This window comes from Brucella ciceri, assembly GCF_041930145.1.
In the GTDB taxonomy this organism is placed as follows: domain Bacteria; phylum Pseudomonadota; class Alphaproteobacteria; order Rhizobiales; family Rhizobiaceae; genus Brucella; species Brucella intermedia.
In genome coordinates, this window is record NZ_JBHEEV010000002.1 from 342,271 (window position 1) to 456,180 (window position 113,910).

Here is a 113,910-nt window from a genome sequence, read left to right on the forward strand (position 1 = left end):
CGCGCGACAGCTATCTGAACATCCATCAGATTGTTGCTGCCTGCGAGATCACCGGCGCCGACGCAATCCATCCGGGTTACGGCTTCCTGTCGGAGAACGCCAAGTTTGCGGAAATCCTCGAAGCACACGGCATCACCTTCATTGGCCCCACCGCTTCGCATATCCGTATCATGGGCGACAAGATCGAAGCCAAGCGCACTGCAAAGCGCCTCGGCATTCCGGTCGTTCCGGGTTCCGATGGCGGTGTGACGGACGACGTGGAAGCTGCCCGCATCGCCAAGGAAATCGGCTATCCGGTCATCATCAAGGCTTCGGCCGGTGGTGGCGGACGCGGCATGAAGGTTGCCCGCAGCGAGGAAGATCTTTCCATCGCTCTTGCAACCGCCCGCTCCGAAGCCGGCGCAGCCTTCGGCGATGACGCAGTTTACATCGAGAAATATCTCGAAAAGCCGCGTCACATCGAAGTCCAGGTCATGGGTGACGGGGCTGGCAATGCCATCCATCTGGGCGAACGCGACTGCTCGCTGCAGCGCCGCCACCAAAAGGTCTGGGAAGAAGCCAACTCACCGGCGCTCAATGCCGAGGCACGCGACAAGATCGGCATGGTCTGCGCCAATGCCTGTGCGGAACTGGGCTATCGCGGTGCGGGAACAATCGAGTTCCTCTATGAAGACGGCGAATTCTATTTCATTGAAATGAACACGCGTCTCCAGGTGGAGCATCCGATCACGGAAGCCATCACCGGCATCGATCTTGTTCACGAACAGATTCGCGTTGCTGCCGGTCTCGGCCTGTCGGTAAAGCAGAAGGATATCCGCTTCTCCGGCCATGCAATCGAGTGCCGTATCAACGCGGAAGATCCGCTGACATTTGCGCCCTCGCCGGGCCTGATCACCCATTATCACACGCCGGGCGGCCTTGGCATCCGCGTGGATTCGGGCGTCTATTCCGGTTATCGCATTCCGCCATATTACGACAGCCTTATCGGCAAGCTCATCGTGCATGGTCGCAACCGCGTTGAATGCATGATGCGCCTGCGCCGTGCGCTGGATGAGTTCGTGGTGGATGGCGTGAAAACCACCCTGCCTCTCTTCCAGGACCTGATTGCCAATCAGGATATTGCCAACGGCGACTACGACATTCATTGGCTGGAAAAATATCTGGCCAAGAAAACCAAGAGCGAAAGCGCCTGACGAAAGTGACCGCAGGAGTGTCCCCGGACGACTATTCAATCGAACCGGAGCTGCTCCTGCGGGCCTACGCCACGGGAATATTTCCCATGGCCGAAGAAGCCGACGATCCGGAAGTCTTCTGGGTTCGTCCCGAGAGGCGCGGCGTTATCCCCCTCGATGGCTTCCATATTCCCAAAAGCCTCCAGAAAACGATCCGACAGGGCATTTTCGACATAAAGCTCGATAGCGATTTCGATGGCGTGATCGAAGGGTGCGCCAGCGGAACTGGTGAGCGCGCGCGCACTTGGATCAATGGTCCCATTCGCGAGGCCTACCGAAAACTGTTCGAGATCGGGCATTGCCACACGGTCGAAGCGTGGCATGACGGCAAGCTTGTCGGCGGACTTTACGGCGTCACGCTCGGACGCGCCTTTTTCGGCGAGAGCATGTTTACGCGCAAGCGGGATGCGTCCAAGGTCTGCCTGGCCTATCTGGTCCAGCATCTGGTCAGCCGAGGCTTCGTTCTTCTCGACACACAGTTCACCACGCCGCATCTTGAGAGATTCGGCGCCGTGGAAGTTCCAAGGAAGAAATATGAGAAACTGCTGGAAACGGCGCTCGACGGAATAGCGCGTTTCTAGCACCGCCTACGGCTTGCAGAGAATGATGCGCAACAAAAGGCTGGTTTATTTGCGCTGATCCGGCGGCGGCACTTCCGACTTCTGCTTGCAGTCCTTCAGCCAGACGTCATAGATCGGGTGCTCGACAGCATTGAGGCCGGGGCTGTCGGCAAACATCCAGCCGGTGAAGATACGGCGTATTTTCCGATCCAGCGTGATCTCATCGACCTGAACGAAGCCGTCCGTGCGTGGCGCTTCACTCTCCGTACGCGAATAACAGACTTTCGGCGTCACCTGGAGCGCGCCGAACTGAACGGTCTCATTGATGTACACATCAAAGGTCGTGATGCGGCCTGTGATTTTGTCGAGACCCGAGAACTCCGCAACCGGATTGGTAATGCGTTCGGCCATCGCTGCCTGAAAGCAGCTGGCAGTCGCCATGAACGAGATCAGGGCAAGCTGAACAGCCCTTTTGATCGAGTTTTTTCCGTTGCCGGGAGATTGCTTCGTCAAAACGGAGATCCGCATCCAAAGGGTTAAATTAAGCTGGAACAATTCCTAAGCATGAATTGTGACGATTCGTTGCCCTGTCGCAAGCCGCAATGCAGCCCCGGAGCGTGAAGCAAACCATCTATCCTCAAGCCTTTTCGCGATGGCGTCAAAAGGCGGACATAAGAAATCCGGCGCGGATTAACGCGCCGGACAAGAACCGAAACAGATTATCAGTTGCCCGGCGTCCAGGCATCATACTCGCCGGTCACACGCGGACGTTCCGCAGGCTCCGCACCCGGACGGGCAATGGCGCCCTTCGGACGATAAGCCAGCGGAGAACCGGTGAGGTTCTGCAGATGCGGCTTCTGCCATTCGCGCGGACGATAGTCTTCCTTGGACGGCGGCGTATCGACCCGATGATGCATCCAGCCGTGCCAGCCGGGAGGAATAGCGCTTGCTTCCGCATAGCCATTGAAGATTACCCAGCGGCGCGTGCGGCCTTCGGAATCCTTGCCGCCCTGATAATAGATATTGCCGAACTCGTCCTCACCGACGCGCTCGCCCTTGCGCCACGTATGAAACCGCGTGCCGAGCGTCTGACCGTTCCACCAGGTGAAAACTTGCGTAATAAATTTCTTCATGACCTATTCCAGATCCATCATTGCCACGGGTGATCGGAACCACCGGGTTTTCTTGCTTATGGCCCTATCGTCCGGCCATGGCAAGGGTCAAGTTGCCGCTGTCACAAGAGTATGAAGAGCCAAAGCGCTGCGCGCTCCAGGCTTTTATATTTCCGCATGTCCTGATCCCCAAAACGTTCCCGCTTTCGAGAGACACGCTTTACATGCTCCAGCCTTCGAGTGACTTTTCCATCACCAGCACAGGTTCCTTGCAATTGGGATCGCCCCAATCTTCATTACGGCCGACCTTGCTGTAGCCCTTGCGCTCATAGAAATTCACCGCTTTGGTGTTTCTCTCGATCACTTCGAGCTTCATCGTCCGGACGCCGGGAAAAGCCATCTCGATTTCAGCGAGAAGCATCGTCCCGATACCCTGAACCTGAGCATCGGGGCGAACATACAGCTGATGCAGCGAAGCCTTGCCTTCTTCCGACTGACTGGCAAAAGCCATTCCGTCGATGCCACCATTGCCGTTATCGGCAACAATGAACTCTGAGTAAGGCTTCTTGAGATTGGCCTTCAGCACGGCGATGCTGTGCCACTGGGCGGTAACGGCATTCACCATTTCCCGCCCGAGAAGATCATCGAAGGTCGCGTGCCAGGTCGATACGAGCAGTTCGTTTACTGCCTTGAGATCGGCTTCTGTCGCGCTCCTGACCCACATTACTCTTCGATCCCGAGCTTGGCCTTGACCAGTTCGTTGACTGATTGCGGGTTGGCCTTGCCGCCCGTTGCCTTCATGACCTGACCGACGAACCAGCCAGCCAGTGTCGGCTTGGCTTTCGCCTGCTCGACCTTCTCCGGGTTGGCGGCGATAACGTCGTCGACGGCCTTTTCGATGGCGCCGGTATCCGTGACCTGCTTCATGCCGCGTTCTTCAACGAGCTTCTTCGGGTCTCCGCCTTCATTCCAGACGATCTCGAAAAGGTCCTTCGCGATCTTGCCGGAAATCGTGCCTTCCTTGATGAGATCAATGATCGCGCCGAGCTGATCAGGAGTAATCGGCGATTCCTCGATGTCCTTACCTGCCCGGTTCAGCGCGCCAAGAAGATCGTTGATGACCCAGTTTGCAGCAGCCTTCCCGTCGCGACCGGCAGCAACTGCTTCATAGTAGTCAGCAATCGCCTTCTCGGTCACGAGGATGGAGGCGTCGTAAACGGAAATGCCCTGTGTTTCCACGAGGCGCTGCTTCTTGACGTCCGGCAATTCCGGCAGTTCTGCGGCCAACGCGTCGACGAAGGCCTGATCGAACTCGAGCGGCAGCAGATCGGGATCGGGGAAATAACGGTAATCATGCGCTTCTTCCTTGGAGCGCATCGAACGTGTTTCACCCTTAACCGGATCGAACAGGCGTGTTTCCTGATCGATGGAACCGCCATCCTCAAGAATCGCTATCTGGCGGCGCGCTTCATACTCGATGGCCTGGCCGACGAAACGGATCGAGTTGACGTTCTTGATTTCGCAGCGCGTGCCGAATTCGCCACCGGGACGACGAACGGAAACGTTCACGTCGGCGCGCATCGAGCCTTCGTCCATGTTGCCGTCGCAGGTGCCAAGATAACGGACAATCGTGCGCAGCTTGGTGAGATAGGCGCGCGCTTCATCCGACGAGCGCAGGTCCGGCTTCGACACGATTTCCATCAGCGCCACGCCTGAACGGTTCAGGTCGACATAGGACATGGTCGGATGCTGGTCGTGCATGGACTTGCCCGCATCCTGCTCCAGATGCAGGCGCTCGATGCCGATTTCCACGTCTTCGAACTGGCCCTTATTGTCCGGGCCGACCGAAATCATGATCTTGCCCTCGCCGACGATCGGCTGCTTGAACTGCGAAATCTGATAGCCCTGCGGCAGATCTGGATAGAAATAGTTCTTGCGGTCGAAAACCGACTTCAGATTGATCTGGGCATTGAGCCCGATGCCCGTGCGAACCGCTTGCTTGACGCATTCCAGATTGATGACCGGCAACATGCCCGGCATGGCCGCATCAACCAGAGAAACATTGGAATTAGGCTCCGCACCAAACGAAGTGGAGGCCCCGGAAAACAGCTTGGATTCTGACGTGACCTGCGCATGGACTTCCATGCCGATGACGACTTCCCAGTCGCCCGTGGCGCCGGAAATGAAGCGTTTCGGTTCTGGCGTGCGCGTATCAATAAGGGTCATAGTAACTCGTCTATCTCTTCCTGTGCGACGCAATGCGCAGCAAAAATTCTATCTGACTTTGGCTAAAACAAACGGCGAAGACTGGCAAGCCTTCTCTGCCCTTCAGCGTGATTTGCTCAAGCTTTCGTTTGCAGCTTCGCAGCCGGGACTTCGCTAAAACCTAGACGCCTGTAAAGTTTTTCGGCGCCAGAAGGGTTATTCCGCTCCACTTTCAAACTAACCGTTGTCTGACTGCGGCGGAAGAAAAGGCGAAGCACATGAACCAAAAGCGCTTCCCCCAAACCTTCCCGCCGCCTGCCTGGATCGACAACCAGATCCTTTATGAAAGCACTATTCCAGCACTGCACAAATGCGACAGACCGATGGGACTGATCGAGAACCAGAACGGCCAGCTCGGGATCGTACTCGCTATCGGTTATCAGCCCATTGTACCAGTTGTCGAAACCGGCAACCGAACCGCCACCACCGGCATAGGCACGAACCAGCAAATCATGGGTGGCGCGTGCATACTCGTGAGAGAACGCGGCTATGCTGACATTAGCTGGCCATGCAGGTTGGCATGGCTCTTCGTGCATCGTCAGTTCCAGATGGAGATATGGCAGCCCATTCATGTCACACCCTCGACCGCGAATTGCACTCGAAATGAAAAGGCCGCGCAGTGCGCGGCCTTTCATATAATTCAAACCAGGAAGAATTAAGCCTCTTCGGACTTGTCTTCGTCGGCCTTCTTCTTCGGAGTGGCCTTCTTCTTCGCGGCAGCCTTCTTGGCAGGCTTTGCTTCCGAAGCTGCATCTTCGTCTTCAGCCGTCAGCTCTTCCTTCGAAACCTTCTTGTCGGTCACGCTGATGTTGGCGAGCAGATGGTCGACCACCTTTTCTTCGAAGATCGGGGCGCGCAGGTTGGCAACGGCATCCGGCGTCTTGCGCAGGAATTCGTAGATTTCCTTTTCCTGGCCCGGATAGCGACGAACCTGGTCGTAAACAGCGCGCTGCAGTTCTTCTTCCGTTACTTCCACGCCTGCCTTCTCGCCGATTTCGGAGAGAACGAGGCCAAGACGAACGCGACGTTCAGCAAGCTTGCGATATTCTTCGCGAGCGGCTTCTTCGGTGGTTTCTTCGTCTTCGAACGTGCGGCCAGCCTGCTGCAGGTCGAAATTGATCTGCTGCCAGATGTTGTTGAACTCAGCGTCAACAAGCTTCTGCGGCGTTTCGAACTGGTAGTCGCCGTCCAGTGCGTCGAGGATCTGACGCTTTACCTTCTGGCGGGTGATCTGGCCGTACTGGCTTTCGATCTGTTCGCGAACAACCTGACGCAGACGCTCAAGCGATTCGATGCCGAGCTTCTTTGCGGTTTCGTCATCAAGAACGAGTTCGTTCGGCTTGGCAACTTCCTTGACCTTGATGTCAAAGGTAGCTTCCTTGCCGGCCAGGTGAGCGGCGCCGTATTCAGCCGGGAACGTAACGTTGATGACCTTCTCGTCGCCAGCCTTGAGGCCAACGAGCTGCTCTTCGAAGCCCGGAATGAACTGGCCGGAACCGAGAACAAGCTGTGCGTCGTTGTCGGCGCCGCCTTCGAACGGCTCGCCGTCGAGCTTGCCGAGGTAATCGATGGTAACGCGATCTTCGTTTTCTGCCTTGCCCTTCTTGGTTTCGAAGGTGCGGGTCGAAGAAGCGATGCGCTTGACCTGCTCGTCGACTTCCTCATCGGAAATATCGACGACTTCACGGGTAACGGCGATCTTGGAGAAGTCCTTGACTTCGATTGCCGGCAGAACTTCGTAGTTCAGCGAGAAAACGAAATCGGCCTTGCCGTCGAGAACCTTTTCGGCCTCTTTTTCGTCTTCCGACATGATGACTTCAGGCTGGGTAGCCGACTTTTCGTTACGGTCAGCGAGAATCGAGCGCGACGAATCGTTGAGGATTTCGTTGACGATCTCGGCCATGAAGGACTTGCCGTACATCTTGCGCAGATGACCTGCAGGAACCTTGCCCGGACGGAAGCCGTTGATCTTGGCGCGACCGCGCGCAGTTTCGAGCCGCTCCGAGAGCTTGGCTTCGAGGTCCTTGGCCGGAACCACGACTTTGATCTCGCGCTTCAGCCCTTCATTGAGCGTTTCGGTAACCTGCATGTTCAAACCTTCACTTCTTGTCATTGTCCCGCCGTCACCGGCATTCTTGCCTTGTCGCGGGAGAGAAATTCTTTTGCCTTATGGCAGTTGGTGCGGATGGAGGGACTCGAACCCCCACGGTCTCCCGCCAGAACCTAAATCTGGTGCGTCTACCAATTTCGCCACATCCGCTTCTGAACCGAAGCGCATTCCTCAGAACACACCATCATTCGTCTCAGATATTGAACCGCCCCTCGAAAGCGCGCGTCTCTATATCATCCAATTTTCCCGGTTCAAAGGAAAAAAGCCACCTTCCCCGTAGAGAATTACCGGGTTCGATCTGGCTGCCCTTTTCCGCCTCTATATAGCGATCCTGTAACATCAGCCAACCCTTTTCAAAAAGGAGGTGCCGTCAGGGTCAATATAGCGGCTCCTGATAGAGCTGCCTTCCATCGTCTTGCAGGGCTTTGATGACCGGCGCGCCTTTCGGATCGACGGCAACGACAGCGGTGATGCGACGCTCTCGCTGGCTGTCCTCGATCGCCCGTCCCTGCCCTTCAGGTACATAATATCGTTCGATGCCGAAATTGAGACGAACATTCGATTGCGGATCATCGGATATGGAATAGGCGGCTTCGCCGCGAATCTGCACTTCGTCCGCAGCAAGGTCCGAAAGAGGAGCGAAAGAAGCGCGTGACAATCGCGCTATGCCGTTGGCGTCGGGCTTTACCGCCACATAGACGGCTCGCGAACCGGCGAAAGGCGTACCGCCGATCTCCTTTCGCGCGAGGCTGGAAATCTCGTAGCCAAGAACGACATAATCACCACGCATCAGATCACGCGGGTCGAAAGGCTCCGTCTGGAGCGTCACTTCCGCGCCGGAGCGCAGGATCGAGGCGCGCTTTTCAATGGCAGCATAAAGAATGCCCGTTTGCAGCAATGCGGTTATGGCCGCACCCACATAGAGCCATCTGAACCGGGTGGTCATGGATGCACCTCCACGCTGCTTTTCCTTCCGAAACGGTTCTCCATGCGCCGCACGAATGCCGCCAGCAGCAGGACCAGAATGCCCGCAGTCAGGAAGAAGCCGGAGGTGCCGATCATCGTGCCGACCGTTTCGAAAGCCAGATAGAGAACCTGGATCGAAAACGCGGCATAGGCGATGGAGCGCAACCCGCCATTATTCCGCCCTGCTACGGCAATCGCTCCGATCGCGAGCGCCAGAATGAAGATGCTATATACTATATCCCGGTCCAGACCTGCGGAGATGCTGGAATAGGAGAACATCTGGTTGAGCTGAAGCGTGACGAGCGACAGCAGCGCCAGAAGCAGGCCATAGGCCGCGAGCGGATGAGCGAAGCGGGTCAGTCTCTGCATTGTTGCATGGACAAAACCGTCGGCCAGTATGAGGCCTATACCCACGATCAGCATAAGCACCAGCACGGTATTGCTTTCGCGCTCGGCATAGATGAGCAAAGACCAGCCTATGGAGAACATCGCCCACAGGTGCGCCGCATCCCGCGAGCGCGTGAATAACGCCGCAGCGGCACCGAACGCCAATAGCAGCGGCCCGACCCAGCGATAGGTCAAGTCATCATAAGATGACGTGTCGAACACATATGTCGAAAGATAGAAGCAGGCGACGCCTGCCCCAAATGCAGCCAGCACCGGGGCGCGCAGAAGAAAGGCCGAAATCAGGACACCGACAGACCAGTAGATTGCCGCGGAATGGATGTCGCCGGACAAATGATACATTTGCCCTACAAGCGCCAGCCCCGCTCCGAAGGATGCAGCGCCCACAATATAACATACTGGCGGAAACAGCTTGTCACCCCGCGCTTGCCGCCACGCACCACCGAGATAGCTTGCCCATATAAGAACGAATATGAGGCTGATGCGCATAAGACGCGGCATTTCCTGCCAGTTGGCGGCGACGAGCATGATAACGGCTGCCCCAAGAAGCAGCCCGCCAAGGGTGGCCAGAACGGAACCGAGACTGAAGACCGAAGCTCGCTTTTCAAGGTCGGCATTCAGTTTCGATGCAGTCTCCGCATCGATCAGGCCGTCCCGCTGCCATCGCTCTATCAGGCGTTCAACAGAAATGGAAAATGACAAATTAGCTCCTGCTCATTCCGTCAGTTGTTGCTGCCGCAACCGTAAGCGGTTGAGAACATATAGGAAACCGCGCAGCCGGCAAAGAGTGGATCAAATCGCTTTGCGGCAATTTTGTGCCCTGCCACTCTAATCGATTTAGGGTGACGTGCAGAGCCCGCAAGGCAGCTATGCAAAGTCGGGTCTGCAACCTGCGAAAACAATAGCTTATATCATGGGCAACAAACGAGATGAATTGAACAGAACTCCAGTTCCTCAACGATGAAGGAATAGCACGATGAACCTGCTTCGCTCTTACAACAACTGGCGCCGTTACCGCGACACCGTCAATGAACTCAGCCAGCTCTCCACCCGTGAGCTGAACGATCTTGGCATCTCCCGCGCGGACATTCCGTTCGTGGCTCGCCAGACCAAGGCTCGCTAATTCAACGAGCCTCATAATTTTCCCGATAGGGATTTCTCCAAGTCTGGCTCCTCCTCCCACCAGACTTGGTTCATCGCCAAACCATCCTCCTCCCAGGTTTGGCGATAACAAGACCGGTTCTCCTCCTCCCAACACCGGTCTTACCATAATGGCATCCGTCGCTCCTCCTCCCGCGACGGATGCCATTTCTTTTTGCGGCTCGTTTCCCGTCCTAGCCAGCCTTCTCCATTGAAGGCGCCCTGCAAAGGCGATATGGGAATGGCCATGTCAAACACATCCGATCTTACTCCCGTTCACGTCGTCGGCGGCGGCCTTGCCGGTTCTGAAGCTGCATGGCAGCTCGCGCAGGCGGGCGTGCCCGTCATACTGCACGAAATGCGCCCGGTGCGTGGCACCGATGCCCACAAGACCGAGCAGCTTGCCGAACTGGTCTGTTCCAATTCATTCCGCTCGGATGATGCTGAAACCAATGCCGTCGGCGTTCTTCATGCCGAGATGCGCCTCGCCGGTTCGCTCATCATGGCTTGCGCCGATGCACATCAGGTTCCGGCTGGCGGTGCGCTGGCCGTCGACCGCGAAGGCTTTTCGCAAGCCGTCACGGCCAGGCTTGAAGCCCATCCGCTGATTACCATTGTTCGGGAAGAAGTCACCGGCCTGCCTCCGGCGGAATGGGGCACGACCATCGTTGCCACCGGCCCCCTGACCGCGCCTTCACTGGCGGAGGCCATTCAGGCGCAAACCGGCGCGGATGCTCTGGCCTTCTTCGATGCCATTGCGCCGATCATCCATTTTGATTCGATCAATATGGATGTGTGCTGGTTTCAGTCCCGCTATGACAAGGTTGGCCCCGGCGGCACCGGAAAGGACTATATCAACTGCCCCATGGACAAGGAGCAGTATGAAGCCTTCGTCGCCGCACTGGTTGAAGGCGACAAGACCGACTTCAAGGAGTGGGAAGGCACACCCTATTTCGATGGCTGCCTGCCGATCGAGGTCATGGCCGAACGCGGGCCGGAAACCTTGCGCCACGGCCCGATGAAGCCGATGGGCCTGACCAATGCGCATAATCCCACGGTTAAGCCCTATGCTGTCGTGCAGCTTCGCCAGGACAATGCGCTCGGCACGCTCTACAACATGGTCGGCTTCCAGACGAAGCTGAAATATGGCTCTCAGACCGGCATCTTCAAAATGATTCCGGGTCTGGAAAATGCGGAATTTGCGCGTCTCGGCGGCCTTCACCGCAACACTTATCTGAATTCTCCCGTGCTGCTCGACGCTACGCTTCGCCTGAAATCACGCGAGACACTGCGCTTTGCCGGTCAGGTTACGGGCTGCGAAGGCTATGTGGAATCGTCAGCGATCGGCTTGCTGGCAGGCCGTTTCACTGCTGCGGAAAAGCTTGGACAGACACTGACGCCGCCTCCGGGAACCACCGCATTCGGTGCCCTGCTCGGGCATATTACGGGCGGACATATCGTGGCGGATGACGAACCCGGTAAACGTTCGTTCCAGCCGATGAATGTCAATTTCGGCCTGTTCCCGCCTGTCGATGTTCCCAAGCCTGAAGGCAAGCGCCTGCGCGGCAAGGAGAAGACAATTGCCAAGAAGCGTGCGCTTTCCGCGCGTGCTCTGGCTGATTGTAGGCAATGGCTTGGGTTGGCCGAGTGATATTGCGATGGGCTTCAGTTCGAATGGACTGAAGCCTCTCCTTTTTGAATGCTTAGAAACTGGCTCTGAACATCAGCCATTGTTTCCGAATAGCTGAAATGTCCGCCACTTTCTCCACAGCCTCGGTGCCAAGACGCTCGATTGCTCGCAGATAGGCCGGGACAAGCGCCAAAGGCAAAAACGCCGGAGCAAGGCTCTTCGGCAGTTGCGACTTGTTTTTCTCGAAAATCGCCAGATGCTCCCGCGCGAAGGCCAGCATGATGCTGATGACGCGTCCGGTGGCCGCTTTGTCTTCACCGGCGAGGAAGACCTCGCGGGTCACACCCACCGCCTGCAACATATCCGCCGGGACATAGAGTTGCCCACGTCGCCGATGAATGGGCATGAGACGAAGCAAACCGGTCACGGCCTGCGCGACGCCGGCATGGCCGGTTGTCTCAGTCTGTGCCTGCGCGGCATCCCGGTCCAGTATAAAACCGGCCAGCTGGATGATCGCCGAAGCGGTTTCCCCGCAATAACCTTCCAGATCGTTGCGGCTCGGCATCGGATCGTCATAAAGATCAAAGATGCGTGCTTCGCAGTAATTGTCGAAGGCTGCTCGCGGCAATTCATATTTGTCGATTGTTCCGATCAAGGCTGCGGCAACGGGATGCGCTTCTGCGCTGCCCCTCGCCTCGCCCTTGATCAGATCACGCCACCATTGCAGGCGCACCTCACCCGGCAACGGTTCGTGGACCAGTTCGCGAATACGCGCGATTTCGGCATTGAACGCGTATAGTGCAGCCAGACCGCCGCGACGGTCTTCTGGCGCGTAAAGTACCGAAAGGTAGCGATCCCGGTCAGCTTCGCGAAGCAGTGCCAGGCAATGTGCCTCGTTCTCGTTCATGGTATCAATCTACAGCAATCAGCGCCGCCGCAACCGCACGATCTTCGGCCAGAAGCACATTATAGGTGCGAACGGCAGCGCCGGTGCTCATGGGATCGGAAGAAATGCGATGGTCGCGCAAGATGGCGCGAACGTCTTCAGGAATCCGGCGCAGATCCATGCCCGTGCCTACCAGCAGGATTTCAATATCGGATGCCTGTTCCAGGATCATTTCCAGATCGGCTTTAGCCAGCAAGGGCGGCGTGGCAGGTTCCCAGCCGTGAATTCCCGAGGGGAGACACAGGATCGATCCGCGATGCGACATTTCCGCAAAGCGAAAGCCCCCATTGCCATAGGCATCAATGGGCGCGCGGCCCGGAAAATGGGCCTCTCTTATCTCTATCCCATGGGCCATTGTCAGCTTTCCAAATTCAGCGATTGCGCCAGTTCGTCGTCCATGGAATCGCTGGACTCATTCGGTCCGCGCGGCTTGAGGCCGAACTGGACCAGCAAAGGGGCCGCGATGAAGATCGACGAGTAGCTCGCCACTATAATACCCACGCTCAATGCCAGCGCGAAACTGCGAATATCCGCGCCGCCAAAGGCATAAAGCGGGATATGCGCGAGGAATGTCACGAAGGACGTCAGCAAGGTACGCGACAGCGTCTGGTTGATCGAGGCGTCGATGATGGCAGGCAGCGGCGCGCTTTTATAGACGCGCAGGTTCTCGCGCACGCGGTCATAGATCACCACCGTATCGTTCAGCGAATAGCCGATGATGGTCAGGATTGCCGCGACGCTCCACAGATTGAATTCCATGCGGAACACAATGAACATGCCCGCCAGAATGATGACGTCGTGCAGGGTCGACAGCACCGCACCAAGCGCAAGCTGCCAGCGGAACCGGACCCACACGTAAATGAAGATGCCGATCAGCGACAGAATGACCGCCAGAATGCCGGCGCGGGATAGCTGTTCCGAAACGGTCGGTCCAACGACTTCGACGCGCTGGAATGAATAATCCTGCTCGAACTCGCCGCGCAGCTTCACAGCGACGGTTTGTTCTGCATCGTCGCCGACTTCCTGACTGCCGATGATGACGAGCGCTGAGCGCGGAGATTTTGCCGGCAGGACACGCGCGCTGTCGATGTTGAGCTCGGTAAGCCGCTCCGTGATATCTTCCAGATTGGCGTCGCCGCTGCGCGCCTGCAGTTCGACCATCGAGCCGCCACGGAAATCGATGCCGTAGTTGAAGCCGATATTGACGAACAAGGCGACAACAATCGCGCAGGCAAGGACCGAAATGCCAAGCGTGACGAATTGGAGACGCATGAAGGGAATGTGCGTTACCGTCGGGACCAGTTTCAGGCGACGCTTCGGCACTTCCTTCGGCTTTGCCGTGCGCACCCATTGGGCGATCAGCAGGCGCGTGAAGGTGAGCGTGGTGAAGAGCGTCGTGCCGATACCGACCGCGACCGTCAGCGCGAAACCATGCACTGTTCCCGAGCCGAGCAGGAACAGGACGAGCGCCGCAATCAGCGTGGTAAGGTTCGCATCGATAATGGTTGAAAGAGCGCGATAAAAGCCGGATTCCATTGCCTGGACGACGGAATAGCCCTTGCGGCGATCTTCGCGCACACGTTCATAAATGAGGATGTGAGCGTCAACAGCCAGACCTATGGTCAGCACCAGACCGGCGATACTTGCAAGGCTGATCGATGCGCCGATCAGCGAGAGTATGGCTGTAAGGATGATGATGTTGACGGCGAGCGCGATCATCGCGATCACACCAAGGATGCCGTAGGACAAGACCATGAACAGGCCGACGAGCAGCGCGGCCAGTAAAGCGGCCAATGCTGCGGCGCTGGCGTAATCTTCGCCCAGAGCGGATGCAATCGTGCGCTCTTCCAGAACCGTAACGTTCTGCGGGAGCGCGCCCGAACGCAGCACGACCGCCATATTGTTGGCCGCCTGAAGATCGAAGGCACCGGAAATCTGCAGCTCATTCGTGTCGAGCTTTTCATCCACGGCAGGCGCGGATACGATCTGGTTATCGACAACGATGGCAAAGCTTCCGCCAACCAGTTGCGAGGTTGCTTCGGCGAGATTCTTTCGGCCCGCATCGTCCAGCGTCAGCGTAATGACCGGTTCCGTATCGTCGTCCGCGAGCGTCGCCTTGGCGTCGGTCACATTGGCGCCGGTCAGGATCGGCTGTTTCTTGACGAGGTAACCGACGGGCGGATCGTCGTAAGAGTAGATGACCTCGCTGTCGGCCGGCGGCGTTCCACGAATGGCGTCATCCGGCCCCATCGTGCTGTCGACAGCGCGGAAAGAGAAATTGCCCCGAACGCTGAGAATGTCTTTCAGAAGCTGCGCGTCGTAGACGCCAGGAACTTCGACCCGGATCTGATTGCGGTTTTCCGCTTCGACGAAGGGCTTGCCATATCCCAGTTCCTCGAGGCGCTGGCGCATGATGTTCGCCGTGAGCTCGAGCTCCCCTCGTCCCGGATTCTGCACTTGCAGGACCAGGCGCGAGCCGCCGGAGAGATCCAGCCCGAGGGCGATCTGCTGCTTTGGCAGGAAGCCTGGCAGTTTGGCCAGCGTTTCACGCGAGAAAAAGTTGGGGGAAGCGATGATGAAGCTCACGAGAACCGCGAGCCAGATCAGGGCAGATTTCCAGCGTGAAAAATAGAGCATAGAGCAGCAATTCCGTATCAGCTTGGATAGAGCAGGCCGGAGTTCACCTGTTGCGAACCGCTCTCCGGCGTCGTGGCGCGCACGTTCTGGCGCTTGCCGAATAATGCACAGGCCCCGGTTATGGAAATCTTACCGGGGCCTGCTTGTCGTAAAAGAATTACTTGTTCTTGTTGTCGGCGACAGGTTCGCCCTTCACGCGAACATCCATCAGGGTGCTGCGCATGACGCGGATGCGGACGCCTTCAGCAATTTCGACTTCGAGTTCGTTGTCATCAACGACCTTCTGAACCTTGCCGACAATGCCGCCGCCGGTGACAACGGTATCGCCGCGACGAACCTGAGACAGCATTTCCTGACGCTTCTTCATCTGGGTCCGCTGCGGGCGGATGATGAGGAAGTACATGATCACGAAGATCAGGATGAACGGCAGAATGCTCATGAGCATGTCTGGCCCAGCAGCGCCGCCGGATGCCTGAGCGAAAGCCGGTGTTACGAACATTAGGAACTCCTCTGAAGTCTCGAAGACAAATTATTATCGGCATTACAATGGTTAGCGCGCCAAATGCAACCGGCGATAACCCCGCCTGTGCCAAGGTCGCACACTTTTCGCCTCCGCTGTGGCATGTTAAGTCCATATTCCTATCATCAGGGACAAGAAATGACGACCGAAGACATACTCAGCCAGAAACTGGACCGTTTGATCGCCACTCTGGAACGCATTGCGCCGCCGGAAGCCAAAACACCCGATCTCGATGCCGCAGACTGCTTTGTCTGGGCACCGGAACGACTGACCCTTGATCCGGTCAAGCGTGTCAACCGAGTGGATATCGCGCTGATCCGTGGCGTAGATTTGGTGCGTGACCAGCTGGTGGACAATACCCGGCGCTTTGCAAAAGGTTTCCCGGCCAACAATGTGCTGCTCTGGGGCGCGCGCGGCATGGGCAAATCCTCGCTCGTCAAGGCTGCGCAGGCAAGCGTCAACGCCGAAATGCCGGAGCGGGTACCGCTCAAGCTGATCGAAATCCACCGCGAGGATATTGATAGCCTTCCTACCTTGATGAATCTCATCAAGGACACGGACTATTGCTTCATCCTGTTCTGCGACGACCTCTCCTTCGATCACGACGACACGTCGTACAAGTCGCTCAAGGCGGCGCTCGAAGGCGGCGTGGAAGGTCGTCCAGCCAATGTGATCTTCTATGCGACCTCGAACCGGCGCCACCTGATGCCGCGCGACATGATCGACAATGAGCGCTCGACGGCGATCAACCCTTCGGAGGCCATTGAAGAAAAGGTTTCTCTGTCAGACCGCTTCGGTCTCTGGCTCGGTTTCCATAAGTGCAGCCAGGACGATTATCTCGCCATGGTCGATGGCTATGCGGCCTATTTCAAGCTGGCTTACGATCCCGAAAAGATGCACGCCGAAGCGCTGGAATGGTCCACCACACGCGGAAACCGCTCGGGCCGTGTTGCATGGCAATATATACAGGATCTGGCGGGTCGCCTCGGCATAGCGATGTGAAACCACGATACCCCCATGACAAGAAAGGCGGGCCTTGGGGCCCGCCTTCTTTTTTATCTCGGTGGTGTATAAAGCGGGAGGTTCTCAAGTTGAACTGTCACCGCGCTTCAGGAACCGTCTTCTCGATCAGGATTCCAGATATTTGCTTGGATTGACCGGAGCGGAATTCTTGCGCACCTCGAAGTGCAGCTTCGGAGATTTCGCGTTGCCGCTCATGCCCGACTTTGCCACTTCTTCGCCGCGACGGACTTTCTGTCCGCGCTGAACCAGTATCTGGCTGTTGTGACCGTAAACGGTGACAAGGCCGTTGTCGTGGCGGATCAGAACCGTCTGGCCGAACTCCTTGAGGCCATCACCGGCATAGATGACGACGCCGTTTTCGGCAGCCTTCACCGAAGTTCCTTCCGGAACCATGATGTCGATGCCGTCGCTCACCGACGTGCCGTCACGCTGGCCGAAGCTTGCCAGAATACGGCCACGGACGGGCCAGCGCATCTGGGAAATTCCGGTTGAGGAAGGCGCTGCCGCCTGATCCTTCTCGGCATCCTCGATCACCTTGTTGCTCGCCTGCGGCGGCGTGTAAGGCTTGACATCGGCATTGGCGGCTGGCGCAGCAGCAGCCTTGGCCGGGTTTTCCGGCGGCTGCGAAACAGCTGCAACCTGTGTCGCGTTTCCTGCTGCGGCAGATGGAATTACGAGGGCCTGACCGACGCGGATGGCGCCGTTCGACAGTCCGTTGGCCTTCTTCAACTGCTCGACAGGCACATTGTGCTTCTGCGCGATGGAGAAGAGTGAATCGCCGCTCTTAACAGTATAGGTGCCATTCGGCGCTGGCGGTGTGGTAGCATTTGCCCCCGCCGAGGCCATGTCGGTTGCCGAAGGCTTCTTGCCGTTGACGGCGGGCGCCTGCGGCACGACCGCGATATTGTTATCCGTCGGTCGTGGTGCAGCCGGAGCAGCTGGAAGCTGACCCAGAACCTTTTCCTGCGCGCCGTTCACGGTATTGCGCGTAGCAGTGGCTGCGCTGGCAACCTTGGTTTCGGCTGCGTTGACCGTGTTGTTTACACGGTTTGCGGCCATGTCCTGTGCCTGCCCCACTTGGTTCTGGATGTGATTGGATGCCGCTGCAACCGGAGCCTGAACGGACTGGCGCGCTGCCGCGACAGGCGCAGCCATTGGCGCCGACGTCACCGGCGGCAGCGAATTGCGCTGGACCGAACCGCTGGAAGCGGGAGCTACAGGAGCCGCGGATGCATAAAGATCGCCAGCCGGCTGCTGTGCGACACGCTGACTGGACGTAGAGCCCGTACTGATACCATCAGTGAAGCGCATCGTATCGGCACTGCACCCGGCACCAAAACCGGCAATCAGAACGATCGCGACATTCCGCAGGAGACGTTCAGACGTGTGCTGCAAAATTTGTAAACGCATGTTCAACTCGCCCATACTCGAAACTCAGTAAGGTGATTAAAACGCGTTAATGTTACTCTCTGGTTAAGAACGACAAATCTTCGAAAAAAGATTCACCAATTAAATACCATAAGCGCACAAAGCGACGGGATGCCCTCCCCGACGAGGCCGGAAAGAGCCAAAGAGCCTTCTTTTTGACGAATCAATGCGTGTCGGTCACAGAACCGACGATACGCCTTCGATAAAAGGCTGGTAGCGAACCGCCATCAGGTCCTCCTGCTCGAATCGGCTGCCAACCTTGGCGATGCGCGTCATGACCTGCGGGCCATCGCCCGGACCGATGGGGGCAATCAGCACCCCATGCGTCGCCAGCAGATCAACGAAGTGACGCGGCACCTCGTCGAAAGCGAGCCAGATCAGGATACGATCAAACGGACCGCCCGGCATTCCATGACGACCATCGGCATGCTTGACCATGATGTTTTCACGCTTCAGCGACACGAATTGCTGCAAGGCGTGGTCGCAAAGCTTGCGGTAGCGTTCGACGGTCGTGACACGACCGGAAAGCGAAGACATGACAGCCGCCGTGAAACCGGAGCCTGTTCCGATTTCCAGAACCCGATGACCGGGCTCCAATTTCAGCGCAGCAATGGCGCGGGCCTGCTCATCGATGCCCTCCATGTACTCGCCGCAGTCGAGCGGCGCAGTGCGGGGGCTGTAGGCGAGATGAGACCATGCGGAGGCCAGAAAACTCTGGCGGGGCGTGGCCTCAATGGCTGCGAAGAGACGCGGATCGTCAATACCGTATCCGCGCATCCGCATGACGAAGGATGCAAATCCTTCCCTGTCCGAAAGCCGTGGGCGCTCAGACGCTGCCTGCCTCATGCTTCAACCCCAAGTGCTGCACTCAATTCTGCCCGAACCTTATGCGCGGTCAGATCAAGGTGCAACGGGGTGACCGAAATGCAATCGGAACGAATGGCCGCTATGTCGCTGTCGTCGGCCACGGGCGCCTTGCCGCGGCCGAAGTGCAGCCAGAAATAAGGGAAGCCGCGTCCGTCGCGGCGCTCATCGAGGCGCGCATCGTGGCTGAGCTTGCCTTGCGCCGTGACGCGTACGCCCTGCACTTCCTCCGGCCCGCAATTGGGGAAATTCAGGTTCAGGAGAACCCCCTCCGGCCAGCCGGCCTCCATCAGCTTTTTGATAAGGTCCGGCGCGTGAGCTTCTGCCGTTTCCCACGGAACGATACGGCGATCGCCTTCATATTCATATTCCTGCGACAGCGCGATGGCGCGTACACCCAGCAAGGTTCCTTCCATCGCACCGGCAACCGTACCCGAATAGGTTACGTCGTCGGCCATGTTCGCACCGGAATTGACGCCGGAGAGGACGAGATCGGGCGCGCCCGGCAGCACGTGGCGCACGCCCATGATGACGCAATCGGTCGGCGTGCCGCGCAATGCGAAATGGCGATCATCGATCTGCCGGAGACGGAGCGGCTCCGACAGTGTCAGCGAATGCGCGAGGCCGCTCTGATCGGTTTCGGGAGCGACGACCCAAACATCGTCGGAAAGCTTGCGTGCGATCCGCTCCAGAACTGCGAGGCCTTCAGCGTGGATACCATCATCGTTCGTCAGCAGAATTCGCACGTCGTCACTCCTTCATCTATCAATGATTCTGATTCACGCAGCTTTCTCGATCCGCGTGAGGCCGCCCATGTATGGCTGCAATGCTTCAGGAATATGAATGCTGCCGTCTTCTTCCTGATAATTTTCCATCACGGCGATAAGCGCACGACCGACGGCGACACCCGAACCGTTCAGCGTATGCACGAAACGGGTCGACTTTTCGCCTTCCGGACGATAGCGGGCATTCATGCGACGGCCCTGGAAATCGCCGCAGACCGAGCAGCTGGAGATTTCGCGATAGGTGTTCTGGCCGGGCAGCCACACTTCGATGTCATAGGTCTTCTGCGCGCCGAAGCCCATGTCGCCGGTGCAGAGCACGACTGTACGGAACGGCAGACCGAGGCGCTTCAGCACTTCCTCGGCACAGGCAGTCATGCGCTCGTGTTCTTCGATCGAGGTGTCGGCATCGGTGATCGACACCATTTCCACTTTCAGGAACTGATGCTGGCGCAGCATGCCGCGCGTGTCGCGGCCAGCGGAGCCCGCTTCCGAGCGGAAGCATGGCGTCAGCGCCGTATAACGCTGGGGAAGCGACTTCGCGTCAACGATTTCGTCGGCGACCAGATTGGTCAGCGGAACTTCGGCGGTCGGAATGAGCCAGCGGCCATCCGTGGTGCGGAAAAGGTCTTCCGAGAATTTTGGCAGCTGACCGGTTCCATAGACAGCTTCGTCGCGCACCATCAGCGGCGGCATCGTTTCGGTGTAGCCGTGCTCTGTCGTGTGGAGATCGAGCATGAACTGACCGAGCGCCCGTTCCAGACGCGCAAGCGGCCCTTTCAGCACCGTGAAGCGCGAACCTGCGAGCTTCGCAGCGCGCTCGAAATCCATGTAGCCGAGCGCCTCGCCCAACTCGAAATGTTCCTTCGGCTGGAAGGCGAAATTGCGCTGGTTGCCGATGCGGCGGATTTCGACATTGTCGCTTTCATCCTTGCCGAGCGGCACGTCTTCGAGCGGAACATTGGGGATGGACGACAGCGCGTCGTTCAACTCCCTGGTCAGGCGACGTTCCTCGTCTTCGGCCTGAGCAAGGAAATCCTTCAACTCGGCAACTTCCGCCTTCAGCTTGTCAGCCGTTGCTGCATCCTTCGCAGCCATGGCCTTGCCGATTTTCTTCGAGGCGGCGTTGCGACGCTCCTGCGCGGCCTGAACCTTGCCGACATATTCGCGGCGTTTCTCGTCCAGCGCCATCAGTTCGGACGACAGCGACTGAGCCCCACGCTTGGCGAGCGCTTTGTCGAGGGTTTCAGGGTTTTCGCGTATCCATTTGATGTCGAGCATGGGAAAAGCCGTTTCGTGAAATTGAACAGGAGCGAGGCCGCACAACCTGCGACCTCACAGAATCAACGTGACAAATCAGGATGATGAAGCGTTGTTCTCGGCGTCGGAAGCTTCCTGTGCCTCATCCCGCTTCTTCTCGATCATGCGAGCCACGATGATTGAAATCTCGTAGAGAAGGATCGTCGGCAAGGCAAGGCCGATCTGGCTCGCCGGATCAGGCGGTGTCAGCACAGCCGCGACGATGAAAGCGATGACGATTGCGTATTTGCGCTTGTCTTTGAGACCCGCCGAAGTCACCAGCCCGACGCGCGCCATCAGGCTGGTCACGACCGGCAGCTGGAAGACGAGACCAAACGCAAAGATGAGCGTCATGATGAGGCTCAGATATTCCGATACTTTCGGCAGGAGTGAAATCTGCACTTCGCCGCTGCCGCCGGTCTGCTGCATGGCGAGGAAGAACCACATCACCATCGGCGTGAAGAAGAAATAGACGAGTGCGCCGCCCATCAAAAACAGGATCGGCGAAGCAATCAGGAATGGCAGGAACGCCATGCGTTCATGCTTGTAGAGGCCCGGCGCAACAAACTTGTAAATCTGCGCGGCAATGATCGGAAATGCCAGCACGATGCCCCCGAACATTGCGACCTTCACCTGTGTGAAGAAGAATTCCTGTGGCGCAGTATAGATCAGTTCTGCCTTCGAGCGGTCCATGCCCGCCCAGTCGAGCGCCCACTGATAGGGCACGACAAGCAGGTTGAAGAGCTGTTTGGCGAAAGCGAAACAGAAAACAAATGCCACGAAAAATGCCAGAATTGCCCAGATCAGGCGGCGGCGCAGTTCGATCAGGTGCTCAAGCAGAGGCGCTGCGCTCTGTTCGATTTCGTCCTCGTCGCGTTTCACGCTTTGGTTCCTGTCTTCTTCGTGGTCTTTTTGGCAGGCGCGGCAGTAGCCTTTGCAGTTTCCGGTTTCGCCGCTGCGGGCTTTTTGGCAGCAGGCTTTGCGGCGGAAACCGCCTTCGGGGCCGCTTTCGCTTTGGCTGTCCTGGCTTCGGTCGCTTTGTTCTCTGCCTTCGGTGCAGCCTTGCGGGTGGTTTTCTTCGGCGCTACGGCTTTTTCCGCGGCTGGCTCCACAGCAGGCGGAACCGGTGCGCCACCGGCATCAACCGGCGTGGTCACTTCAGCGACTTTTTCAGGCGTAGCCGGAGACATGGAAGTCGTGGACTGAAGGCCTGCGCGCAAATCATCACCGGCGCTGCGAATCGGATCGAACACCTGCGTGATCTTCGAGCGCGGGTCCAGCTTGCGGGTCTCGTCGATGATGTTCTTGACGTCCTCAAGCTCGGCCTCTTTCAAGGCTTCGTCGAACTGCTGCTTGAACTCGTTGGCGGTAGCGCGCATGCGCGCGGTTGCCTTGCCAAATGCCCTCAGCATCTTCGGCAAATCCTTGGGACCGACCACCACGATCATCACGATCGCAATAATCAGAAGTTCAGACCAACCGATGTCGAACATATTCTTGATACCCCGCGCAATTCGCGCGCGCGTCCCGTCTTTCGGCGGAAAACCGCACTTTTAAATGGCAAAATATGCTGCGCGCGCTTTCCCGCACGCAGCATGCTTTATCCGTCAGATCAGGACTTGGTGGTTTTCTTGACGTCGTTGACGGTTTCGTCAGCCTTGGCGTCGATCGTACGACCTGAATCCCTGGCTTCATCCTTGGCGTCTTCGTCGGACATGCCCTGCTTGAAGTTCTTGATGCCCTTGGCAACATCGCCCATCAGCTCGGGAATCTTGCCGCGGCCGAACAGAAGAAGCACAACCGCCAGGACGATCAGCCAGTGCCAGATGGAAAAGCTACCCATTTTATTCCTCTCATTGCCGCGAGCGCGGCATGTTCCTGCAATGCCAGTTACGATTTAAGCGCTTTCAACAAATCTTTCAAACAGAAGTGTGACGGTGAACGGCTTTGCGACAAATAAAATTGGCTGCAAAGGCCAGACTGGGACTATTCACCGCGTGGGGCGAGCAAGCCAAGGCTTTCCAGATCGATATCTTCAAGCGGCTCTTCGTCTTCCGTCAGTTCATCCGGGTCGATGTTCGGCACGGGGACGGCGAAACTCGACGGCATGCGCGCAGAGAGGAGCCCTGCCCCGCGCAATTCCTCCAATCCCGGCAGATCGCGGATCTCCGGAAGGCCAAAATGGTCGAGAAACGCATCCGTCGTCCCATAGGTGACCGGGCGACCGGGCGTGCGGCGGCGTCCGCGCAACTTGATCCAGCCGGTCTCCATCAAAACGTCAAGCGTACCCTTCGAGGTCTCGACACCGCGAATGTCTTCCAGCTCGGCGCGCGTGACGGGCTGATGATAGGCGATGATGGCCAGCACTTCCATCGCAGCGCGCGAGAGCTTGCGCTGCTGCACGGCTTCGCGGCTCATGAGAAAGGCGAGATCCGGAGCGGTGCGAAACGCCCATGCGCCGCCCACCTGAACCAGATGCACGCCGCGCGTTTCATATATCTTCTGCAGATGCTTCAAAACCGGGGCAATGTCCACATTGGCGGGCAGACGCTCCGCCAGTGCGCGTTCGGAAACGGGTTCCGAAGACGCAAAGACAATCGCCTCGACAATGCGCGCAAGCTCGGCCAGCCCCTGCGTCGAGACAGAAACCTCCGTTTCGATCTGATCGTCGTCGCTATCGATTTCAGCCAGATTTCGACGTTCCGCCTCAGACATCCTCATCCTCATCCAATTCGCTCAGGTCGCCCGTCGCCCTTATATAGATCGGCTCGAAAGGAGCGTTCTGCCTTACTTCCAGCTTCCCTTCGCGCACAAGTTCGAGACTGGCGGCGAAGGAACTGGCAAGTGCCGAAGCCCTTTCGCGCGGTGAAAGGGCATAATCGATCAGGAAGCGATCCAGCGATATCCAGTCCCCCACCGATCCCATCAGGCGCACAAGCGCCACGCGCGCTTCCTTCAGCGACCAGACAGCCCGCTTGGCGATCTGCACCTGTGAAACCGCCTGCCGCTGCCGTTGGGAAGCATAGGCGGTAAGAAGGTCGTACAGCGTTCCAGAAAACTGGCTGGTCCTGTCGACCATCACCATTTCCGGCATGCCGCGCGCAAAGACGTCCCGCCCCAGCCGGTTGCGGTTGACGAGCTTGGCCGCCGCGTCGCGCATGGCTTCAAGTCGCTTCAAACGATAATGCAGCGAAGCGGCCAGTTCTTCACCGGTCGCCCCGTCATCCCCCTGCTGCTTCGGGATCAGCAGCTTCGACTTGAGATAGGCAAGCCAGGCAGCCATGACGAGATAATCGGCAGCAAGTTCAAGGCGCAAGGCGCGCGCCTGCTCCACGAACACCAGATACTGCTCGGCAAGCGCCAGAACGGAAATACGGGCGAGATCGACACGCTGGCTCCGTGCGAGATGGAGCAGCAGATCGAGCGGTCCTTCAAATCCCTGCACATCGATGAGCAGCGACGGTTCGCTTTCGCTGCGTTCGGTGTCGCCCTGCCACAGCGCATCCATCGGCACGAGCGTGCCGTCTTTGCCGTCTGTGTCTGCTCCCGATGCTGCCAAGCCCGTTTCCCTGCCGATAAGGTTCACCGGCAGATCAATCCGCCGATGATGTCAGTTTACCAAGTTTTGACGATTACGCTATCAGTTCGAACATGGCGCTGAATTCCGCACGCAGTTCTTCCTCGTCGGAAAGATCGGGGTCGCCCGCGTAGACTTCAGCCAGGTCGGCGCGGCGCTTTGCCTTGCCTTCAAGAACCGGCACGCGCGCTGCAACTTCCTTCAGTTCTTCCATCACGCCTGCGCAATAGAGAACCACATCGCAGCCCGCCCCGATGATGCCGTCCGCAATGTCGCCGAGGCTGCCCGAGAGCGCCTTCATGGAAATGTCGTCGCTCATGACAAGTCCGTCGAACTGGATCACATCGCGAATGATGGTGTTGATGACGGTTGGCGACAGTGTCGATGGGCGTTGCGGGTCGATGCAATCGAAAACGACGTGAGCCGTCATTGCCATCGGCAGGTCGTTGAGCGCCTTGAACGGCACGAAATCATGTGCGACCAGTTCGTTGAGAGGAACGGTGACGCGGGCGAGTTCCTTGTGCGTGTCGGCAAATGCACGGCCATGTCCGGGCATATGCTTGACCACAGGCAGCATTCCGCCAGCCAGCAAGCCTTCCGCAGCGGCCCGGCCCATTTCGGCTACCGCATGCGGATTCTTGGAATAGGCGCGTGCGCCGATGACGTCATGCGCGCCTTCCACAGGCACGTCCAGCACCGGCAGGCAATCCACATTGACGCCGACCCTGAGCAAGTCGAATGCATGCAGGCGGGCATGAAGCCATGCAGCACGCAGGCCCGCCTCGCGGTCGCGCGCGTAAATCGCGCCCACTTCCGAGGCTGAGGGGTAGTTCGGCACAAGCGGCGGGCGGAGGCGCTGCACGCGGCCACCTTCCTGATCGATGAAAACAGGGGTCTGGTCGCGTCCCGTCAGGTCACGCATATGCGCCGTCAGCTCGGAAACCTGTTCCAGACTTTCGACATTGCGAGCAAAAAGAATGAAGCCCCAGGGCCTTTCATCACGGAAGAACGCGATCTCGTCTTCCGTCAGTTTCGTTCCCGACACACCGGCAATCCATGCCTTGCAGTCTTTCATGCGCTCTTCCCCAAAATTGTCTGGAAATGCTGTACTCGAACAACCCTGCCCCGGTTTAACCGAAAAAATCGGGGCTTGGTAGTGGACCATGAAAAAGGGCGACCTAAGCCGCCCTTTTGATATTCAGTGCCTGATCGATCACTGCGTGACGAAGCAGCTGCCGCCAGCGGATTTGAGACGTGCGCACAGCGCGGATGCATCTTCCTTCGTGCCGCCCTGAACGCGGACACGATAGTAAGTGCCCTTGCCCGGAATGTCGGCCCGCTTGATGTCCACGCTGCGACCGCCGATCACGCTGCCAAACTTCTGGGCCATGTTCGCATAGGACTTCTGGGCCAGTTCAGCCGATGGCTGCGAAGCGATCTGGATGAAGTAACCGCCTGCACCTGCCGCCGATGCAACCTGCGGCGCAGCCGGTGCGGGAGCCGGGTTGGCAGCAGCCGGGGCCTGCGTACGCTGCGGCACGTTGCCGACGATATTGACCGGCTGTTCAGCAGGCCGCGACGGCACCACCGGAGCACGGACGGGAAGACGCGGAGCTTCCGCCGCAGGCTGTGGCTGCGGAGCCGGTGCCTGTGTCTGTGTCTGGGACTGAGCGGCGGGTGTTACAGGCGCATTGCCTGCTGCAAGCGCGGCGATTTCGTCGCCACCAGCAGGCGCTGCGGGCTGCGCGCTGTTTGCCGGAGGCATTTGCGAAGCGGTTTCTTCCGGCGCCGAAGAAGGCTGAACGATGGAGCCATCCGGCCGCACGATCATGGTTTCCACTTCGCGCGGCTGAACCAGCGGCGCATTGCGGTTGCTGTCCTGATTCACGGCCGGAGTATTATTCGCAACCGGCTGCTCGTCAGGGGTGTTGTCCACCATGTTCTCGCTGTCGTCCGTGCCCGAAATATCGACGGGCTCTTCGCCGGACGTGATCAGCGACTTTTGTTCCGGATTGTTCGGCAACGTACCGGCAACGCGATCATAAACCGCCTTGTCCTGGTTCGGAACCGTCGCACCGCCCGGATTCTCCGGCTGCATCTTGATCGGCTGATTGTCGGCGCGAATCACGACCGGTTCACCGGAACCGCTGCCGCCGAGGAAATGGTAGCCGATCCCGCCAAGCAGCACGGCCACACCGGCCACGCTTGCCAGGATAAGGCCGCGACGACCGCGAACCGGGCGATTGCGATAGGCTTCGGCAGCGCTGCCAAGGTCATCTTCGGCCTGCATCGCGGCGCGTTCGCCATAGTCGCCAGCTTCGAGCGGCTGTGCGCCCTGAGCGGCCCAATGATTGTAGAAATCGTCCTCATTGCCCAACTGGCCGGAGGGCTGCGCCGGAGCCTGCGTCGTCGCCTGCGAGCGGCCATATGCCCCCGCAGCCGTGGCAGCGCCAACGCCCAACGCGGCAGCACCCACCGCGGCGCCAAGGCCCGCGCCGGAATCCGGCAGATAGCTGGAGGCGCTTTCGCGGAATATGTCCTCGAAAGCCCTGTCAGCTTCGCTCTGTGCATCGGATTTCGCCGCTTCATCGACGCCAACCGTATTGAAGACCTCTGCGAATTCCGCTTCTAGATCCGTCAGTCCGGCATTGTTTTCTTCTTCGCCGTAATTGATTTCCGGCAGATCTAGGGAATGCGTCTGCTCGACCTTTTCTTCGGCCACGCTCAGCGTTTCAACTTCCGGCGCAGGTGCGCTGACCGCAGCCCCGTGAGCCGTCCCGAACGGCGAGAACGGAGCTGGTGAAGCCCGGTAATCATCATCCGAACGCACAGCATGCGCATAAGCCGTTGCTTCCGCTTCCGGCTCCGCGCTCAGATCAAGATCATCTTCGGTGAAGAAATCCTCTTCGGTGAAAGCGTTCTCGTCCGGCAGCCTGGAAACGTCGCCCGATGGCTCGAAGCCGAAATCATCTTCCGAGAGGCTGATTTCATCCAGTTCCGACAGATCGTCGTCGGTTCCCTCGGCAGCAATTGGAGCCGCGCCTTCCTCGGCATCGAAAGAAAAATCGTCGTCGAAGGAGAAATCGTCTTCGTTGTCGACAGATGATGCCGATTCCACTGCGGGCGCGTAGTCGGCCTGCGGCGCCCTTGCTACCGCATCCTGCCCTGCAACTCCCGAAGCGAAATTGCTCCGGGTATAATACGGGTATGCGGAAGGAGTTGCCTGCGGCGTGTAGTCGTATCCCTGCTCCGACGGCGCGACGGCTTCCGCTACGTCGTCATGGGCCGGCTCGTCGAGTTGCAGATCATCGAAATGAAAGTCGTCCAGCTCAGGCGCATCCTGATATCCAGAATTCTGCACCGGTGCGACATCGTGATGGACATCCGGCGATTCGGCGGGCGCAACATGCGAGAAATAAGTCTCGTCATGCGATGCAAGCTCAGGGGATGCGGGCTGCGGCTCGTCGCCAAACAGAAGATTTTCCAGTTCGTCTTCAAGCGAAACCGGCGCGGAAACTGCAGCATAGGACGGCTGTTCGGGCTCGACAGCCTGAACATTCCAGTCATGGTGACGTGCCGACTGGTAAGCCTCTTCATGCGGCTCAATGGCTGGCTGATAGATCGTCGGATCGTAATCGGTCTGATCGATATGAAGGGGCTCGATAGTTTCCCTGCGACCATACACGGAAGACGGCGCGGTGAATTCATCCGCGTTCGAATCGCGAGCAGCCGAATAGTCGTTATAGTCGAATTGCGGCACGGGCTCGGTGCGATCGGCTTCCTCAAACTCAAGCGTCTCGAAGGAAGGGGTTTCCGCTTCAGGAGCCAGCTCATCCTCATCCATCTGAAGATCGAGCTCGTCTTCCAGAGCGGAAGCAAGTTCTTCCTCATGTATCAGAGGTGCGCCAGACTGATGAGAATCATCGTGCGCCAATGCGGCTGCGAACTGCGACTGGTCCACAGGCTGGGAATAATCGCTGAAATCGCCGAGCAGCTCGCGTTCCAGATCCAGAGAGGGATCAAAGCCGGGATCGGTTCTGTCCTCGAAATGAGTATTCCCAAACTGAGTGGGGCGGCGCTCATTCCAAGCGACGTTGTCATCAGCAGGCGTGCCGAAGTCCATGATCCGCGACAGTTCCATCAGCGGGTCGTCTTCGTGCAACGGACGCTCGCCGTAATTACGGGGATTTGCACTGCTGTCCGTCATAGCGTGTTCCTAACTCAAACCCTGGACGCCGCAAGACGTCTCCATACATTGCTTTTTTAGCGAGGCAATGTGGGCAAAAGTTGACGGAAGTTTCCTGCGCCAGAAGGAAGACCAATGACTTGCGTTCATTATGGCCTTCCACCCGTTCGACTTGCCAACTTTTGCCTTCAATCAGTCTTTCGACCTGAAAAGCTTCATGACAGTCGCCTGGTCTCCGGAATCATCTCGAGCCGCATATTCCGGCCCGCAGACTGCGGAGACCATTCTTCGAGTATAATCCGTCTCAAAAGGTCTTCACCTTCCAAACTATACTCTAGCGCATTTCCGTTGGAGCATCCGCACCGATTATCGTCAATCCGGAGGTCAGCACATCGGAAACAACCTGTACCAGCCCTAGCCTGGCTAGCGACAAGTCTGGATCGTTAACCTTAATAAAACGTAAGTCCGGGTTCTCCGTGCCTCTATTCCATTGCGAATGGAACGCGCTGGCGAGGTCATAGAGGTAGAAAGCAAGCCGGTGCGGCTCCTGATGAATGGCCGCAGCCTCGATCAGGCGCGGATATTCCGCGAGCTTGCGAACGAGCGCGATTTCGCTTTCATCGGTAAGCTTGGTGAAATTCGCAGCCATGCCGACCCGGTCGAGATCGGCCAGCCCGAGCTGATCGGCTGCCTGACGGAAAACAGAATGGCAACGCGCGGAAGCATACTGCACGTAGAAGACCGGATTGTCCTTCGACTGTTCCGTCACCTTGGCAAAATCGAAGTCCAGCGGCGCGTCGTTCTTCCGGTAAAGCATCATGAAACGGACCGGATCGCGGCCCACTTCGTCCACCACGTCGCGCAGCGTGATGAACTCGCCTGCCCGCTTCGACATGCGCACAGGCTCACCGTCGCGGAAAAGCTTGACAAGTTGGCAGAGCAGCACCGTCAGCTTCGCCTTGCCGTCGGAAACAGCCCTTGCAACCGCTTCCAGACGCTTGACGTAGCCGCCGTGATCGGCGCCCAGCACATAAATCATCTCGTTGAAGCCGCGGTCGTATTTGTCCTTGAAATAGGCAACGTCGCCGGCAAAGTAAGTGAAAGCACCGTCAGATTTCATCAGCGGACGGTCAATGTCGTCACCCACTTCGGTCGAACGGAACAAGGTCTGCTCGCGATCTTCCCAGTCCTCGGGAAGCTGGCCCTTGGGCGGCGGCAGCTTGCCCTTGTAGACATGACCCTTGAGCGTCAGGTCGTTGATTGCATTGCGAATCGCGCGGGCGTGATCGACATGCAGCTTGCGTTCGGAGAAGAACACGTCATGGTGCACATTGAGCGCATCGAGATCGGCGCGGATCATCGCCATCATGGCATCGATCGTGCGATCCTTCACCAGAGCAAGCGCTTCGGCTTCCGGCATTTCGAGAAGCCTGGTGCCGAATTCCTTTGCAAGTTCCTGGCCGACCGGAACGAGATAGTCGCCGGGATAAAGGCCTGACGGAATTTCGCCGATATCTTCGCCGAGCGCCTCGCGGTAACGCACCATGACGGAGCGCGCCAGCACATCGATCTGCGCACCCGCGTCGTTGATGTAGTATTCCTTGACCACATCATAGCCTGCAAATTTCAGCAGGTTGGCCAGAACATCGCCCACGACTGCGCCACGGCAATGGCCCACATGCATGGGTCCGGTCGGATTCGCCGAAACATATTCGACATTGACCTTCGTGCCGGAGCCGAGCTTGGAACGGCCGAAATCCGTGCCTTCGTTGAGCATCGCCGCGAGTTCGCGCTGCCAGTAGCTGGCCTTGAGACGCAGATTGATGAACCCCGGACCGGCAACATCGACGGTTTCAACATCTTCGTCCGAGGCAAGGGCCTCGGCGATGCGGCTGGCAAGTTCACGCGGGTTCTGGCCGACAGCCTTGGAAAGCACCATTGCAGCATTGGTGGCGATATCGCCATGGGAAGCATCTCGCGGCGGCTCGACACCAATGCGCGAGAGGTCCAGTTCGCTACCGTCTTTCGGTTTCAGATCAATATCTTGCAACGTCTTTTTGATACGTGCGTCGAAATCTGCAAAGATATTCATGGTCTGTCCTGTCAGGCTTACGCCGGGCTTTGTTTTGTCGCATTGTCCGATGCAAAACCGCTTCGCACTTTTGGCTCGAAAATGCCTTGATTTTCTGCGGAATCCAGCCGGTTTGCCGACAATGCCGCTTCGTTTAGCCCCGATTAAGCTAAATCGGGTGTGCGGTCAAACAATCGTCGGTGTTCTCGCACGGCATAATTGTCAGTCATCCCGGCAAGATAGTCGGCAACCCGCCGCGCCCGTGCCGCTTCATCCAGCCTCTCGCAGCCCGATTGCCACTCGGGCGGCATGTTTGACGGGTTGGTGAAACAGACATCAAAAAGATCCTGCAATATCTTGTCGGCGGCGTGCCTGCGCACCACGACGCTGTCGTGGAAATAAAGATTCTTGAAGAGAAACCGCTTCAGCACCTTTTCATCGGTTCGCATGGCGTCGGAAAATGCCACCAGCGCGCGCGATTGGTCATGCACGGCATCCACGCTCATCGGTTTTGCCTCGGCCAGGCGGCGCTGCGCTTCCTCGATCACGTCTTCCACCATGATCGTGATCTGCCTGCGCACCAGTTCATGTCCGGTTCGCACGGGGTCGAGATCGGGATAACGCGTCCGCACCAGATCGAGCAGGCGTTTCGTCAACGGCACTTCGTCCAGTGCATCGAGGCTCAAAAGCCCTGCCCGCAAGCCGTCATCGATATCATGGGCATTGTAGGCGATATCGTCGGCAATGGCTGCGCACTGCGCTTCCAGACTGGCAAATCGCGTCAATTCCAGATCATAGCGTTCGTTGAAATCGAGAATCGGCAGCGGAACCGGAATATCCGGATGCGTCGCATGAGCGCCCAGCAAGGGGCCGTTGTGCTTGACCAGCCCTTCCAGCGTCTCCCATGAGAGATTAAGGCCATCGAAATCGGCGTAGCGATGCTCAAGCTTGGTCACGATTCGGAGCGACTGCGCATTGTGATCAAAGCCGCCAAACGCTTTCATACGCTCGTTGAGCGCCTCCTCGCCCGTATGGCCGAATGGCGTGTGACCGAAATCATGCACAAGCGCCACCGCTTCGGCCAGATCTTCATCGAGCCGCAACGCGCGGGCCAAAGCGCGGGCAATCTGGGCAACTTCTATCGTGTGCGTGAGACGCGTGCGGTAATGATCGCCCTCATGGGCGATGAAAACCTGTGTCTTGTGCTTCAGGCGACGAAAGGCAGTGGAATGGATGATCCGGTCGCGGTCGCGCTGGAACGGCGTGCGGGTCGGGCTTTCCGGCTCCGGTACCAGACGGCCACGGCTGCGCGCAGGATCACAGGCATAGGGCGCGCGTTCGCGATAACCAAAGCCTATTCCTTCCAGCGACATTGCGATGCATCCCTCACTGTAATATGATTACACAAACCGGTGCGGACCCGGTACAGACATTGACTTCCGCTATTCGCGTTCATAGCTATCAGCTAATCATGAAGGCAAGTATGCGGCTATCGGAATTCTGGAGAAATCGTCCGGTTCGATATTCGCATTTGCAAACGGAACAAGGCAGATGACAGGCATTACCGTTTCAGATTCCGCGGCAAAGCGGATCGCCAAGATTCTCGGGTCGGAACCGGGAAAGACCGCCCTTCGCGTTTCTGTCGAAGGCGGCGGGTGTTCCGGTTTCTCCTATAAGTACGATCTGGTCGACGAGCAGACCGACGACGACATCGTTATCGAAAAGCTCGGCGCGAAGGTGCTGATCGATTCCATTTCGGTTCCCTATATGGATGGTTCGGAAATCGATTTCGTCGACGATCTGATGGGACAGTCGTTCCAGATCCGCAATCCGAACGCCACTTCGGCCTGCGGCTGCGGAACCAGCTTCGCCATCTAACTGGCACCCACGAAAAAATTAAAACCGGCTGCCATGTGGGCGGCCGGTTTTTTCATCGCTGCGGGAAAACAACCGGCCTCAAACCTTTACCGAAGCGACCGTCGCCTCGATGTGGTCCACCAGCGCATCCGGCAGGGCGAGACGACCGGCCAGCATATCCAGATATCCGCGTTCGGCCCGGTTATCCGGGTCTATTGCAAGTCGGGAAGCCGTATAAAGCTCGACCTTCTGTTCCTCAGTCTGCGCGGCTGAAACCAGAACATCGAGATCAACCGGATCGGCAAGTTCCTTTTCAAGGAAGGCTTCCGCCTCATCGTCCAGACCGGAAATCCTCACCTTCTCCATGATGCGAGCGCGCTCGGCGTCGTCGATATGGCCGTCGGCTTTGGCAGCGGCAATCATCGCCTGCACAAGCGTCAGCGCAAAACTGTTGCTCATTGCCGGAGATTGCGGGTGAAACGGAGAATCGGCCGGAGGCGGCGGAAGAAGTTCAGGCTCCTTCGCAACGGGCTGTTCTGCCGTCTGCGGCGCCTGACCGGATTTGTAATTCTTGTAGGCAAGATATCCCAAACCGGCGATGGCGGCGATGCCGCCCACGGTCGCCACATTGCCCGCGAGCTTGCGCCCGGTCTTCGTGCCAAGAATGGCGGCGGCAATGGCGCCTGTCGCAAGCGGGTTCTTCTTTGCCAGATCGGTCACCTGCCCGGCCTTGTCGCGAACGCTTCCCGACGTACCGGGTATTTGTGATCCCAGAAACTGTTCGAGAAGTTTCTTGGCGTCGAACATTCGAATATCTCCTGTTTGGCTCCTGTCCAGAGCAGATAGGAATGCCAAACCGCCAATCAAAGGGGCGCGCGCCGAAATATGAGCGGATAGTGAAATTGCAGCCGATGAAAAGCTGTGACGCGCGATTGCACGCTGCTTGCCCTCACCTCCCCAAGCGCATAATCATAGCGGTATGAAAATCGCGACCTGGAACATCAACGGCGTCAAAGCCCGCATCGACAATCTCCTGCACTGGCTGAAGGAGTCATCCCCCGACATTGTCTGTCTGCAGGAAATCAAATCGGTCGATGACCAGTTTCCGCGACTGGAAATCGAAGCGCTCGGCTATCATGTGGAAACACACGGCCAGAAAGGCTTCAACGGCGTAGCCCTTCTGTCGAAAAAATCGCCGGATGAGATCAATCGCGGCCTTCCCGGCGACGATAGCGATGAACAGGCGCGCTTCATTGAGGGTGTCTATTCGACCGACAAGGGTGTTGTCCGTGTCGTTTCGCTTTACCTGCCGAATGGCAATCCGGTGGACACCGAGAAGTTTCCCTACAAGCTTTCGTGGATGCAGCGGCTGGAGCTTTGGGCCAGAGACCGCCTCGCCCTTGAAGAGCCGCTCGTGCTTGCGGGTGACTATAACGTCATTCCTGAACCGGAAGACGCCAGAAATCCGGGCCAGTGGGTTGGCGATGCGCTCTTCCAGCCGCAATCGCGCCAGGCATTCCGCAGGCTGGAGAATATGGGGTTCACCGATGCAATCCGTGCGTCAACGGATGAAGCCGGGATTTACTCGTTCTGGGATTATCAGGCCGGTGCATGGCAGAAGAACAACGGCATCCGCATCGACCATCTGATGCTGTCGCCGGAAGCGGCCAACCGCTTCATATCGAGTGACGTGGAAAAGCACGTCCGTGCCTGGGAAAAACCATCCGACCATGTGCCGGTTACGATAAGGCTTGCGGTCTGAGAAGACCCAAATCAAAGACGATCAGAAATCGCCCTTGTAATCGCCGGAGAGAGCAATCGCGTTGCGGCGGTCGGCTTCACCGGCAATCGAGAACGCCTGTTCCTGCATATCGCGTATCCACGGGCAATCCTCGGCGGGGCAGCGTTCGAAAGCCGCCGTCATCATGGCAAGGCCGCGAACGGTCTTGCCGGCCTGAAACAGCATGTTTCCAAGCATGGCCTGCGCACCGGCATTGCCTTTCTTGGCTGCAAGCTGGAACCAGCGGGCTGCCTGGACGGAATTGCGTTCTCCGCCATCTCCATCGAGCAGCATCTTGCCAAGCTCGAACTGGGCTGCGGAATCACCGAAATTCGATGCAGCCTGCACATAAAGATCGCGCGCCATGCTCGGATTGGCATTAACCGGCGACCCCGGGATGCCGCGCTTTACATAGCCTGCGAGCGCCACGAGGGCGTCCGCCACATAGGAGTCGTTTTCCGAACCCGGCTCCGAACCTTCGCGAACGATCTTTTCAAAAATCTTGTAGGCTTCGTAGTCGTTTTCAGGCACGCCGTCGCCATCGGCATACATGCGTGCCAGTTTCCACTTGGCGCCCTGATGACCGCGATCCGCAGCATAGCGCAGCGCCTTGATTGCTTCGTCCTTATGACCATTCTTGTAGGCGGAGAAGCCGAACTTGAAGAGTTCAAACGGGCTTCTCGACTTTTCTGAATCGTCATTGAGATCGAAAGCAAAGGCGCTGTTGCAGGCAATGGCGAAGCCGAGAGCCATGGCAAGGGCGCTATATGAAAAACTGCGGATACGCATCACAACGCTGGTCTTTCACACTCAGTGGAGGAAACATTCATGGAGGACAGAATGCACGCTGTTTTCGTCAAGACTGAGACCCGATCTTGGCCGAAAAAAGCCTTGCCATGATGGGAAAGAATAAAAGGTGCGTGAACAGGGTTCACCCTGTTCCCAATCCGTTTGCCGTGCAACAACGCGCCCTTCGTCATTCCTGCCTGTCCTGTTGGAGCTTGCGGCTCCCAATATTTTGGTGGCTTCTGCCTTTCCAATGATCGGTGACGCCTGTTTGTGGCGGGAAATGGGCAAAATCTACCATAGCTCTTTCTAGCCTAAAGCATCGGTAAAGACTGTTGCTAATTGACAACAAACCGGCTGTTGTTGCGACCGGAAATCCGCTCCTGTTGACGCCATCGACACGAGCCCGCAGTCTGTCTCAATCAAGGATGCAAGGGAGTCGGGAAGCGCACCCATGAGCAGATACCGCCGTCCCTACAGACGTCCCTATCGCCAGTTCCGCAAAAGCAATGGCATAAGTTTTCGCAGTATCCTTTTGACTATATTGCTTTTTTCTTTTTTAGCCGTGCTGATCGCCTATCTGCCGATCCGGTCGGCACCCAGGGAGGCATTGGCGGGTCCGGTCTATGTGATTGACGGCGACACGGTAATCCTTGGCAAGATTCATATACGCCTCAAGGGTATCGACGCGCCGGAGATGCAGCAGCAATGTATCCGGGCTGGAACGTCTTACGATTGCGGCAGGGAGGCCCGTAACCTTCTGCGATCCAGAATCGGCAAGTCCTCGATTCGCTGCGAGACGGAAGGACGAGATCAGTATGGCCGCGAACTGGCGCGCTGTTATCTTGGAGAAACCGATCTCAACGGCTGGATGGTCGAACAGGGCTGGGCCGTTTCCTACGGCGATTATCAGCGAGAGGAAAGAGATGCCCGTCGCGGCCAGCGCGGCATCTGGGCCGGAAAATTCGAGCAGCCGTCCCTGTGGCGCAAGGAACATCACCGCCTGAACGCTGAACAGCCAACCGAACACAGGCCGCCCCTGGCTGTAATTCGCGATGCGTTTAACTATATAAGGGAACACATTCGCACCTTCATTGAAATGATCTATCCCCAATGATCTATCCTCAATGAACTATCCACGGAGCTGATGGAATTCATGGAAAAACTGGACGAGCTCAAACACTCGATCCGGGCCTGCCGTATCTGTCGCGACACACCGCGGTTTCCGCCGCCCCTGCCGCACGAGCCCAATCCCGTCTGTATCGTCTCGGATACCGCGAAGATCGGTATTTGCAGCCAGGCTCCCGGCATTCGCGTCCATAACACATCGTTGCCGTTCAACGACCCGTCCGGGGATCGCCTGCGGCAATGGCTCGGCGTGTCACGCGAAGAGTTTTATGATCCGTCACGCTTCGCCATCGTACCGATGGGCTTCTGCTTCCCGGGCTATGACAAACATGGCGGCGATCTTCCGCCGCGCCGCGAATGCCGCCAGACGTGGCATGACCGCGTTTTCGCCGCGATGCCGCAGCTGGAATTCATTCTGGTGGTCGGGCAATACGCCCTTGCCTATCACCTGCCCGACTATCGGGGCCGCAATCTGACCGAGACCGTCAGGAACTGGCGGCATTTCATGGAGACGCCCAATCAGGCGGGGCGAATCGCGCTGCCCCTGCCTCATCCTTCCTGGCGCAACTCCGGCTGGCTCAAGCGAAATCCGTGGTTCGACGCTGAAGTGGTGCCTGTTCTTCAGGCAAAAGTGCGACACCTCATCGGCGACGATAAATAATTTTTACTCCGTTCGTTTTCATCAGAATATTTTTCCTGTAACTTCCGGTCATTGCAAACCATAAGGTATGACGTTTCACCTATTCGCAAAGTTCGGGAAACGATTTCTAAAACCGGGAACGGAAACGCATGGACAGGCTCGACAGGAAGATACTGCGCTTATTGCAGGAAGACGCGACACTTGCGGTGGCAGACGTTGCCAAGAAAGTTGGCCTTTCCACGACGCCGTGCTGGCGCCGCATCCAGAAGCTGGAAGAAGATGGCGTCATCAAGCGCCGTGTGGCCATTCTCGATCCGGTTCGCGTCAATGCGCGGGTAACGGTGTTCGTATCGGTGCGCACAAGCTCGCACAGCCACGAATGGCTGAAGCGCTTTTCCGAAGTGGTTCAGGAATTTCCTGAAGTCATCGAATTCTATCGCATGAGCGGTGACGTGGATTATCTGCTGCGCGTGGCCGTGCCGGACATTGCCGCTTATGACGCCTTCTACAAGCGCCTGATCAGCAAGATCGAAATCCGCGACGTGTCGTCGTCGTTCGCCATGGAGCAGATCAAATACACGACCGAACTGCCGCTCGACTACATGGTGCTCGACAAAGACAACAACTAGAGCAGCTCCAGTTAAAACGGAATCGTGGAACCGCTTCAAATATTTGTTTTGTCGCATTCAAGCATTTGTTTAGAAGAAAAGCCCGCTTGATAGCGGGCTTTTTTGATGGCGTGGCGACCGTTATTTCGAGCCGGATATTCCAGCCTGTTCGAACGTCGCCATACCGCCATGGCACAGTGCCGCCGCCTTGACGATACCGGCTGCGAGCGCAGCACCCGTCCCTTCTCCAAGGCGCATTCCCATGTCGAGCAGCGGCTGCTTACCCATCTTCGCGAGAAGCTTGCGATGGCCCGGCTCGGCGGAAACATGACCGAACAGGCAATGATCGATGGCTTCCGGATTGGCGGCATAGAGCACCGCCGCAGCAGCGCTTGCCACGAAGCCGTCGACGATGACCGGGATTTTTTCCATGCGCGCCGCGAGGATCGCGCCAGCCATGGCAGCGATTTCACGGCCACCAAGGCGGCTCAAAACCTCCAGCGGGTCCTGCAGATGCGCCTGATGGAGCGCAACCGCCTTGCGCACGGCGGCAAGCTTGCGCTCAAGCAGTTCACCCGTCGAGCCGGTGCCGGGTCCAACCCAGTCTTCCGCCGTTCCGCCGAAAAGCGCCAGCGCGATGGCCGCCGCAATCGTGGTATTGCCGATGCCCATTTCGCCGATGCACAGGAGGTCGGTTCCACCGGCAATCGCTTCCATGCCGAAGGCCATGGTCGCAGCGCAGGTGCGCTCATCCATGGCTGGCTCTTCCGTTATGTCGCCCGTCGGATGTTCCAGCGCCAGATCGAAAACTTTCAGCCCGAGATCGTTGGCGATGCAGATCTGGTTGATCGCCGCGCCCCCGGCTGCAAAATTTTCGACCATCTGTGCCGTCACGCTCGGCGGAAACGGCGTGATGTTCTTGGCCGTGACGCCATGATTGCCGGCAAACACCGCAACCAGCGGGCGATTGATCTGCGGCGTGCGCTTTCCGGTCCATGCGGCAAGCCATGCCGCGATCTCTTCCATGCGCCCCAGCGAACCTGCGGGCTTCGTCAGCGTAGCCTCACGCTCGCGAACGGCCCTTTCCGCCCCCAGATCAGGCCCCGGCAGATTGCGGATCAGTTCCCGGAAATCGTCAAAAGGTAGGCCGCTGGCGCTCATAGGTTCAGTCCAATCAAAGATGGGAGATGTAAATTCGTGGGGCTCGTCCTATAAGCACTGACGCGAATTTTCAAATCACCTCTTTGAGTTGAATCAACATTGAGGCGAATTATCGCGAAATTCCGGGCCGGAAACAAAGTGGAACAGTGACTTGCAGCGAAATAGTCTCCTTGGCGACACGATCCGCAGCCTCGGCTTTCTGAGCCGCCTGCCGCTTCCGCAACGCTGGTTTGAAAACGGCGATGATTCGTTGCCGCGCAATGCACGGGCATTTCCGCTTGCGGGAGCCGTGCTGGGCCTGCTGGCGGGCATCGTGCTTTACGCGGCCCATGGAATGAACCTTCCGCCCCTTGCATGTGCGCTGCTCGCGATTGGCGCGCTGGCGGCGATGACCGGCGCGCTACACGAAGACGGGCTGGGCGATACTGCCGATGGCTTTTTCGGCGCCTCTTCCGCCGATCGCAGGCTGGACATCATGAAGGATTCCCGCATCGGGACTTTCGCCGCGCTTGCCCTGATCGTCATTGTCGGTGTGAAAGCGTCTTTCCTGACGGCGATCATCGACCGCGCGGGCGCAGGATATGCAGTGCTTGCGCTGATTGGGTGCGAAGCGGCAAGCCGCGCTGGCATGCTTGCGTTCTGGCATGCCCTGCCCTCGGCGCGTCCGGGCGGGCTTTCCGACAGCGTCGGCCAACCGCAATGGGAGACCGTTGTTTGCGGCTCCGGCATCGGGCTGGCCGTTCTTGTCCTTACACTGATACCTTCCGGCGGTTTCCTGTCGCTCATCAATGCGCTGGTGTTGGTGACCGTCCTGCTTTTCGGCTTCGCCCGACTTTGCATGGCAAAAATAGGCGGACAGACCGGGGATACTCTGGGCGCGGCACAGCAGATCGGTTCGATTGCCGTGCTCGCCGGGCTTGTCATGGCCCTTTGATGCAACCACATTGCATCCATGGATATGTCAACCATCGAATCCCCGTGCATATTGATATGCACGATCGACACGGAAACCGGTTTCTGCCTCGGCTGCGCGCGGACGCTTGACGAAATCGCACGCTGGTCCAGCATGAGCGCGGAAGAGCGAACAGCCGTCCTGTCGCTTCTCGCCGACAGGCACGAAATCATCGTAGAAAAGAGAATTGGCTGATGGGGCGCTTTTTCTGGCTCATTATTGCGGCAGTCGCCGTTGTCGTCCTGCTGCTGATGTCCAACAATGACGGCGGCTCAACGCTGGGCATGGACAATGACGTGTTTGCCCGCGCCGCCTATCTGGGCATATGGGGCGTCGTGCTTGCCGCCGGACTGCTCGGTTCCGGTATCAAACTGACCGACTTTGCGCGCAACATGGCCGTTTGGGCCGTGATCATTCTCGCCCTCGTTGCGGGCTACCAGTACCGTTACGAGTTGCAGGACGTTGCAAGCCGGGTCACGGCGGGGCTGGTACCGGGAAGCCCTATTTCGGGCCGCAGTGCCGATGGTGCGCTGACTGTAACGCTTGCAAAGGCTGCAAACGGCCATTTCGAGGTGAACGGACGTGTGAACGGCGCACGCGTTCATTTTCTGGTCGATACCGGCGCGTCATCGGTCGTCCTGTCCCAGCAGGATGCGGAGCGCGCAGGCATAGACACCGCCTCGCTCAACTATTCCGTTCCGATCATGACGGCCAACGGCACGGCAAGCGCGGCAGTCATCACCATCGCCACTTTGCAGATCGGCGATATCGAACGCCAGAATGTGCGCGCCATGGTGACGAAGGAAGGGCTGATGACCGGCAGCCTGCTTGGCATGAATTTTCTGCAGACGCTCGGCGGTTTCACCGTCCGTGGCGACCAGCTTATTCTGATCGATTAAGCTGCTTCTGCTGCCGCTTCAGTCACGACTGCATGGGCCTGACGCAGCACATCGCTGGTTGCCCCCGGCTTGGTGGCATCCGTCGAAAGGATTTGCCGCCAGCGCCGTGCACCCGGCTGTCCGGTAAAAAGCCCGACCATATGGCGGCTCACATGGGACAGCCTGCCGCCCGCCGCGATATGGCGATCAATATAAGCGCACATCTCGTCGATGATGTCTGCCATCGAGGTATCGCGCTGTTCGCCGCCGTAAAGGCGCACATCCACCTCTGCCAGAAGTTCAGGATTGTGATAAGCGGCGCGACCAAGCATCACGGCGTCGACGGCCTGCAAGTGTTGCTCTGCCTCATCAAGCGTATTGATGCCGCCGTTAATGCCGACGAAAACATCGCCGAGCCGCGCCTTGAGGCGATAGACGCGATCATAGTCGAGCGGCGGAATCTCGCGGTTTTCCTTCGGCGAAAGCCCTTTCAGCCAGGCCTTGCGGGCATGGACCCAAAGCGCATCCGCTCCCGCGTCAAGCGTCATATCGGCCAAAGTATCGAGTGCTGCTTCCACATCCTGATCGTCAACGCCGATGCGGCATTTGACTGTGACGGGCACGGAAACCGCCTCCTTCATGGCTGAAACGCAACGCGCCACCACATCCGGGGTCTGCATGAGGCAGGCTCCGAATGTACCGGACTGCACGCGATCCGACGGGCAGCCGACATTGAGATTGATTTCATCATAGCCGTAATCGGCGCCGATCTTCGCCGCCTCTTTCAGCTTTGCCGGGTCGGAACCGCCAAGTTGCAGCGCCACGGGGTGTTCAGCTGCGTCGAAGCCCAGCAACCGGTCGCGCGGGCCATGGATGATGGCATCCGCCACGACCATTTCGGTATAGAGCAATGCATGGCTGGAAAAGAGCCTGTGAAAATAGCGGCAATGCCGGTCCGACCAATCGATCATGGGAGCAACGGCAAAGCGAACGTTGGGATAGTTGCGGTTTTTTGATTTTATTTCAGTCATTTATACAACAATCCTGAGAATGCGATTCAGTCGCAGTCGGCGCTTTCGGCATTTATTCAAGTTCGGAAGGGTGCCAAAAGCCACAATTGATCGAAATGATCAAGTTTCGCCGCTATCGCGGCCACCAGCGCTTTATATAGTGGGGCGCAGAAAAATTTCACACCAGAGACAAACTCTCGTCGCTCCACGACTGTCTTCTCGTCCAAGACGCACTATGATTGAGTGCAGAAGCATTCCCGATTCTCATCTTGCTAGAGCATTTCCTGTTTTGATTGAATCGTTGGAAATGCTCTATCTTTCTGTTTTAAGCATGTCTTTATCCCGAAACCGGTTCCCACTTTCGGGCGACATGCTCCAGTTCAAGGAAATTCGGCGTGACCTTCTTTTCCCCTTTCGGCAAATCATTCGATGCGTTTCTATTCGACATGGACGGCACGATATTGAGTTCCATCGAGGCAACCGAACGGGTGTGGAGCGAATGGGCGATACGCCATGGCATCGATCCGGTTACATTCCTGCCGACCATCCACGGTGTTCGGGCAGTGGAAACCGTCCGCCGCCTTGCCCTGCCCGGCGTCGACCCGATCCGAGAGGCGGAAATATTGCTTCAGGCCGAAATGGCCGATCTGGAAGGCATCGCGCCCATCGATGGCGCGCATGAGTTTCTGAGCGCGCTGCCGGAAGACCGCTGGGCGATTGTAACCTCTGCGCCGCTCGAACTGGCGCGCCGTCGCGTCGCGGCTGCGGGATTGCCGATGCCCAGGACAATCGTGTCAGCCGAAGATGTCGAGCGCGGCAAGCCGAGCCCTGAATGCTTCCAGCTTGGCGCGAAGCGGCTTGGCTTCGATCCGCACAACTGCCTTGTGTTCGAGGATGCGCCAGCCGGTATCGTCGCCGGAGAAACTGCCGGTGCGAGCGTTGTCGTGGTAACCGCGACGCATCCGCATTCGCCCCAGACTTCCCATCTCAGCATCCAGAGCTATCGCAATCTGCAGCTCGATATCCTGAGCGACGGCAGGCTGGGGCTGGAACCGACGGCACCCGACCCTGTAGGCTAGATAACCCGCCGCCCCTCGCGCCAGACGGTGCGGATGATCGGAACGTGATCGGCGATCTGTACGCGGACGAGGTCGGCCCGCTTGCCGGCAACGATCTCACCGCGATCCTCAAGTCCCACGGCGCGCGCAGGATTGGCGGAAACCAGACGAATGGCCTGCGGCAAGGAGATGCTTTCCACGACATCGGCGAGGAAAAAGGCCGATTGCATCATGCTGGCCGGGATATAGTCCGACGATATGATGTCGAGATTTCCGGCTTCGGCCAGTTCACGCGCGGAGACATTTCCAGAATGCGAACCGCCGCGCACCACATTCGGCGCGCCCATCAGAACCGACATGCCGGAAACTTTCGACGCCTTGGCAGCCGTGTGGGTCGTTGGAAATTCGGCAACCCGTATCCCCTGCGCCTGCGCCTCCGCCACATGCTCCACGGTCGCGTCGTCGTGGCTTGCGAGAATAACCCCGCGCTGATGGCATAGTTCGGCAATCGCCTTGCGCGTCGGTGCGGAATATTGCTGCGACTGGCCGATACGGCGCTCGCAATAGAGCCTGAAGTCCTCTTCCGAGAATTTCAGCTTGCGGAGGAAATAGGTCTTGTAGCTTTCGATATCGGTAAACTGGCGCTGCCCCGGCGCGTGATCCATCAGGGACACCAGCCTGACCAGCGGCTGGTTGCCGAATTTTTCAAAGGCCGGAAGGCAATCGGGTGCTGAAACCTCGCAGCGCAAATGCAGGAAATGGTCGGCGCGCAAGCGCCCCGCCGCGCGGCCCTCGGCAATTGCCGAAGAAAGCTTGCGCATATCATCGATACCCGTTTCGGCGTCGTCATCGAAGCCGATGCGCAGGGCGTCGAAAACCGTGGTGATTCCCGAAGCGGCAATCTGTGCGTCGTGTGCCTGCACGGCGGCAATAGGGTTCCAGCGCACTTTCGGGCGCGGCGCATAGTGCCCTTCGAGATGATCCGTATGCAACTCGACCAGACCGGGCGTCAGGAAGTCGCCTTCCATATCCTCGCCGGTACTGGCTGCACCGGCGGAAATATCGGCGATCCTGCCATCCACGAGCTTCAGGGAACCGAGGACAACGTCGTCGGCGAGCACGATGCGTGCGTTGCGCAGAACCGTTTCATTTCCCATTGGTTACGGCCTCCCAACCGCTCGTGAGGCGCGAGCCGATGCTGCCTTGCCGCCCGTCAGTGGATGCAGCGAATGAATCTGGAAAGGCGCCCCTTTCTCAGGTTCCACGAACAGGGCGAGATTCGCAACCTCCACGGCGTCATCCAGCAGCGGCGTGAAGAATTCATCCAGTGTCCGCTCCACGCGAGCGCGGTCTTTCTCCTCCACCGGTCCGGTCAGGGTCATGTGAAAGCGGAATTCCTCAAAAACATAAGGATAGCCCCAGCGCTCGATATTGTGCCGCTGCGCCTCGCTGAGACGTTCGGGCCGTCGCCTGGCTATTTCCGCCTCGGTGAGCGGGGCGCGAAACCGGTCGAAGGCAACCACGACATCGTTGGCGAGCTGGTTCAGCTCGGCCACCGGTTCTTCGGGCACAAGCGCGAAGAACGGCCCAATCGCGTGAAGCTTCAGGCGGGGAATGGTGACAGGCGACGCCGACGAAGCAAAATGCATCAACGCGGAAAGCAGATCGTTTTCCGTGTGTTTCTCATCCAGACGGAAGGGAGCCTTCATCGTCGCATGAAAACCGTAGCGGCGCGGCTCTTCGGTCAGCTGGGCGATTTCATCGGTGGCAAGCGAGCGAATCGCAGGCATCTTTACCGGCTCGCCGCTGAACGCATTGCGTCCGAGCCAGTTTGCGGCAACCTTCAAAAGCGCATCGTTGGATGGCGGCGTGAAATAAATCGCATAACGCATGTCAAATCCTTAGGCGAGGTTCGCGACACGACGTCAGCGGAACTCCAGAATATCAGGCAATGCATCGCGCTTTTGAAGAGCTGTCCCGCGTTTGGGAAGCGATGCGGTCGGCGGATGCTTACACAATGAATGTGGCAAGTCGATAAAGGCCGGATGACAGCTGACGAAATGCCGACAAACCAATTTTACATAGCCGCAAATTAGTATAGGCGTTAGCCCCATTGGAAGTGAGGAGACTGAAATGGGCGGATTTGCGTCTATCGGCGAATGCATGATCGAGCTTTCTGGCAATGAAGGCGACCAGTGGCGCATGGGTTTTGCGGGCGATACGCTCAACACTGCGTGGTACATGCGGGCGCTGATGGAAAAATCCTATCCCGTCGAATATGTGACCGCCTTCGGCGAGGACAGTTTCTCCCAGAAACAGCGCGTGTTCCTGACCTCCAACGGTATCGGTATCGCCCATAGCCCCATCATCGACGGGCTGCATCCCGGCCTTTATGCAATCACGCTCAACGGCGCCGAGCGCTCCTTCACCTATTGGCGCAGCGACGCCGCCGCAAGGCGTCTGGCCAGTGACCGCGAAGCGCTGGAAAAGAGCCTGACCGGCCGCGACATCATCTATTTTTCGGGTATTTCGGTCGCCATCATCCTGCCCGAGCATCGCCACACGTTCTTCGATGTCCTGCGGCAATGTCGCGCCGCCGGTTCGCGGATTGCCTTCGACCCGAATTTCCGCCACCAGCTGTGGCCGGACCGCAAGGCCGCGCAGGATATCATCAGCGAAGCAATGCGCATTGCCGATATTGCGCTTCCCACCTTCCCGGACGAACAGGCGCTCTTCGGCGACAAGGACGCCAGCGCGTGCGCTGATCGCCTTGCCGGGCTTGGCGTAAAAGAGATCGTCGTCAAGGACGGCACGGAACCCGCGCTCGTCGTCACCGGCGAGGAAAGAGTGCTCGTCCCTTCCGTCGTTGCGCAAGCGGTGGACACAACGGGCGCAGGCGACAGCTTCAACGGCGCCTATCTTGCGGCGCGGCTGAACGAGCTTGCCCCGGTGGAGGCAGCCCGCAAGGCGCATCTGGTAGCAGCCCGCGTGGTCGAGATACGCGGCGCGCTTGCCCCGATGGAAACCGCACGCGCCGCCTTTGCCGATTAGAGCGCGTTTCGTCTGACTGGATCAGTTCGGCGCTCTAATCATTTGTTCTGACGCGCATCTTTTCCGAAAACCGTTTCACACTTTTCGGGATGCGCTTTAATCCCTTGTTCTGACGCGCATCTTTTCCGAAAACCGCTTCACACTTTTCGGGATGCGCTTTAATTATCTTTCGCGTGAAAAGCTGAAATGGCTGGTCTGGGCGTAAATCTCGCCCGGACGCAATATTGCCTGCGGGAAATACGGATATTCCAGCGATCCGGGCCATATCTGCGGCTCCAGGCAGAAACCTGCATGTTTTCCGTAGGGCTTGCCCATAAGGCCGATGCAGTCATTGGCCATGGTGTTGCCCGCATAGAACTGAACGCCCGGCTCCGTCGTCGATATATCGAGGCGAATGCCGGAGCGCGCGCCCTTCACTGACGCGCAGGGACGCAATGGCCCGCGAGCCGCAGCCAGACAGAAATTGCTGTCATACTGGACCTGAGCGCCGTTCTCCTCGAAGCGAATCGGGCGGAAATCCCGGAAATCATATGGCGTCCCTTTGACCGGCAGCACGCGCCCGTCCGGAATGAGAGCTTCATCGACCGGCATATAGGCATCCGCCTCGATTTTAAGCTGGTGATCGAGAATATCGCCCTCGCCGCCATCATCAAGATTGAAGTAGCTGTGATGCAGCAGGTTGCAGACGGTCGTCTTGTCGGTCACTGCCTCCAGCCGAACGATGAGCGTTCCGTCCGCATTGAGCATGTAGGTGCAGCTTACATTCAGGTTGCCGGGAAAGCCCATTTCGCCGTCGGCGGCCACCGTGGCAAGCGTCACGAAATCCGGCCCGGTCCCGGTTATCTTCCAGACGCGATTGCCCAATCCCTTGCTGCCGCCATGCAGGTTGTGGCGGCCCTGAAAATTCGGCTCGACCTCATAGGTCGTTCCGTCCAGTTCAAAGCGGGCATTGCGGATACGGTTGGCCGAACGGCCCGCAATCGCGCCCAAATGCGGCGAATGCGCCGGATAATCAGCAAAGTCGCGATAACCGATCACCAGCGGGGCTTCGTGGCCCTCCATGCGCAAATCCTGGATGGCCGCGCCCCAGCTTATGATCCTGGCCGTCAGCGGGCCGTTGGAGATAGTGAGCCGGTGAACCGCCTGCCCGTCCGGTGCATATCCAAAGATTTCCGAATTCACGTTTGCCCGCCTGTAAATGATGCAGCGTTGAGTTGCCCATGAATCCGCATCCATGCGCGGGGCGCAAGATGCAAGATGATCAAATAATGATTTTGAACAGAACTTGATCGATCAGGATGACAGATGAATTTCGGACTGTTTTCCTGCGGGAAACTGATGTTATCATGGCGTGTAAATTATTGATTATTATGGGTAAAGACTAATTTAGAGGCTTTTCATATGAAGTCGAATTTCCAGAAAGTCATGCCTTATATTTTCAGTGAAGAAGGCGGTTATGCAAACAACCCCGCCGATCCCGGCGGCGCGACCAATATGGGCATCACCATCGCCACCCTGTCTGCATGGGAGGGGCATCGCGTATCGCCGGAAGATGTACAGAACCTGACCGCAGCCACCGCAACGAAAATCTATCAGGCGCAGTTCTGGAACAAGATCGACGGCGACAACCTGCCTTCCGGCATCGACTATGCGGTGTTCGACTTTGCAGTCAATTCAGGCCCCGGGCGCGCGGCCAAGATGCTGCAAGGCGTCCTGGGCGTGCCGGAGGATGGCGTGATTGGCGCGAAGACGGTTGCGGCTGCGAGCATCCGGCCTGCCGGCGAGATCATCAATGCGTTATGCGACGCCCGCGCATCCTGGCTGAAAGGCCTGTCGACGGCTTCCACCTTTGGAAAAGGCTGGCTGGCGCGCGTTGAGCGGGTGCGGGCCCGCGCGCTGGCGCTGGCTGACAAGTCGCCGGTCCCTCGCCCGGTTTCCGCCCTGAACGATGTAGCGCCGACGAAAGCACGTCAGGGCGATACGGCGGTCACATCCGCTTTGATGCACCCGGAAGCTCTGGGTACGATGGGAAGCGCGGCATCGGGCCTCGCGGCGATCGTATCGGGGAACGGACCGGTTCAATATGCGCTGGCGATCGTCATGTTAGCCTGCGCCGCCGTCGGTCTGTGGTACTTTATCAGGCGGGTCAGGAACGAGCCCTGACCGCATCGCAATAACTCGGTTTTGAGAATATTTCCAAAACAAGAGTTTGCCTTTATGTTGCGCTTCGCATGTTGCGCGCCTTATATGCGCTTTCGACAGACCGGTGCTTATGAAAGTATTATGACTTTCCCTATCACCGGAAAAACGCTAGACACGCGCAAACAGTCAGATGCGTGCCAACTGTGGCACCGCCATGAATAAAGGAATCGAAACTTGTCCTCTACTTTTGACAAAGTCGCCGACATCATCGCCGAAACCAGTGAAATCGACCGTGACACCATCACGCCAGACAGCCACACCATCGACGATCTGGGCATCGACAGCCTCGACTTCCTCGACATCGTCTTTGCAATCGACAAGGCTTTCGGCATCAAGATTCCGCTTGAGCAGTGGACCCAGGAAGTGAACGAAGGCAAGGTTCCGACCGAAGAATACTTCGTTCTCAAGAACCTCTGCGCGAAAATCGACGAGCTGGTCGCAGCCAAGAAAGGCTGATCCGGCACATTATATGGCGGTATTGAGGGGTGGACAGAAATGTTCGCCCTGATTCCGTTTCTGGAGCAGTCTCAGCACCGACGGACAAACGGCACCCATGCAGAACAATAAAGTCGTCATCACAGGCATCGGCATCATCTCCTCGCTCGGCGAAGGGGTCGACGCGCATTGGAACGCTTTCTCGAAGGCCGGTTCCGAACCGCGTCTCGAAAGGCACGCCTTTGCGCCCTACACCGTTCACCCGTTGGGCGAAGTGGACTGGAGCCTGCAAATTCCAAAGCGCGGCGACCAGCGCCAGATGGAAACCTGGCAGCGCCTCGGCACCTATGCCGCAGGGCTGGCGCTTCAGGACGCAGGCATGAAGGACGATGAAGCGCTCTGCGCGACCATGGACATGGTCGTGGGCGCCGGTGGCGGCGAACGCGACATCACCGTCGACATGCAGATTCTGGACGAAGGCCGCGTCCGCAACGACCGCGGCGTCATGCTGAACGAAAAGCTCTCGACCGAACTGCGCCCGACGCTGTTTCTGGCCCAGCTTTCCAACCTGCTCGCGGGCAATATTTCCATCGTGCACAAGGTCACGGGTTCCTCGCGCACCTTCATGGGCGAGGAAGGTTCCGGCCTTTCGGCCATCGAGACCGCAGCCGCACGCATCCGCACCGGCCAGAGCACTCATGCACTGGTTGGCGGTTCGTACAATGCCGAACATTTCGACATGATTCTCGGCCATGAGCTTGGCGGTCTGCTCAAGCATGACGGCTGGGCGCCGCTTTGGCAGCGCGACGGCTCGGCAGGCGGCGGCATGATCTCCGGTTCCGGCGGCGTCTTCCTCGTTCTCGAAAACGCCGAACATGCCGCGAAGCGCGGCGCACGCGCCTATGCGGAAGTGGCCGGGATTGAAAGCGCGCAGATCCGTCGCGACAATGCCGATCTTGCGAACGCCGTCCGCGAACTCGTGCTTGCCGCCAATGACGGCAAGAACCCGTCCTATGTCGTTTCCGGTGCTTCCGGTGCCCATGCGGCGACCGCCGCAGAGAAAACCGCGCTGGACGCCCTCTCGGCATCCTATCGCGGCATTTCCGGCCTGACCGGCCATTTGCGCGAGGCGCAGTTCCCGCTGGCACTGGCGCTTGCAGCCATTTCGGTCTGGAAGGGCGAGGCTTTCGCGCCGCTCGATGCCTCCGAAAAGGAAGCGGGCGGCCCTGTCAGTGAGGCAATTGTCACCATCGTCGGCGCAACGCGTGCCGAAGGCGCAGCAAAGCTGGTGAGAGTATAAGATGACGAAATATACAGACCATCTCGGCCGTCCCATTGTCGCCATCACCGGCGCTGGCGTGGTTTCCTCCCTCGGTCAGGGCAAGGAAGACAACTGGGCTGCATTGACCAGCGGCAAATCGGGCATCCACACCATCACCCGCTTTCCGACCGACAATCTCAATACGCGCTTTTCCGGAACGGTTGATTTCCTGCCTGAAAGCGATGTGGGCGCATCGGCGCTTTCCGAAGCGCTGGCCCGGCTCGCCGGTGAGGAAGCCCTCGCCCAGTCGGGGCTTTCGTCGACGGATTTCGGCGGTCCGCTGTTCCTGGCGGCACCCCCGGTCGAACTCGACTGGAAAAGCCGCTTTGCACTCGACGCAACCGTGAAGAATGAAGGCCCGGCAAGCTATCAGCTTCTGCTGGAAGCCTGCCGTCGCGCGCGTCAGGACGAACTCTTCAACACGACCCAGTTCGGCTATATCGCCGAACGCCTGTCGGAAGCTTTCGGCACGCGCGGCCTGCCGATCACCTTGTCGACTGCCTGCGCCTCGGGCGCGACTGCGATCCAGCTCGGGGTGGAAGCCATTCGTCGCGGCGAAAGCGACCGGGTTCTCTCTATCGGAACCGATGGTTCAGTCTCCGCCGAAGCGCTCATTCGCTTCTCGCTGCTGTCAGCCCTTTCGACGCAGAACGACAGGCCGGAAAAGGCTTCCAAGCCCTTCTCCAAGGACCGCGACGGCTTTGCCATGTCGGAAGGTTCCGGCGCACTGGTCATGGAATCGCTGGAAAGCGCCGTTGCGCGTGGCGCTAGGGTTCTGGGCATTCTGGCCGGTTGCGGCGAAAAGGCCGATGATTTCCATCGCACACGCTCCAAGCCGGACGCCTCGCCTGCCATTGGCACGGTGCGCGCCGCGCTGGCAGATGCGGGCCTGACCGAAGATCAGATTTCCTATATCAACGCCCACGGCACCTCGACGCCGGAAAACGACAAGATGGAATATCTGGCGCTCTCGACCGTATTCGGTGAAAGGCTTGCCTCCATCCCGGTTTCTTCCAACAAGTCGATGATCGGTCATACGCTGACCGCTGCGGGTGCCATCGAAGCCGTCTTCTCGCTTCTGACGATCCAGACCGGCACATTGCCGCCGACCATCAATTACGACAATCCGGACCCGGCTATCCCGCTCGATGTCGTGCCGAATGTGAAGCGCCAGGCGGAGGTCTCTGCCGTGCTTTCCAACTCGTTCGGTTTCGGCGGACAGAATACGAGCCTTGTTTTGGCGGCAAATCCGAATTAATCCGTCCGGCAACGAACTTAAATTCCTGATGATCCCGGAAGGCGGAAGCTCTCCGGGATCATGCCATGAAAGGAACAGCCCATGCGCGCCTTGCAGCTTCTTGATGATCGCCGCCTTGAAATCACCGATATCACACCCCCGCCTGCCCCCGGCATCGGCGAGGTGACGGTACGCATCAAGGCCGTCGCGCTCAACCACATCGATGTATGGGGCTGGCGCGGCATGGCGTTTGCCAAGCGCAAGATGCCGCTCGTCATCGGCGCGGAAGCTTCCGGTGTCGTCGATGCCGTCGGCCCCGGCGTTTCCAATCTCCTGCCCGGCCAGCTTGTGTCGATCTATGGCGCGCGCACCTGCGGTCTTTGCCGCGCCTGCCGCGAAGGCCGTGACAATCTGTGCGAGCATGTCGGCGGTGTGCATGGTTTCCATCTCGACGGCTTTGCCTGCGAAGCCGTGAACCTGCCTGCCCGCCTGCTCGTTCCGGCCCCTCCCGGCGTGGACGCCATCGGCGCTGCCGTTGCACCGGTTACCTTCGGCACGGTCGAACACATGCTGTTCGACAATGCCAAGCTTGAGCCGGGCGAAACCGTGCTCGTTCAGGCAGGCGGTTCCGGCATCGGCACGGCGGCGATCCAGCTTGCCAAGAAGATGGGCTGCACCGTCATCACCACCGTCGGCTCCAACGACAAGATCGAGAAAGCCAAGGCGCTCGGCGCCGATCACGTCATCAACTATCGCGAAGACCGCTTCGAAGGCGTGGTGCGCAAGCTCACCAAGAAGAAGGGCGTGGACGTGGTGTTCGAGCATGTCGGCGCGGACACATGGGCCGGTTCGATGCTCTGCATGAAGCGCGGCGCGCGTCTCGTCACCTGCGGCTCGACCTCCGGCGTTTCCACCAACATGAACCTGATGCAGCTCTTCCAGCAGCAGCTCAAGATCTTCGGTTCCTTCGGCTGCCGCATGGAAAACATGGCCGATGCGATGCAGAAGATGGCGCGCGGCATCGTGCATCCGGTCATCGACACGGTGGTCGGCTTCAACGATATCGACACGGCGCTGAAGCGCATGGAAGGCCGCGACGTGTTCGGCAAGATCATTCTTGAGATCGACTGAGCCGTAATTCCATGATGTTCAAGCTGAAACTTCTGCTCTTCCGCTGGACCCGCAAGCTGAAGCAGTTCAACTACTGGCTCTGGGCACAGGCCGTGTTTCTGCTGCTTGGCCTGCTGCGCCTGTTCCCGGCGAAGGCAGCGATCAGCTTTTCAGCGAGGGTGGCCCGTCTGGTCGGGCCGCTGACGCCGCGCCACAAGGTGGCGACTGATAATCTGCGTCAGGCCTATCCAGAGAAAAGCGACGCTGAAATCGAAGACATCGCCCGCGAAATGTGGGATTCGATGGCGCGCCTCTTCGCGGAATATATCTTCCTCGACGCGGTTTTCGATTTCGATCCCTATGCGACCAAGCCGGGGCTGGTCGAAGTGGAAGGCATCCCGATTTTCGAACGGCTGCGCGACGAGAAGAAGCCTCACATCTTCTTCACCGCCCATACCGGCAATTTCGAGTTGCTGCCCATCTGCGCCGCCACTTTCGGCCTGAACGTCACGGCGCTGTTCCGCCCGCCGAACAATCCCTATATCGCCGACAAGGTGCTGAAGGCCCGCCGCACCAATATGGGCCATCTGGTGCCGTCGAAAGCCGGCGCTGCATGGTCGCTTGCGCATATCCTCGATGAAGGCGGCAATGTCGGCATGCTGGTGGATCAGAAATTCCGCCGCGGCGTGCCGTCGACCTTCTTCAATCGTCCGGTAAAGACCAACCCGCTTCTGGCCAAGCTTGCACGGCAATATGATTGCGACGTCTACCCGGCGCGCTGCATCCGCCTTCCCGGCGGGCGCTACCGGCTTGAACTCTATGAACGCATGGAACTGCAGCGCGACGACAAGGGCGAGATCGATGTTGCGGCAACTGCGCAGCTTCTGAACGATACCGTCGAGACATGGGTGCGCGAATATCCCGGTCAGTGGATGTGGTTCCACAAGCGCTGGGGATAGGATTCCCGCCCCTCATGTGCTAGGGGCTGGCCAAAGTTACGGAGATCACATATGCGCCCCATCGCCATCGCCCCGTCCATCCTTTCCGCCGATTTCGCCCGTCTGGGCGAAGAAGTCGACGCCGTGCTGGAAGCCGGTGCCGACTGGGTGCATATCGACGTCATGGACGGGCATTTCGTCCCCAACATCACTTTCGGCCCGCAGGTGGTGAAGGCGATCCGTCCGCGCACCGAGGCATTCTTCGATGCCCATCTGATGATTGCGCCATGCGATCCCTATCTGGCGCCTTTTGCCGATGCCGGTTGCGATCTCATCACAATTCACGCCGAAGCCGGACCGCACACCCACCGTTCGCTGCAATCGATCCGCGCTCTCGGCAAGAAGGCCGGTCTGGCGCTCAACCCGGCAACGCCTGCCGAAGCGCTGGCCAATGTCATCGAAGATGTCGATCTCGTCCTCGTCATGACGGTCAATCCGGGCTTTGGCGGGCAGAAATTCATCGCCCCGATGCTCGACAAGATCAAGCGCGTTCGCGAAATGGTCGGCGACCGCCCTATCGACATTGAAGTTGATGGCGGCATCACGCCGGAAACCGCAGGCTCGGTCGTTGCCGCTGGCGCCAACATTCTCGTGGCCGGTTCGGCCGTCTACAAGGGCAATTCGGTCGAGAGCTACCGCGTCAATATCCAGGCGATCCGCGCCGCTGCCGAAGCTGCCCGCAAAAATTAAACACCCCTCTTTCTACAGGATGCACCCATGATCCCGCGCTATTCCCGGCCTGAAATGGTCGCCATCTGGTCGCCCGAAACGAAGTTCCGCATCTGGTTCGAGATCGAAGCCTATGCCTGCGAGGCGCTCGCGCAACTGGGCGTCATTCCAAAGGATGCAGCAAAGACGATCTGGGAAAAGGGCAGCGTGGCAAAGTTCGACGTCGCCCGCATCGATGAGATCGAGGCCGTTACGAAGCATGACGTCATCGCCTTCCTGACGCATCTGGCCGAATTCATCGGCCCGGACAGCCGTTTCGTGCATCAGGGCATGACCTCTTCGGACGTGCTCGACACCACGCTCAACGTCCAGCTGGTACGCGCTGCCGACCTGTTGCTCGCCGACATGGACCGCGTTCTGGAAGCCCTGAAGAAGCGCGCCTTCGAGCACAAGGACACGGTGCGTATCGGCCGCAGCCATGGCATCCATGCCGAACCGACGACGATGGGTCTCACCTTTGCGCGTTTCTATGCCGAGATGGCGCGCGGTCGCGCCCGCCTCGTTGCAGCGCGTGCGGAAATCGCGACCGGCGCCATTTCCGGCGCTGTCGGCACTTTCGCCAATATCGACCCGCGTGTGGAAGAATATGTCTGCGCCAAGCTCGGCCTTGAGGCAGAGCCGGTTTCGACGCAGGTCATCCCGCGCGACCGCCATGCGATGTTCTTTGCAACGCTTGGCGTCATCGCCTCGTCGATGGAAAACATCGCCATCGAAATCCGCCACATGCAGCGCACCGAAGTTCTGGAAGCAGAAGAATTCTTCTCGCCGGGCCAGAAGGGTTCGTCCGCCATGCCGCACAAGCGCAACCCGGTTCTGACCGAGAACCTGACCGGCCTTGCCCGTCTGGTGCGCATGTCGGTAACGCCTGCGATGGAAAACGTGGCTCTCTGGCACGAACGCGATATTTCGCATTCGAGCGTCGAACGCGCCATCGGTCCGGACACCACCATCACGCTTGATTTCGCGCTGAACCGTCTGGCCGGTGTGATTGAAAAGCTGGTGATCTACCCGGACAACATGCTGAAAAACATGAACAAGTTCCGCGGTCTGGTGCATTCGCAGCGCGTTTTGCTGGCGCTGACGCAGGCCGGCGTGTCGCGTGAGGATGCCTATCGTCTCGTGCAGCGCAATGCCATGAAGGTCTGGGAACAGGGCGCCGACTTCCTTGAGGAACTGCTGGCCGACACGGCAGTGCGCGCCGCTCTTTCCGAAGACCAGATCCGCGAAAAGTTCGATCTCGGCTACCACACCAAGCATGTGGATACGATTTTCAAGCGCGTCTTTGGTTGAAGTGGCTCTAACCACCCCTCCCTCACCCTGATGAGCCGTTGAAAACGGCGTCTCGAAGGGCTGAGGGAAACACTCCGCATGCCCTCGTCCTTCGAGGCTTCGCTTCGCTTCGCACCTCAGGATGAGGGAGGGAGCACGGAGACAACAAAAAGCCCCCATGTTCTGAACGTGGGGGCTTTTCTGTTCTATAAATTGCCCCTCCTGGCTTGCGGGTGCGCAGCCGCGCTAATGAGCGCATATTGAAAGCCTCCAGCGCGATCCCGAAAAATTTCGAAACGGTTTTCGGAAACAGGATGCGCGCAAAAACAAGTTGCTGGCGACCGATATGATTCAATCAGATCGGGCGCCAAGGGAGGTTTTCATGAAGAAATTTCTGTTTCCTATAATGATTGGTATTACATCGCTTTCCGCAATCGGAGCATATGCCGGTTCGGGCGTCGGCCCGACCACTACGCCTGTGTCAGCCAGCTATCTTGGTACGCCTGCACAAAAGCTCACTCTTTTTGACCATCGAAAGGTGGTTTTGATATCGCAGAAGGCAGGCATGACGGGAGCGCGGCTATGTCAGTATGCCAGCGAGCAAGAATGTTATTCAAAAGACCCGAAATGCAGCCTCGGACAGCCGCAAAATTACGGATGCGCCGTGTGCTCTGACGGCATTTCCTGGAAGTGCGTCCCGCTCTGATGAATGGGCTTTACAAAACAGAAACTGGATAGTTCCCAAACTATATTTGAAGCCTCCCAGTCGGGAGGCTCCTTTTATTGTGCAGCGTCATACGCTCTTTTTAAGCGTGTTGACCACATTGCCCCATGGGTCCACGAAGGTGCTGTCATTACCGCCGCGCGTATCTTCCAGTTCCACCCATGCGAGGCCGGTGCGATCCTCGTCGCGCTTGCCAGCACCGGCGCTCTGCCAAGCATTGGCCGCGATATGGTGATGGTAGCGCCCGGTGGACATGAACACTGCCCGGTCTCCATAGGTCTGGACGGTTTCGAGGCCGAGTTCATTGTGCCAGAAGGTTTCGGCTTCATGGGCATTCCCAACGCGCAGGTGAACATGGCCCACGACCGTGTTCTGCGGCGCAAAGGTCCATTCTCCGCCTTCCTGCTTGATGACATCGAGCAGATTACCGACATCCAGCGGATCGGTGCTCATGGCCACACGATCACCATTCCACTGCCACTGGCTGTTGGGACGATCCGAATAGATTTCGATGCCGTTGCCTTCGGGGTCGGTCAGATAGATCGCTTCGCTCACCTTATGGTCCGACGCCCCGCTGACCGGCAATTGCTTGTCGATGGCGCGGCGCGACCAGCGCGCCAGATCGCCTCGGGTCGGCAGCAGGAATGCGGTGTGATAGAGACCGGCACTGCGCGGGTCGTCCGGACGGGCTGCTGAAAACTGCTCGATTTCCATCAATTCGCGGTCGCCCGCGCCGAGAACGATCGAAGCACCACGGCGGGTCATCTCGCGCAAGCCCACCACATCACGGTAATATTCAGCCAGCGTTTCGGCGTCGCGCGCCTTGAGGCCGACGCGCGCCACTCGCATTGGCGTGGTCATTGCGAAAGGAAGCGGAGCGACAGGACGCCCGGTTTCGGCTGCCGCCGCTTTCAAATTCTGTGTCATATCGCTCTCCTTCGACGGCATTTCTGCGCGGACAGGAAGAATGTTGGCCATGACAGCAGTCCCGGCTGCGCCGAGCATCTTGCGTCTGCTGATTGCCATGTCGTTATCTCCGTCGCGTTTCAAATCTTGCCTAAACATCACCATTTGCGACATGTTTCACAAGATCGCGATCAGCGAACAGGCTGTTCATCATTCGCATGCCCTCCAGACCGGGCATACCGCAAGCACCGCTTGAAGAAGTGAGCAAGCCTCTCTAAATGGGAGGCCATGAAAGTCAAAGACGCAGATATCCTCATCATCCCCGGCTATACCAATTCCGGCCCCGACCACTGGCAGACCCGCTGGGAGAACAAACTCTCCACGGCGCGGCGCGTGCAGCAGGCGGAGTGGTCGAAACCTGTTCGCGAAGACTGGATCGGCGAAGTCGTCAAGGCTGCCAATGCGGCCACCCGGCCAATCGTTCTGGTCGCGCACTCGCTCGGCGTTGCAACAGCGGTTCATGCCGTGCCGCATATCCAGCACAAGGTCGCCGGAGCCTTTTTCGTGGCGCCTCCGGATGTTTCCAACGACAGGATCAGGCCCAAGCACCTGATGACGTTCGGTCCCTACCCGCGCGAGCGCCTGCCTTTTCCCACGATTACCGTCATCAGCCGCAACGATCCCTTCTCCAGCTTCGAGGCTGCGGAGGACGTGGTGAAGGATTGGGGCGCCATGCTCATCGATGCAGGTGAAGCCGGACACATCAATTCGGAATCCGGGCATGGACCCTGGCCGGAAGGTTCGATGGTGTTCGCCGAGTTCATGACGCAGCTACAGGCGCCCAAGCATCATTGATCTGAGAAGAAACGGAATGGTAGGGTCTGCTACCATTCCTCCCATCGTACTTCCAATCGCCCACCCAAGGCTCGCACTGCTCGGCTGATGGCCTTGAAGTTAGGATAGTCACAACGATAACCGCGTGTTTGGAAATATCGCCCGGTACCGGCTTCATCATCCAAATCCCGCATAATCCAGTTTATTTCGTAGCAGCGGCTCCTACACTGATCGAGTGAGAGGACTCCGGTGATTTTGTAAGGTTTTTTCTTGCGCCGGTAACTATAGTAACGGGCCGCGGCCTGAATTTTCCCCCACTCAACGCCGGGAAAGGCGCTGCATATTTCCTCCTTGGTCGCTTCTGGATAAAGTCTCCGCAGTTTTTGTTTCGCTGACCATCCCCAACACAACTTCTTGGGAACAAGCCCCAGTTTCTGGCAGCGTGCCTGTATTGCTTTTCTTGATCGGGTATCCAGAACTTGGCAAATCGCAAAATAATCGGGATAGAAAAACCGACATACCCGGTCTTCGTCATCAGTCCATAATCGATGCCCGCTGATCGTGAACCCGGAACGAAGTATCTTTGAGCGTATACGCTCCGCCGAATCTGCATTTCGCGATAGATATCTTAAGTCCATTGCACAAACCAACAGGCTATTTTTTCTTCACCTTCATTACGCGGAAGGAGTTGAAGGTGTTGGCTTTGTCGGTAAAAGCATCCGCGACAGATTTTGGGAGAGCGTTCAACTCCCTCAACTCGTAGGCGAGGATCGCAAAGTCAAGTTTCTTCCGTTCTATATCCTGGCTTTTAACTTCCAGAATTCGCGCTTCAATTTCCGCTTTCTGACGGAGAAGGTCATCAAGTTCAGACATGCACACCCCTCGAACGAGCGTTCGGCTAAGAGATATTTGTGATGAAATCGCGTGGGTAGTGAAAGTGAAGTAGTTCAACCAACTTATCGATCCGTCCAGCGGGCTGCCAGTTGCAATTGTTTGGGCCCAAACATTCCGGCGGGTCTACCATAAGCAAAAGAAAAGGCGGGTCACGAGCCCGCCTTTTCTTGTTCAATACCTCGCAACGGACTTAATCGCGGACCGCTTTCGTCAGCGTTTCGGCTGCCAGCCGGATGTAACCGCCATCATTGCTGAGCGTCAGGAAGCGGAAGCCAAGCGGAATGTAACGCCGCGCGAATTCCGCGGTCGGCGAATAGATGCCTGCAATCTTGCCAGCCGCAATTGCCTTGCGCGCAATGTTGCCGATCGGCTCCACAATCGCATCGGAATTCGGGTTGGCCTCGCGTCCGTTGCTCCATGCTATGGAGAAATCCGCAGGGCCGACGAAAACGCCGTCGATGCCGCGAACGTCGAGGATGGCATCGAGCGCATCATAGGCGTCCCGAGTCTCGATCATCGCGAAGGCGAGCGTGTCGTGATTTGCGGTCGTCAGATAATCGTTGGAACCCGGCGTGCCGTAATCCGCATTGGCCCTGAACACACCCCATGAGCGCTCGCCCACCGGCGGATATTTCATGGCGGCTGCAAACCTGCGGGCATCCTCGACGGAATTGATCATCGGAGCGATGACCGCCTGCGCGCCGAAATCAAGCGCACGGCTTGCCATGTCGAAACGGCCGACGGGAACGCGCACGACGGGCGGCTTGCCGGCATTCAGGATAAGGCCCAGCGAGCGAAGCACGCTCGCCTCATCGTGGCCGCCATGCTGCATGTCGAGCGTTACGGCGTCGAAAGCGCTATGGGCGAGAATTTCGACCGTCAGGGGTTCAGGAAGCGAGGACCATGCGGAGAGCACTGTTTCCCCGGCGCGAAGGCGCGAAGACAACGACATTCGAATTTCCTTCATTTCAAAGCAACGGGGCGGAAGTGCTGGTGGATTGAATTTTACGTTCGATACTCGTCCGCAATCAAACCACTAGCTGCCTTGCGCCCCGAAACCTGCATCAATCCTGCTTTACCTGGCGGATTGCCTCTTCGAGGAAAGCAAACATCTTCTCGCGGATAACCTCGTCTGCAACGCTCACGCCTGCAGCATCGAGATCGGCGCGGATCTTGCGGAAAACATCCTCGTCGCCAGCTTCCTCGAAGTCGGCGGCAACGACTTCCTTGGCATAGGCTTCCGCCTCCGCGTCCTTCTTGCCAAGCTGGTCTGCGGCCCAGAGTCCCAGAAGCTTGTTGCGGCGTGCCTCCGCCTTGAAGCGCAGTTCCGCATCAAGCGCGAATTTCTTTTCAAAAGCGTCGCGGCGATCATCCATGCCAGTGGTCATTCATAAAGCTCCCAGACTTACAAGTTAGAAGAGATCGTCATCCGTTCTCTTGCCTAAAGCTGGCAAGGGGCGCAAGATTATACAAGGGCTTAAAGACCACTTTCTTGCGACTCATACATAAACTTGCGTCAGAAACGCCGAAAACGGGGGAACGGGCACAAAGCAGGATTGTTAAAAGCCCACAATTGCTATAGGTAGCCCGCGAGAATAGCGGCTTAGAGCCGATCACCATAAATATGGAAATCCGAGAAAAGCCATGAACCGTCGCCGCCGTATTTACGAGGGCAAGGCCAAGATTCTTTATGAAGGCCCTGAACCCGGTACGCTTGTCCAATTCTTCAAAGATGATGCAACTGCCTTCAATGCAAAGAAGCATGAAGTCATCGACGGGAAAGGCGTGCTGAACAACCGCATTTCCGAGCATATCTTCACCCAGCTCAACCGCATCGGCATTCCGACGCACTTCATCCGCCGCCTCAACATGCGTGAGCAGCTGATCAAGGAAGTGGAAATCATTCCGCTTGAAGTGGTCGTGCGCAACGTTGCAGCCGGTTCGCTCGCCAAGCGCCTTGGCCTGGAAGAAGGCACCATCCTGCCGCGCTCGATCATCGAGTTCTACTACAAGGCCGATGCGCTCGACGATCCGATGGTCACCGAAGAGCATATCACGGCTTTCGGCTGGGCAAGCCCGCAGGAAATCGACGACATCATGGCGCTTGCCATCCGCGTCAACGACTTCCTCACCGGCCTGTTCCTCGGCATCGGCATCCAGCTTGTCGATTTCAAGATGGAATGTGGACGCCTGTGGGAAGGCGACATGATGCGCATCGTCGTCGCCGACGAAATTTCGCCGGACTCTGCGCGTCTTTGGGACATCACCACCAATGACAAGCTCGACAAGGACCGTTTCCGTCGCGATATGGGCGGTCTGGTCGAGGCCTATCAGGAAGTTGCGCGCCGTCTCGGCATCATGAACGAGAACGACACGCCGCGTCCGTCCGGCCCCACGCTTGTGAAGTAATCATCCGCCCAGCCCGGAAGGGCCTGGTCCCGAAAAGTGGAAGCCGGTTTTCGGGATCGAGCCAGACAAGCCTTCCGGGCTGTTTCATTCGTTCTAAAATTGCAGGAACTACAGAGTGATCAAGGCACGCGTCACCGTTACACTGAAAAACGGCGTTCTCGACCCGCAGGGCAAGGCAATCGTCGGCGCGCTCGGCAGCCTCGGTTTCGACGGCGTCAATTCGGCCCGTCAGGGCAAGGTGTTCGATCTGGAACTGGAAGGCTCGGACAAGGCCAAGGCCGAAGCAGACCTGAAAGCCATGTGCGAGAAGCTGCTCGCCAACACCGTGATTGAAGATTATTCCATCGCCATCGCCTGAGCCCAACAAGGAAGCAGTCGCCATGAAATCCGCAGTCATTCTCCTTCCCGGTCTCAATCGCGATCGCGACATGATCGCGGCGCTGACCAAGATCACCGGACAGGCTCCGGTGACCGTCTGGCAGACTGACACCAGCATCCCCGACGATGTGGACCTGATCCTCATCCCCGGCGGCTTCTCCTATGGCGACTATCTGCGTTGCGGCGCCATTGCCGCCCGCATGCCGGTCATGCAGGCCTTGCGCGAGAAGGCCGAAAAGGGCGTGATGGTCATGGGCGTGTGCAACGGCTTCCAGATCCTCGTCGAAGCCGGACTTCTGCCGGGCGCGCTGATGCGCAATGCCTCGCTGAAATTCGTCTGCCGCGAAGTGAAGCTCGAAGTGACCAACGCCAACACCTCGTTCACGCGCGGCTACCAGCCGGGCCAGATCATCCGCTGCCCGGTCGCGCATCATGACGGCAATTATTTCGCCGATGCCGAAACGCTGAAGCGTATCGAAGGCGAAGGCCAGGTCGTGTTCCGCTATGCCGAAGGCACCAATCCGAACGGATCGGTCAACGACATTGCAGGTATCGTCAATGCACGCGGCAATGTGCTCGGCATGATGCCTCACCCGGAAAACCTGATCGAAGCAGCCCATGGCGGCGACGATGGCCGGGCGCTCTTTGCAGGCGCACTTGGCGTCGCGGCCTAAGCTGGCAGACAGATAAACGGAAAAGGCGGCTCCCATCGAGCCGCCTTTTTTGTTGCGCCTGCCTCGCCTCAAAACTGCACTGGCAAAGCGCCGGGTTTCGTGGCAGCTTGGCTCCGGGAGGACTTTGACAAGAGACAAACCGTCGGGGTCTCCTCATTTTTGTCCGTGCATTTTTCCCGGCACAAATCGTCCATATTTTTGCTGGAAATGCCTCACAGATTTTAGCGATAAAGAATCAGGGGAATTCATTCATGCAGCTTTATTCCAGGCCTCTCTCCCCCTACTCATCTTTCGTGCGCGGCGTCCTCTACCTGAAGGACCTGCCTTTCAAGCCGATGAACCTGTCCTATCCGTTTCCCGCCGATTTCGGCAATGTCACGCCGCTCCGCCGCATACCGGTGCTGATCACCAGTTCGGGTGAAACGCTGTTTGAAGCCGCCGTCATCGCGGAATATCTGGAAGATCATTTTCCTGAAACACCCGTATTGCCCGGCACGCCGCGCGAGCGCGCTCTCATCCGCCTGCTGGCGCGCGTGACGGAACTCGACGTGCTCGGACCGACGATGAAGCTCTTCATCCTGTCGAGCAAACCCGAGCGTGACGATGCAAGCATCGAGCGCCTGTTCGACAAGATGCATACCGGCCTCAAAGTGGTCGAAAGCCGCCTCTCGGACAAAGCTTTCGCCGCCGGAGACGAACCTACGCTTGCGGATTGCTGGCTGCTGCCCGTGCGTTTTCTGATGGAACCGTTGAAGAAGCTATCCGGCAAAGCGGATTTGCTGGACGCGTTCCCGAAATTCGATGCATATGCGGCCAAGGCAAAACAGCACCCGGTCTTTGAACGCATCTGGAACGAGATGAACGACGGACTGAAGTCCTTCATGCCGCAACCCGCCTGATTCTGCCGATCTACCTCACCCCCAGCGTGCTTTTCAAAGGCACGCCCTTTCGGAGCCCCTCCTTGAAGACCAAGACTTTCGCTCTTCTGGCCCTCCCGGCCATTGCATTGCTTGCAGCCTGCACCTCCAGCAAGCCGACGCGCCCCCTCGCCGTCGATGCCAGCAAGGCTGCATTACCAACCATGGAGCGCATTGCGCTGGCGGCAAATAGCTGCTGGTTCAAATCCAAGGACAAGGATTTCCGCGGATACTCGCTTGCACCGGAACTGAATTCCTTTACCGGACGGCCGCGCATTCTGGTGGTGCCGGCCCGCAACCCGGCGTCTCGTCCGCTGCTGGTCGTGCAGGCGCAGGGAAATCCGGCTCGTGTCGAAACTTTCGGCCCCATGATGGGTGAAAGCCATGGCGGACGTATCGCCGCCGACGTCAACCGCTGGGCTTCGGGCCAGAGCGGCTGCCAGTAACAACCAGATGCGTCGCGGAAACGCCGAAACCGGCTTTCCGCGACACATTTCAACGCAAGTGAAAACGCACCTTCCGTGCTTCGCGCTCGGCTTCACCGCGCCGCAGTCCAATGTCGCGCAACTGCGCATCTGTCAGTTCGCCCAAAGCAATCCGGGTGCGCCGCAGCATCATTCGATAAGACAGCCAATTCAAGACCTGCCGTAGATATCCGCCTCGCGGTTGCGAGGCCGTTGCCAGATGCGCCTGCAATCCTTTCGGCAAATCCGCCGCCGTATCAGCCACGGGAACAGGAAGAATTGTATCTATTGTCTCGGTCTGCGGCCTGAAGTAAAACATTGTCTCGGTCCATTCCTCATAAGCAGAGCCGGTTGGGAGCCCAGTGCTGCTACGGCATCGACCTGAAAATCGAAGTCGACTCTCAAAGGAACGATGCCCGGATTCAACTGGTCGGAGCGCCCTTCAATCACGCGAACGCGCACACGATGCTCCAAGCAGTTCGTTTGATCGCCGCCTATTTACAATTCACCGGCAGCGACGAATTGACTCTATAATTGACTTGGCAATAGGTACAATTTATAAGTTGTCACCATGACAAATTGGATTCCAGACCTTTCCGGCAAGTCCGGCCCATTTTACCTGCAACTCGCCGACGCCATCGAAGAGGCAATCGGAAGCGGCGGGCTGCCCGCGGGTGCAAAGCTGCCGCCGCAGCGCAATCTCGCATTCGATCTCAAGGTAACAATCGGCACAATCGGCCGCGCCTATGCCCTGGCCCACGAGCGCGGCCTTGTGACGGGCGAAGTGGGTCGGGGAACCTATGTGCTCGGTGAAGAACCGGCCGACAATGCACTGACCGCCTCAGGCATTGCCGGAACCAAACCCGCCGACGTCCCATCCGGTAAAATCCGCTTCGACACGACAGCGGCACCGGATGTTGGCCAGCACGAAGTTCTGGCCCGGATAAATGCCGACATTCATCGGGATTTTCCGCAGGATATAGCGAGCTATTCGCGCTATTTCCCGCAGCACTGGCTGGAAGCCGGGCAAAGATGGCTTTCGCGGGCCGACTGGCGGCCAGACCTCGACAGCATCGTCGTCACCAACGGCGCGCAGGCTGCAAGCATTGCCATTATCACGGCCTTCACCAATCCCGGCGACCGCATCCTGTTTGAAAACCTGACTTACGCGCAGATCAGCCGTTCCGTTCGCCTTCTGGGGCGGCGCACCATTCAGGCCGGTCTGGATGAATATGGTCTCATTCCGGAAGAGTTCGAACGCGCCTGCCGCCAGCAGCACCCGACCCTCGCCTTTCTGATGCCGACGCTGCATAACCCCACATTGTCGGTCATGCCGGAAGAACGGCGCCGCGCCATTGCCGACATTGCACGGCGTTACAATGTCTGGCTCATCGAAGACGATATCTATGGCGTCATGTGCGACAGCCAGATTCCACCCTTGGCAAGCTTTGCGCCGGAACGCACATTCGTCGTTTCCGGCCTGTCGAAAGCCGTAGCGGCAGGGATACGCAGCGGCTGGGTCGCCTGTCCCGCCCATTGCGCACAGCGCGTGAAGGTGACGCACAAGATGGTCACGGGCGGCGCAGCCTTCCTGCTCGCCGAGACCGGCGCGCAGCTTGTACTCTCCGGCGAGGCAGACGCCATTCACAGCAAATGCCGCGAGGAAACCGTCATTCGCGAAGAAATGGCCCGCAGAATCTTCGACGGGTTCGACTTCGTATCGAAACCATCCGTTCCGTTCCTGTGGATGGGCCTGCCCGAGCCCTGGCTTTCGGGAACGTTCAAGGCGGCGGCCTATGAAAGCGGAATCCTGATCGATGACGAGGACGAGTTCAAGGCCGGACGCGTCGACCAGATTTATCACAGGGTCCGCGTCGCCTTCTCTTCCCCCTCCGATCGCAATGTCGTTGAAAACTGTTTCCTGACGCTCCGTCGCCTGCTCGAAAACGAACAGGCGGGATATGAAGGGAGTGTCTGAAGCGCCCGGCCTCTCTTTATCGTTACTGATGTACGATTGAGGCCGGGAAAGCGGCATTTTCCTGTCGCACTTCATGGAAACTTAGGTTAAAGAGGCGCCTTGAAACCTTAGGTATCCAGCCTTCGGCAGAAGGTTTTCGGGTACCGCAGCCTGCGACGGGGTTCCCCATTTCCATGACTATTTCCAATACGCGAGACATCACGCCGGAATTGATCGAAGCGCATGGTCTTAAGCCGGACGAGTATCAGCGCATTCTCGGTCTGATCGGACGCGAGCCCACCTTCACAGAGCTGGGGATTTTCTCGGCCATGTGGAACGAGCATTGCTCCTACAAGTCTTCCAAGAAATGGCTGCGCACGCTGCCGACCAGTGGACCGCGCGTCATTCAGGGTCCGGGCGAAAATGCGGGCGTCGTGGATATTGGCGATGGCGATTGCATCGTCTTCAAGATGGAAAGCCACAATCACCCCTCCTATATCGAACCCTATCAGGGTGCGGCGACCGGTGTCGGCGGCATCCTGCGCGATGTCTTCACCATGGGTGCGCGTCCCGTTGCGGCGATGAATGCGCTGCGCTTCGGCGAACCGGATCATCCAAAGACCCGTCACCTCGTTTCGGGCGTCGTTTCCGGCGTCGGCGGCTATGGCAATTCCTTCGGCGTGCCGACCGTCGGCGGCGAAGTGAATTTCGACAAGCGCTATAACGGCAATATCCTCGTCAATGCTTTCGCGGCGGGTCTCGCCAGAACCGATGGCATTTTCTATTCCAAGGCGGAAGGCGTCGGCCTGCCAGTCGTCTATCTCGGCGCGAAGACGGGCCGCGACGGCGTCGGCGGCGCGACGATGGCATCGGCTGAATTCGACGAGTCGATCGAGGAAAAGCGCCCGACCGTTCAGGTTGGCGATCCCTTCACCGAAAAATGCCTGCTTGAAGCCTGCCTCGAACTGATGGCTTCCGGCGCAGTGATCGCGATCCAGGACATGGGCGCGGCCGGCCTCACCTGCTCCGCCGTCGAAATGGGCGCCAAGGGCGACCTCGGCATCGAACTCATCCTCGACCATGTTCCTGTCCGTGAAGAGAACATGACGGCCTATGAAATGATGCTTTCGGAAAGCCAGGAGCGCATGCTCATGGTTCTGAAGCCGGAAAAGGAAGCTGAAGCGCAGGCCATTTTCCGCAAATGGGGCCTCGATTTCGCCATCGTCGGCAAGACGACCGACGATCTGCGTTTCCGCGTCATCCATCAGGGCGAGGAAGTCGCCAACCTGCCGATCAAGGATCTGGGCGACGAAGCGCCGGAATATGATCGTCCGTGGATGGAACCCGGCAAGCACGCGCCGCTTCCGGCCAGCAATGTTCCGCAGGTGGAAGATTATTCCGCAGCCCTTCTCAAGCTCATCGGCTCGCCCGACCTGTCGTCGCGTCGCTGGGTCTACGAACAGTACGACACGCTCATTCAGGGCAACTCGCTGCAGGTTCCGGGCGGCGACGCGGGCGTGATCCGCGTGGAAGGCCACGACACCAAGGCTCTCGCCTTCTCCTCTGACGTGACGCCGCGTTATTGCGAAGCCGATCCGTTTGAAGGCGGCAAGCAGGCGGTTGCCGAATGCTGGCGCAACATCACCGCGACCGGTGCCGAGCCGCTGGCATCGACCGACAATCTGAACTTCGGCAACCCGGAAAAGCCGGAAATCATGGGCCAGCTCGTCAAGGCCATCGAAGGCATCGGCGAAGCCTGCCGCGCGCTGGATTTCCCGATCGTTTCCGGCAATGTCTCGCTCTACAACGAGACCAACGGCCAGGCCATTCTGCCGACGCCGACCATTGCCGGTGTCGGGCTCATCCCGGATTGGTCGCAAATGGCGAAGATCGGCGGCATGCAGGATGGCGACACGCTGGTGCTGCTTGGCGGCGACGGCACCCATCTCGGCCAGTCGGTTTATCTGCGCGATCTGTTCGACCGCGCCGATGGTCCTGCCCCGACGGTCGATCTTGCGCTTGAAAAGCGCAATGGCGAATTTGTCCGCTCGGCCATCCGCAACGGTCAGGTCACGGCCTGTCACGACCTTTCCGATGGCGGCCTGGCGATTGCCGTTGCGGAAATGGCAATCAAGTCCGGCAAGGGTGCCGTGATCGATGCCGGTGACGGCCTGCCTCATGCCGCACTTTTCGGTGAAGATCAGGCGCGTTATGTCGTCGCGGCCACGGCTGAAATGGCAAAGCTCATCGCCCTCAATGCCGAAGGCGCTGGCGTTCCGTTCCGCGTGCTCGGCACCGTCGGCGGCGACCGCCTGAAGATCGGCGATCTGGTCGATGTCAGCGTTGTCGATCTGACCGATGCTTTTGAAGGCTGGTTCCCGGCCTTCATGAGCGGCGAGCCTGTAACCGATAACTGACCTCGGTCCGCATCGTCGATACCTTTTGCCGCCCGGATGGAAAGCCTGTCCGGGCGGTTTGCTTGTCTTTGATTTAAGCGTTAGACAGATGGTTGTTGACGTTCCACGATGGTGCGTTACGATTCGACCGAACGATAAGAAAAGGCCGGAAACGGCAGGAGATTTTGCATGGCTATGGACGCACATGAGATCGAAAAACTGATACGCGAGGGGATTCCCGACGCAAAGGTGACGATCCGCGACCTTGCCGGAGACGGAGACCATTATGCCGCCGAGGTCGTCGCGGAGAGTTTCCGCGGCAAGTCCCGCGTGCAGCAGCACCAGATGGTCTATGACGCGCTGAAGGGCAATATGGGCGGCGTGCTGCACGCACTCGCCTTGCAGACAAGCGTACCGGAATAACGGACGGCCGTTTCGGGGGAGCAAGCCTTGCTGCGGCAAGATGCAGCTCCCCCGGAGACGGAATTCTCGCGCATTTGACTTGCTTTCGCCCGATCCGGGTGGTTACCAGCATTCAAAGCGACTATATTCGGGAAGACCTCCCCAGTTTACGCCGGAATTTGCCTCGGCGTATTTGTTTAGCGCATGATCCTGTCCGGAAAGTCAGGCAACTTTTCGGGGTTATGCTTGGAAAGGACCGCAAATGACCGGCATCAACGATTTCATCAACAATGAAGTGAAGACCAACGACGTCGTGCTTTTCATGAAGGGCACGCCGGGTTTCCCGCAGTGCGGTTTCTCCGGTCAGGTCGTCCAGATCCTCGACTATCTCGGTGTTGAGTACAAGGGCGTCAACGTTCTGTCCTCGGACGAACTGCGTCAGGGCATCAAGGAATATTCGAGCTGGCCAACCATCCCTCAGCTGTATGTGAAGGGCGAATTCGTCGGCGGCTGCGATATCGTGCGTGAAATGTTCCAATCGAACGAATTGCAGGCACTTTTTACCGATAAAGGTATTGCCACCAAGGCGGCTTGAGGATTAATTGCCGGTTATACGGCTTCAGCCTCACCTTTTCCGAAGGCGCCGTTCCACGGCGCCTTTTGCGTTTTGCTAGATGTTCAACGACGGATTTCCGTCTGTCTGCTTCTGCTTTCTAAATTTTGTCTTTCGTATCGTGTCCCCCGACGCGATGCGCCACTTTGCCAGGGAATGCCAGTCATGCCGCTCGACATCAAGAACGGTTCGCCGGACCAGAAAACCTCCATGCGCGGACGCGGCGAATTCATCGCGCTCATCGCAGCCATCATGGCCATCAATGCGCTGGCGGTCGACATCATGCTGCCCGGCCTGCCGCAGATTGGCGCAAGCCTTGGCGTGCAGTCGGAAAACCACGTCCAGTTCGTCATTACCGCCTATCTGCTGGGTTTCGGCGTTTCGCAGCTGTTCTACGGACCGTTGAGCGACCGCTTCGGCCGCAGGCTGCCGCTGTTCGGCGGGCTTGTCATCTACATTCTCGCCGCGTTGGCCTCGGCTGTCGTCACCGACTTCACGACGCTGATCGTCCTGCGCGTCCTTCAGGGCCTTGGCGCAGCCGGTACGCGCGTGATCGCCGTCTCGGTGGTCCGCGACAAGTTCGCCGGCCGCCAGATGGCGGAAGTCATGTCGCTCGTCATGATGGTTTTCATGATCCTGCCCGTCGTCGCGCCTGCAACAGGCCAGCTCATCATGCTGCTCGGCGAATGGCACCTGATCTTCCTGTCGATGGCGCTGATGGCGCTTATCGTCGGCATGTGGGCCTTCTTTCGCCTGCCCGAGACCCTTCCCGCATCCAACCGGCGTCCACTGACGGTCAGGAGCGTCATCGGCGGCTTCGGGATCGTTCTGTCGAACCGCGTCGCCCTGTTCTATATGCTCGGCACCTCGTTCATCCTCGGCGCGCTGTTCGGCTATATCAACTCGGCCCAGCAGATTTTCGTCGGCATTTATGAGCTTGGCGCGCTGTTTCCGCTGGCTTTCGCAGCCGTTGCCATGACGCTGGCGCTTGCCTCGTTCATGAATTCGCGCCTTGTCGGCCGCTTCGGCATGCGCCGCATTTCGCAGTCGATGCTGCTGGTCTTCACCGGTTTCAGCCTGTTGTGGATGGTCCTTTCGGTCACGATGGAAGGGCCTGTGCCCTTCCCGCTCCTGATGGCGATCTACATGACCATCATGTTCTCGTTCAGCCTCGTGACCGCCAATTTCAACGCGCTGGCGATGGAGCCGCTCGGCGAAGTCGCAGGCACGGCCTCCTCCGTTCTGGGCTTTGCGCAAACGGTGATCGGTGCGGCATTGGGCGCGGTTATCGGTCAGGCCTTCGACGGCACCACGACGCCGGTTGCAACCGGCTATTGCGTGCTCGGATTTGTGGCGCTCGGCTGCGTTCTGATCGCTGAACGCGGGCGATTGTTCAGGGTACAAAACCCGCCCGCCGAACACGTGATCTGATCGCATATCACTGATAAACAATCAAAGCCCGCTCATAGTTAGCGGGCTTTTCTTATGCCATGCACGTGCTATCAATTGGTGGTTTCGGGGGCAAAAGCAGAACGCGTCAGCCAGCAGGCGCATCGGGGAGGATAAGCCACCCCGACTTTGGCAAGGGCTTTGCTCTCGCGCCGGAATGACACCAATGGGTTTCATACCTGTGAGTATCACGCCGCCGATAAAGAAAACCCGCACGGGCTGGCAATGCTACGTGCGGGTCCAACTCTTTACGTAAGCGAAACGGGTTGGGAGTTCGCGCTTCCAACCCACTCCGCCAATATAATATTCACATGCCAAAAACACAAGCGGGGCCGGCTACTCTGCCCAGAGCGCGGCCTGAATGGACTGCCAGCTCTCCTTGCTCGGCGCAACAATAAGCCCTCCGCCGGTGTGAGAAGGCAGGTACGCGCTGCCGTCCCAGCGCGCGATGTAACCACCCGCTTCCTGATGGATCAGCGCACCGGGAAGATGGTCCCAGGGCATAAGCTTGTTGTAGACGGCGAAATGCGCCCCGCCGGTCGCGATAATCCGATATTCGTGCGCCGCACAGCGATAGCCGATCTGCGACAGGAATTTCGTATGATTGCGCGCCAGCCGCGACCGTATCGGCTCGGCAGTATACTGCCACGAAATCGAGCCGGTCATCTGGTCGATGGGAGCAGGCTTCGCAACGCTCACCCGGCTTAGATCGCCGTTGGCATGGCGAACATGGCTCCCGCCGCCCCTGGACGCCATGATCCAATCATTGCCGACGGGATCGTGAATGATACCGGCGACAGTTTCACCCTTCGACACCACCGCCAGCATCACGCCAAAAAGCGGAACGCCTGATGCGAAGTTGAAGGTGCCGTCGACGGGATCGATTGTGAATGCAAGTTCCGCGTCGTTGAGACCATCCAGCAAGGCCGGATTGTCCGAGCAGGCTTCCTCGCCCACGATCACCGCGTCGGCGAACCGCTCCTTTAGCCTGGCTGTGATGTAGCGCTCCGCATTCACATCGGCTTCCGTGACCAGATCGGCAGCAGAAGTCTTCTGCTTGATATCGCCCGCATCCAGCCTGCGGAATCGCGGCATGATCTCCTCACGCGCCGCATCGGCCAGCAAATCGGCCAGCCAGTCCATCTGTCCTTCATCAAAGCGCATGATCGTCCTCTCCTGCATCGTTCAGCGTCAGTCCCGCGAAATCGAACAGCTTGCGATCCAGCAGGTGGCTTGGACGAACATTCGTCATGGCGCGGATCATCGTGTCCTTGCGGCCCGGCATGCGCTTCTCAATGTCGGTCAGCATGGCTTTCATCGCATTGCGTTGCAGCCCTTCCTGACTGCCGCACAGGTCGCACGGAATGATCGGAAACTGCATCGCGGTCGCGAATTTCTCCAGATCATCCTCCGCCGCATAGGCCAGCGGACGGAACACCATCAGGTCGCCCTCGTCATTGACGAGTTTCGGCGGCATTGCCGCAAGGCGTCCGCCATGGAACAGGTTCATGAAGAAGGTTTCGAGAATGTCTTCCCTGTGGTGGCCGAGCACCACCGCCGAGCAGCCTTCCTCACGCGCGACCCGATAGAGGTTGCCGCGGCGCAAGCGCGAGCAAAGCGAGCAATAGGTGCTCGTTTCCGGCAGCTTGTCGGTGACGATCGAATAGGTGTCCTGATATTCGATGCGATGCTCGATTTCGTAGCGGTTCAGGAAATCCGGCAGAATGTGCTTGGGAAAGTTGGGCTGGCCCTGATCCAGATTGACCGCCAGCAGCTCGACCGGCAGCAGGCCGCGCCATTTGAGATCCAGCAGCAGCGCCAGAAGCCCATAAGAGTCCTTGCCGCCCGAAAGGCAAACCATCCAGCGTTCGCCGGGTTTGACCATCGAGAAATCCTCGATGGCCTGCCGCGTCAGGCGCAACAGACGTTTGCGCAGCTTGTTGAATTCAACCGTGGTCGGCACATCGCGGAACAGCGGGTGACAGCCGTCGCTGCCCGCATCTTCTGCAATATCTGGATCGAAAGCGTTCATGGTGCTTCCCGAAAATTGAGGATGTTGCAGGCTTCATACCGAAAAGCGGGCGCGGGGAAAACCGGGAAACCATAATTGTTTGCGAAAGACGCAAAACCGCTACGCAGTTTCGCTGGAAATGCTCATTTAAACTACGCATTGTCCTGCGCAAAACCGCTTCGCACTTTTGCTGGAAATGCTTAACGAAAAAGCCGCGCTGATGTACAGCGCGGCTTTTCGATTTCGGCAAATATCCAGCGCGCCAGAGCGCGCATGGAATTAACGCGAATAGAATTCGACGACCAGGTTCGGTTCCATCTGAACGGCGTAAGGCACATCCGTCAGAGTCGGAACGCGGGCGTAGGTCGCAACCAGCTTGTTGTGGTCGACTTCGATGTAGTCCGGAACATCACGTTCTGCGAGCTGAACAGCTTCCAGAACGATAACCAGCTGCTTCGACTTTTCGCGAACTTCAACAACGTCACCGGCCTTCAGGCGGTAGGACTGGATGTTGACACGGCGACCGTTTACATTCACGTGGCCGTGGTTGATGAACTGGCGGGCAGCGAAGATCGTCGGAACGAACTTGGCGCGGTACACGACTGCATCGAGGCGCGATTCCAGCAGACCGATCAGGTTTTCACCGGTGTCGCCCTTGCGGCGAGCGGCTTCTTCGTAGGTCTTGCGGAACTGCTTTTCGGAGATGTCGCCGTAGAAGCCCTTGAGCTTCTGCTTGGCGCGCAACTGCACACCGAAGTCCGACAGCTTGCCCTTGCGGCGCTGGCCGTGCTGGCCCGGGCCATATTCACGACGGTTTACCGGGGACTTCGGACGGCCCCAGATGTTTTCGCCAAGACGGCGATCAATTTTGTACTTAGCGGATTCGCGCTTGCTCATCGCATTTCCTTCAAAGGTTATAGCGCCCGAAGGCGCTGGAGGAAACGCGCCCTCCTCTGCCCTCCGTTTTCGAGGACTGACAGGATGAAGCGCGCGAGCGCAATCTTCATCCACGGGACACGTCAAATGAAACGCCAGCGCGATGACGCGCCAGCGATGGCGGCTTTTAGTCATCCAGCTGTTATCTTGTCAAGCGCGCAGGGTCGAAAAAGCCGGAAAAACCGGTGTTCGGCATGCGTTTCCTACCATTTGCTACGCTCTGCCATCAAGCGTGAAGGAACGCCATTCCCTGTTTCGTCATTAGCCCTGACGGAACTGCTACTCATGAGGCGTCAATGGCTTTGTCTTTTTTTCCGTCCGGCAAGGGTGCATTCATCGCGCTGATCGCGCTTGGCCTCGTTGCAATGCCGTCCTTGTCCGGCATTCTTTCCGGCGAGGCGCAGGCGCAAACTTTCATCGAACGCATCCTCAAACAGGACGCCCAGAAGGCAAGGCAGCATCGCAAACGTCCGGTGGCAAGACACAGTCAGAAGAAGCCAGCCGCAAAGCAACAAACGGCGAGACAAGCGAGCCCCGCACCGAAGGCTGAAGCAAAACCGGCGCCCGGCTTCACCATACCCGTTCCCATCCCGCGACCGGAGGATACGGCAAACAAGAAACCGGAGCCGGAAGCCACGCCCCTTCCCGAGGAAAAGCCGGATACGGAACCACAGGAACAGCCCCGCCCGGCCCCGACCCCATCTCCGGAGAAACCGGCGGAACCGGCAGACAATCCCAAACAGGCTGACGAGAAACGGCAGGACGCCAGGCCGGAAATCGAAGAACGAATCTATCAGGTGTCCTGCCCGGCGCTCATTTCCGGTCAGGTCGAGGGCAAGCTCCTGCCTCCGATCAAGGACGGTGAGCAATGCGGGGTTCATTCCCCTCTGTCCCTCACCGCCATCGGCAAGGACGAGCCGTTGAAATTCGCCAATGCAGTGACCACGAATTGCGCTATGGCCGTCACGCTGGCGCAGTGGAGCAGCGAAGTGACCAAAGCCGCGAAGGATGTTTACGGCCCGGATTCAAAAATCACGGAGATCGGCGTCGGATCGGACTATCAATGCCGAAAGGTAAACGGAGCCTCGTCGGGGCGGGTTTCGGAACACGCCTTTGCAAACGCGCTCGATATCATGTCGTTCACATTCGCGGACGGCACCAAAACGCAACTGGAAAGCGGCTGGAACGGCAACGACAAGGAAAAGGCATTCTGGCGCGCCGTGCACGGTGCAAGCTGCAAGCTTTTCATGACCGTGATCGGTCCGGACGGCGACGCCGCGCACCGCACCAACATGCATCTCGACCAGGGCTGCCACGGCAAATCCTGTCTTGCACGGATTTGCCAATAAGCTATCGTAAGCGTTGGAAATTCATAAAAAAATCAGAATTGCGCCTGTAATCTCGGTTCCATTATCGATTCAACCCCGCCTGATCGCCAGTGAAAGACGGGTCTCCAGAAGGACATGGGCATGAAATCGACCAAACTTGTAGTTTCCGCAATTTTCACACTGGGTTTTTGCGCTGCGGCTCATGCCGATGCCGTTCCGAAGCGCTCGAAGGATTTTACAGGAAATTACCAGACGCTCGTCAAGGATCAGCGGGTCGCGCCGCAGATCGCCGACTGTATCGCCAGCGGCTATGACTATGTGAAGAAGAGCAAGAAATATGATCGTCTCGGCTTCACCAAAGACGATATTTCCGACGCGCAAACCGATGATAAATCATCGAAATTCAGTTCCAGCGACCCGCGCAAGGTGTCAGCGGTGATTTCGGTTCCCGGTGAAGCGCGCAACAAGGGTGTTTCCGCGAAGTGGGACAGCATCACGCTGCGCTGCGGTATCACCGACGGCAAGCTGAAAGCAATCGAACTAGCCCCGAACAAGGCCGACAAGTAAAGATCACATGGCGAGTGCCGGACGGCGCTCGCCTGTCCTGTTCAGTGCTTCTTGTCGCCGTCTACGTGCTCCGGCAGGCTTTTGCGCTTGGTTTCGGCAAACTCTTCCAGTTCCTTTTCGGTCATTGATTCATACATTTCCTTCGACGCGCCGATGAGTTCGCTTTTCTTGATCTCGCCGCGTTTGGCAGCAAGAGCAGCTCCGGCTGCCTTCTGTTGGGCTTGTGATTTTGCGGGCATGGCTTTCTCTCCTGTCTGACAAGACAAACGCACGGCGAAACGGCCCGGTTCCCCTTTTATTCGTTGCCTTCGTCAAAACGTGCGCGTGCACCGCGAAGCAGGTCGCGGTTCTTGACGGCCCATTGGCCGAGCACATCGATCGGCACGGCCAGAGAATGGCCAAGCTCGGTCAGTGAATATTCCACTTCCGGCGGGGATGTCGGGCGAACATGCCGCGAAACCAGCCCGTCGCGCTCCAGCGACCGCAGCGTCACCGTCAACATGCGCTGCGAAATGCCTTCGATGGATCGCCGCAAGGCATTGAAGCGCATCGAGCCTTCCTGAAGATTGAAGACGACGAGAATGCTCCACGTGTCGCCCACCCGATCCAGCACTTCGCGGATCGGACAGGCGCCGTCCCCATCGGCTTTGAAGGCCGGAGTAGATGAGAGCAAGGGCGTCTTGCCATCCGGCCGTGTCGATATCGTCATCTGCTTCTCCTCGGACAGGCGGTCCACCGCCCGGCGCGCATTTTATTCTTCGAGCCCCGCCGCTTTCGAACGCACATGGTCTATGTTGGCGGCAAAATCCCGGTAAAACAATTGGTTAACTCGGTCCTTGCCTTTCGGCCTCATCGAAACCGCCCTGAACACTTGCCTTCGACGCGGTTACTTCCATGTACCCTGAACATGTAAAAGTGCGTTCTTCACACGCTTGGCAGCATCACTTATGTAGTTATCAGAAATAACCTGATTACGAAACGTACCTCAATTCATTCGATACGAGAAGATCGGAAAGGAAAATGCCATGACCAGAATCGCACTGATCGGCGCAACGGGTTTTGTGGGCGCCGCCATTCTCAAGGAAGCCGCAACACGCGGCCACCAGGTGACCGCACTGGTTCGCCATCCGGAAAAAGTGGAAAAGCTCGCCAATGTCACAGCGGTAAAGGCTGACGTATTCGATACCGATGCGCTTGCAAGCCAGCTTGCGGGACATGACATCGTGATTTCGGCCTACAATCCGGGCTGGAGCGACGAGAATATCCGCGAAAACCACATCAATGGCAGCCGTTCCATCACGGAAGCCACCAAAAAGGCCGGCATCAAGCGCCTTATAGCGATTGGTGGCGCGGGCAGTCTTTCGATCAATGGCAAGCAGCTGGTCGACTCGCCCGAGTTTCCTGCCGAATGGAAGGAAGGCGCGCTCGGCGCCCGTCAGGCACTGGAAGACCTGCGCGGCGAGGACCAACTGGAATGGACATTCGTGTCGCCGGCGATCATTCTCCAGCCGGGCGAGCGCACCGGAAAATACCGTCTCGGCGGCGACGAACCGGTGTTCGACGACAAGAGCGAAAGCAAGATCTCCGTCGCCGATCTGGCGGTCGCCATTCTGGACGAAGCTGAAAAAGGCCAGCATATACGCCAGCGTTTCACAGCCGCCTATTGAGGCAAATCACAGAAACGCCACATTTTTGACGGGCGTTCGCCACAAAATCGGTGGTGAAATACACACATCACCACCGGTTTTTCGTGCAAAAAGACCGCAAAACGGGCTCGCCGCCGCTCTGCCTTAATTATCTTAAACCAGTTCCACGTCCACGACGCCGTGAATGGCTTTCATGGCGCTCGCGATCTGCGGGCTGACCCGATAACGGTGCGGCAGTTCGATCTCGACTTCGCGCTGGCCGTTATCCTTGATGACGATGAGGCTCACCTGCCCGTCGCCGCGCGTATTGAAATGCGGCGCGATATGACGGACCGCATCGGCGGAGCGCAGGTAAAGCCGCATCGCCTTCTGCATCCGGCAGGCTTCGTCTTCGAGCGACTGCACCGTCTGGATGCGCAGGCCGATGCCTTCGGGACGGTTTTCCGCCTGAACAGTAATCACCACCGACTTGCCGCTTTCCAGAAGATCGCGATATTGCGCGAGCCCTTCCGAAAACAGCACTGCTTCGAACTGGCCGCTGGCATCGGACAGTTGCACGATGCCCATCTTGTTACCGGTTCGCGTCTTGCGCTCCTGACGGGCGGTCACGGTGCCCGCCAGACGTCCGGCATTGGCGCCGCGCTTGACGGCCGCGGAAAAATCCGCCCAGCTTTGAACACGCATCCGGTTCAGCACATCGCGATATTCATCGAGCGGATGGGCCGAAAGATAGAAGCCGACCGCCTGAAACTCGCGATGCAGCATTTCCGATGGCAGCCAGGGCGCTGCCTGCGGCAGGATGAGCGTTTCCTTGGGCGCGCCGGACAGGCCGAAGATATCGGACTGGCCGCTTGCGGCATTTTCCTGCGTGCGCTGGGCAAAGCCCATGATGCGATCCATGCCCGCACTCATGGCCGGACGCTCGCGACCGAAGCAATCCATCGCACCGGCATTGATGAGGCTTTCCAGCACCCGCCGGTTGACGATGCGCGGATCGACCCGCTCGCAGAAATCCTCAAGGCTTTCAAAAGGCTTCTCGGCCCGCACCTCGACGATATGATCCACCGCCGCCTCGCCCACGCCCTTGATCGCGGCAAGCGAATAGAAAATCTGCTTCTCGCCCACTTCAAACGGACGGAACGACGTCATCACCGACGGCGGCACGACCTCGATGCCAAGACGGTTGGCCTCGCGGCGGAAATCGTTGAGCTTGTCGGTGTTCGACATATCGTAGGTCATCGACGCGGCGAGGAACTCGACCGGGTAATGCGCCTTCATATAGGCCGTCTGGTAGGAGACGATGGCATAGGCGGCGGCGTGCGACTTGTTGAAGCCGTAGTCGGCGAACTTGGCCAGCAGGTCGAAGATCATGTTGGCCTGCGCCTTGTCGACACCGCCTTCGATCGCGCCATCCACGAAACGGACGCGCTGCTTGTCCATCTCCTCGCGGATCTTCTTGCCCATGGCGCGGCGCAGAAGGTCAGCTTCACCGAGCGAATAGCCGGAAAGCACCTGCGCGATCTGCATCACCTGTTCCTGATAGACGATAACGCCCTGCGTTTCCTTGATCAGGTGATCGATCTTCGGGTGAATGGAGGCGATCTCCTCCTCGCCGTTCTTGCGCGCATTATAGGTCGGGATGTTCTCCATCGGGCCGGGACGATAAAGCGCCACAAGCGCAATGATATCCTCGATCCGGTCCGGGCGCATGCCGAGCAGCGCCTTTCGCATGCCGGCGCTTTCAACCTGGAACACGCCGACCGTTTCACCGCGCGATAGCATTTCATAGGTGAGCGGATCATCGAGCGGCACATGGGACAGGTCGATCTCGATACCCTTGCGCGCCACCAGCTTGACCGCCGTTTCCAGAACGGTCAGCGTCTTGAGGCCGAGAAAGTCGAACTTGACCAGTCCCGCCTGCTCCACCCATTTCATGTTGAACTGGGTGACCGGCATGTCGGAACGCGGATCGCGATACATGGGCACCAGTTCGGACAGCGGACGGTCACCGATCACGATACCGGCGGCGTGGGTCGAGGCGTGGCGATAAAGCCCCTCGAGCTTGAGCGCCATATCGAGAAGCCGCCCGACGACCGGCTCCTTCTCGCGCTCTTCGTTGATCTTGGGTTCGGTTTCGATGGCCTGCGCCAGCGACACGGGATTGGCCGGGTTCTGCGGTACCAGCTTGCAAAGACGGTCGACCTGACCATAAGGCATTTCCAGAACGCGCCCCACATCGCGCAGCACGGCGCGCGCCTGCAAGGTTCCGAAAGTGATGATCTGCGCAACCTGATCGCGCCCGTATTTTTCCTGCACATAGCGGATCACCTCTTCACGGCGATCCTGACAGAAGTCGATATCGAAGTCGGGCATCGAAACGCGGTCCGGGTTGAGGAAGCGTTCGAAAAGCAGCGAGAACCGCAGCGGATCGACATCGGTAATCGTCAGCGCATAGGCGACGAGCGAACCGGCACCGGAACCGCGGCCCGGCCCGACCGGAATGCCATGGGCCTTCGCCCATTTGATGAAGTCGGCAACGATCAGGAAGTAGCCGGGGAACTTCATGCGGGTGATGATGCCGATCTCGTATTCGAGACGCTCGGCATATTGCTCCGCCGTGTAGCCTTCCGCGAGGCCCGCCGTCTCGAGCCGCATCTTCAGGCCCTCGCGCGCCTGCCGCGCCAGCTCGTCGGCCTCCGCCTGAAGGGCCGCTTCCGGATCGTCCGATTCGCCCGTGAAGCGCGGCAGGATCGGCTTGCGCGTCTGCGTGTACCAGCTGCAGCGCTGGGCAATCTCGACCGTGTTTTCGAGCGCTTCCGGCAGATCGGCAAAGAGTGCCGCCATTTCCGCACGGCTTTTCAGATGGTGATCCGGCGTCAGGCGGCGGCGATCATCGTTGGACAATATCTGTCCTTCCGCGATGGCGAGAAGCGCATCATGGGCCTCGAAGTCTTCCGCCTTGAGAAAGAACGCCTCATTGGTGGCCACCAGAGGCAGGTCCATCTCGTAGGCAAGCGCCACGGTCTTTGCTTCCAGCGCACGGTCATAGCCAGCCTGACGCTGCAGTTCGACGTAGAGCCGGTCGCCGAAGGCTTCCCGCAGGAAAGCAAGCCGTGCCTCCGCCCTGTCCGGACGGTCGGCGGCAAAGGCGCGGCCGATCGGCCCCAATGCGCCGCCGGAAAGCACGATGACATCTTTCGCCAAGGACGGTAGCCAGCTCGCCTCGACATGCACCGGATCACCCGCCGGAGTGTCCAGGAACGCGCGGCTGACGAGCCGCACGATATTGCCATAGCCCTCTTCCGTCGTCGCGAGCAGCACGATGGGGGCAAGGTCCAACGCAACCCGGCGATTGGCGCTGCGTCCATTGTCGGCATGGTCGCCAAAGGCAACATCGATCTGGCAACCGATAATCGGCTGCAACCCGTCCTTCGATGCCTTCTGCGCAAACTCAAGCGCACCGAACAGATTGTTGGTGTCGGTGACTGCGATAGCCGGCGCCTCGTCGGCAATCGCCTGTTTGATGATCTTGCCGAGCGGCAATGCGCCTTCCAGCAAGGAATAGGCCGAGTGTACCCGCAGATGCACGAAACGTGGCGTCAAAGCACCGTCATTTGCTGCATTGGCTGCTGCTGCATCACTCATTCCATCGACCCCGATCATCTGCCGAGCCACCCGGATGGACATACATCCGGCGCTCCAAATCCATGTATCGGACTTTCCAGAAATCGATTTCGATCCTGGCGCCGATACAATAGCCGCCTGATAGCACATTGCTTCAAGCATGAACCACATTCGTGATTCATCGCGGCTGGCGACTCTGTCGCCTGAAAGCATCAGTTTCGGGGAATGAAGTGGCGATGTCCAGTAAGACTATCGCCCCCGTGGCGCGGGTTCACAGGAACCCGCTATTTCCTTCAAATAGCGCTCACCCAGATGGCGAAAGTTGCAATGAACAGGCTTACCGAAATGAAAGACAGAACGTCGTGGACGAGATCGGTCATGTTGGAAACTCCTCTGTGTTCACGTATGTTTATTTTTTGTTCTATTTTTGTTCCAAAGTCAACACCCGTTTTGCAACGGCATTCATTTTAGGGTTTACGAATAGTGAATACACAACCGCAGGCAGGAACCGAGAGAGCACCGGCTGTCCGGTCAGCAATGCGCTGACGGCAGAGCCGCACCTCGCCCTTCGAGACGCCACCTGCGGTGGCTCCTCAGGATGAGGTGCTGGGGGCGGAGGCGGTTCCATGACCGCCCGGCCATCAGGACAAGGGGTACGGGAATACAGGCAGGCCTAAGACGTCCCGCCCGATCAAACGCAAGCAGAACAGATGTGAGAGCGCTGGCCTGTCCGGTCAGACAGGAACGCGCTGACGGCAGAGCCGCACCTCGCCCTTCGAGACGCCGCCTGCGGCGGCTCCTCAGGATGAGGTGCTGGCGGCGAAGGCGGTTCCATGGCCCGCGGCCACCAAGACAAGGGGTACGGGAATACCGGCAGGCCCAGAGGCCCGACCCGATCAAACGCACAAGAGAACAGATGAGAGAGCGCTGGCCTGTCCGGTCAGACAGGAACGCGCCGGCAGCGGTGCCGCACCTCGCCCTTCGAGACGCCGCCTGCGGCGGCTCCTCAGGACGAGGTGCTGACGGAGGCGGGGTTCCATGGCCGCCCGAACGCTAAGGGGTACGGGAATATAGGCAGGCCCAGAGGCTCGGCCCGATCAAACGCACAAGAGAACAGATGGGAGAGCACCGGCTGTCCGGTCAGACGGGAACGCGCTGGCAGCGGTGCCGCACCTCGCCCTTCGAGACGCCGCCTGCGGCGGCTCCTCAGGATGAGGTGCTGCTGGCGGAGGCGGATTCCATGGCCCCCGGCCACCAAGACAAGGGGTACTGGAATACCGGCAGGCCCAGAGGCCCGGCCCGATCAAACGCACAGCAGAACTGATGGGAGAGCACCGGCTGTTCGGTCAGACAGGAACGCGCTGACGGCAGAGCCGCACCTCGCCCTTCGAGACGCCGCCTGCGGCGGCTCCTCAGGATGAGGTGCTACTGTATAATGTGGACGTTTTAGAGGTCGACGACCTTGCCGTCCTTCAGCGTCACGCGGCGGTCCATGCGGCCAGCCAGTTCGTGATTGTGGGTGGCGATCAGGGCTGCAAGCCCGGACTGGCGCACGAGCGCTTCCAGAGCACCGAAGACATAGGACGAGGTCGTCGGGTCGAGGTTGCCCGTCGGTTCGTCGGCCAGAAGAACAAGCGGCGCGTTGGCAACGGCGCGCGCGATGGCGACACGCTGCTGTTCACCGCCGGAAAGCTCCGAGGGGCGATGGGAGGCGCGCTTGCCGATCTTCATATATTCAAGAAGCTGCTGCGCACGTTCCGCCGCCTGCTTCTTCGACAGTCCGCGGATCATCTGCGGCATCATCACGTTTTCCAGCGCGGAAAATTCCGGCAGGAGGTGATGGAACTGGTAGACGAAGCCGATGTCGTTGCGGCGCACCGCCGTGCGCTCGTCATCGGAAAGCTTGCTGCAGGAGCGTCCGTCCAGGAAAACCTCTCCCTCATCGGGACGTTCCAGAAGGCCAGCCGTGTGCAGCAAGGTCGATTTGCCCGCACCCGATGGCGCGACAAGCGCAACCATTTCGCCGCGACGCAGCGTGAAATCGGCATCCTTGAGGATCACCAGTTCGCGGTCGGCCTCCTTGTAGGCGCGGCCGACGCGTTGCAGCCGCATGATGATTTCAGCCGCCATTATTCATACCTCAATGCTTCGACCGGATCGAGCTTGGCAGCGCGCCAGGCCGGGAAAATGGTGGCGATGAACGACAGCACCAGAGCCATGACGATGACGGAAATCGTCTCGCCGGGGTCCATCTTCGCGGGCAGCTGGCTCAGGAAATAAAGTTCCGGATTGAAGAGCGTGGTGCCGGAGAGCCACGAGAAGAACTCGCGGATTCGCTCGACATTCAGGCAGACGACGACGCCCAGAACCACACCGGCCACCGTGCCGGTGACGCCGATGGCGGCGCCCGTCATCAGGAAGATGCGCATCACCGCGCCGCGGGTTGCCCCCATGGTGCGCAGGATCGCAATGTCATGCCCCTTGTCCTTCACCAGCATGATGAGGCCGGAAATGATGTTCAGCGCCGCCACGAGCACGATCAGCGTCAGGATCATGAACATGACATTGCGTTCGACTTCCAGCGCCGAGAAGAAAGTCTGGTTGCGCTGGCGCCAGTCGACAAGCGAGAGCTGGCGCCCCGCCGCCTCTTCCACCGGGGCGCGCATCGCATCCACCTTGTCGGGATTATCGACAAAGATTTCAAGCGATTGCACCTTGCCTTCCTGATTGAAGAAAAGCTGCGCCTCGGAAAGCGGCATCATGACGATGGACGAGTCATATTCCGACATGCCGATCTCGAAGATGGCGACAATCGGATAGGCCTTCACGCGCGGATTGACGCCGAACGGGGTCACATCGCCGTCGGGCGAGATCACGCGCAGCGTATCGCCGATGGACAGGCCGAGATTTTCCGCCATGCGGGTGCCGATGGCGACGCCGCCCGCCTGATCGAAGCCCTGCAGCGTGCCCTGGCGGATATTGCCGGAAACGAGCTTGAGCTTGTCGAGGTCTTCCTCACGCAAGCCCCGGATCAGCGCGCCATTGCCTGCGCCGATATTGCCCTGCACGAGCGCCTGCCCTTCCACCACGGGAATGGCGAACCTGATGCCGGAAATACCGTCGATCCGCTTGATGAGATCGGCATAATCATCCAGCGGGCGGTCAATCGGCTGCATGATGAGATGGCCGTTGATGCCGAGGATTCGCGAAAGAAGCTCGGCACGGAAGCCGTTCATCACCGCCATGACGATGATGAGCGTCGCCACGCCCAGCATGATGCCGGTGAAGGAAAACCCGGCAATGACCGAGATAAAGGTCTCGCGGCGGCGCGCACGCAGATATCGCCATGCGATCATCCGCTCAAAGGCCGAGAATGGACCTGACTTCGGAGCCTTCTGGGCTACCTTTGCCTTGTCCCCGGATTTTGCTGCCGCCGCGTTGCTCATGCTTCTGCCGTCAACAGGTTGATCGCAGCTTCGACGCTCAGGTTCTGGCGTTCGCCGGTCTTGCGATCCTTGATTTCGACTTCACCGGCGGCAACGCCGCGCGGTCCGACGATCACCTGCGTCGGCAGGCCGATCAGGTCCATCGTGGCAAACTTTGCGCCCGGACGGTCGTCCGTGTCGTCAAGCAGCGGATCGACGCCTGCATTGGTCAGCGCTTCGTAGAGCTTCTCGCTCACGGCGTCGCAGCCTTCGTCGCCCGGCTTCATGTTGACGATGCCAGCGCCGAACGGTGCGATGGCCTTCGGCCAGATGATGCCTGCATCATCGTGGAAGGCCTCGATGGCGGCTGCGACAAGGCGCGACGGGCCGATGCCGTAGGAACCCATGGAAACCAGATGTTCCTTGCCATCCGGGCCCTGCACTTTCGCGCCCATCGGTTCGGAATATTTGGTGCCGAAATGGAAGATGTGGCCGACTTCGATGCCGCGCGCGGAAACCTGATCTTCAGGCTTGACCTTGGCCCAGTCGGCCTCGTCGTGCATTTCGTCGGTCGCAGCATAAGGCGTCGTCCAGCGCTGGACGATGTCGGTCAGCTGCGCATCGTTGCGGAAATCGGTGTCCGCGCCCGGCACGGCCAGATCGAGATAGGCCTTGTCGCAGAAAACCTGGCTTTCGCCGGTTTCGGCCAGAATGATGAATTCGTGGGAAAGATCGCCGCCAATCGGGCCGGTATCGGCGCGCATCGGGATAGCCTGCAGGCCGACGCGGGCGAAAGTGCGCAGATAGGACACAAACATGCGGTAGTAAGCCATTTTCGCGCCCTCATAATCGAGGTCGAACGAATAGGCGTCCTTCATCAGAAATTCGCGTGAGCGCATGACGCCGAAACGCGGGCGCACTTCGTCGCGGAACTTCCACTGGATGTGGTAGAGATTGAGCGGCAGGTCCTTGTAGGAACGCACATAGGAGCGGAAAATGTCGGTGACCATTTCCTCATTGGTCGGGCCGAAGAGCATGTCGCGCTCCTGACGGTCCTGGATGCGCAGCATTTCCTTGCCATAGGCGTCGTAGCGGCCGCTTTCGCGCCACAGGTCGGCGGACTGGATGGTCGGCATCAGGATTTCATTGGCGCCGGCGCGGTTCTGCTCCTCGCGGATGATGTCGCAGACCTTGTTGAGCACCTTCAGGCCGATCGGCAGCCAGGCATAGATGCCGGCCGACTGTTGACGGATCATGCCCGAACGCAGCATCAGCCTGTGGGAGACGATTTCCGCCTCCTTGGGGTTTTCCTTCAGAATAGGCAAAAAATACCGCGACAGACGCATCGTAACCACCAATCAAGAGGGACTGCCTGAGTGCTTCAAGAATCAGGCAAAAATTAAGCATATTCGTCGGTTTCTTACCGGGTTATAGATCGGTTGGAAACCCGCCTGGAAAAGCTTTCGCGGCGGCGGATTTCCCCATCCACAGCCATGATCGCCTGCCGAAAGAACTGCCTCCGCCAAATCGGGCATCCAGATTCACATTCAAATTCAATATATTACAGATATATCACTCTCTCCGGGGAAATTTTGCGAAAGAAATATGACGCGATAGAAGATTTTTCGTGACAAAAGCTGTGCAGTTCGCTATTTTTTTCATCATAAGAGCAACAACGGAATAAAACCGTTGGTTTCACGCGGTCAAAGTCTTGGGAGGATGGATCCAGGCGCGACTTTCGCAGCCGCCAGTCAAATGGAAACGGATCGAACGCGTATTTGATTAGCAAGGCGAAAGCCTTGCTTTTTTTTTGCACTTGCGGGACGGCTCTGGTCTCCGCAGTTTCGCTATTTTATTTGCGCGAATAACACATTGATTTTGTGGGATTTATCCCGGTGCCCTCTGCGCATCCAAGTATTAAATTTCACTTAAGTATAAATCGATTTATTCATGCACAATTGCCGAGGAAATGGCCTCGCTGTCACAAATGACGGCGGGTTGTAGCCTGTCGGAAATTCAACGGGTTACGCTTAAGGGCTGCCACAGACTACAACTTTTGGTGGAGTCATCCACTTTTCTTTATACAAAAAAGAGGCTGCCTAATTTTTAGGCAGCCTCAAAATTCATGCCGGAACCGGACCCGTGAAACCCGGTCGGGTCAAGTCAGATCCGGGAAGAAATGCGGGATATCGTCGAGGCCGTAACCGCTGACCTGCGTCAGATAATAATAGAGCAGGAAGATGAGCGTCGCGACGACCGTCGTGCGCAGGAAGGCCCGACCGATGCGCGGCCTCGCCGGAGCGCTGGCGACCGTGCCCAGGGTCACTTCGTTTTCTTCGGCCTGTGTACGCAAGCCGACCGGCAGCAGCGCGAACAGCGTGGTCCACCAGATGATGAAATAGATCGCGATACCCGAAACCAGAGACATGATTACACCTCTTCCAGTTCGATCAGTGTGCCGTTGAAATCCTTGGGATGCAGGAACAGGACCGGCTTGCCATGCGCGCCGGTTTTCGGCTCGCCGTCACCCAGGATGCGCGCGCCTTCCGCCTTGAGGCGATCACGGGCGGCGATGATGTCCGCAACCTCGTAGCAAAGATGGTGCATGCCGCCGGACGGGTTCTTTTCCAGAAAGGCGGCGATGGGAGACCCCTCGCCCAGAGGTTCCAGCAATTCGATCTTGGTGTTGCCGACGTCGATGAAAACCACGGTTACGCCATGTTCGGGCAGCGCCTGCGGCTCGGTGACTTTGGCACCGAGCTTACCGCGATAAAGCGCTGCGGCGGCGTCAATATCCGGAACGGCGATTGCCACGTGGTTCAAGCGTTCGAGCATCAGCACCTCCCATGCCGGTCATTCTGCAAATATATGCGATTACCGTATCCTATTCACGAACACCGTCACCACGGGCTTTTTGCCCCATGCTTCATTTGCCGCAGCGCGAACGGCACGGCGCACGGACTCCCGCACCAGCTCGATATCCTTGCGGCGAACACGCGGAATGCTGTCGATGGCCTCGATCGCCGCGTCCAGAAGGATATCTTCCAGCAGGTCGCCCTGCGCATTTTCCTCCGGCACGCCGAAAGTTACGAGGTCGGGCTCATCGATGATCTTGTGCTCGCGGTCGAGCAGCACCGAAACGGCGACATGGCCGACATAGGCAAGCTTGCGGCGCTCGACCATGCCGATTTCTTCCTCGTCGCCGATCAGCTTGCCGTCCTTGTAGATGCGGCCAACCGGCGCTTCATCGATGATCTCGGCCTTGCCCGGCGCCAGACGCAGCATGTCGCCATCGCGCACCTGCGCGACCTGCTCGATGCCTTCCATCGCGCCAAGCGAGCCTTGCGCGACAAGATGCGCTGCCTCGCCGTGCACCGGCACCAGAATTTGCGGGCGAACCCAGGAATACATGCGGCGCAATTCGCTGCGGCGTGGATGGCCGGACACATGGACCAGTGCATCCTCGTCGCCGATGATCTTGATGCCGCGATCGATAAGGCGGTTCTTGATATCGAGAATGGCCTTTTCATTGCCCGGAATGGCGCGCGAGGAGTAGATGACCGTATCGCCCGCCGTGAGAGCGAGGCTGCGCATTTCGTCACGCGCAAGCTTGGCGAGTGCGGCACGCGGCTCGCCCTGACTGCCGGTCAGGATCATCACCACGTTCTCGCGGGGAATATAGCCGTAATCTTCTTCGCTGAGATATTCCGGCAGGCCTTCCATATAACCAAGCTCGGTCGCAACGGAGATGGCGCGCTTCATCGAACGCCCGACCACCAGCACCTGGCGGCCCGCGTCACGCGCCGCCTCGGTAATCGACCGGATACGGCCGACATTCGACGAGAAGGTGGTGATGGCCACACGGCCACGCGCATTTTCGATCAGCTCACGCAGGCTTTCGCCCACCTGACGTTCGGAAGGCGATTCACCCTCGCGCAAGGCGTTGGTGGAGTCGCAGATCAGCGCCAGCACGCCAGCATCACCGATGGCGCGGAAACGCGCCTCATCGATGACGGGGCCGAGCGAGGGTTCCGGGTCCATCTTCCAGTCGCCCGTATGCACGACCGTGCCGAGCGGCGTCGTAAGGGCCAGCGAAACCGGCTCCGGGATCGAGTGGGTGACGGCCACGGCCTCTATCTTGAAAGGCCCGACCTCAAATTTTTCGCCAGCCTTGTAGATGGTGATCGGAATGTCGGGCGCGCCATCCTCCGACTGCCGCTTGGCTTCCAGCAGACCGGCGGTAAAGGGCGTCGCATAGACCGGCACCTTCAGGTGCGGCCAAAGGTCGAGCAAGGCGCCGAAATGGTCTTCATGCGCATGGGTGATCACGATGCCGCGCAGATTGTGCTTTTCAGCTTCGAGATAGCGGATATCCGGCAGGATGAGGTCGGCGCCCGGCTGTTCCGGCCCGGCAAAGCTCACACCCATATCCACCACCAGCCACTCGCGGTTATCGGCTGGGCCAAAGCCGTACATGGCCAAATTCATGCCGATTTCGCCCACGCCGCCAAGGGGCAGAAAGACGAGTTCCGTAGTATTGGATCGGGCCATGAAATTTCCTCTATGACTATCGAGCGGTCTTGCCGCACCAACTGAACCCAAAGTTGTCCTGTTGCAACCCTGGCAAGACAAAACAAAGCAAATTATTTGCGTATTGTAGCAGCAGTTCCGAAATAGACATCGCCAGCCGTTACTGCAACCCGCGAACCATCGTCTTCGCGAATAACAAAACGGCATGCCTCGTCAATCGTATCAAAATGACCTTCGACGATACGGCCTTCGACCTGCATCGTCACACGCTGGCCGAGGCCATGGGCGCGCTCCAGCCAGCGCTTGCGAATGTCATCAAGGCCGCGCCCCTCGTTCCAGACGCGATAATTGACGGACCATGCATCCGACAGGGCCGCGAACAAGGTTTCGGCATCGCATTTGCTGCCAAGCGAGCGCAGGGAAGTCGCCGCATAGGGCAGATCGTCAGGAAAGGCGACCACATTGGTTCCGATGCCGATGGCAACGGCGAACAGGCCTTTTCCCATAATGGAAGATTCCAGCAGGATGCCGGACAGTTTGGCGCCATTCAGCAGAACATCGTTCGGCCATTTGAGGCCGATTGTCGGCGGCACGGCAGGCCCGGTCGCGGCGAATATCGCGTCAAGCGCATCGGCGAGCGACAGGCCCGCGACAAACCCGAGCGTTGCCGCCGTTTTCATTTCGTAGGATTCAACGAGAAGCAGCGTGGAGGCAAGATTGCCTTCCGGCGTGGACCAGGCACGGCCCCGTCTTCCGCGACCGCTTTCCTGTTTCTTCGTGACAAGCCAGAGCCTGCCCGGATCACCCGCGGCTGCCCGTTCCAGGGCAACGGCGTTGGTGGAACCTACCGTCTCGAAGCTTTCGAGACGGTAGCCCTCATTTTTCGCAACAGGCGAAAGCGCAAAACTCATCTATGCTTCCGCCTCGTGCATTTGTCAGAAGAACGTCTTGGCTGCGGCTTCGGCAAAACCACCGATCGGGCCAGCAATGAAGACGTAGAAGAGCACGAAGGCACCGGTTACACCGAGAACCAGGCGAAGCTCGCCCGCGACGGGAACGAAACCGCCGGTCGGCTCATCGAACCACATGATCTTGATCATGCGCAGGTAGTAGAACGCGCCCACGACCGAAGCCACGATACCGATGATGGCGAGCGGCAGGAGACCGGCCTGCACAGCGGCAAGGAAGGTGTACCACTTGCCGAAGAAGCCTGCGAGCGGCGGAATGCCGGCGAGCGAGAACAGGAAGATGGTCATGATGGTTGCCAGCACCGGATTGGTGCGGGACAGACCGGCCAGATCATCGATGTTCTCGACATTGCCGTCCTTGGTGCGCATTGCAAGAATAAACGCGAAGGTGCCGAGCGTCATGGCGAGGTAGATCGCCATGTAGATCATCACGCCCTTCACGCCGATCACCGTGCCTGCGGCCAGACCAACAAGCGCATAACCCATGTGGCTGATCGAGGAATAAGCCATCAGGCGCTTGATGTTGCGCTGGCCGATGGCGGCAAAGGCGCCGAGGATCATCGAGGCAAGCGCGATGAAGATGACGACCTGCTGCCAGTCATGGGTGACCGGGGCAAAGGCTTCCGAGACGACGCGGATGATGAGCGCCATGGCGGCCATCTTCGGAGCGGCGGCAAAGAATGCCGTTACCGGGGTCGGCGCACCTTCATAGACGTCCGGCGTCCACATGTGGAACGGAACGGCGGAAATCTTGAATGCCAGGCCGGCCAGAATGAAGACCAGACCGAAGACCAGGCCCAGTTCGCGCTGTCCGCCGGAGACGGCCTGCGCGATTTCGGCAAAGCCGATATGACCGGTGTAACCGTAGACGAGCGAGATGCCGTAAAGCAGCATGCCCGAGGACAGCGAACCGAGGACGAAGTATTTCAGGCCTGCTTCCGTCGAACGGACGCTATCGCGGTTGAACGCTGCCAGAACATAGAGCGCCAGCGATTGCAGTTCGAGGCCGAGATAGAGCGACAGCATGTTGGAGGCGGAAACCATCAGCAGCATGCCGAGCGTGGAAATCACGATCAGGACCGGGAATTCGAACTTGTCGAACTTCTCCGCCTTGGCGAAGCCGACCGACATGATCAGCGTCACGATGGAGCCGACCAGTGTCAGCACCTTCATGAAGCGGCCAAAACCGTCATTGACGATGGCGCCGCCGAAAACAGCGCCGTTCGCCGGGAAAAGGATGACCAGAGCCAGCGCTGCAATAAGCACCGCGACGGATAATCCGTTGACGAGCGTGGCCGCCCGTTCGCCGGAGAACACGCCAATCATGAGCAGTGCCAAGGCGCCTACAGCAAGGAGAACCTCCGGTGCTGCAAGGGTCAGATGAGCTATCAGATCAGTCTGCATGACCTACGCCTTTATTTCTTACTGTGCCAGCACGGCGCTCGCGGAGCCCGCGAGTGCTGCGTCGTAATGTTGGACCAGGGCGTTCACGGCACCGGCGGTCACATTGAAGACCGGGGTCGGATAGACGCCGAAGAAGATGGTGAGCACCACAAGCGGGTACAGAATGAGCTTCTCACGCGGGCTGAGGTCGAGGAGCGCCTTGAGGCTTTCCTTGGTCAGCGCGCCGAAGATCACCTGACGGTAGAGCCAGAGCGCATAGGCCGCCGAGAGGATGACGCCCGTGGTTGCGAACAGCGCCACCCAGGTGTTGACCCGGAACACGCCGAACAGCGTCAGGAACTCGCCGATGAAGCCCGAAGTACCCGGCAGACCGACATTCGCCATCGTGAAGATGAGGAAGGCCACCGCATATTTCGGCATGTTGTTCACCAGACCGCCAAACGCCGCGATCTCACGGGTATGCATGCGGTCATAGATCACGCCGACGCAGAGGAAGAGCGCGCCCGACACGATGCCGTGCGACAGCATCTGGAAGATTGCGCCCTGCAGGCCCTGCTCGTTTGCCGCGAAGATACCCATGGTCACATAGGCCATGTGCGCAACCGACGAATAGGCGATCAGCTTCTTCATGTCTTCCTGCACCATCGCGACGAGCGAGGTGTAGATGATTGCGATCACCGACAGCGCGAAGATGAACGGAGCGAAATCAGCGGAAGCCAGCGGGAACATCGGCAGCGAGAAGCGGATGAAACCGTAGCCGCCGAGCTTCAGCAGGATACCGGCCAGAATGACCGAGCCTGCCGTCGGTGCTTCAACGTGCGCATCCGGCAACCAGGTGTGGACCGGCCACATCGGCATCTTCACCGCGAAGGACGCGAAGAAGGCGAGCCATAGCCATGTCTGCATCCCGGCCGGGAAGTCGTATTTCAGCAGCTCCACGATGTTCATCGTGCCAGCCTGCCAGTACATGGCCATGATGGCGATGAGCATCAGGACCGAGCCCAGAAGCGTGTAGAGGAAGAACTTCAGGCTCGCATAGACGCGGCGCTTGCCGCCCCACACGCCGATGATGATGAACATCGGGATAAGGCTTGCCTCGAAGAACACGTAGAACAGGAACAGGTCGAGCGCGCAGAACACGCCGATCATCAGCGTTTCCAGAATGAGGAACGCGATCATGTATTCCTTGACGCGCTTTTCCACCGACACCCAGCTTGCCAGAATGCAGAAGGGCATGAGGAAAGCGGAAAGCACCACGAACAGGACGGAGATGCCGTCCACGCCCATGTGGTAGCTGATGCCGCCGCCCATCCAGTCGACCTGCTCGACCATCTGGAAGCCGGGGTTCGAATTGTCGAAACCGGCCCAGACGACGAGCGACAGGGCGAAGACGAATATCGTCGTCAGCAAAGCGACGTTGCGGATATTGCGACGCGATGCCTCGCTGTCGTCCTTGATCAGAAGGATCAGTAACGCGCCGACGAGCGGCAGAAACGTGACCGTTGAAAGAATTGGCCAGTCGGTCATCAGAAAGAGCTCCCGAGCATCATCCAAGTGACGAGCGCGGCGACGCCGATCAGCATCGCGAATGCGTAGTGATAAAGGTATCCGGACTGCATCTTGACGACGCGGTTGGTAACGTCGAGCACGCGGGCCGAGACGCCATCCGGGCCGAAGCCGTCAATAAGCCAGCCGTCGCCACCCTTCCAGAACACGCGGCCAAGCCAGCGAGCCGGACGCACGAAAAGGAAATCGTACAGCTCGTCGAAGTACCACTTGTTCAAGAGGAACTGGTAGAGGCCACGATGACGGGCAGCCAGTTCCTTCGGCGTTTCCGGCGAACGGATGTAGAAGATCCAGGCGACGATAAAGCCGAGAACCATCGAAACGAACGGCGACAGCTTCACCCAAAGAGGAACATGGTGATATTCCTCGAGGATCTGGTTGGCAGCCGAGGTGAACAGAGCGCCCTTCCAGAACTCGGCATATTCGTGGCCGAAGAAGAGTTCCTTGAACACGACACCGGCAAAGAGCGCGCCGACGCCGAGGATCAGCAGCGGAACGAACATGACGGCAGGCGATTCATGGACGTGATGCATGACTTCCGCCGAAGCGCGCGGCTTGCCGTGGAAGGTCATGAAAATCAGGCGCCAGGAATAGAAGCTCGTGAAGAGCGCGGCGATGATGAGAAGCGTCGAAGCGTAGCCGCTGGCAGCACTGTGCGAAGCGAAGACGGATTCGATGATCGCATCCTTGGAGAAGAAACCGGCGGTGCCGATGACCGTGCCCGGAATGCCGAGGCCGGTAATGGCGACCGTGCCGATGACCATCATCCAGTAGGTGATCGGGATCAGCTTGCGCAGACCGCCCATGCGGCGCATGTCCTGCTCTTCCGAAACGGCATGGATGACCGATCCGGCGCAAAGGAACAGAAGCGCCTTGAAGAAAGCGTGCGTGAACAGGTGGAACACGGCGGCGCCATAGGCACCGACACCGAGTGCAGCGAACATGTAGCCGAGCTGCGAGCAGGTCGAATAGGCGATGACGCGCTTGATGTCGTTCTGCACGAGGGCGACCGTTGCCGCGAAGAAGGCAGTCGTCGCGCCGATGATGGTCACGACCAGAAGCGCGGTCTGCGACAGTTCAAAGATCGGCGACATGCGGGCGACCATGAACACGCCCGCGGTAACCATGGTAGCGGCGTGAATGAGCGCCGAAACCGGGGTCGGGCCCTCCATGGCGTCCGGAAGCCAGGTGTGCAGCAGGAACTGCGCCGACTTGCCCATCGCGCCCATGAAGAGCAGCAGGCAGGTGATCGTGATCGCGCCCTGCTTGTCGAGCTGATAGCCGAGGAAGTTCAGAACGACCTGATTGGCATCGGCGGCGCCTTCAGCGGGGAGGAAATTGGCGGCAGCAGCGAAGATCGTGTTGTAGTCGACCGACTGGAACAGCGCGAACACGCCGAAGATGCCGAGCAGGAAGCCAAAGTCACCAACGCGGTTGACGACGAAGGCCTTCATGGCGGCGGCGTTTGCCGAAGGCTTCTGGAACCAGAAGCCGATCAGGAGGTACGAGGCCAGACCCACGCCTTCCCAGCCGAAGAACATCTGGACCAGATTGTCCGACGTGACCAGCATGAGCATGGCGAAGGTGAAGAGCGACAGATAGGCGAAGAAGCGCGGACGGTGCGGATCGTGATGCATATATCCGATGGAATAGATGTGCACGAGAGCCGACACCGAGTTCACCACCACCAGCATGACGCCGGTGAGCGTGTCGATGCGCAATGCCCAGTCGAAGGAAAGCGCGCCCGAGGTTACCCAGTGCAGAACCGGGATGCGGACGGTTTCCGCGTCGTGGCCGAGCGGAATCTGGAAGAACACGACCCAGGACAGGACCGCGACGACGACCATGAAACCGGAAGTGATGTATTCGCTCGCCTTGGCTCCGATCTGATTGCCGAAGAGACCGGCAATCAGGAAGCCGAGAAGCGGAAGGAAGACGATCGCGTAGTAGAGCATTTGCCCGTCAACCTTTCATAACATTGACGTCTTCCACCGCGATGGAGCCGCGATTACGGAAGAAAACAACGAGAATTGCCAGACCGATGGCCGCTTCCGCAGCCGCGACGGTCAGAACGAAAAGGGCGAACACCTGCCCGACCATGTCGCCGAGCTGGCTGGAGAACGCCACGAAGTTGAGATTGACCGAAAGAAGGATCAATTCGATCGACATCAGGATGACGATGACGTTCTTGCGGTTCAGGAAGATGCCGAAGACGCCAAGCGTGAACAGGATGGCCGAAACGGTCAGATAGTGGGCGATACCGATTTCCATATGCTTATCCTCAGATGCCTTTGCCCGTTTCGACTTGTTTGATCTCGATCGCCGTTTCGGGCGTGCGAGCAACCTGGGCCGGAATGGACTGGCGCTTGACATTCGGCTTGTGCCGCAGCGTCAGAACGATGGCGCCGATCATCGCGACCAGAAGGACGAGACCAGCAACCTGGAAGTAGAAGACGAAGTCGGTGTAGAGAATGTCACCCAGAGCAGCGGTATTGCTCCGCTCGGCGATATTCGGGATCGGCACGGCGCCCTGCCCCAGCTTCGGTGCAAACATGTTGCTTGCAAACACGAAGATCAGCTCGCCGAGCAGGATGAGGCCGACGAGCGCGCCAACCGGCGCATATTGCAGCGCGCCGCGCTTCAGCTCGGAGAAATCCACATCCAGCATCATGACGACGAAGAGGAAGAGAACCGCCACTGCCCCGACGTAAACGACGAGCAGGATCATGGCGAGGAACTCGGCCCCCGTCAGCAGGAACAAGGCTGCCGCATTGAAGAATGTGAGGATCAGAAACAGCACCGAATGCACGGGGTTGCGTGCCGCGATCACCATGAACGCGGATGCGATCATGATGAAGGCGAACAGATAGAAAAACGCTGCCGCAATACCTGTCAGCATGGGGATCCCCCAACACCTTTCCGTGAGCAAAGCCTTATTGCCTTGCCCTCTTTAGTCTTTGTTTGCCGCGAATAATCGCGAAACTTAAATTCCAGCAACAAGATGGGCCGCCCCTTCCTGTTGCCGCTTTTCAAACCGGATGCCGAAACCAGGTTTCAGCAGGACCAATCAGCGATATGGCGCATCCATCGCGATATTGCGCGCGATTTCGCGTTCCCAACGGTCGCCATTGGCAAGGAGCTTTTCCTTGTCATAGTAGAGTTCTTCGCGGGTTTCGGTCGCGAATTCGAAATTCGGACCTTCCACGATGGCGTCCACCGGGCATGCTTCCTGGCAGAAACCGCAATAGATGCACTTCACCATGTCGATGTCGTAACGCACCGTGCGGCGGGTGCCGTCGTTGCGGCGCGGACCGGCCTCGATGGTGATGGCCTGCGCCGGGCAGATCGCTTCGCAAAGCTTGCAGGCGATGCAGCGTTCCTCGCCGTTTGGATAACGGCGCAGTGCGTGCTCGCCACGGAAGCGCGGAGAGACCGGGCCCTTTTCATGCGGGTAGTTCAACGTCGCCTTGGGCGCGAAGAACTGGCGCATGGAAAGAAAGAACGCGCCTACGAATTCCTTGAGAAGGAGCGATTTGGCTGCTTGAGCGAATGAAGCCATGATGATTACTCCTTACGCCAGACCGAAGACTTTGAGGAAGGTCGCGGTTGCGACGACCATGAAGAGCGAGATCGGCAGGAACACTTTCCAGCCAAGGCGCATCAGCTGATCGTAGCGATAACGCGGAACGAAAGCCTTCACCATTGCGAAGAGGAAGAAGCAGAAGCAGAGCTTCAGCATGAACCAGATGATGCCCGGAACCCAGTTGAGGAACCACACATCCACCGGAGGCAGCCAGCCGCCGAGGAAGAGCGTCGTCATCAGGGCGCACATCAGCGTGATCGCCACATATTCGCCGAGGAAGAACAGAAGGAACGGCGTGGACGAATATTCGATCATGTGACCGGCCACGAGTTCGGATTCAGCTTCGACAAGGTCGAAAGGCGGACGGTTCGTTTCGGCCAGCGCCGAAATGAAGAAGATCACGAACATCGGGAACAGGCAGAGCCAGTTCCAGTCGAGGAACGAAGCCGGCAGGCCAAGCATGGTGCCGAGGCCGGTATTCTGCGAAAGCACGATGTCGGTGAGGTTGAGCGAGCCAACCGTCAGCAGGACCGTGACAATCACGAAGCCGATGGAAACTTCGTAGGAAACCATCTGCGCGGCAGAACGAAGCGCGCCGAGGAACGGGTATTTCGAGTTCGATGCCCAGCCGCCCATGATCACGCCGTAAACTTCGAGCGAAGAAATGGCGAAGATATAGAGTATGCCGACATTGATATTGGCGATGGCCCAGCCTTCATTGACCGGAATGACCGCCCAGGTCGCCATTGCGAGAACGGCGGAAACGAAAGGCGCAAGGAGGAAGACACCCTTGTTTGCGCCCGACGGGATGATCGGTTCCTTGAAGACGAACTTCAACAAGTCGGCGAAGGCCTGGAACAGACCCCAGGGACCGACAACGTTCGGGCCGCGACGAAGCTGCACCGCTGCCCAGATCTTGCGATCCGCGTAAAGCAGGTAAGCGACGACGATCAGCAATACGACGAGCAGAACGACCGACTTCAGCGCTATGATAAGCGCGGGCAAGACGTAAGCTGCAAAAATTCCTTCCATTGTTCCGTCTCTCTCTCGCTTACTCAGCTGCCTGTTGGAAGCCGCCGGCCGCGAGCGCCGAGCATTCGGCCATGACGGCGGAAGCGCGCGCGATTGGGTTCGTCAGGTAGAAGTCCTTGACCGGGGAGACGAACGCAGCGCCGCCGCCCGGGTTTGTTGCCTTGGCCGCCAGCGCGACGAGATCGTCGGCGGAAGCAGGCGCGATGGTGTCGATAGCCGCCATATGCGGATAGTCCGCATAGAGCCGGGCGCGAAGCTGCTGCAGCGAATCGAACGGCAGGCGCTTGCCAAGGCTGTCGGAAAGAGCGCGCAGGATCGCCCAGTCTTCCTTTGCCTCGCCCGGCGCGAAACCGGCGCGGTTGCCAAGCTGCACGCGGCCCTCGGTGTTGACCCAGGTGCCCGACTTTTCCGTATAGGCTGCGCCCGGCAGGATAACGTCGGCGGCATGGGCACCGGCATCGCCATGCGTGCCGATGTAAACGATGAAGCTCGATCCCTTGCGGGTCATGTCGAGTTCGTCTGCGCCGAGCAGGAACACGACATCCAGATTGCCGAGCATGTCGCCAGCAGCCTTGCCGCCCTCACCCGGCACGAAACCGAGATCCAGAGCGCCAACGCGCGAAGCGGCGGTGTGCAGAACGGAGAAGCCGTTCCACTCGTCCTTGATCGCGCCGACGTCCTGAGCGAGTTTGGCGGCGGCCGACAGAACCGCACGACCGTTTTCGCCGGTGAGCGCGCCCTGACCGATGATGATCAGCGGACGTTCAGCCTTGGCCAATACGTCGCGGAATGCGTTCTGGCCGGCAGCAAGCTGGCCCAGCGTTTCAGCGCCAGCACCCAGATATTCGTAATCGTAACGCAGTTCAGCCTTTTCACCGATCAGGGCGACCGGGAAATGGCCCATGCGCTGACGCTTGCGGATGCGGGCGTTCAGAACAGCGGCTTCAACACGCGGATTGGAACCGATGATGAGCAAAGCATCAGCGTTTTCAATGCCTTCGATGGTCGAGTTGAAGAGATAGGTTGCGCGGCCCAGAGCCGGATCGAGAGCTGCGCCATCCTGGCGGCTGTCGATATTGGCGGTGCCGAGCGAAGCCATCAGGCCCTTCAGCGCGTAGAGTTCTTCAACCGAAGCCAGATCGCCAGCGACCGCGCCGATCTTTTCAGCCGACGTTGCGGAGACCTTGGCGGCGATGGCAGCGAATGCTTCCGGCCACGATGCTGCAACCAGACGGCCATCCTTGCGAACATATGGGCGGTCGAGGCGCTGGGTGCGCAGGCCATCCCAGATGAAGCGGGTCTTGTCGGAAATCCATTCCTCGTTCACCGCTTCATTGACGCGCGGCATGACGCGCATCACTTCGCGACCACGGGTATCGACGCGGATGTTCGAGCCGACGGCATCCATCACGTCGATGGTTTCGGTCTTGCTCAGTTCCCACGGACGGGCCTGGAATGCATAAGGACGCGAGGTCAGAGCGCCGACCGGGCAAAGATCGATGACGTTGCCCTGCAATTCAGACGTCATGGCGCGTTCGAGATAGGTGGTGATCTCGGCGTCTTCACCGCGGCCGATGAGGCCCAGTTCCGAAATGCCTGCCACTTCCGTCGTGAAGCGGACGCAGCGCGTGCAGTGAATGCAGCGCGTCATCACCGTCTTGACGAGCGGACCGATATACTTGTTTTCAACGGCGCGCTTGTTCTCGCGATAGCGGGAACCGTCGGTGCCGAAGGCCATTGCCTGATCCTGCAGGTCGCACTCGCCGCCCTGATCGCAGATCGGGCAATCCAGCGGGTGGTTGATGAGCAGGAATTCCATCACGCCTTCGCGGGCCTTCTTGACCATCGGCGTGTTGGTGAAGATTTCAGGCGCTTCGCCATTCGGGCCGGGACGCAGATCGCGCACGCCCATGGCGCAGGATGCCGCCGGCTTCGGCGGTCCGCCCTTCACTTCAACCAGGCACATACGGCAGTTTCCGGCGATGGAAAGCCGTTCGTGGAAACAGAAACGCGGGACTTCCGCGCCCGCGGCTTCGGCAGCCTGAAGGAGCGTATAGTGATCGGGTACTTCGATCTCTGTGCCGTCAACCTTGATCTTTGCCATCGCTTATCCAAACCTGCGGCTTGTGCCGCATCTTCCAGATCTCAAACTCTTGCCCTGCCCTTACTTTTGGCATGGCCTTTACCGAAAACCGCCAGGCACTTTTCGGGGCCATGCCCTGCCGGGCAGGCTCACACAACTTATTCAGCCGCTTCCAGACGGATATTGCGGCTCTGAACGGCGTTGCGCGTATAATCGTCAATGCGCTTTTCAATTTCCGGACGGAAATTGCGGATCAGGCCCTGAATAGGCCATGCAGCGGCATCACCCAGTGCGCAGATCGTGTGACCTTCAATCTGCTTGGTCACGTCGAACAGCATGTCGATCTCGCGCTTCTGCGCGTTACCCTTGACCATGCGCTCCATCACGCGCCACATCCAGCCGGTGCCTTCGCGGCACGGCGTGCACTGGCCGCAGCTTTCATGCTTGAAGAACGCCGCCAGACGGGCAATCGCCTTGATGATGTCGGTGGACTTGTCCATGACGATGAGGCCGCCGGTGCCGAACGACGATTTCTTGTCACGCATGCCGTCGAAATCCATGATGGCGTCCATCATGTCCTCGCCCTTGATGACCGGGCACGACGCGCCGCCGGGAATGACCGCCAGCAGATTGTCCCAGCCGCCGCGAATGCCGCCGCCATGCTTTTCGATCAGTTCGCGGAACGGAATGCCGAGGCCTTCTTCCACGACGCAAGGCGTGTTCACGTGACCGGAAATCTGGAACAGCTTGGTGCCGACATTGTTCGGGCGTCCGATGGACGAGAACCATGCCGCGCCACGACGCAGGATCGTCGGCGCAACGGCGATCGATTCCACGTTGTTCACGGTCGTCGGGCAGCCATAGAGGCCCATATTCGCGGGAAACGGCGGCTTGAGGCGCGGCTGGCCCTTCTTGCCTTCGAGGCTTTCGAGCAGAGCCGTTTCTTCACCGCAGATATAAGCGCCAGCGCCGTGGGTGACGAAAATGTCCATGTCCCAGCCGCACTTGTTGCCCTTGCCCAGCAGACCGGCTTCGTAACATTCGTCAATTGCCGCCTGGAGGGCTTCACGCTCGCGCATGAATTCGCCACGGATATAGATATAGGCCGTGTGGGCGCCCATGGCGCAACCGGCGATCACGCAGCCTTCGATCAGCGTATGCGGATCGTGGCGCAGGATTTCGCGGTCCTTGCAGGTGCCGGGCTCGGATTCGTCGGCGTTGACGACCAGATAATGCGGGCGACCGTCGCTCTGCTTGGGCATGAACGACCACTTGAGACCCGTCGGGAAGCCAGCGCCGCCGCGGCCGCGCAGGCCCGACGCCTTCATCTCCTCGATGATCCAGTCACGGCCCTTTTCGATCAGCCCGCTGGTGTTGTCCCAATGGCCGCGCGCCATTGCACCCTTCAGGGAGCGATCCTTGAAGCCGTAGATATTGGTGAAGATGCGATCTTTATCAGCCAGCATGTCTCACCTGTTTCCGTTCGTGTTTGCCAATATCGAAGTCATCATACCGGCTTCTTTCCGAATACCTTGATGTATTCCTCGACGCCGCCCTTGGCCAAAGCCTTGGCCTGCTTCATCCAGTCTTCGCGCTCGATGCGACCGTGGAAGCTGAGATAGCCGTCGACCCAGTCGCGCTCGGCCTTCTTCCATGCAGCGACCTGCTTGAAGGTGAAGATGCCAAGCTCGTGCAGGGTCTGCTCGATCTTCGGACCGACGCCCGAGATCAGCTTGAGGTCGTCGACCACTTCCGGCCGCTCCATGGGCTGGGGACGGTTCTTGTCGTCGAGCTTGTATTCCTTCGTGGTTTCGACGGAAGCGGCCTTTTCGGCTGCATTCGAAACCTTGACTTCCGAAGGCGACTTGAGCGCCGGAGCGGTTTCAGGCGCGTTGGTCACGGGCTTTGCCGCGTTGGACGGCGGAACATTCGCGGCTTCTGCCTTTGCCTTGGCTTCGGCTTCCGCCTTTGCCCTGGCAGCGGCGGCATCGGATGCCTTGCGGGTTTCGAGGCCGATCTTCTTGTAGTCCAGCTCTTCCGTCAGCGACGTCAGGCCATTGAGCGGATTGGAGGTTTCACGGTCGATCTGCGGACCCGGCTTGACGGTGTCGCCCTTGCCGGCTTCAAACGCGTCGATGATTTCGGCAAGGCGTTCCGGCGTCAGGTCTTCATAGGCGTCCTTGAAGATCATGACCATCGGTGCATTGGCGCAGGCGCCCTGGCATTCCACCTCTTCCCACGACAGCGTGCCGTCGGCGTTGAGCTCGAACGGGTCGTGGTTGATCTTGTGGCGGCAGACATCCATCAGCGCTTCCGAACCGCGCAGCATGCAAGGCGTGGTGCCGCAAACCTGGATGTGGGCGCGCGTGCCGACGGGCTTCAGCTGGAACTGCGTATAGAAGGTCGCAACTTCCAGAACGCGGATCAGCGGCATTTCGAGCATGGCTGCAACGTGTTCAATGGCAGCTTTCGTGACCCAGCCATCTTGTTCCTGCGCACGCATGAGCAACGGAATGACGGCCGACTGCTGACGGCCTTCGGGGAATTTTGCAATCGTCTTGAGCGCCCAGGCCTGATTTTCCGCGTTGAACGCGAAAGCGGCTGGCTGGACGGCATCATCTGCGAGACGGCGAACGGACATCAGCGGTCAACCTCACCAAACACGATATCGAGCGAGCCAAGAATTGCCGACACGTCAGCCAGCATATGGCCGCGGCACAGGAAATCCATGGCTTGAAGATGGGCAAAGCCCGGAGCGCGCAGCTTGCAGCGATAAGGCTTGTTGGAGCCGTCCGATACGAGGAAGACGCCAAATTCACCCTTCGGCGCTTCAACTGCTGCGTAAACTTCACCGGCAGGCACGTGGTAGCCTTCCGTGTAAAGCTTGAAGTGATGGATGAGCGCTTCCATCGAGCGCTTCATCTCGCCGCGCTTCGGCGGCACGATCTTGTTGTCGGCGTTGGAAACCGGACCGACGCGTTCCTTGCCGAGGAGCAGGTCAACGCACTGGCGCATGATCTTCGCCGACTGGCGCATTTCTTCCATGCGGATCAGGTAGCGGTCATAGCAGTCGCCGTTCTTGCCGACCGGAATGTCGAATTCCATCTCGTTGTAGCACTCATATGGCTGCGACTTGCGCAGATCCCATGCTGCACCCGAACCGCGAACCATGACGCCCGAGAAGCCCCATGCCCAAGCGTCTTCCAGCTTCACGACGCCGATATCGACGTTACGCTGCTTGAAAATACGGTTCGGCGTGATGAGGTCGTCGAGATTGTTGAGCGTCTTGAAGAATGGATCGATCCATTTGCCGATGTCTTCGACGAGCTGGTCCGGCAGGTCCTGATGGACGCCGCCCGGACGGAAATAGGCTGCGTGCATGCGCGCGCCGCAGGCGCGTTCGTAGAACACCATCAGCTTTTCGCGTTCCTCGAAGCCCCAGAGCGGCGGCGTCAGCGCGCCAACGTCCATGGCCTGCGTGGTGACGTTGAGAAGGTGGTTCAGGATACGGCCGATTTCCGAATAGAGAACGCGGATGAGCTGGCCGCGCTTCGGCACGTCGATGCCCAGCAGGCGTTCGACGGCGAGCGCATAGGCGTGTTCCTGGTTCATCGGCGCCACGTAGTCGAGGCGGTCGAGATAAGGCAGGGCCTGAAGATAGGTCTTGGCTTCCATCAGCTTTTCGGTGCCGCGATGCAGCAGACCGATATGCGGATCGACGCGCTCGACCACTTCGCCGTCGAGCTCAAGCACCAGACGCAGCACGCCGTGCGCGGCAGGGTGCTGCGGACCGAAGTTGATATTGAAATTGCGGACCTGAGTCTCAGCCATGTTCAGCTTCCTGTTTGGCTGCAAGAGCCGCCAAGAACTCCTCGCCGGTCATCCGGTGGGTGTCGTTGGCAAAATCGTAATTCGCAGGCTTGTTATCGATGAAGATTTCTTCGGCGAAATGAAAACGTTCCGGTTCGGCAAAAGCCTGCATCGAAACGACCATCATTCCATCATGGACACCGCGCCAGAACAGCGACGAACCGCACTTCGAGCAGAAGCGGCGTTCGCCCCATTCCGAAGACGAATAGGTCGAGAGGGCAGCTTCGTCTTCGATTTCGACCGAAGTGCCGCAGTTGACGGCCATGAAAGCACCGCCCGACCAACGCCGGCACATGCTGCAATGGCAGACATCCATTTCCATCTTTGCCGGAACAGCGGTGAACTTCACCGCTCCGCAAAGACATTGACCGTTCAATCTCTCGCCTGCGCCCATGAGTATGTCCTCAGTTCGCCTTGGCTTTCTCGTCGCCCGGCAGAACGTAGTCCGTTCCTTCCCATGGCGAGAGGAAGTCGAAGTTGCGGAACTCCTGACGCAGCTGCACAGGCTCGTAGGCGACGCGCTTCAGCTCGTTGTTGTAACGAACTTCAACGAAACCGGTGAGCGGGAAGTCCTTGCGCAGCGGATGGCCTTCGAAACCGTAGTCGGTCAGGATGCGGCGCAGGTCCGGATGGCCGGAGAACAGGACGCCGTACATGTCGTAGGTTTCGCGCTCGAACCATTCGGCGCCGACGAAGACCGGAACCGCGGACGGCACCAGCGTGTCCTCATCAGCCTGAACCTTGACACGGATGCGCTGGTTCTGGCGCGGAGACATGAGCTGGTAGACGACATCGAAGCGCTTGGCGCGCTGCGGATAGTCGACGCCCGAAATATCCGTCAGGTTGACGAACTGGCACTGCACATCGTCGCGCAGGAAGGTCAGAACGCTGATGATGCTGGCAACCGGAACCGACAGGGTCAGCTCGCCATAGGCAAGCTTCGCCTCTTCGATCGCATCGCCGAGACGTTCCTTGATGTAGCCGGAAAGTTCACCGAGAGCTTCTTCGCTCATGATCAAATGTCCTTTTCTTCGGCCTTAGCGTTCAATGGTGCCGGTGCGGCGGATCTTCTTCTGCAGCATAAGAATGCCGTAGAGCAGAGCCTCAGCGGTCGGAGGGCAGCCCGGAACGTAGATATCGACCGGAACCACGCGATCGCAGCCACGCACCACCGAATAGGAATAGTGGTAGTAGCCGCCGCCATTGGCGCAGGAACCCATCGAGATAACGTAACGCGGCTCCGGCATCTGGTCGTAGACCTTGCGCAGGGCGGGCGCCATCTTGTTGGTCAGCGTGCCGGCGACGATCATCACGTCGGACTGACGCGGTGAAGCGCGCGGAGCGATACCGAAGCGTTCGGCGTCGTAGCGCGGCATGGAAATGTGCATCATTTCCACGGCGCAGCATGCCAGACCGAAGGTCATCCACATCAGCGAGCCGGTACGCGCCCAGGTAATCAGAGCGTCAGCGGAGGTGACGATGAATCCCTTGTCGGAAAGCTCGCTGTTCAGATCGTTGAAGAATGCATCGTCGGAACCGACAGGCTTGCCCGTGCGCGGGTCAAGAATGCCCTTCGGCTGCGGAGCCACGAGCGTTGTGTTGGCTGAGGTCAATCCCATTCCAGCGCTCCCTTCTTCCATTCATAAATGAAGCCGATGGTCAGAACGCCAAGGAACACCATCATCGACGCGAAGCCGAACCAGCCGATTTCACCGAAGGACACGGCCCACGGGAAAAGGAAGGCGACTTCCAGATCGAAGATAATGAAGAGAATCGACACCAGATAGAAACGGATGTCGAACTTCATACGGGCGTCATCGAAGGCATTGAAGCCGCACTCGTAAGCAGAAAGCTTTTCGGGGTCGGGCTGTCTGTAAGCGACAAGAAACGGCGCAACCAGAAGGGCTACGCCAATTACCATCGCGATGCCGAGGAAGATGACGATCGGCAGGTAGGAACTTAAAAGCTCGTTCATGGTCCTTTATCCGGCTTGAATACGAGGCTGCGCCGCCTGTCATAAGCTTTTTGGAGCTGACGACCATGCGACACATTGCATCTGTTGCAACCCCGTCGCCCCAAGCAGCTTCAAAAGGCATGCCGTGCGAACTAAGCGCTTTTCGCCGGGACGGTTATCGCAGCGCGTGCGCAAGCGCAACCCCTCCGGCACGATCTATTGGGCAAAGTCGAACCAAGATGCTTAACAAGCCATGCATCCGGCCCGCTTATCCCCCTTAAAACCCCTATAACATGAAAAGATCATAATTTCGTGAGGAAAAGTCGCCCGGTCCGCGCCGTCCGGCAATCCTCCGCGAGAATCAATTGCCCACGACTTCGTGGGTGGAAACCGGCGATCCAGTCCCCCGCCTGAAAATGCGTTTACGGACCAGCGGAGCCCGCCGCCCCCACCAGCCGGCCCGGCAGATAGAGCACGAGCGATGCGGCTCCCTTGATCGCCGAAGCGCCGTCCGCCAGCACCGCCTGCCCCGTCGTCCGGTTCTCGCGCCCGTTCAGGGCGTTAAGCGAGAGCGTGCCGTCGCTGACCAGAGCCATGAGCGACGGCGAGGATGCAAAGACATTATGCGCGCCGCCATCCAGATCGGTCGCGTCGATCACCGCGATCCCGTATTTCTGAAGTATCGGAATGCTGGTGCCGTCCCCTACCCGCGCATGGCCGCCCGTGATGAAGGACGAGACGCCCAGCGCCCGATCGCTGCGCGATGTCATTACCGCTGTCGGACGCGGCATTGGGTCGATGTCCCTTATCTGCTTTTCAAAGACGTCGAGATCGATATCCGGTGCCGCGAGCAACAGCGCGGTGATGCGGCGCAGCACATGCTTTTCGCCACGCAGGGACAGGGTTCTCAAAGCCTCCATGGTGACGAAGCCGCCCATCGAGTGGCCGACGAGCACAACGCGCTCGGCCTTGCTGCGGGCGACAAGTTCGAGCAACCGGGCCAGACCATCCCGCGCAAAGTCCGCGCTGTCTCGATCATAGACATAAAGGCCCAGATCGCCGCCGGACGGCCAGGCATATTCGACCGCCACCGACTTCATCTTGTAATCATGGACGAACTGCGCGGTGCGGAATGTGCTGTCGGCAAAATTATTGTTGTAGCCATGCACGAAGATCAGGATTTCCCTGTCCTTCGGCCCCTGCCTCGCAAGGGCGGCATTCAATTGTGCGAGAAACTGCTCCGCATCCTCGTATGGCTGGAATGCGGTTGCCGCGAAATTTTTGGCCGGGTCGGGCTTGTAGCCGGTCGACTCCACCTGCCCTTTCACATGGGCCGCCGGAATGCCGACATCGACCTGCGCGAAATTGAGCGTCTTGGAGCGATTTGAATTGTAGGGCTGCGAGAAATCGTCGGAGCGCTGGCGGCTCGTTGCAACATAGATGGGAACCACAGCCGCCGGTTTCGCCGGTTTGATAATGGCGGCTTCCGCCGCCGCCACCGATTGCGGGCTCGAATTGGGACCGTGCCACAACACGGCGCGCGGCGTGTCACAGCCGGCAAGAATCAAAAACGTTGCAAGCACACCAAGAAGAGCGTGTCGGGTCATCGTCGCAGCGATCCGTTCCTGTCATCCGGTTCCGCGCGATTGAAAACAGGAAATCGGGTCCTTGGCAATGCATGGTCAGGTGGCAGGTTTTCCGCCGCCGCGATTTAAGGCGGAGGACGGCTTGCGTGAATGATGGAAAATTCCGTTCGCGTTTGCGGTGAAAGTTGGAATGGAAACATGCCGGATGGCAATGGGTTTGCGAAGCAATGCCTTCAGATCGCATTCGCACCGGCTATCATGGATGCCCGGCTATCATGGATGCATTGTCGGCCATAGCAGCGAAAGGAGATCACGCATGAGCCACTATCTGCTCGCCAGCGGCGATCTTCTTGTCATTGCGGCGATCATCCTGTCGGTTGCCTATCTGTCCTGGAAACAATTTTCCAAGTAGCAGGCCCACGGTTCGGCAATTCCACGATTTTCCTGAAGAAGGCGGTCCGGCGCCACTTTCGTGTCAACGTTCAATCTATCGATTTGTTGAGAGGAAAGTGGCGCGAGTGACGGGGCTCGAACCCGCGACCTCCGGCGTGACAGGCCGGCACTCTAACCAACTGAGCTACACCCGCGCATTTCTCGGCAGCCCTGAGGCTGCGTCGCACCGGCGTTTCCGTCCGGTGTGAGCGGTCGTTTAAGGGGTTCTCGAACAAGTGTCAAGCGCGTGTTTGGAGAAGATTTGCGATATTGGAAAAATCATTCACAGGACGTTTCAACGCCCGTGCAATGTCAGCAATTTCGAGCATTCCCAGTTAAATTGAATCAATGGAAATGCTTGTTCTTTTTCTGCGCATTATCCCGCGCAAAACCGCTTCGCACTTTTTCTGGAAATGCTTGCTCTTGCGCATTATCCCGCGCAAAACCGCTTCGCACTTTTGCTGGAAATGCTTGCTCTTTTTCTGCGCATTATCCTACGCAAAACCGCTTCGCACTTTTGCTGAAAATGCTGGATGAAAAGAAGTGAAACGGCGGTGGGCGCCACTTTCGTGTCAACGTTCAATCTATCGATTTGTTGAGAGGAAAGTGGCGCGAGTGACGGGGCTCGAACCCGCGACCTCCGGCGTGACAGGCCGGCACTCTAACCAACTGAGCTACACCCGCGCATTTCTCGGCAACCTTGCGGCTGCGTCGCACCGGCGTTTCCGTCCGGTGTGAGCGGTCGTTTAAGGGGTTCTCGGACAAGTGTCAAGCAAGGGTCATGAAGAAAGGATAAGAATTTTCGATTTTGCTGCGGAACGCCTGTTTTCCGGGCATTTTCAATGACATCAAACTTATCCACAAGCGCCGCCATGGCCCCGGAATCAGTCCGGTTTCCAGAATCATCGCCACCCGCGACGGAGAGTGCCTGTTTCTCCGCTACTAAAGCGCTAGAATCTCGTTGCTTGCTTTCAGGCAAGTGACGTAGTTCACTGAAACCGGACCGGAGTTCAATAAAAGACAATCATACCGACAATCGATCCCGGTCATATCCAGATGCCCGGCCCGGAAACTACTTCGACGGGCGCTTTATCTCTCTGTTTGTACGCATCGCATTTTTCCGAAGCAGGTTTCTACTTTCGGACATTTCAATTGAGTTTCGACATTGGGAGGAGAATATATGTCGGCTTATCGGATCACACGGCGCGCGGGCCTCGCGCTCGGCCTTTCCATCCTGTCAGCATTCGCACTTGGCAGCCCTGCCCGTTCACAGACATTTCCAGACCGGGTGGTGACCATGGTCGTGCCGTTTGCGGCTGGCGGCTCGACGGACGTGGTTGCCCGCGTCATCGCGGCAAAAATGTCGGAGATTCTCGGCCAGCAGGTCATTATCCAGAATGTCGGCGGCGGCGGTGGCAGCCTTGGCGCTGCGAATGTCGCGCGGGCCGACCCGGACGGCTATACGATTCTGATGGGCACCGTGGCGACGCACGCGCTCAATCCGCTGATTCTGAAGACCAAGCCTTATGACGCGGAAAAGGACTTCGCTCCGATCTCGCTTCTGGTGATCGTTCCCAATGTGCTGGTGGTCAATCCGGAGCTTCCGGTGAACTCCGTCAAGGAACTTGTCGACCTGCTGAAAGCCGAGCCGGAAAAATACAGCTATGCCTCGTCCGGCAACGGCACGCCGCTGCATCTGTCGGGCGAGCTTTTCAAGAAGATGGCCGGCGTTTCGATGCAGCACATACCCTACAAAGGGTCCGGCCCCGCTCTCAATGACGTCATCGGCAATCAGGTTCCGATCATGTTCGACAACCTGCCCTCCTCCTCGTCGCATATGAAGGGCGGTACATTGAAGGCCCTCGGCGTCACCACCAAGGAGCGCGCGCCGTCCTTCCCCGATGTGCCGACGATCGCAGAGACGATCCCCGGTTATGAGACCTATACATGGAACGCGCTGTTCGCACCTGCTGGAACCCCACCCGAGGTCGTGGCCAAGCTCAATGAAGCCGCGAACAAGGCCATGGAAGATCCAACCGTGAAGGAGCGCATGAAGGAATTCAGCGCCACCATCGTCGGCTCGACACCGGAAGAACTCGCCGCGCATGTGAGGGCCGAAATCGCCAAATGGACGCCGGTCGTCAAGGATGCCAACGTCCAGATCGACTGACCGCCCGCGCCTATTCGCTGCCGGTATTGCGCCATGGGTGCAATACCGGCAGTCATTCCACCTCCCACACCCTCCCCGCTTCCAGAGCCCCGAAGGACCAGATTCGTTCTCCCCTTGATTTAATACCGACCAGTTGGTATGATATAGTCAGGGAGTACGAAAATGGCACGCAAACAGAACCCATCGACCCGGTCCAATCTGCTTGATGCAGCGCTCGGCGTTATTCGCACCAAGGGTTATGCCGCAACGTCGGTCGATGACATCTGCGCCAGGGCATCGCTGTCGAAAGGCGCATTCTTTCACCATTTCTCCAGCAAGGAAGATCTGGCCGTTGCCGCCGCCAACTACTGGTCGGAGACAACGGGCGCGCTTTTTGCGGATGCCGCCTATCACGCTCCCGAAGACCCGCTTGAGCGCGTGCTGGCCTATGTCGAGTTGCGCAAGCAGCTCGTTCAGGGCGAACTGCCTGACTTCACCTGCCTCGTCGGCACCATGACGCAGGAGGTCTATGAGACCAACTCCGTCATCAGGGATGCCTGCTGGGCCAGCATTTCAGGCCATGCGGACACGCTTGTCCCCGACATTGCAGCCGCGATGGAGCGCTATCCGGTTGCCAGTGATTTCACCGCCGAAAGCCTCGCGCTTCATACGCAGGCGGTTATTCAGGGTGCCTTCATCATCGCCAAGGCAAGCGGCGATCCGCAGCGTGCGGTCGAAAGCATCGATCATCTCAAGCGATATATAAGCCTGCTTTTCAAACACCCCGCCAACACCCGCTGAAAGCGACAATGGGAGGAAACCATGCCCAGCACTATCCGCCTGCACCGCGTATTCGCCACCAAGCCGGAAAAGGTCTATCGCGCATTCATCGAGCCGGATGCCATGGCAAGCTGGCTGCCGCCCTATGGCTTTGTCTGCACCGTCCATGAGCTGGAGGCAAAGGTCGGCGGCAAGCACAGAATGTCTTTCCGGAACTTTACGACGGGCGAAAGCCATTCATTCGGCGGCACATATGTCGAACTCGTTCCGGGAGAAAGGCTCGTCTATACGGACAGTTTCGACGATCCGAACCTGCCGGGCGAAATGAAAGTCACGATCTCGCTGAAAGCCGTATCGGTCGGCACCGAAATCAATATCGAACAGCAGGGTGTGCCGGATATAATTCCGGCTGAAGCCTGCTATCTCGGCTGGCAGGAATCCCTCGAAAAGCTGAAGAAGCTGGTCGAGGCTGAAATCACCCAGTAATCCCGTTTCGGGGATCACGCGCGGGGCTAGCGGCAGAGGCCGCTGCCCCGCATCACCGAACGAATGAAATATCGGACAGAAAATTTCCCGTCTTCTTTGAGATACAACAAATCCGGTTCTCGCCTGTCACTCTAGAATGGCTCCAATGATGATGCGGCTGTCGTCATCATGCTTCGAAGCCTGACAGCCACGGAACAACAAGATGTCGGCAGAACCTGTCTCCCTCTCCCCCGTAATCGATGTCCGCACCATACCGCCGATTTCGCGGCATGCGACGATCTTCGCGATGATCGACGCGCTTGAGCCCGGCGAAGCGCTGGAAATCGTCAACGATCACGATCCGGTGCCGCTGCACCGTCAGCTCGAAACCCGCAATCCGGGCGCCTTCTCCTGGGTCTACAAGGAAACCGGCCCACTATGGCGCGTCGAGATCGGCCGCCGGAAAATCCATCATGGCGCAGACCATGAATGCAGCTGCGGCAATCACTGAAGTCTTGCAGACCCATGTCCGGGACGAATTGAGATGATCGGCGCGACGCTTTCCCGTTGGACCCTGTCCTATTTTACCGCTTCGCTGGCTTTCCTCGTCTTCGGGCTTGGATTGATGGCGGGTGGTTTCGGCTTTCCGGTTCATGGGATTCGCGCCGCCGAAACGCTCATCGTCGTGCATGCCGTTTCCATCGGCTGGCTGGCCCTGCTGATGAGCGGCGCACTGCTGCAATTCGTCCCGGTTCTGGTGAACCGCCCCTTATGGGGAAGCGGTGCAAGCCTCCCCGCCTTGCTTCTGCTGGTGACGGGCCTTTCCGGCCTGCTTGTCGGCTTTGCGGGCATGGCGGGGCTGACGGAAAGCCCGGCATGGCTGCTGCCGGTCTCGGGCATGTTGCTGACCTGCGGATTTTCCCTCATTTTCGCAATATTGGGCATGACGCTCTGGCTTGCCCGCCCGATCGCCCTGCCTGCGCGGTTCGTCGCGGCAGGCATCTGTTGTCTTCTGATAACGGCACTGCTTGGCAGTATTTTCACCTTCGCGCTGTCCGGCTTTACTGAGCAGGCCGTCCTGCTCGATATTACGGGATCGGCATTGCCGGTTCACGCCGCGCTTGGTCTTGGCGGCTGGATGACCTTTACCGCCATGGGCGTCAGCTACAGGCTTTTGACAATGTTCATGCTGTCGCCCGACGCCGTGCGGCAAACAACCAGAATCATATGGTGGGAAGGCGCTGCCGCCCTGACCATCCTTGCAGCCGGGATCGTCATCGCAGCGCTGGAAACGGGATCGACCGAAATTGCCGTCACGGCGGCTCTCGTTCCCGGCATTGCCTGCATCGCGCTTTATATCGTCGATATCCGCGCGATCTACCGGCAGCGCAAACGCAAGACGATTGAGCTGAACAGCGCGGCCAGCATTCCGGCCTTCATCGCGCTGGGGCTTTCGCTGCTGCTGGCTATCGCCCTTTTCTGGACAGAGGTCTCCGACCGGATGATTGCCGGTCTGGTCTATCTGTTCACCTTTGGCTGGCTCTCCGGCCTGAGCCTTGCCCAGCTCTACAAGATCATACCCTTCCTGACCTGGCTCGAATGTTATGGCCCAGTGATGGGACGCGCACCGACGCCGCGCGTGCAGGATATGGTCAGCGAGGGGCGCGCCCGCCAATGGTTCGCTCTTTATTATAGCGGCGTTGCTGTCGCGACGCTGGCCCTGATCGCCGGTTATCCGACCGTGTTTCGCCTTGCCGTAGCCTTAAGTCTCGCCGCCATACTCGCATTGACCGTGCAATTCTTTCGCGCCCGGCGGCTTCTTGATGTACCGCACGGCCTGCGTCTGCCAAAAGGGGCAACCCTGCCGCATCTGATCTATGCCGGTGAACCAATCTTCAGGAGATCGAAATGACACTCTCAGTTCAGGACATCGCACACCATGTGCTGGACGTGCGCCCGCTGATCAAGGGCGGCGTGGAACCGTTCAACGCCATCATGGAAGCAGTCGATGGCCTTGCGCCGGGACAAGGCCTCCTGCTGATCGCGCCGTTCAAACCGGCACCGCTTTTCAGCGTCATGGAGCGGAAAGGCTTTTCGGCAAAGGCCGAGCCTCTGGAAAACGGCGACTGGCAGGTGCTTTTCAGCCCGGCGGCGGATGCTGCGCCGGAGTTGCAGTTTTCCGAGAACGTCGTTTCGCCGGATGTCTGGCCGGAGCCATCGCGCTATCTCGACTGCTCAGACATGCAGCCGCCGGAACCCATGGTGCGCATTCTGGCCGAAGTGGAGGATATGCCCGCCGGTGCGGTTCTGTTCGCCCTCCTGCACCGGGAGCCTTTGTTCCTGTTTCCCGAGCTTGAAAAACGCGGCCATGCATGGGTCGGCAATTTCGATGAAACCGGCAATGCCTATCGCATCATGATCCGCGTCGGAGAGCCGGGGTAGATGCCATGCAGCACATAGCCCATGCCCGGCTGGAGCAGCAGATCATCGACAGTCTGCGTCTGGTGCTCGATCCCGAACTCGGTTTCAACCTGATCGATCTCGGCATGATCTACAGCATCGACATAGATGATGGCGGCAAGGTCGATATCAGCATGACGACAACGACGCCCGGTTGCCCCGCAGCCGGTTTTCTGACCGATGCCGTGCGCGCCAGCGTCGAATCTGTCGAAGGCATTCGGGCGGTGAATGTCGAGCTGACCTATGAACCGGAGTGGATGCCCGAGATGGCAGCGCCTGAAGTACAGGCCCGATTTGGCGAGTAATCCAAGGTCACGCAAACCCCTCATCGAAACCAGCGAATGGCGCCAGACTGTTCGCTGGTTTCTCTTTGGGCGGAACCCTTTGTCAAAAAGCCTTTGCGCCAGCGCAAACAAGGCGGAACATAAATCAAGAACTGAAGATAAGCTATTGATATTGTGTGGTTAATATTACCCGATTTTCTGCATCACCTTGATCGCAGTCAAGGACCATCCACACGGCCTTTTCTATAGTCGGCATGACAGAGCAGGAAATGCTCGGTCCTATCGTAAAGGAGAGTATCGATGGTCGACCAGATGCAAATCAGCCGCCGCAGCATATTGGCGGGAGCCGCCCTCGCAGGGGCGCTTGCGCCGGTGCTGGCAACAACATCGGCCTGGGGACAGGGCGCGGTGAGAAAGGCAAGTGCTGCGGAGATTGCGGCGCTGCCGCGCCAGAAGGTGGAGTTGGTGGACCCTCCCTTCGTGCACGCCCACACCCAGGTTGCCGAGGGTGGCCCAAAGGTGATTGAATTCACCATGGTGATCGAGGAAAAGAAGATCGTCATCGATGACGCGGGAACCGAAGTTCACGCCATGGCATTCAACGGCACGGTTCCGGGACCGCTGATGGTGGTGCATCAGGACGATTATGTCGAGCTGACGCTCATCAACCCCGAAACCAACACGCTGATGCACAATATCGATTTCCACGCCGCAACGGGTGCGCTTGGCGGCGGCGGGCTGACGGAAATCAATCCGGGGGAAAAGACCATCCTGCGCTTCAAGGCGACCAAGCCCGGCGTCTTCGTCTATCACTGCGCACCTCCCGGAATGGTTCCCTGGCATGTCGTCTCGGGCATGAACGGCGCGATCATGGTGCTGCCGCGCGAGGGATTGCATGACGGCAAGGGCAAGGCCCTGACCTACGACAAGATTTATTATGTCGGGGAGCAGGATTTCTATGTGCCGCGTGACGAGAACGGGAAATTCAAGAAGTATGACGCGCCGGGCGACGCATATGAAGACACCGTCAAGGTCATGCGCACCCTCACCCCGACCCATGTCGTGTTCAACGGCGCGGTCGGCGCACTGACGGGCGACAAGGCGATGACGGCGGCGGTTGGCGAGAAGGTCCTGATCGTCCATTCGCAGGCCAATCGCGATACCAGACCGCACCTCATCGGAGGTCACGGAGATTATGTCTGGTCGACCGGCAAGTTCAACACGCCGCCCGATGTTGATCAGGAAAC

112 protein-coding genes and 3 tRNA genes (2 of these 115 cut by a window edge) are annotated in these 113,910 nt (G+C 58.6%); 46 read left to right on the forward strand and 69 right to left on the reverse strand.

Translation table 11 applies throughout. From position 1 onward, the window contains the following. A protein-coding gene (gene accC / locus JNC63_RS04790; RefSeq protein WP_006472125.1) for an acetyl-CoA carboxylase biotin carboxylase subunit crosses the window boundary here: on the forward strand, positions 1-1,193 show its 3' portion. The gene continues 166 nt to the left of window position 1, outside the view; the window shows 1,193 of its 1,359 coding nt (coding positions 167-1,359); its start codon lies beyond the left edge, outside the window; it ends in the stop codon at positions 1,191-1,193. Positions 1,194-1,243: 50 nt separating this feature from the next. Next, a complete protein-coding gene (gene aat / locus JNC63_RS04795) occupies positions 1,244-1,813 on the forward strand; it encodes a leucyl/phenylalanyl-tRNA--protein transferase (RefSeq protein WP_025091429.1) in 570 nt (189 codons plus the stop codon). A gap of 45 nt (positions 1,814-1,858) precedes the next feature. Here aat and JNC63_RS04800 read toward each other — a convergent pair whose 3' ends face one another. The 9 genes from JNC63_RS04800 to JNC63_RS04840 all read right to left on the reverse strand — a co-directional run bounded on the left by JNC63_RS04800 (position 1,859) and on the right by JNC63_RS04840 (position 9,352). Next, positions 1,859-2,320 carry a DUF2155 domain-containing protein gene (locus tag JNC63_RS04800; protein ID WP_006472123.1) on the reverse strand — a complete coding sequence of 154 codons (462 nt, stop codon included), beginning with the start codon at positions 2,318-2,320 and terminating at the stop codon, positions 1,859-1,861. Between the two features lie 194 nt (positions 2,321-2,514). After that, complete coding sequence (locus JNC63_RS04805; RefSeq protein ID WP_006466683.1) at positions 2,515-2,925, reverse strand: NADH:ubiquinone oxidoreductase subunit NDUFA12; 411 nt, start codon at positions 2,923-2,925, stop codon at positions 2,515-2,517. A 199-nt stretch (positions 2,926-3,124) separates the two neighbouring features. Beyond that, positions 3,125-3,628: a GNAT family N-acetyltransferase gene (locus tag JNC63_RS04810; RefSeq protein WP_006472122.1), complete on the reverse strand. Its 504-nt coding sequence runs from the start codon at positions 3,626-3,628 to the stop codon at positions 3,125-3,127. After that, positions 3,628-5,130 carry an Asp-tRNA(Asn)/Glu-tRNA(Gln) amidotransferase subunit GatB gene (gene gatB, locus JNC63_RS04815; protein WP_006472121.1) on the reverse strand — a complete coding sequence of 501 codons (1,503 nt, stop codon included), beginning with the start codon at positions 5,128-5,130 and terminating at the stop codon, positions 3,628-3,630. Before gatB ends, JNC63_RS04810 begins: the two co-directional genes overlap by 1 nt. A 116-nt stretch (positions 5,131-5,246) precedes the next feature. Further along, a complete protein-coding gene (locus JNC63_RS04820; RefSeq protein WP_235693786.1) occupies positions 5,247-5,741 on the reverse strand; it encodes a GNAT family N-acetyltransferase in 495 nt (164 codons plus the stop codon). Positions 5,742-5,824: 83 nt separating this feature from the next. Then, positions 5,825-7,258 (reverse strand): trigger factor, encoded by a 1,434-nt coding sequence (gene tig, locus JNC63_RS04825; RefSeq protein WP_265974232.1) that lies wholly within the window; start codon positions 7,256-7,258, stop codon positions 5,825-5,827. An 88-nt stretch (positions 7,259-7,346) separates the two neighbouring features. Next, a tRNA-Leu gene (locus tag JNC63_RS04830) sits at positions 7,347-7,429 on the reverse strand. Between the two features lie 226 nt (positions 7,430-7,655). After that, complete coding sequence (locus tag JNC63_RS04835; RefSeq protein ID WP_006472118.1) at positions 7,656-8,225, reverse strand: GDYXXLXY domain-containing protein; 570 nt, start codon at positions 8,223-8,225, stop codon at positions 7,656-7,658. Next, complete coding sequence (locus tag JNC63_RS04840) at positions 8,222-9,352, reverse strand: DUF2157 domain-containing protein (RefSeq protein ID WP_063882607.1); 1,131 nt, start codon at positions 9,350-9,352, stop codon at positions 8,222-8,224. Before JNC63_RS04840 ends, JNC63_RS04835 begins: the two co-directional genes overlap by 4 nt. Positions 9,353-9,626: 274 nt before the next feature. Between JNC63_RS04840 and JNC63_RS04845 the strand changes: the two genes are divergently transcribed. Further along, positions 9,627-9,773, forward strand: a complete 147-nt coding sequence (locus JNC63_RS04845; protein ID WP_006466676.1) for a DUF1127 domain-containing protein — start codon at positions 9,627-9,629, stop codon at positions 9,771-9,773. 264 nt (positions 9,774-10,037) lie between these two features. Beyond that, complete coding sequence (gene trmFO, locus JNC63_RS04850; RefSeq protein WP_006472116.1) at positions 10,038-11,441, forward strand: methylenetetrahydrofolate--tRNA-(uracil(54)-C(5))-methyltransferase (FADH(2)-oxidizing) TrmFO; 1,404 nt, start codon at positions 10,038-10,040, stop codon at positions 11,439-11,441. Between the two features lie 52 nt (positions 11,442-11,493). On the opposite strand, the gene JNC63_RS04855 is transcribed toward trmFO, so the two are convergent. From JNC63_RS04855 to yajC, 4 genes are all read right to left on the reverse strand, one after another. Further along, on the reverse strand, positions 11,494-12,327 hold the full coding sequence (locus tag JNC63_RS04855; RefSeq protein WP_063882609.1) for a phytoene/squalene synthase family protein: 834 nt from the start codon (positions 12,325-12,327) through the stop codon (positions 11,494-11,496). A gap of 4 nt (positions 12,328-12,331) precedes the next feature. Continuing rightward, complete coding sequence (locus JNC63_RS04860; protein WP_006466673.1) at positions 12,332-12,721, reverse strand: Mth938-like domain-containing protein; 390 nt, start codon at positions 12,719-12,721, stop codon at positions 12,332-12,334. A gap of 2 nt (positions 12,722-12,723) precedes the next feature. After that, positions 12,724-15,003 carry a protein translocase subunit SecDF gene (secDF, locus tag JNC63_RS04865; RefSeq protein WP_006472113.1) on the reverse strand — a complete coding sequence of 760 codons (2,280 nt, stop codon included), beginning with the start codon at positions 15,001-15,003 and terminating at the stop codon, positions 12,724-12,726. A 157-nt stretch (positions 15,004-15,160) separates the two neighbouring features. Beyond that, positions 15,161-15,502, reverse strand: coding sequence for a preprotein translocase subunit YajC (gene yajC / locus JNC63_RS04870; protein ID WP_006466672.1), 342 nt, complete (start codon positions 15,500-15,502; stop codon positions 15,161-15,163). Positions 15,503-15,661: 159 nt separating this feature from the next. Here yajC and JNC63_RS04875 point away from each other — a divergent pair, with 159 nt between their 5' ends. Next, complete coding sequence (locus tag JNC63_RS04875; RefSeq protein WP_006472112.1) at positions 15,662-16,525, forward strand: ATP-binding protein; 864 nt, start codon at positions 15,662-15,664, stop codon at positions 16,523-16,525. 126 nt (positions 16,526-16,651) lie between these two features. Here JNC63_RS04875 and dipM read toward each other — a convergent pair whose 3' ends face one another. From dipM to JNC63_RS04940, 13 genes are all read right to left on the reverse strand, one after another. Continuing rightward, positions 16,652-17,971: a cell division endopeptidase DipM gene (gene dipM, locus JNC63_RS04880; protein WP_036565417.1), complete on the reverse strand. Its 1,320-nt coding sequence runs from the start codon at positions 17,969-17,971 to the stop codon at positions 16,652-16,654. A gap of 180 nt (positions 17,972-18,151) precedes the next feature. Next, positions 18,152-18,820: a protein-L-isoaspartate(D-aspartate) O-methyltransferase gene (locus JNC63_RS04885; RefSeq protein ID WP_006466669.1), complete on the reverse strand. Its 669-nt coding sequence runs from the start codon at positions 18,818-18,820 to the stop codon at positions 18,152-18,154. After that, complete coding sequence (gene surE, locus JNC63_RS04890; protein ID WP_006466668.1) at positions 18,817-19,584, reverse strand: 5'/3'-nucleotidase SurE; 768 nt, start codon at positions 19,582-19,584, stop codon at positions 18,817-18,819. The genes JNC63_RS04885 and surE overlap by 4 nt, the downstream gene beginning before the upstream one ends. A 33-nt stretch (positions 19,585-19,617) precedes the next feature. Then, positions 19,618-20,901 carry a serine--tRNA ligase gene (serS, locus tag JNC63_RS04895; RefSeq protein WP_063882612.1) on the reverse strand — a complete coding sequence of 428 codons (1,284 nt, stop codon included), beginning with the start codon at positions 20,899-20,901 and terminating at the stop codon, positions 19,618-19,620. Between the two features lie 75 nt (positions 20,902-20,976). Further along, positions 20,977-21,801 carry a twin-arginine translocase subunit TatC gene (gene tatC / locus JNC63_RS04900; protein ID WP_006466666.1) on the reverse strand — a complete coding sequence of 275 codons (825 nt, stop codon included), beginning with the start codon at positions 21,799-21,801 and terminating at the stop codon, positions 20,977-20,979. Continuing rightward, positions 21,798-22,412 (reverse strand): Sec-independent protein translocase protein TatB, encoded by a 615-nt coding sequence (tatB, locus tag JNC63_RS04905; RefSeq protein WP_006471752.1) that lies wholly within the window; start codon positions 22,410-22,412, stop codon positions 21,798-21,800. The genes tatC and tatB overlap by 4 nt, the downstream gene beginning before the upstream one ends. Before the next feature lie 119 nt (positions 22,413-22,531). Continuing rightward, on the reverse strand, positions 22,532-22,762 hold the full coding sequence (locus tag JNC63_RS04910) for a twin-arginine translocase TatA/TatE family subunit (RefSeq protein ID WP_006466664.1): 231 nt from the start codon (positions 22,760-22,762) through the stop codon (positions 22,532-22,534). A 143-nt stretch (positions 22,763-22,905) separates the two neighbouring features. Then, a complete protein-coding gene (gene scpB, locus JNC63_RS04915) occupies positions 22,906-23,634 on the reverse strand; it encodes an SMC-Scp complex subunit ScpB (protein ID WP_006471753.1) in 729 nt (242 codons plus the stop codon). Continuing rightward, on the reverse strand, positions 23,627-24,478 hold the full coding sequence (locus JNC63_RS04920) for a segregation and condensation protein A (RefSeq protein ID WP_006471754.1): 852 nt from the start codon (positions 24,476-24,478) through the stop codon (positions 23,627-23,629). Before JNC63_RS04920 ends, scpB begins: the two co-directional genes overlap by 8 nt. A gap of 73 nt (positions 24,479-24,551) precedes the next feature. Next, the gene (gene nagZ / locus JNC63_RS04925) at positions 24,552-25,571 is read right to left on the reverse strand and encodes a beta-N-acetylhexosaminidase (protein ID WP_021585052.1); all 1,020 of its coding nucleotides are present in this window, start codon (positions 25,569-25,571) and stop codon (positions 24,552-24,554) included. A 138-nt stretch (positions 25,572-25,709) separates the two neighbouring features. Then, positions 25,710-28,703 carry an SPOR domain-containing protein gene (locus JNC63_RS04930; RefSeq protein ID WP_063882614.1) on the reverse strand — a complete coding sequence of 998 codons (2,994 nt, stop codon included), beginning with the start codon at positions 28,701-28,703 and terminating at the stop codon, positions 25,710-25,712. A gap of 313 nt (positions 28,704-29,016) precedes the next feature. Beyond that, positions 29,017-30,774 carry an arginine--tRNA ligase gene (gene argS, locus JNC63_RS04935; protein ID WP_006471757.1) on the reverse strand — a complete coding sequence of 586 codons (1,758 nt, stop codon included), beginning with the start codon at positions 30,772-30,774 and terminating at the stop codon, positions 29,017-29,019. Between the two features lie 143 nt (positions 30,775-30,917). Beyond that, entirely contained in the window at positions 30,918-32,126 is a 1,209-nt protein-coding gene (locus JNC63_RS04940) for a deoxyguanosinetriphosphate triphosphohydrolase (RefSeq protein ID WP_100652709.1), read from the reverse strand. A 178-nt stretch (positions 32,127-32,304) separates the two neighbouring features. Between JNC63_RS04940 and erpA the strand changes: the two genes are divergently transcribed. After that, positions 32,305-32,631, forward strand: a complete 327-nt coding sequence (gene erpA / locus JNC63_RS04945; RefSeq protein ID WP_006471759.1) for an iron-sulfur cluster insertion protein ErpA — start codon at positions 32,305-32,307, stop codon at positions 32,629-32,631. 78 nt (positions 32,632-32,709) lie between these two features. On the opposite strand, the gene JNC63_RS04950 is transcribed toward erpA, so the two are convergent. Continuing rightward, complete coding sequence (locus JNC63_RS04950) at positions 32,710-33,417, reverse strand: tellurite resistance TerB family protein (RefSeq protein WP_006471760.1); 708 nt, start codon at positions 33,415-33,417, stop codon at positions 32,710-32,712. Positions 33,418-33,589: 172 nt separating this feature from the next. Here JNC63_RS04950 and xth point away from each other — a divergent pair, with 172 nt between their 5' ends. Next, entirely contained in the window at positions 33,590-34,372 is a 783-nt protein-coding gene (gene xth / locus JNC63_RS04955) for an exodeoxyribonuclease III (protein ID WP_025091413.1), read from the forward strand. 21 nt (positions 34,373-34,393) lie between these two features. Here xth and JNC63_RS04960 read toward each other — a convergent pair whose 3' ends face one another. Beyond that, positions 34,394-35,179 carry a tetratricopeptide repeat protein gene (locus JNC63_RS04960; protein WP_039852538.1) on the reverse strand — a complete coding sequence of 262 codons (786 nt, stop codon included), beginning with the start codon at positions 35,177-35,179 and terminating at the stop codon, positions 34,394-34,396. A gap of 451 nt (positions 35,180-35,630) precedes the next feature. On the opposite strand from JNC63_RS04960, the gene JNC63_RS04965 reads away from it, so the two are divergent. The 3 genes from JNC63_RS04965 (at position 35,631) to JNC63_RS04975 (ending at position 37,573) form a co-directional block, all read left to right on the forward strand. Next, complete coding sequence (locus tag JNC63_RS04965) at positions 35,631-36,293, forward strand: thermonuclease family protein (protein WP_006471763.1); 663 nt, start codon at positions 35,631-35,633, stop codon at positions 36,291-36,293. A gap of 30 nt (positions 36,294-36,323) precedes the next feature. Beyond that, positions 36,324-36,965 carry a uracil-DNA glycosylase family protein gene (locus JNC63_RS04970; protein ID WP_006466650.1) on the forward strand — a complete coding sequence of 214 codons (642 nt, stop codon included), beginning with the start codon at positions 36,324-36,326 and terminating at the stop codon, positions 36,963-36,965. Between the two features lie 128 nt (positions 36,966-37,093). Continuing rightward, positions 37,094-37,573: an Lrp/AsnC family transcriptional regulator gene (locus tag JNC63_RS04975; protein ID WP_006466649.1), complete on the forward strand. Its 480-nt coding sequence runs from the start codon at positions 37,094-37,096 to the stop codon at positions 37,571-37,573. 120 nt (positions 37,574-37,693) lie between these two features. Here the strand turns inward: JNC63_RS04975 and cobT are convergent, their stop codons facing one another. Beyond that, positions 37,694-38,713 carry a nicotinate-nucleotide--dimethylbenzimidazole phosphoribosyltransferase gene (gene cobT / locus JNC63_RS04980; protein ID WP_006471764.1) on the reverse strand — a complete coding sequence of 340 codons (1,020 nt, stop codon included), beginning with the start codon at positions 38,711-38,713 and terminating at the stop codon, positions 37,694-37,696. 151 nt (positions 38,714-38,864) lie between these two features. Here cobT and JNC63_RS04985 point away from each other — a divergent pair, with 151 nt between their 5' ends. Genes JNC63_RS04985 through JNC63_RS04995 form a run of 3 tightly spaced genes read left to right on the forward strand, consistent with a single transcriptional unit; the run spans position 38,865 to position 40,564 of the window. Beyond that, the gene (locus tag JNC63_RS04985) at positions 38,865-39,647 is read left to right on the forward strand and encodes an adenosylcobinamide-GDP ribazoletransferase (protein ID WP_006471765.1); all 783 of its coding nucleotides are present in this window, start codon (positions 38,865-38,867) and stop codon (positions 39,645-39,647) included. Positions 39,648-39,665: 18 nt separating this feature from the next. Beyond that, positions 39,666-39,860, forward strand: a complete 195-nt coding sequence (locus JNC63_RS04990; RefSeq protein ID WP_006466646.1) for a DUF1289 domain-containing protein — start codon at positions 39,666-39,668, stop codon at positions 39,858-39,860. Then, entirely contained in the window at positions 39,860-40,564 is a 705-nt protein-coding gene (locus JNC63_RS04995; protein ID WP_006471766.1) for a TIGR02281 family clan AA aspartic protease, read from the forward strand. The genes JNC63_RS04990 and JNC63_RS04995 overlap by 1 nt, the downstream gene beginning before the upstream one ends. Here the strand turns inward: JNC63_RS04995 and dusA are convergent. Continuing rightward, positions 40,561-41,574, reverse strand: coding sequence for a tRNA dihydrouridine(20/20a) synthase DusA (gene dusA / locus JNC63_RS05000; RefSeq protein WP_063882618.1), 1,014 nt, complete (start codon positions 41,572-41,574; stop codon positions 40,561-40,563). The genes JNC63_RS04995 and dusA overlap by 4 nt on opposite strands. 374 nt (positions 41,575-41,948) lie before the next feature. Here dusA and JNC63_RS05005 point away from each other — a divergent pair, with 374 nt between their 5' ends. Then, complete coding sequence (locus JNC63_RS05005) at positions 41,949-42,632, forward strand: HAD family hydrolase (protein ID WP_006471768.1); 684 nt, start codon at positions 41,949-41,951, stop codon at positions 42,630-42,632. On the opposite strand, the gene JNC63_RS05010 is transcribed toward JNC63_RS05005, so the two are convergent. After that, on the reverse strand, positions 42,629-43,768 hold the full coding sequence (locus JNC63_RS05010) for an alpha-D-ribose 1-methylphosphonate 5-triphosphate diphosphatase (RefSeq protein ID WP_063882619.1): 1,140 nt from the start codon (positions 43,766-43,768) through the stop codon (positions 42,629-42,631). The genes JNC63_RS05005 and JNC63_RS05010 overlap by 4 nt on opposite strands. Positions 43,769-43,771: 3 nt before the next feature. After that, on the reverse strand, positions 43,772-44,503 hold the full coding sequence (locus JNC63_RS05015; RefSeq protein ID WP_006471770.1) for a DUF1045 domain-containing protein: 732 nt from the start codon (positions 44,501-44,503) through the stop codon (positions 43,772-43,774). A 241-nt stretch (positions 44,504-44,744) separates the two neighbouring features. Here JNC63_RS05015 and JNC63_RS05020 point away from each other — a divergent pair, with 241 nt between their 5' ends. After that, a complete protein-coding gene (locus JNC63_RS05020) occupies positions 44,745-45,662 on the forward strand; it encodes a sugar kinase (RefSeq protein WP_006471771.1) in 918 nt (305 codons plus the stop codon). A 162-nt stretch (positions 45,663-45,824) separates the two neighbouring features. Here JNC63_RS05020 and JNC63_RS05025 read toward each other — a convergent pair whose 3' ends face one another. Further along, on the reverse strand, positions 45,825-46,844 hold the full coding sequence (locus JNC63_RS05025; RefSeq protein WP_006471772.1) for an aldose epimerase family protein: 1,020 nt from the start codon (positions 46,842-46,844) through the stop codon (positions 45,825-45,827). Positions 46,845-47,063: 219 nt separating this feature from the next. Between JNC63_RS05025 and JNC63_RS05030 the strand changes: the two genes are divergently transcribed. From JNC63_RS05030 to JNC63_RS05070, 9 genes are all read left to right on the forward strand, one after another. Beyond that, positions 47,064-47,825, forward strand: coding sequence for a glycoside hydrolase family 108 protein (locus JNC63_RS05030; RefSeq protein WP_006471773.1), 762 nt, complete (start codon positions 47,064-47,066; stop codon positions 47,823-47,825). 213 nt (positions 47,826-48,038) lie between these two features. Then, positions 48,039-48,320 carry an acyl carrier protein gene (locus JNC63_RS05035; RefSeq protein WP_006466638.1) on the forward strand — a complete coding sequence of 94 codons (282 nt, stop codon included), beginning with the start codon at positions 48,039-48,041 and terminating at the stop codon, positions 48,318-48,320. A 97-nt stretch (positions 48,321-48,417) separates the two neighbouring features. Further along, positions 48,418-49,599 carry a beta-ketoacyl-ACP synthase gene (locus tag JNC63_RS05040; RefSeq protein WP_006471774.1) on the forward strand — a complete coding sequence of 394 codons (1,182 nt, stop codon included), beginning with the start codon at positions 48,418-48,420 and terminating at the stop codon, positions 49,597-49,599. Between the two features lies 1 nt (position 49,600). Then, the gene (locus JNC63_RS05045; RefSeq protein WP_006471775.1) at positions 49,601-50,878 is read left to right on the forward strand and encodes a beta-ketoacyl-ACP synthase; all 1,278 of its coding nucleotides are present in this window, start codon (positions 49,601-49,603) and stop codon (positions 50,876-50,878) included. Positions 50,879-50,959: 81 nt separating this feature from the next. Next, positions 50,960-51,988, forward strand: a complete 1,029-nt coding sequence (locus tag JNC63_RS05050) for a zinc-binding dehydrogenase (protein WP_006471776.1) — start codon at positions 50,960-50,962, stop codon at positions 51,986-51,988. 11 nt (positions 51,989-51,999) lie between these two features. Beyond that, positions 52,000-52,926: a lipid A biosynthesis lauroyl acyltransferase gene (locus tag JNC63_RS05055; protein WP_374846122.1), complete on the forward strand. Its 927-nt coding sequence runs from the start codon at positions 52,000-52,002 to the stop codon at positions 52,924-52,926. Positions 52,927-52,977: 51 nt separating this feature from the next. Further along, positions 52,978-53,655, forward strand: coding sequence for a ribulose-phosphate 3-epimerase (gene rpe, locus JNC63_RS05060; RefSeq protein WP_006471778.1), 678 nt, complete (start codon positions 52,978-52,980; stop codon positions 53,653-53,655). 27 nt (positions 53,656-53,682) lie between these two features. Next, the gene (gene purB / locus JNC63_RS05065) at positions 53,683-54,984 is read left to right on the forward strand and encodes an adenylosuccinate lyase (protein ID WP_025091403.1); all 1,302 of its coding nucleotides are present in this window, start codon (positions 53,683-53,685) and stop codon (positions 54,982-54,984) included. Between the two features lie 361 nt (positions 54,985-55,345). Further along, on the forward strand, positions 55,346-55,669 hold the full coding sequence (locus JNC63_RS05070; protein ID WP_006471779.1) for a hypothetical protein: 324 nt from the start codon (positions 55,346-55,348) through the stop codon (positions 55,667-55,669). Positions 55,670-55,756: 87 nt separating this feature from the next. Here the strand turns inward: JNC63_RS05070 and JNC63_RS05075 are convergent, their stop codons facing one another. Continuing rightward, positions 55,757-56,713, reverse strand: a complete 957-nt coding sequence (locus tag JNC63_RS05075) for a VOC family protein (RefSeq protein WP_374846123.1) — start codon at positions 56,711-56,713, stop codon at positions 55,757-55,759. A 168-nt stretch (positions 56,714-56,881) separates the two neighbouring features. Between JNC63_RS05075 and JNC63_RS05080 the strand changes: the two genes are divergently transcribed. Further along, positions 56,882-57,448: an alpha/beta hydrolase gene (locus tag JNC63_RS05080; RefSeq protein ID WP_006471781.1), complete on the forward strand. Its 567-nt coding sequence runs from the start codon at positions 56,882-56,884 to the stop codon at positions 57,446-57,448. A gap of 633 nt (positions 57,449-58,081) precedes the next feature. Here JNC63_RS05080 and JNC63_RS05085 read toward each other — a convergent pair. The 3 genes from JNC63_RS05085 to JNC63_RS05095 form a co-directional block, all read right to left on the reverse strand. Beyond that, positions 58,082-58,300, reverse strand: a complete 219-nt coding sequence (locus JNC63_RS05085) for a hypothetical protein (protein WP_006471782.1) — start codon at positions 58,298-58,300, stop codon at positions 58,082-58,084. Between the two features lie 211 nt (positions 58,301-58,511). Beyond that, the gene (locus JNC63_RS05090) at positions 58,512-59,279 is read right to left on the reverse strand and encodes an HpcH/HpaI aldolase family protein (protein WP_025091402.1); all 768 of its coding nucleotides are present in this window, start codon (positions 59,277-59,279) and stop codon (positions 58,512-58,514) included. A 106-nt stretch (positions 59,280-59,385) separates the two neighbouring features. Continuing rightward, positions 59,386-59,709 (reverse strand): DUF1476 domain-containing protein, encoded by a 324-nt coding sequence (locus JNC63_RS05095; RefSeq protein ID WP_006466628.1) that lies wholly within the window; start codon positions 59,707-59,709, stop codon positions 59,386-59,388. A 256-nt stretch (positions 59,710-59,965) separates the two neighbouring features. Between JNC63_RS05095 and purC the strand changes: the two genes are divergently transcribed. The 5 genes from purC (at position 59,966) to JNC63_RS05120 (ending at position 63,145) form a co-directional block, all read left to right on the forward strand. Then, positions 59,966-60,730, forward strand: coding sequence for a phosphoribosylaminoimidazolesuccinocarboxamide synthase (gene purC / locus JNC63_RS05100; RefSeq protein ID WP_004688254.1), 765 nt, complete (start codon positions 59,966-59,968; stop codon positions 60,728-60,730). Between the two features lie 115 nt (positions 60,731-60,845). After that, the gene (gene purS, locus JNC63_RS05105) at positions 60,846-61,088 is read left to right on the forward strand and encodes a phosphoribosylformylglycinamidine synthase subunit PurS (protein WP_006466627.1); all 243 of its coding nucleotides are present in this window, start codon (positions 60,846-60,848) and stop codon (positions 61,086-61,088) included. A 22-nt stretch (positions 61,089-61,110) separates the two neighbouring features. Next, positions 61,111-61,782: a phosphoribosylformylglycinamidine synthase subunit PurQ gene (purQ, locus tag JNC63_RS05110; protein ID WP_025091401.1), complete on the forward strand. Its 672-nt coding sequence runs from the start codon at positions 61,111-61,113 to the stop codon at positions 61,780-61,782. A gap of 251 nt (positions 61,783-62,033) precedes the next feature. Beyond that, on the forward strand, positions 62,034-62,681 hold the full coding sequence (locus tag JNC63_RS05115; RefSeq protein ID WP_006471785.1) for a glutathione S-transferase family protein: 648 nt from the start codon (positions 62,034-62,036) through the stop codon (positions 62,679-62,681). 62 nt (positions 62,682-62,743) lie between these two features. Continuing rightward, positions 62,744-63,145, forward strand: coding sequence for a hypothetical protein (locus JNC63_RS05120; protein WP_006471786.1), 402 nt, complete (start codon positions 62,744-62,746; stop codon positions 63,143-63,145). A gap of 49 nt (positions 63,146-63,194) precedes the next feature. On the opposite strand, the gene JNC63_RS05125 is transcribed toward JNC63_RS05120, so the two are convergent. Beyond that, positions 63,195-63,482 (reverse strand): DUF1127 domain-containing protein, encoded by a 288-nt coding sequence (locus JNC63_RS05125; RefSeq protein WP_006471787.1) that lies wholly within the window; start codon positions 63,480-63,482, stop codon positions 63,195-63,197. A gap of 252 nt (positions 63,483-63,734) precedes the next feature. Between JNC63_RS05125 and JNC63_RS05130 the strand changes: the two genes are divergently transcribed. The 5 genes from JNC63_RS05130 (at position 63,735) to JNC63_RS05150 (ending at position 69,962) form a co-directional block, all read left to right on the forward strand. Then, complete coding sequence (locus JNC63_RS05130; RefSeq protein ID WP_006471789.1) at positions 63,735-65,141, forward strand: aminotransferase-like domain-containing protein; 1,407 nt, start codon at positions 63,735-63,737, stop codon at positions 65,139-65,141. A gap of 173 nt (positions 65,142-65,314) precedes the next feature. Further along, a complete protein-coding gene (gene purL, locus JNC63_RS05135) occupies positions 65,315-67,537 on the forward strand; it encodes a phosphoribosylformylglycinamidine synthase subunit PurL (RefSeq protein ID WP_006471790.1) in 2,223 nt (740 codons plus the stop codon). A gap of 168 nt (positions 67,538-67,705) precedes the next feature. After that, complete coding sequence (locus JNC63_RS05140; protein WP_006466620.1) at positions 67,706-67,939, forward strand: BolA/IbaG family iron-sulfur metabolism protein; 234 nt, start codon at positions 67,706-67,708, stop codon at positions 67,937-67,939. A gap of 241 nt (positions 67,940-68,180) precedes the next feature. Next, positions 68,181-68,513 carry a Grx4 family monothiol glutaredoxin gene (gene grxD, locus JNC63_RS05145; RefSeq protein WP_006466619.1) on the forward strand — a complete coding sequence of 111 codons (333 nt, stop codon included), beginning with the start codon at positions 68,181-68,183 and terminating at the stop codon, positions 68,511-68,513. 183 nt (positions 68,514-68,696) lie between these two features. Next, on the forward strand, positions 68,697-69,962 hold the full coding sequence (locus JNC63_RS05150; RefSeq protein ID WP_006471791.1) for a multidrug effflux MFS transporter: 1,266 nt from the start codon (positions 68,697-68,699) through the stop codon (positions 69,960-69,962). 354 nt (positions 69,963-70,316) lie between these two features. Here the strand turns inward: JNC63_RS05150 and JNC63_RS05155 are convergent, their stop codons facing one another. The 3 genes from JNC63_RS05155 to rpsD all read right to left on the reverse strand — a co-directional run bounded on the left by JNC63_RS05155 (position 70,317) and on the right by rpsD (position 72,888). After that, positions 70,317-71,144 carry an inositol monophosphatase family protein gene (locus JNC63_RS05155; RefSeq protein WP_006471792.1) on the reverse strand — a complete coding sequence of 276 codons (828 nt, stop codon included), beginning with the start codon at positions 71,142-71,144 and terminating at the stop codon, positions 70,317-70,319. Beyond that, on the reverse strand, positions 71,134-72,012 hold the full coding sequence (gene ttcA, locus JNC63_RS05160) for a tRNA 2-thiocytidine(32) synthetase TtcA (RefSeq protein WP_006471793.1): 879 nt from the start codon (positions 72,010-72,012) through the stop codon (positions 71,134-71,136). Before ttcA ends, JNC63_RS05155 begins: the two co-directional genes overlap by 11 nt. 258 nt (positions 72,013-72,270) lie before the next feature. Beyond that, positions 72,271-72,888: a 30S ribosomal protein S4 gene (gene rpsD / locus JNC63_RS05165; protein WP_006471794.1), complete on the reverse strand. Its 618-nt coding sequence runs from the start codon at positions 72,886-72,888 to the stop codon at positions 72,271-72,273. Positions 72,889-73,223: 335 nt separating this feature from the next. On the opposite strand from rpsD, the gene JNC63_RS05170 reads away from it, so the two are divergent. Together JNC63_RS05170 and bspC are read left to right on the forward strand one after the other, a co-directional pair. Beyond that, positions 73,224-74,276, forward strand: coding sequence for an extensin-like domain-containing protein (locus JNC63_RS05170; RefSeq protein ID WP_025091400.1), 1,053 nt, complete (start codon positions 73,224-73,226; stop codon positions 74,274-74,276). A gap of 120 nt (positions 74,277-74,396) precedes the next feature. Next, complete coding sequence (gene bspC, locus JNC63_RS05175) at positions 74,397-74,822, forward strand: type IV secretion system effector BspC (protein ID WP_025091399.1); 426 nt, start codon at positions 74,397-74,399, stop codon at positions 74,820-74,822. 41 nt (positions 74,823-74,863) lie between these two features. Here the strand turns inward: bspC and JNC63_RS05180 are convergent, their stop codons facing one another. Then, complete coding sequence (locus JNC63_RS05180; RefSeq protein WP_006471797.1) at positions 74,864-75,061, reverse strand: DUF3008 family protein; 198 nt, start codon at positions 75,059-75,061, stop codon at positions 74,864-74,866. A 56-nt stretch (positions 75,062-75,117) separates the two neighbouring features. After that, entirely contained in the window at positions 75,118-75,531 is a 414-nt protein-coding gene (locus JNC63_RS05185; protein WP_006471798.1) for a winged helix-turn-helix transcriptional regulator, read from the reverse strand. Between the two features lie 316 nt (positions 75,532-75,847). On the opposite strand from JNC63_RS05185, the gene JNC63_RS05190 reads away from it, so the two are divergent. After that, positions 75,848-76,489 (forward strand): NAD(P)-dependent oxidoreductase, encoded by a 642-nt coding sequence (locus JNC63_RS05190; RefSeq protein WP_006471799.1) that lies wholly within the window; start codon positions 75,848-75,850, stop codon positions 76,487-76,489. A 132-nt stretch (positions 76,490-76,621) separates the two neighbouring features. Here JNC63_RS05190 and dnaE read toward each other — a convergent pair whose 3' ends face one another. From dnaE to JNC63_RS05320, 26 genes are all read right to left on the reverse strand, one after another. Continuing rightward, positions 76,622-80,113 carry a DNA polymerase III subunit alpha gene (gene dnaE / locus JNC63_RS05195; protein WP_063882731.1) on the reverse strand — a complete coding sequence of 1,164 codons (3,492 nt, stop codon included), beginning with the start codon at positions 80,111-80,113 and terminating at the stop codon, positions 76,622-76,624. Positions 80,114-81,538: 1,425 nt separating this feature from the next. Further along, positions 81,539-82,222 carry an ABC transporter ATP-binding protein gene (locus tag JNC63_RS05200; RefSeq protein WP_006466608.1) on the reverse strand — a complete coding sequence of 228 codons (684 nt, stop codon included), beginning with the start codon at positions 82,220-82,222 and terminating at the stop codon, positions 81,539-81,541. Further along, on the reverse strand, positions 82,222-83,538 hold the full coding sequence (locus JNC63_RS05205; protein ID WP_006466607.1) for a lipoprotein-releasing ABC transporter permease subunit: 1,317 nt from the start codon (positions 83,536-83,538) through the stop codon (positions 82,222-82,224). The genes JNC63_RS05200 and JNC63_RS05205 overlap by 1 nt, the downstream gene beginning before the upstream one ends. Further along, positions 83,535-84,863, reverse strand: coding sequence for a proline--tRNA ligase (proS, locus tag JNC63_RS05210; RefSeq protein WP_006471801.1), 1,329 nt, complete (start codon positions 84,861-84,863; stop codon positions 83,535-83,537). Before proS ends, JNC63_RS05205 begins: the two co-directional genes overlap by 4 nt. A gap of 812 nt (positions 84,864-85,675) precedes the next feature. Beyond that, entirely contained in the window at positions 85,676-85,945 is a 270-nt protein-coding gene (locus JNC63_RS05215; protein ID WP_006466605.1) for a DUF1467 family protein, read from the reverse strand. Between the two features lie 2 nt (positions 85,946-85,947). After that, a complete protein-coding gene (gene mce, locus JNC63_RS05220; protein WP_006471802.1) occupies positions 85,948-86,352 on the reverse strand; it encodes a methylmalonyl-CoA epimerase in 405 nt (134 codons plus the stop codon). A 39-nt stretch (positions 86,353-86,391) separates the two neighbouring features. Then, positions 86,392-88,068: a ribonuclease J gene (locus JNC63_RS05225; RefSeq protein ID WP_039852530.1), complete on the reverse strand. Its 1,677-nt coding sequence runs from the start codon at positions 88,066-88,068 to the stop codon at positions 86,392-86,394. A 92-nt stretch (positions 88,069-88,160) separates the two neighbouring features. Next, a complete protein-coding gene (locus JNC63_RS05230) occupies positions 88,161-88,958 on the reverse strand; it encodes a biotin--[acetyl-CoA-carboxylase] ligase (protein ID WP_006466602.1) in 798 nt (265 codons plus the stop codon). A 24-nt stretch (positions 88,959-88,982) separates the two neighbouring features. Next, entirely contained in the window at positions 88,983-90,419 is a 1,437-nt protein-coding gene (nuoN, locus tag JNC63_RS05235; RefSeq protein ID WP_006471804.1) for an NADH-quinone oxidoreductase subunit NuoN, read from the reverse strand. A gap of 18 nt (positions 90,420-90,437) precedes the next feature. Next, complete coding sequence (locus tag JNC63_RS05240) at positions 90,438-91,946, reverse strand: NADH-quinone oxidoreductase subunit M (RefSeq protein ID WP_006471805.1); 1,509 nt, start codon at positions 91,944-91,946, stop codon at positions 90,438-90,440. Continuing rightward, the gene (nuoL, locus tag JNC63_RS05245) at positions 91,946-93,940 is read right to left on the reverse strand and encodes an NADH-quinone oxidoreductase subunit L (RefSeq protein WP_006466599.1); all 1,995 of its coding nucleotides are present in this window, start codon (positions 93,938-93,940) and stop codon (positions 91,946-91,948) included. Before nuoL ends, JNC63_RS05240 begins: the two co-directional genes overlap by 1 nt. Before the next feature lie 7 nt (positions 93,941-93,947). Then, positions 93,948-94,256 carry an NADH-quinone oxidoreductase subunit NuoK gene (nuoK, locus tag JNC63_RS05250; RefSeq protein ID WP_006466598.1) on the reverse strand — a complete coding sequence of 103 codons (309 nt, stop codon included), beginning with the start codon at positions 94,254-94,256 and terminating at the stop codon, positions 93,948-93,950. 10 nt (positions 94,257-94,266) lie between these two features. Beyond that, positions 94,267-94,884 (reverse strand): NADH-quinone oxidoreductase subunit J, encoded by a 618-nt coding sequence (locus tag JNC63_RS05255; protein ID WP_006471807.1) that lies wholly within the window; start codon positions 94,882-94,884, stop codon positions 94,267-94,269. 168 nt (positions 94,885-95,052) lie between these two features. Then, positions 95,053-95,544 (reverse strand): NADH-quinone oxidoreductase subunit NuoI, encoded by a 492-nt coding sequence (nuoI, locus tag JNC63_RS05260; protein WP_006466596.1) that lies wholly within the window; start codon positions 95,542-95,544, stop codon positions 95,053-95,055. A gap of 12 nt (positions 95,545-95,556) precedes the next feature. Further along, a complete protein-coding gene (gene nuoH / locus JNC63_RS05265; RefSeq protein WP_006466595.1) occupies positions 95,557-96,600 on the reverse strand; it encodes an NADH-quinone oxidoreductase subunit NuoH in 1,044 nt (347 codons plus the stop codon). A 19-nt stretch (positions 96,601-96,619) separates the two neighbouring features. Beyond that, positions 96,620-98,704, reverse strand: coding sequence for an NADH-quinone oxidoreductase subunit NuoG (gene nuoG / locus JNC63_RS05270; protein ID WP_006466594.1), 2,085 nt, complete (start codon positions 98,702-98,704; stop codon positions 96,620-96,622). Between the two features lie 137 nt (positions 98,705-98,841). Then, positions 98,842-100,149 carry an NADH-quinone oxidoreductase subunit NuoF gene (gene nuoF, locus JNC63_RS05275; protein WP_006466593.1) on the reverse strand — a complete coding sequence of 436 codons (1,308 nt, stop codon included), beginning with the start codon at positions 100,147-100,149 and terminating at the stop codon, positions 98,842-98,844. A gap of 41 nt (positions 100,150-100,190) precedes the next feature. Next, positions 100,191-101,324 (reverse strand): NADH-quinone oxidoreductase subunit E, encoded by a 1,134-nt coding sequence (locus JNC63_RS05280; protein WP_006466592.1) that lies wholly within the window; start codon positions 101,322-101,324, stop codon positions 100,191-100,193. Beyond that, positions 101,324-102,514: an NADH-quinone oxidoreductase subunit D gene (locus JNC63_RS05285; protein WP_006471808.1), complete on the reverse strand. Its 1,191-nt coding sequence runs from the start codon at positions 102,512-102,514 to the stop codon at positions 101,324-101,326. Before JNC63_RS05285 ends, JNC63_RS05280 begins: the two co-directional genes overlap by 1 nt. Next, positions 102,507-102,947, reverse strand: coding sequence for a GFA family protein (locus tag JNC63_RS05290; protein ID WP_006471809.1), 441 nt, complete (start codon positions 102,945-102,947; stop codon positions 102,507-102,509). The genes JNC63_RS05285 and JNC63_RS05290 overlap by 8 nt, the downstream gene beginning before the upstream one ends. A 10-nt stretch (positions 102,948-102,957) precedes the next feature. Beyond that, positions 102,958-103,566 carry an NADH-quinone oxidoreductase subunit C gene (locus tag JNC63_RS05295; RefSeq protein WP_006471810.1) on the reverse strand — a complete coding sequence of 203 codons (609 nt, stop codon included), beginning with the start codon at positions 103,564-103,566 and terminating at the stop codon, positions 102,958-102,960. Positions 103,567-103,590: 24 nt separating this feature from the next. Then, complete coding sequence (locus JNC63_RS05300; protein WP_006466589.1) at positions 103,591-104,172, reverse strand: NuoB/complex I 20 kDa subunit family protein; 582 nt, start codon at positions 104,170-104,172, stop codon at positions 103,591-103,593. Next, on the reverse strand, positions 104,163-104,528 hold the full coding sequence (locus tag JNC63_RS05305; RefSeq protein ID WP_006466588.1) for an NADH-quinone oxidoreductase subunit A: 366 nt from the start codon (positions 104,526-104,528) through the stop codon (positions 104,163-104,165). The genes JNC63_RS05300 and JNC63_RS05305 overlap by 10 nt, the downstream gene beginning before the upstream one ends. A gap of 401 nt (positions 104,529-104,929) precedes the next feature. Continuing rightward, positions 104,930-106,114: an alpha/beta hydrolase gene (locus JNC63_RS05310; RefSeq protein ID WP_006466587.1), complete on the reverse strand. Its 1,185-nt coding sequence runs from the start codon at positions 106,112-106,114 to the stop codon at positions 104,930-104,932. Positions 106,115-106,603: 489 nt separating this feature from the next. Further along, positions 106,604-106,680: transfer RNA gene (locus tag JNC63_RS05315), tRNA-Asp, on the reverse strand. A 452-nt stretch (positions 106,681-107,132) separates the two neighbouring features. Further along, positions 107,133-107,209 (reverse strand) — tRNA-Asp (locus tag JNC63_RS05320). 496 nt (positions 107,210-107,705) lie between these two features. Here JNC63_RS05320 and JNC63_RS05325 point away from each other — a divergent pair. The 8 genes from JNC63_RS05325 to nirK all read left to right on the forward strand — a co-directional run. Next, positions 107,706-108,695, forward strand: coding sequence for a Bug family tripartite tricarboxylate transporter substrate binding protein (locus JNC63_RS05325; RefSeq protein ID WP_039852526.1), 990 nt, complete (start codon positions 107,706-107,708; stop codon positions 108,693-108,695). Positions 108,696-108,857: 162 nt separating this feature from the next. Next, positions 108,858-109,475, forward strand: coding sequence for a TetR/AcrR family transcriptional regulator (locus JNC63_RS05330; RefSeq protein WP_006466581.1), 618 nt, complete (start codon positions 108,858-108,860; stop codon positions 109,473-109,475). Between the two features lie 21 nt (positions 109,476-109,496). Next, positions 109,497-109,940, forward strand: coding sequence for an SRPBCC family protein (locus JNC63_RS05335; RefSeq protein WP_006466580.1), 444 nt, complete (start codon positions 109,497-109,499; stop codon positions 109,938-109,940). Between the two features lie 202 nt (positions 109,941-110,142). Beyond that, entirely contained in the window at positions 110,143-110,430 is a 288-nt protein-coding gene (locus JNC63_RS05340; RefSeq protein WP_006466579.1) for a DUF2249 domain-containing protein, read from the forward strand. Positions 110,431-110,463: 33 nt separating this feature from the next. Further along, positions 110,464-111,831 (forward strand): hypothetical protein, encoded by a 1,368-nt coding sequence (locus JNC63_RS05345; RefSeq protein ID WP_006466578.1) that lies wholly within the window; start codon positions 110,464-110,466, stop codon positions 111,829-111,831. Beyond that, entirely contained in the window at positions 111,828-112,361 is a 534-nt protein-coding gene (locus JNC63_RS05350) for a DUF2249 domain-containing protein (protein ID WP_006466576.1), read from the forward strand. The genes JNC63_RS05345 and JNC63_RS05350 overlap by 4 nt, the downstream gene beginning before the upstream one ends. A gap of 5 nt (positions 112,362-112,366) precedes the next feature. Further along, positions 112,367-112,684, forward strand: coding sequence for a metal-sulfur cluster assembly factor (locus tag JNC63_RS05355; protein ID WP_006466574.1), 318 nt, complete (start codon positions 112,367-112,369; stop codon positions 112,682-112,684). A 279-nt stretch (positions 112,685-112,963) separates the two neighbouring features. Beyond that, positions 112,964-113,910, forward strand: partial view of a copper-containing nitrite reductase gene (gene nirK / locus JNC63_RS05360; protein ID WP_006466572.1) — the 5' portion only. It continues 184 nt past the right edge of the window; the window shows 947 of its 1,131 coding nt (coding positions 1-947); its start codon is at positions 112,964-112,966; the stop codon falls past the right edge of the window.

Bases quoted from the DNA above. Each gene is read 5' to 3' on its own strand.
- JNC63_RS04800 (WP_006472123.1), bottom strand. From the start codon at position 2,320: ATGCGGATCTCCGTTTTGACGAAGCAATCTCCCGGCAACGGAAAAAAC.
- JNC63_RS04805 (WP_006466683.1), bottom strand. From the start codon at position 2,925: ATGAAGAAATTTATTACGCAAGTTTTCACCTGGTGGAACGGTCAGACG.
- JNC63_RS04810 (WP_006472122.1), bottom strand. From the start codon at position 3,628: ATGTGGGTCAGGAGCGCGACAGAAGCCGATCTCAAGGCAGTAAACGAA.
- gatB (WP_006472121.1), bottom strand. From the start codon at position 5,130: ATGACCCTTATTGATACGCGCACGCCAGAACCGAAACGCTTCATTTCC.
- JNC63_RS04820 (WP_235693786.1), bottom strand. From the start codon at position 5,741: ATGAATGGGCTGCCATATCTCCATCTGGAACTGACGATGCACGAAGAG.
- tig (WP_265974232.1), bottom strand. From the start codon at position 7,258: ATGCAGGTTACCGAAACGCTCAATGAAGGGCTGAAGCGCGAGATCAAA.
- JNC63_RS04835 (WP_006472118.1), bottom strand. From the start codon at position 8,225: ATGACCACCCGGTTCAGATGGCTCTATGTGGGTGCGGCCATAACCGCA.
- JNC63_RS04845 (WP_006466676.1), top strand. From the start codon at position 9,627: ATGAACCTGCTTCGCTCTTACAACAACTGGCGCCGTTACCGCGACACC.
- trmFO (WP_006472116.1), top strand. From the start codon at position 10,038: ATGTCAAACACATCCGATCTTACTCCCGTTCACGTCGTCGGCGGCGGC.
- JNC63_RS04855 (WP_063882609.1), bottom strand. From the start codon at position 12,327: ATGAACGAGAACGAGGCACATTGCCTGGCACTGCTTCGCGAAGCTGAC.
- JNC63_RS04860 (WP_006466673.1), bottom strand. From the start codon at position 12,721: ATGGCCCATGGGATAGAGATAAGAGAGGCCCATTTTCCGGGCCGCGCG.
- secDF (WP_006472113.1), bottom strand. From the start codon at position 15,003: ATGCTCTATTTTTCACGCTGGAAATCTGCCCTGATCTGGCTCGCGGTT.
- yajC (WP_006466672.1), bottom strand. From the start codon at position 15,502: ATGTTCGTAACACCGGCTTTCGCTCAGGCATCCGGCGGCGCTGCTGGG.
- JNC63_RS04875 (WP_006472112.1), top strand. From the start codon at position 15,662: ATGACGACCGAAGACATACTCAGCCAGAAACTGGACCGTTTGATCGCC.
- dipM (WP_036565417.1), bottom strand. From the start codon at position 17,971: ATGGGCGAGTTGAACATGCGTTTACAAATTTTGCAGCACACGTCTGAA.
- JNC63_RS04885 (WP_006466669.1), bottom strand. From the start codon at position 18,820: ATGAGGCAGGCAGCGTCTGAGCGCCCACGGCTTTCGGACAGGGAAGGA.
- serS (WP_063882612.1), bottom strand. From the start codon at position 20,901: ATGCTCGACATCAAATGGATACGCGAAAACCCTGAAACCCTCGACAAA.
- tatB (WP_006471752.1), bottom strand. From the start codon at position 22,412: ATGTTCGACATCGGTTGGTCTGAACTTCTGATTATTGCGATCGTGATG.
- JNC63_RS04910 (WP_006466664.1), bottom strand. From the start codon at position 22,762: ATGGGTAGCTTTTCCATCTGGCACTGGCTGATCGTCCTGGCGGTTGTG.
- scpB (WP_006471753.1), bottom strand. From the start codon at position 23,634: ATGTCTGAGGCGGAACGTCGAAATCTGGCTGAAATCGATAGCGACGAC.
- nagZ (WP_021585052.1), bottom strand. From the start codon at position 25,571: ATGAAAGACTGCAAGGCATGGATTGCCGGTGTGTCGGGAACGAAACTG.
- JNC63_RS04930 (WP_063882614.1), bottom strand. From the start codon at position 28,703: ATGACGGACAGCAGTGCAAATCCCCGTAATTACGGCGAGCGTCCGTTG.
- argS (WP_006471757.1), bottom strand. From the start codon at position 30,774: ATGAATATCTTTGCAGATTTCGACGCACGTATCAAAAAGACGTTGCAA.
- JNC63_RS04940 (WP_100652709.1), bottom strand. From the start codon at position 32,126: ATGTCGCTGGAAGGAATAGGCTTTGGTTATCGCGAACGCGCGCCCTAT.
- erpA (WP_006471759.1), top strand. From the start codon at position 32,305: ATGACAGGCATTACCGTTTCAGATTCCGCGGCAAAGCGGATCGCCAAG.
- JNC63_RS04950 (WP_006471760.1), bottom strand. From the start codon at position 33,417: ATGTTCGACGCCAAGAAACTTCTCGAACAGTTTCTGGGATCACAAATA.
- xth (WP_025091413.1), top strand. From the start codon at position 33,590: ATGAAAATCGCGACCTGGAACATCAACGGCGTCAAAGCCCGCATCGAC.
- JNC63_RS04960 (WP_039852538.1), bottom strand. From the start codon at position 35,179: ATGCGTATCCGCAGTTTTTCATATAGCGCCCTTGCCATGGCTCTCGGC.
- JNC63_RS04965 (WP_006471763.1), top strand. From the start codon at position 35,631: ATGAGCAGATACCGCCGTCCCTACAGACGTCCCTATCGCCAGTTCCGC.
- JNC63_RS04970 (WP_006466650.1), top strand. From the start codon at position 36,324: ATGGAATTCATGGAAAAACTGGACGAGCTCAAACACTCGATCCGGGCC.
- JNC63_RS04975 (WP_006466649.1), top strand. From the start codon at position 37,094: ATGGACAGGCTCGACAGGAAGATACTGCGCTTATTGCAGGAAGACGCG.
- cobT (WP_006471764.1), bottom strand. From the start codon at position 38,713: ATGAGCGCCAGCGGCCTACCTTTTGACGATTTCCGGGAACTGATCCGC.
- JNC63_RS04990 (WP_006466646.1), top strand. From the start codon at position 39,666: ATGGATATGTCAACCATCGAATCCCCGTGCATATTGATATGCACGATC.
- JNC63_RS04995 (WP_006471766.1), top strand. From the start codon at position 39,860: ATGGGGCGCTTTTTCTGGCTCATTATTGCGGCAGTCGCCGTTGTCGTC.
- dusA (WP_063882618.1), bottom strand. From the start codon at position 41,574: ATGACTGAAATAAAATCAAAAAACCGCAACTATCCCAACGTTCGCTTT.
- JNC63_RS05010 (WP_063882619.1), bottom strand. From the start codon at position 43,768: ATGGGAAATGAAACGGTTCTGCGCAACGCACGCATCGTGCTCGCCGAC.
- JNC63_RS05015 (WP_006471770.1), bottom strand. From the start codon at position 44,503: ATGCGTTATGCGATTTATTTCACGCCGCCATCCAACGATGCGCTTTTG.
- JNC63_RS05020 (WP_006471771.1), top strand. From the start codon at position 44,745: ATGGGCGGATTTGCGTCTATCGGCGAATGCATGATCGAGCTTTCTGGC.
- JNC63_RS05030 (WP_006471773.1), top strand. From the start codon at position 47,064: ATGAAGTCGAATTTCCAGAAAGTCATGCCTTATATTTTCAGTGAAGAA.
- JNC63_RS05040 (WP_006471774.1), top strand. From the start codon at position 48,418: ATGCAGAACAATAAAGTCGTCATCACAGGCATCGGCATCATCTCCTCG.
- JNC63_RS05045 (WP_006471775.1), top strand. From the start codon at position 49,601: ATGACGAAATATACAGACCATCTCGGCCGTCCCATTGTCGCCATCACC.
- JNC63_RS05050 (WP_006471776.1), top strand. From the start codon at position 50,960: ATGCGCGCCTTGCAGCTTCTTGATGATCGCCGCCTTGAAATCACCGAT.
- JNC63_RS05055 (WP_374846122.1), top strand. From the start codon at position 52,000: ATGATGTTCAAGCTGAAACTTCTGCTCTTCCGCTGGACCCGCAAGCTG.
- rpe (WP_006471778.1), top strand. From the start codon at position 52,978: ATGCGCCCCATCGCCATCGCCCCGTCCATCCTTTCCGCCGATTTCGCC.
- purB (WP_025091403.1), top strand. From the start codon at position 53,683: ATGATCCCGCGCTATTCCCGGCCTGAAATGGTCGCCATCTGGTCGCCC.
- JNC63_RS05070 (WP_006471779.1), top strand. From the start codon at position 55,346: ATGAAGAAATTTCTGTTTCCTATAATGATTGGTATTACATCGCTTTCC.
- JNC63_RS05075 (WP_374846123.1), bottom strand. From the start codon at position 56,713: ATGGCAATCAGCAGACGCAAGATGCTCGGCGCAGCCGGGACTGCTGTC.
- JNC63_RS05080 (WP_006471781.1), top strand. From the start codon at position 56,882: ATGAAAGTCAAAGACGCAGATATCCTCATCATCCCCGGCTATACCAAT.
- JNC63_RS05085 (WP_006471782.1), bottom strand. From the start codon at position 58,300: ATGTCTGAACTTGATGACCTTCTCCGTCAGAAAGCGGAAATTGAAGCG.
- JNC63_RS05095 (WP_006466628.1), bottom strand. From the start codon at position 59,709: ATGACCACTGGCATGGATGATCGCCGCGACGCTTTTGAAAAGAAATTC.
- purC (WP_004688254.1), top strand. From the start codon at position 59,966: ATGAACCGTCGCCGCCGTATTTACGAGGGCAAGGCCAAGATTCTTTAT.
- purQ (WP_025091401.1), top strand. From the start codon at position 61,111: ATGAAATCCGCAGTCATTCTCCTTCCCGGTCTCAATCGCGATCGCGAC.
- JNC63_RS05115 (WP_006471785.1), top strand. From the start codon at position 62,034: ATGCAGCTTTATTCCAGGCCTCTCTCCCCCTACTCATCTTTCGTGCGC.
- JNC63_RS05125 (WP_006471787.1), bottom strand. From the start codon at position 63,482: ATGTTTTACTTCAGGCCGCAGACCGAGACAATAGATACAATTCTTCCT.
- JNC63_RS05130 (WP_006471789.1), top strand. From the start codon at position 63,735: ATGACAAATTGGATTCCAGACCTTTCCGGCAAGTCCGGCCCATTTTAC.
- purL (WP_006471790.1), top strand. From the start codon at position 65,315: ATGACTATTTCCAATACGCGAGACATCACGCCGGAATTGATCGAAGCG.
- JNC63_RS05140 (WP_006466620.1), top strand. From the start codon at position 67,706: ATGGCTATGGACGCACATGAGATCGAAAAACTGATACGCGAGGGGATT.
- grxD (WP_006466619.1), top strand. From the start codon at position 68,181: ATGACCGGCATCAACGATTTCATCAACAATGAAGTGAAGACCAACGAC.
- JNC63_RS05150 (WP_006471791.1), top strand. From the start codon at position 68,697: ATGCCGCTCGACATCAAGAACGGTTCGCCGGACCAGAAAACCTCCATG.
- JNC63_RS05155 (WP_006471792.1), bottom strand. From the start codon at position 71,144: ATGCGCTTTGATGAAGGACAGATGGACTGGCTGGCCGATTTGCTGGCC.
- ttcA (WP_006471793.1), bottom strand. From the start codon at position 72,012: ATGAACGCTTTCGATCCAGATATTGCAGAAGATGCGGGCAGCGACGGC.
- rpsD (WP_006471794.1), bottom strand. From the start codon at position 72,888: ATGAGCAAGCGCGAATCCGCTAAGTACAAAATTGATCGCCGTCTTGGC.
- JNC63_RS05170 (WP_025091400.1), top strand. From the start codon at position 73,224: ATGGCTTTGTCTTTTTTTCCGTCCGGCAAGGGTGCATTCATCGCGCTG.
- bspC (WP_025091399.1), top strand. From the start codon at position 74,397: ATGAAATCGACCAAACTTGTAGTTTCCGCAATTTTCACACTGGGTTTT.
- JNC63_RS05180 (WP_006471797.1), bottom strand. From the start codon at position 75,061: ATGCCCGCAAAATCACAAGCCCAACAGAAGGCAGCCGGAGCTGCTCTT.
- JNC63_RS05185 (WP_006471798.1), bottom strand. From the start codon at position 75,531: ATGACGATATCGACACGGCCGGATGGCAAGACGCCCTTGCTCTCATCT.
- JNC63_RS05190 (WP_006471799.1), top strand. From the start codon at position 75,848: ATGACCAGAATCGCACTGATCGGCGCAACGGGTTTTGTGGGCGCCGCC.
- dnaE (WP_063882731.1), bottom strand. From the start codon at position 80,113: ATGAGTGATGCAGCAGCAGCCAATGCAGCAAATGACGGTGCTTTGACG.
- JNC63_RS05200 (WP_006466608.1), bottom strand. From the start codon at position 82,222: ATGGCGGCTGAAATCATCATGCGGCTGCAACGCGTCGGCCGCGCCTAC.
- JNC63_RS05205 (WP_006466607.1), bottom strand. From the start codon at position 83,538: ATGAGCAACGCGGCGGCAGCAAAATCCGGGGACAAGGCAAAGGTAGCC.
- proS (WP_006471801.1), bottom strand. From the start codon at position 84,863: ATGCGTCTGTCGCGGTATTTTTTGCCTATTCTGAAGGAAAACCCCAAG.
- JNC63_RS05215 (WP_006466605.1), bottom strand. From the start codon at position 85,945: ATGTCTCTGGTTTCGGGTATCGCGATCTATTTCATCATCTGGTGGACC.
- mce (WP_006471802.1), bottom strand. From the start codon at position 86,352: ATGCTCGAACGCTTGAACCACGTGGCAATCGCCGTTCCGGATATTGAC.
- JNC63_RS05225 (WP_039852530.1), bottom strand. From the start codon at position 88,068: ATGGCCCGATCCAATACTACGGAACTCGTCTTTCTGCCCCTTGGCGGC.
- JNC63_RS05230 (WP_006466602.1), bottom strand. From the start codon at position 88,958: ATGAGTTTTGCGCTTTCGCCTGTTGCGAAAAATGAGGGCTACCGTCTC.
- nuoN (WP_006471804.1), bottom strand. From the start codon at position 90,419: ATGCAGACTGATCTGATAGCTCATCTGACCCTTGCAGCACCGGAGGTT.
- JNC63_RS05240 (WP_006471805.1), bottom strand. From the start codon at position 91,946: ATGACCGACTGGCCAATTCTTTCAACGGTCACGTTTCTGCCGCTCGTC.
- nuoL (WP_006466599.1), bottom strand. From the start codon at position 93,940: ATGCTCTACTACGCGATCGTCTTCCTTCCGCTTCTCGGCTTCCTGATT.
- nuoK (WP_006466598.1), bottom strand. From the start codon at position 94,256: ATGGAAATCGGTATCGCCCACTATCTGACCGTTTCGGCCATCCTGTTC.
- JNC63_RS05255 (WP_006471807.1), bottom strand. From the start codon at position 94,884: ATGCTGACAGGTATTGCGGCAGCGTTTTTCTATCTGTTCGCCTTCATC.
- nuoI (WP_006466596.1), bottom strand. From the start codon at position 95,544: ATGGCTTCATTCGCTCAAGCAGCCAAATCGCTCCTTCTCAAGGAATTC.
- nuoH (WP_006466595.1), bottom strand. From the start codon at position 96,600: ATGGAAGGAATTTTTGCAGCTTACGTCTTGCCCGCGCTTATCATAGCG.
- nuoG (WP_006466594.1), bottom strand. From the start codon at position 98,704: ATGGCAAAGATCAAGGTTGACGGCACAGAGATCGAAGTACCCGATCAC.
- nuoF (WP_006466593.1), bottom strand. From the start codon at position 100,149: ATGCTGGCTGATAAAGATCGCATCTTCACCAATATCTACGGCTTCAAG.
- JNC63_RS05280 (WP_006466592.1), bottom strand. From the start codon at position 101,324: ATGTCCGTTCGCCGTCTCGCAGATGATGCCGTCCAGCCAGCCGCTTTC.
- JNC63_RS05285 (WP_006471808.1), bottom strand. From the start codon at position 102,514: ATGGCTGAGACTCAGGTCCGCAATTTCAATATCAACTTCGGTCCGCAG.
- JNC63_RS05290 (WP_006471809.1), bottom strand. From the start codon at position 102,947: ATGGGCGCAGGCGAGAGATTGAACGGTCAATGTCTTTGCGGAGCGGTG.
- JNC63_RS05295 (WP_006471810.1), bottom strand. From the start codon at position 103,566: ATGAGCGAAGAAGCTCTCGGTGAACTTTCCGGCTACATCAAGGAACGT.
- JNC63_RS05300 (WP_006466589.1), bottom strand. From the start codon at position 104,172: ATGGGATTGACCTCAGCCAACACAACGCTCGTGGCTCCGCAGCCGAAG.
- JNC63_RS05305 (WP_006466588.1), bottom strand. From the start codon at position 104,528: ATGAACGAGCTTTTAAGTTCCTACCTGCCGATCGTCATCTTCCTCGGC.
- JNC63_RS05310 (WP_006466587.1), bottom strand. From the start codon at position 106,114: ATGACCCGACACGCTCTTCTTGGTGTGCTTGCAACGTTTTTGATTCTT.
- JNC63_RS05325 (WP_039852526.1), top strand. From the start codon at position 107,706: ATGTCGGCTTATCGGATCACACGGCGCGCGGGCCTCGCGCTCGGCCTT.
- JNC63_RS05330 (WP_006466581.1), top strand. From the start codon at position 108,858: ATGGCACGCAAACAGAACCCATCGACCCGGTCCAATCTGCTTGATGCA.
- JNC63_RS05335 (WP_006466580.1), top strand. From the start codon at position 109,497: ATGCCCAGCACTATCCGCCTGCACCGCGTATTCGCCACCAAGCCGGAA.
- JNC63_RS05340 (WP_006466579.1), top strand. From the start codon at position 110,143: ATGTCGGCAGAACCTGTCTCCCTCTCCCCCGTAATCGATGTCCGCACC.
- JNC63_RS05345 (WP_006466578.1), top strand. From the start codon at position 110,464: ATGATCGGCGCGACGCTTTCCCGTTGGACCCTGTCCTATTTTACCGCT.
- JNC63_RS05350 (WP_006466576.1), top strand. From the start codon at position 111,828: ATGACACTCTCAGTTCAGGACATCGCACACCATGTGCTGGACGTGCGC.
- JNC63_RS05355 (WP_006466574.1), top strand. From the start codon at position 112,367: ATGCAGCACATAGCCCATGCCCGGCTGGAGCAGCAGATCATCGACAGT.